Origin of the sequence: Psychrobacter sp. AOP7-C1-14 (genome assembly GCF_052376135.1) — a bacterium.
GTDB lineage: Bacteria > Pseudomonadota > Gammaproteobacteria > Pseudomonadales > Moraxellaceae > Psychrobacter.
Genome location: NZ_JBQSVH010000007.1, coordinates 1 through 115,343 on the forward strand (window position 1 = coordinate 1; position 115,343 = coordinate 115,343).

A 115,343-nucleotide genomic window follows, 5' to 3' on the forward strand; every position below is an offset into this window, starting at 1 on the left:
TGAATGATCAATAAAAAGCTGTTTAACGGCTCATAATAGAACTAAATCATCATAAACCTAGCTATCAACCGCACGAACCATTGCTTAAACAATGCTCCGAACTAATTCTTGTATCCGTTATTATACGCTGACTTATCTTAAATAGTCATACATCTCTCAATCAAAATCAACTTCTCTCTAGCTAGTAGATATAAATTTCGATTGATTATAATCTTTCTTATAACCGTATAATTATCTTGATATGTAAGGTCGCAATGTTAGCTGACCGACATCATCAAACAATCTATAAAATCCGTTAATATATGGAATAGCAGTCCAGTTCCAATGATATTAAAAGGCTTACGAAGAAAGAGTAAAAAAAATATACTAGCATCGCATAATAAGTATGTAACGGATGAAAATTAATGCTACATCTATTTGCCTGAAATATTGGATTTGCTACCAAATGATCTAGATCAACCAACATGGTCGCAAGCAAAATCAGATATGCTTTTTTCCACTCTTTTCTAAAAAACGCAATCGCGATAAAAAGAGGAAAACCAAAGTGCAAGGAGTAATGTATCAATGTCTGCATACTAACCTATTAGTTTTAGTCTTCTCTATATAAGACCATCAAAACCAATATTTATTAATATACTGACAGCACTAAAAGGCAACACCTCAGTGTTACCTTTGAATCATTGTCTATTGCACTACTGTTATATATTTCAATATTCTATAATTTCGATATCGACGCAAAGTTATATAAATAGCAAAGCAAGCATAAAAAGTATAAACAATAAATGGAGCTCATATCGAGAATTGAACTCGAGACCTCTCCCTTACCAAGGGAGTGCTCTACCGCTGAGCTATATGAGCGTATATTGAAACCTTTGATCTGCACTAAAAAAAATATCACGATACAGCAATAATTACTGACTCTCGTGATGATTTATTGTTATGCTTTGCGATGGTGTATATATGGAGCGGGTGGCGGGAATCGAACCCGCGTCATTAGCTTGGAAGGCTAAGGTGTTACCATTATACCACACCCGCATTTACTCTTATTCAGGACAGCTCTAATCGAGAGTTGTTAAATTCAGAGCATGCTTGGCGCTATGACAAACTTTAGAAAATATGGTGGTGGGAGAAGGATTCGAACCTTCGAAGCTTTCGCGACAGATTTACAGTCTGTTGGGTTTGACCGCTCCCCAATCCCACCTTAGGGTGCTTTGAACAAAAATGACTTTCATTTAAGACAAATTCATAAAAAGCTACTTTGAAAGAGATGGTGCCGACTGCCGGGATCGAACTGGCGACCTACTGATTACAAGTCAGTTGCTCTACCAACTGAGCTAAGTCGGCTTGTTCTCTCTAAAGTGGTGGCTATTCTATCAAATTTTTTGAGATGCGCAAGTACTTTTTCATCTTTTTTTGAATTAATTTAATATAAATATTTAAGTCACTGATTAGGATGGTTTTTTTATCAGTAAAAATATGGCAGTAAGTTGGCTTTTTACTTGCTGCCTTTATCTTTGCCATATTACTGGCTATTTAATTAGCGAATGCGCAAGCCGTTACAGGCCATTTCTACGGCTTTTATTAATGCTAATGCCTTTTTATTGGTTTCATCCCATTCTTTTTCTGGCATAGAATCAGCAACGACTCCTGCTCCAGCTTGAATATGTACCTCACCACGCCGCATCACCGCAGTACGAATAGCAATGGCAGTATCCATATTACCATTCCACCCTAAATAACCAACTGAACCACCAAATACCGTTCGGCGCACTGGTTCTATCTCATCGATAATCTGCATGGCGCGGATTTTAGGAGCACCCGATAGCGTACCAGCTGGGAAAGTGGCGCAGAACACATCTAGCGCATCTTTGTCAGCTCGTATTGTACCTTCCACATTGGATGCGATATGCATCACTTGCGAGTAGCGCTCTATAAACATTTTCTCTGTGACTTTGACACTACCATACTCACAAACGCGGCCAATATCATTGCGACCTAAATCAATGAGCATTAGATGCTCGGCTGTTTCCTTCTTATCATCTAGCAGCTCTTGCTCAAGCGCTAGGTCTTCGGCCTCATCTCGACCACGTTGCCGTGTCCCTGCCAGTGGCCTTACGGTCACCTTGCCATTTTCGATACGAGATAGGATTTCAGGAGAAGCACCGATAATATCAAAGCGTTTGTGATCATCAAGTGTATAGCCATGCACCAAAAACAGATACGGTGATGGGTTCAGGTAGCGTAACGCACGATATACGGCTAGAGAGTCGCCTGTATAGTCGGCTGTCAGCCGTTGCGCTGGTACTACCTGCATGACATCACCTTTAGCGATGTAATCCTTTATCTTATTAACGTCGCTACAATATTTTTCGGCACCTGTTTGCGATATAAATTTAGGCGTAGGCATTATGGGGGCGCACAAGTTGGATGGCTCAGCTAGCTTTTCCTCGATTTGCTCTAACTCTCGTATAGCCGAACTATAGCCATCCTCAGACTGGCAATCAGCATAGACGATGATTGATAGTGTATTCTCTAAATTATCAAATACAATAACGCTCATCGAAAGCATCAGCCACATATCTGGCATCGACATTGGATTGGGCGCATCAGATAAACCCACACTTGGTTCAATAACACGTACCATATCGTATCCAAAGTAACCGACTAGACCGCCGCTAAAGCTCGGCATCGACGGCACATCTTCAGTGGTTGGCATCTGATATTGCGTCATCAGCTCACGCAGGTAGTCGAAAGGATTCTCTACTGCCTCTGTATCAATATGATCGTTCCGTTTGGTTGTCATATTGCCACCAGAGTATTGCAAAATAAGATCGCTACCCAATCCAATCATGGAGTATCGTGCCCAGCGCTCACCGCCTACTACAGATTCAAACAGATAGGCAGAGCCGTTCAGATCACGCACTTTAGAGAATACAGACACAGGCGTTTGTGCATCCATTAGACGTTTTTTTACTAGTGGTGCATGGCTAAAGCCTCTATCTTTAAAAGCTTGGTATTCTTCAAAAGTCATCATAATAGCGCTCTCTTAGCACCTTATAGGCAATAATAAAACCATAAGCTGCTCTATAAAATATAGCGCCAATATTCGCTAAAATATCGACGCTACAATGAGTCATTTGTTTAAAAAATGGCGAGTACAATAAGTCTCTTTATCAAAACTTACGAAAAAGACTTAGTGCATAGTTCAATTATGCACCGCCCATATTAAACAACCATAAGGCCAAACCAATAATTAGAATGATCACAAATACCCATATAAACCAGCCACCGCTTGTCTTCTTTTCTACATGACCTGTATGAGCAGGGTTGCTGATTTCTTGATCCATCGCATTATTGCCTTCGGTACCAAGATCACGCGCCTGCCCTAAATTAGCCGTGCCTGAAAACTGTGCACTAGCTGCTTGTTTGGCTTTTAAAACTTCAGGATCTGCTTCTTCTTGCAGCTCTGTCTTTGTCGTTTTGTCATGTTCATCTTGGACTTTTGGCTCTTCATGCTTTGCTGGCTCTTCATGCACTGCTGGGCGCTCTTCTACCAATGGTGCGCTATCAGTAGATGCTGTCTGTGGTGGCTCTGTGGCCGTCACAGCTTCTGTTTCAGTTGCTGTTGGTACAGTTGTATCAGCTACCACCTCTGTAGCAACTGGCGTTTCTTCTACTGGCGTAGGCGATGCTGCGTCTGCATCAGACAGCACCTCATCAATGCCCGTTTCTTTGACCACTGGACCTGTATCAACGGCTTCTTCAGTAGCTGTTTCTTCACCAACTGGCTCTTCAAAAGCGAGCTCTTCGACAACAGGTTCAACGGTCTCATTCGCAGGATTTACTGAGTCTTCGCTTGTATCTGAGTCAATATCTACAGTGGCAGCATCATTTGTAGCAGGTAACACTTCTTCGATACCAGTTTCTTTTATCACTGGCTCGTTGACTGCTTGCTCTTTGATTGGATCTTCTTCAAGAACGCTTTCTTCAAATACTTGCTCTCCGGTCACAGGCTCATTAGCAGAAGCCTCTGTCACGGCAGCTGTATCAGTACTTTCATATGCATTCGCTACTAGCTCTTCTGTAGTCACTGGTGCAGCAGATGCCTGTACTTGAAAGCTAAAACTTGCAAAACCAAGCGTGTCATTTACTTTTAGATGACTAGATTCATTACCTTCGATACGCTGCTCATTAATAAACGTGCCATTAGAAGAATCTAAATCTTTTACGTATAGTTGACCGTCCAACACACTGAGTACCGCATGATTGCGAGAGACCTGTTTGCTACCTAGGACTACGTCATTATCACTACCACGGCCTATAGATAAGCTATCACTAACTGTCAGTGTCAGGTCACCTAGTGCTTCCGTCAACGCATTCAGCTGCCAAGTTGTACTTGCTGCCGTATTCATACTATCTGTCTCGTTTGTCATGTTATAACTCCTTATTTTTCTATTGGATATCCAATGATGCCAAAAATAATAACTCTAAAATATTACTGCCAATTTATGATAAATATTGTCGCTATTTCTTTAATAATATTTGTCTAGTACAACTTATTAAATATTTTCCCCAAACACTGTACAGTATCTACTTTGGTATAAAATGAGGTTTTATAACTTTATCGAGCTTGCTATACGGGATATTAAGGACAGGCATACCATAGGCATATGGGCCGATAGAGTAATGCTGATAACGAATACTAATACCCGTGTCTGTCAAAGTCACATTATCGCTTAACGTAAACGGCCAGTTTTTCTCATAACTACTTACGTCTTCAGCAACTGTTTTAACCCACGTTTTATAAGCATCATAAGCAAGCGCTTCAAAACGGGGTTTTTTACCTGAAATAAGCATGTCGTCAAGCGTGACTTGCTTTTTAGTACTTGGGTCAAACACTAGATACTCGCTATAAGGCATACCATGTGCACCACCAGTATAGACGTAAGAGCTAATCTCAAACAGTTCAAAGTTATCGATATGACCTAGATAATTGGGCGCTACCATCAGATTATAACCCCAAGACACATCATCAGGCATATCCTGAAATTGCGAACTTACAAAGCTATCAAGAGCAGCCGTAACTTCTTTTTCGCTGCTTTTACCTTTGATAGGTGCTGACTCTATCATCTGACTATTGACGACTATGTTATCGATACGAGCGTTGACAGTCTCATCTATCCAGCTTTGACTGCTTTTGAGATATTTAACTTCAATTTCTGGACAGTTATCACGCTTGCCACACGTCTTTTGTATATCACTGGGCAGTTGATACGGTAGGTACTCAGTACTGCTAATAAAGCTTCCTGCATTTACCGACATACTAACTGCGCCTAACACTAGGCTACCAGCTAACATAGCAATTGAACGTCTCTGGCTTGCCTTTATCGAACGTAGACCAGCCGATATAGATTTATTATCAGTTTGAGTCGTAGTGTGCATGTGTCCTCTTTCACAAATATAAAATGCCATTCAACATTCTACCGTAACAATTGCAATGTATTGTAGGAAGACTGTTTGTGTTTTTGAAGTGGTGTAAGCAAACGGATACCTGACTCCTGTCATTTAAATCACAGATACAGGCAATAAAAAAGACACGGCTAGCGTGTCTTAATCAGTAAACGATACAGGAGTATAAATAAATTTAATGTTCGCGAGTGCTACTAAAAGTCACTTCTGGATAGCGATCTTGCATTAGCTGTAGGTTGACGCGTGATGGTGCAAGATACGTTAGATAACCACCACCATCTATCGACAATTGGTCATGGGCTTTTTTCTTAAATTTCGCCAATGCTACTTCGTCATCGCAATGAATCCAGCGTACCGTAGCTATAGATACGGGCTCAAACGTACATTGAACCTTATACTCTTCTTTTAGACGATGCGCGACCACCTCAAACTGTAGTACGCCGACTGCACCTAACACCAAATCATTGTTAATCTGCGGCATAAATACCTGCGTTGCGCCCTCTTCGCTCAATTGCTGTAAACCTTTTTGCAGTGCTTTTGATTTGAGCGGATCTTTTAGCACCACACGGCGGAACAGTTCAGGTGCAAAATGTGGAATACCCGTAAAGCTCAACTCCTCGCCTGCTGTGAAGCTATCACCGATAGAGATGGTGCCATGGTTGTGCAAACCAATGATATCACCTGGATAGGCTTCTTCTAGTGCCTCGCGGTCGCCTGCCAAAAAGGTCAGCGCATCAGCAATACGCACGTCTTTACCCAGACGTACATGCTTCATTTTCATGCCCTTCTCGTACTTACCAGAACATACTCGCAAGAACGCAATGCGGTCACGGTGACGCGGATCCATATTGGCCTGAATTTTAAATACAAAGCCTGTAAAGTCCGTTTCGGTTGCTGATACTTCACGCTCAGTCGTTGGGTGGGCTTTCGGCGCCGGGGCATACTTAACCAAGGTATCAAGTACCATGTTGACCCCAAAGTTACCCAATGCCGTGCCAAACAATACTGGCGTCATCTCTCCCGCCAAAAATGATTCAACACTGAACTCTTCTAGCGCCATCTGTACCAGCTCAAGTGACTCTTCGAACGCATCAAACATCAGTGTTCCTAGACGTTCACGGATATCTGGATAATCATAGCCCTCGCGAGTCTCAGAAACGGTCATCTTGCCGCCATTACCTTTTTCATATAGGTAGGTTTTGTCTTCTGCAAGGTGATAGACCCCAACAAAATCCTGTCCCATACCAATCGGCCAAGTGACTGGCACACACTTAATCTTTAACACCGATTCGATTTCACTAAGCAACTCAAGCGGCTCACGAATCTGACGATCTAGTTTATTGACGAATGAGATGATAGGCGTATCACGCATACGACACACTTCCATCAGCTTGATGGTACGTTCCTCGACACCTTTTGCACCATCGACCATCATCAGCGCACTATCCACTGCGGTCAACGTACGATACGTATCTTCACTAAAGTCGGCGTGACCTGGGGTGTCTAGTAGGTTGACCATATGGTCTTTGTACGGGAACTGCATAACAGATGTCGTGATTGAGATACCACGCTCTTGCTCCATGCTCATCCAATCTGAGGTTGCATGACGATCGGTTTTACGGCCTTTTACTTCGCCCACTACCTGAATCGCTTGGCCCCACAATAGGAGTTTTTCGGTCATGGTGGTCTTACCAGCATCAGGATGCGAGATAATGGCAAAGGTACGGCGCTTAGCAACTTCTTTGTTTAATTTCTTTGGATCTACGCTCATAATTTTCAGCTTCAACAGTTATGTGATTTAGAAGTGACTCTAAATAAATAAAATAAATAATGGGCGTATTGTAGCGGATTTAGCATCAGGGTGCAGAATTAGCGTATAAAAAAACACGCCCTATTATTTAAATAAAGCGTGTTTTTGAGCTTTCTAATTGCAATCATCATACTGAATTAGCACGACTAATAACCATCAACTCATCTCAATAGTAGCGTTTGATTTGCTCAGCTAAGAAGTCGCCAGCCACCTCATTGACGATCGTACAATCGACTACATCAAAACGACTGTCTGTGTTCGGATCGGTACTGCCTTTGGCGACATAGTTTGCTTCATAAACGTCCTTTTCATACTCAACACCGCTATATTCATAAGCAGGCTGATCATCGTACTCAAAAAACATGACTTGCGCAGCTTGTTGCTGATTGCCTTCGCCTACGCCAAACTGAGAAGTTCTGTGATCTCTATCTGCACTAAAGCGGGTTTTAGCCACGTCAATCCATCTCTCTATTGAGGCATATCCAGTTTTATTTTTATCATTGAATGCCAAAAATGAGCGCTCACTGGTTACCACAGGAATGTAACAAACCGACCCTTCTGGGAAAGCAACATTGGTTGGAATTTCAGAGTAGTTATTTAAGTCGGTAATAATGCCGTATCTATTGTTTATGTTTGCACTAGCAACATAGCTGTTCGCACGCAAACCGGATAAGTTGAGCGTCTTGTAAGTGGTTTCGTAGTCTAGCTGGTTGTTAGTGTTTTTTTCATAGATAGGGCGTTTGACCATCCGGTTATTAACCTCAATGTTTTTATTTTCAAGTCGGCCCTCGAAGTCGTCTGCCAGCACCGTTCTATCTAAATCATTCAGGCTTTGATTGCTATAACTGTTGATGATATTGGTTGTTTTGATCTCGCGGGCACCAGTACGATAGGTTTCATCTATTCTCGCGATTGCCGTAGCATTGGCTTTGCTGTCATAGCTATTAGCGAAGCTTGTCAATGTAATCTCGCTACTAGCCGTCCCATAAGCGCCGTCTTCTTCACACCCTATCAAAGCGAGCGTCGTCAAAAAGCAAACACTAGGTATCGCAATCCATCTATTCATCAAACAATGTCCTTATGACTAAGACTTATATTATCTATACTAATACGTACACATGGTTCATTGTCGCTATTGTACCTCTTTGACGACTGTACGATAAGACTGTAAATCTAAAAACGAAGGAAACTGTGCTCAAAACTTTATTTACAAACTAGCAGTATATATTTACTCTCTATGCACTGAGCTGCGTGAGCGATTTGTTATGCTAGGTCTCATATTAAGATTTATCACTCAAATATAAACATAAAAACTCACAACAAAGGATGTGTCATGAAATCTCTATATTCTACTAAATCTACAGTTACCGGCGGTCGCATGGGTACGGCAACCTTAAGCGATAGTGATCTTGAAATCAATATGGTACCACCAGGCGGTAATGAAAAAGGTAACAATCCTGAGCAATTACTCGCTATGGGTTATGGCGCTTGTTTTGATGGTGCTTTAGGCGTAGTTAAAAAAATGGAAAGCGCAACATTTGGCTCAACTGTTGAGACCTCTGTAGACCTATTACAAGATGACAGTCACGAATATAAGCTTGCCGTAAAAATTCATGTCATCGCTGATAATACAGATCTATCTGCTGACGAAATCCAAAAATTGGTCGAAAAGGCGCATGAAGTATGCCCATACTCGAAAGCAACCAACGGTAACATTGATGTTGAAGTCTCTTCAGAAGTAAAATAACGCATTCAGAGACTTGTTATCAACATCCATCAAATGATAAATAGTTGATAGTTATTTAGTACTAAAAGAACTCAGACTATCTGGGTTCTTTTTTTGTCTTTAGCATTTTATTTGCCCTAACAATGGAATATCGAAAACTCAATTTAGATTTCAATAAAAAGAACACGATAGAATACATCGTAACGATTAAGCAGTTCGGCACGCGCTGATTTTATCGTTATAATAAGCATATATATTTTTACCTAATAGCTGATAAGTGACTTTTATGACTGATGACATAGCTGACAATACCACCGATAACGACCACAATTCTCATCAAGCGCTTGACCCCAAATCACTACCGAACTTCGATACCATGCCTAACGTGGCGCTGATGGATACCAGTCACGTAGACAAAGATCAACCACCTTTTATTTTGGTTGATGGCTCCTATTATCTGTTTCGCACTTATCACGCCCTACCAAAAACCATGCAAAACTCGCAGGGCCTCATCACCAATGCGATACGCGGTACACTCAACGCATTACTCAAACTGATGCGTCGCTATCACCCTACCCATATGGCGGTCTGCTTCGATACCAAATCACCGACTTTTCGCCATCATATGTCTGCTGATTACAAAGCCGCTCGTCCGCCCATTGATATCGAGCTAGTAGAGCAAATTCCTTATATTCATCGTTTGGTCTCTGCATTAGGTATACCACTGTTGCGCATCGAAGGTGCAGAGGCCGACGATATCATCGGTACACTTGCCCATCGTGCTGTCGAACAAGGTCATCATGTGGTTATCTCAACGGGTGATAAAGACATGATGCAGTTGGTCAATGATTGCGTCATACTGGAAGATAGCTTTACGGGCAAAATCACGGATACCCCAGCGGTAATCGATAAGTTTGGTATTAATCCAAATCAAATGATCGATTTCTTGACGCTAATGGGTGACGCCTCTGATGGTATTAAAGGCGTACCTGGTATTGGTAAAAAGACCGCTAAAGACTTGCTCGTTGAGTATGGTGATATCGAAAATATGCTTAAGCATATTGGCTTTATCAAAGGTCGCGGAGCTAAAGGTCTGATCGAACACGCCGACGACATTCCTTTTAACAGAAATCTTGCTACCATCGTCACTAACTTAGCAATTGGCCAAGATTGGAATGATCTAAAAATAAATACCGACCCTTGCGCGCATATAGCTGAATTACGCGACTTATATAATGAGCTTGAGTTTAGAAATGAGCTGGCATCATTGGATCACCCGAATCACCCTGCCAATGGTTCTAAAAGTGTTGCTGATAGTCAGGCCGATACTGAGTCACAAGCACAAGTAGCAAAATCACTCCAATCAACCAAAAGCGACAACATTAAAGACAACGCTAGCCATGATAAAGCGTGGCACACTGTACTCGACGAGCCAGCGCTTGATAGCTTAGTCGAGTCGTTAGAAGCTGCTCCGCACTTTGTCATTGATACCGAGACCACTAGCGTTCATTGGCGTGATGCAAAAATTGTCGGTTTATCCTTTGCGTTGCAAGCACATGAAGCGTATTACATTCCGCTTACGCATAGCCTAGAAGATGATGAGCTGACAGCCAAGCAGCTTGATCGTGATATGGTATTGGCTCGCTTAAAACCTATACTAGAAAATCCCAAAATTGGCAAAATCGGTCAGCATTTGAAATATGATGCGCATATCCTCGCTCACTATGATATCGATCTAGTTGGCGCCATACATGAGCAGCCAAACAACTGGGCAATGGATACTATGCTTGCCAGCTACGTCATCAATGCAGCAGCCACTCGCCACGGTATGGATGATTTGGCACGTCATTATTTGCAAACGCAAACCATCAGCTTCGAAGACGTAGCAGGTAAAGGCGCTAAACAAGTCACCTTTGATCAAGTAGCCATCGACATCGCTAGTGACTATGCTTGTGAAGATGCGGATATCACCTATCAGTTATTTGACGTGTTCAGCGTTGAGCTGGCTAACGATGCCAGTAATGCCAAATTGCTACACGAGCTGGAAATTCCAACGGCAGAGATACTGTGCCAAATGGAAGCGAATGGTATTTTGATTAAACGCTCATTTTTAAATGAGCTTTCAAAACGCTTTGATGAAGAAATTATCGCCCTAGAAAAACGTGCCTATGAAGTGGCAGGTGAAGAGTTTAACTTAGGCTCTCCTAAGCAGCTCGGTGAGATGCTGTTTGAAAAACTAGGCGTCGCTGGCGGTAAAAAAACCAAATCAGGTCAATACTCGACTGGTGAGGCTGTACTATCAAAAATTGATCATCCATTGGTCGATATCACCTTGGAATATCGTGGACTGTCTAAGCTCAAGAGCACTTATACCGATGCATTAGATAATGTCGCAGACAGTGAAACTGATCGCGTATACACTAGCTACCACCAAGCACTAACCAGTACTGGACGTTTGTCATCGACAGATCCTAACTTGCAAAATATCCCAATTCGTACTGCGACTGGTCGCTTAATTCGTCAAGCTTTTATCGCACCAGAAGGTCGCGTGATTCTCGCCGCCGATTACTCACAAATTGAATTGCGTCTAATGGCGCACTTCTCAGGTGATAAGAACCTAACTCATGCCTTTAACGAAGGGTTAGATATTCACGCGGCCACCGCTGCCGAAGTACTTGGTAAGGATGTCGCAGACGTCACTTCAACCGAACGACGTAATGCTAAAGCCATTAACTTTGGTCTGTTATACGGGATGAGTGCCTTTGGACTTGCCAAGCAGCTACAGATGAGCCGCGGCGAGGCACAAGACTATATCGATATGTACTTTGAGCGTTATCCAGGCGTCAAAAACTATATGATCAATACGCGTGCCAGCGCTTATGAGCAAGGTTATGTCGAGACGATACTGGGCCGTAAACTCTATACGCCTGATATCAATCATAGTAACCGTATGGTCAAGCAAGGTGCTGAGCGCGCGGCGATTAACGCGCCACTACAAGGATCTGCTGCTGATCTAATCAAGCTTGCTATGATTGCCGTTGATAAAGTGCTGCCGAAAGAGCAAGCTAAAATGCTGCTACAGGTTCACGATGAATTGGTGTTTGAAGTGGATGCCTATAAAGTAGACGAAGTTAGCCAGCTGATTACTGATGCTATGCAAGATGTCTTGATAACCACTGCCGTAGAAAAAGGCTGGAGCGTCGACTTTGCTGTGCCATTATTGGTTGAAACTGATAGTGGTCAAAACTGGGATGAGGCACACTAAGTATTAACTGTCATTTTATTAAGCACCTAAGGTATGGTTATTCACATACCTTGCAGGTAAAACAGCTTTTGATAACTGATACTACACTAAATGATTATATATTATTTATATTAACAATTACTTATGACTAATTAGTTATCTTTCACAACAGCAATATCTAGCTATGGGGTTTATAATAGTGCATCTATTAAATTCTAACTATTTGGTATTTTTTGCTTTGAAGTGAGCCTACGGGCTCACTTTTTTGTTTTTAACACATTTTTTGACACGCAGGAGTCATTTATTTTGAATTCAGATGGCATCATTGAAATCCCCGGTATGATCCTGTTGTTTGCCTGCTTACTACGTTGTACACAATACTTTGTAAAAAGTCATGTCAAACAAGTTAAAGCTTTTTGGCTGGCAGCCGTACTTATATTTGTCGCTGTTATTCGTCGCGAGTTGAACTATTTACCAGACCTACTGGTTCCAAGCGATTTTTTATTGCTTGGTCAGTCTTATGACTGGTGGGAGGATAGCATCCTTACCATTATCTATCTCGTCGCGCTTGGTCTGCTAGCTTATGCAAGACACTACCTATGGGCAGTGCTAAAAACGTGCCAGTTTCACTCTATCTTAGTGTTATTGTACTGGCAGTCATGCAATACATGGGTGAGAACGCCATTGTATTCCCGCATACATTTGGTGAAATTGTCGAAGAGCTGTCTGAAACTGCAGTCTACGGTATTGCCTTGACCTACTTGTGGCGATTCAAACTGGCTGACTATCGACTAAAAATATAAACTTTGATTTAACGACCTTACTACCATACAAAGACTTAGTGAATATTTTATAAATAATTACGGCTACTTATATTGAGTAGCCGTTTTGCATTCTGACCATCGTCTTACATTTTTTGAACATCATGTCACACCTTACTACTAGTGAAAATTTGTATAAGCGTACAAACTGAGAAGTATGTTATCTACATTGCCATAAGCGATGTTTTGATAAGCGAGTACGTTACCTTTATATCTAATAACTACAATAAGGAATTATTTATGGAAAACTTAAAAAACCCATTACCAGAAGAGATGGATCAGATTGACAGCAATCGTCGTAACAACAATGGCAGCCAAAGCGAGCAAGACAACCAACTGGTCGATTTGGACAACCCTATGTTGCATACGATAGATAACGATGATGTGATTGATAATAGTGCGGGATTTAATAACTCAGAAGTCGGTAGTGATGCAACCCAAGGATTAACACCTTCACATCGTCAAAACCTTGATGAGTCACGTGTCGACGAGATTTTGGTTCAGGACAACCTTGATGACAGCGATTATCCAAATGCAATGGATATTGCTGATAGGGAAGCAGCTGGACGTAGCAACGATGATGATTTTTAGAACTTAATATAACTACTAATACAATCCTTTGCTCATAAAAAAGCACGCTTAAGATAATTAAGCGTGCTTTTTTGATTTTATTATTTAACTCGTTAAAACAGCGAGTCTTGACGGATTAAACCCAGCCATCTAACGTGCCAGCCCAACCTTTTACCAAAGGCAAACTCAACGCTTCAAGCAATTCCATATGCGTCTCATCAAGGTTCAGTGCAGGAATATAATGATACTCTTGCCCGCCAGCATTGAGGAAGTTATCACGATTTTCAATCGCCAACTCTTCTAGTGTCTCTAAACAATCTGCTGAAAACGCTGGACTAATCACCTGCACCGAGCGTACGCCTGATTTACCCCAATCCTCCAATACTACATCGGTATATGGCTTAACCCATTCTTGCTTACCAAAACGTGATTGGAAGCTAATAATCCATTCATCTTCTGTCAGACCAAGGGCTTGTGCCACTTGTGCCGCGGTACATTTACAACGTTTAGGATAAGGATCGCCTTTATCAGCATAAGGCTGCGGGATACCATGAAAACTGAACATCAATTTTTCAGGCTTACCGTGTTTTTCTTGAAAACGGCGAATAGAGTTGGCCAATGCTTGAATATAGAGCGGATGGGCAAAGTAGTCTTTGACAATTGTATAATTTGGCAAATTGCGTTGTTTTAGCGTCCACTTCGTCAGCGCATCATATACCGCACCGCCTGAAGAGGCAGAGTACTGCGGAAACAACGGTAGAATAACAAAGTGATCAACCCCTTCACCACGCAGCGTATCCATCACATCAGGCAAACCCGGGTTGCCATAGCTCATCGCAGGATGCACAGAGACGCGAAATGGAGCCACACTATCAGCCAAACGTGGTTCTAACAGCTCAACTTGGCTTTTTAATATTTTACGAATCGGTGAATCACCTTCCCAGATACTGGCGTAAGCCTCTGCTACGCGTTTGGGACGACTTGGTAAGACAAATAAATTCAGAATGATCGCCCACAGAAATTTAGGAATCTCAATCACTCGTGGGTCTGACAAAAATTGTTTGAGGTAACGACGTACGGCAGGTGCTGTTGGCTCATCTGGTGTACCAAGATTCACTAACAAAACGGCAATACGTGGGGGCAGTTTAGGTTTCATAGCAGCACTTTATTAGCAGTAAGTTATTAAGGGTGATGTCAAAATAATAAGAGATGATACTGTTAAGACACAGTTGAATGAACACCTTATTAGTGTAGCATTTTATCCATTAATGACGCAGGCTAAAAGCGTACCTATACAATTTGACACGCAGTTGCTATTTATTAGCTCTTGATTACTTGATGCTGGCGACGTATTCATTATTTGTTTATGGTGCATCTGTCATAAAAACCACGCACGAAAGGCGCGCTCGACGGTTGTACTCCAACGCGCATCACCATACAATAGGCAGGCCCAGTTTATAAAAACCGTGTAGGTAAAATAGCCTGTTAACAACGTGCCGTTTTGCTTTTATTTTATTGATGATTGTAGTCTTGCGAGGTAGCTTTGAACGCACGCTCTGATAATACCAGTGACCAGCATCCTAATTCACAACCTCACACTAACAGCTCGGCCAGTATCGACAGTACTACAGGGTCAGTGGGTGTCGTGACGCCCCAGAACTTTCATTTCGCTGAGCCCTTAACGTTAGAATGCAACCGTACCCTGCCCTCGTTTGACTTAATGGTAGAGACTTACGGTACGCTCAATAGCGACAAATCAAATGCAATTCTAATTTGCCACGCGTTATCGGGTAGTCATCATGCAGCGGGCTTTCATAGTCCTGATGACAAAAAAGCGGGCTGGTGGGACAATATGATTGGTCCCAATAAAGCCATCGATACCAATCAGTTCTATGTGGTGTGTGTCAATAATATCGGTAGCTGTTTTGGTTCAACAGGGCCTACCACTATTAACCCCGATAGCGTTGGTTCGGATAGTGTTAGTTCAGACAGCGTTGATTCAGATAGTAGCGATGAACCGCAAGTGTATGGCCCTGACTTTCCGCTGATCACCATCAAAGACTGGGTGAAAACCCAAGCAATGCTTTCAGATCGTTTAGGTATTGACGTTTGGCATGCCATCGTTGGTGGCTCTATGGGTGGTATGCAAGCGCTACAATGGTCTGTTGATTATCCAGAGCGATTAAAACGCTGTGTGGTTATCGCCAGTACGCCAAAGCTATCTGCTCAAAATATCGCTTTCAACGAAGTGGCGCGCCAATCTATATTATCTGACCCTGATTTTAAGGACGGACGCTATATACAAGAAGGCACCTATCCTCGTCGCGGACTGATATTAGCACGTATGGTTGGACATATTACCTATTTAACTGATGACGCGATGAAAGCCAAATTTGGTCGTGATTTAAAATCTGGCAAATTCATGTATGGCTACGATGTCGAGTTTCAGGTCGAAAGCTATCTGCGCTATCAAGGCGAGCGCTTTAGTGAAAACTTCGATGCCAATACCTATCTACTCATGACCAAAGCCTTAGATTACTTTGATCCGACGCGAGATTATCCATCAACGGTAGCAAAAGATACTATAGAGTCAGCAGTAAATATAGAAGGCTCTATCGCTGCATCAGTCGAATCTAGTAAGGCTAATGCACAGGGTGAATTAGGAGATGCGGTAGCGCCGATTGAAGATAATGAATCTGAACGTCAGCAAGAGCTTTCTGCGCTCAAAGCTGCCTTTGCCCATACACAATGCCAATATTTGATCGTGTCATTTACCACTGACTGGCGCTTTGCACCTGAGCGCTCGCAAGAGATTGTCGATGCGCTGATGGCTACTGGCAAACCAGTCAGCTATATCAATATTGATGCTCCGCATGGACATGACTCATTCTTGTTTGATATTCCTCGCTACATGGGTGCGGTTAAAGGATTTTTGACTGCGCCATTTATTACCCAAAGCCGCCCAGCCGCAGGAGAGCGCTCATGAGAATGGATCACCAACTGGCAGAGCGCTGGATTGCGCCGCAAGCACATGTACTGGATTTAGGTTGCGGTAATGGCGAGCTGCTTGCACACTTACAGCAGAAACTAGGTGTGACAGGGTACGGACTAGAAATTGATGAAGACAAAATCAATGAGGCGATTGGCAATGGTTTATCGATTGTCGAGCAGGACCTCAATGATGGTCTAGCGCGCTTTGCTGATAATAGCTTTGACACGGTCGTCATGGCCCGTGCCCTACAAGCGGTAAAAGCACCTGATGAGTTGTTGCTTGATATGCTGAGAGTTGCCCGTGAAGCAGTCATCACCTTCCCTAACTTTGCGCATTGGCAAAACCGCATTCATTTAGGGCTAAAAGGCATGATGCCTGTTTCTGAAGCGCTACCTTATGAATGGTACAACACGCCAAACATTCATCTATGTACTTTCAAAGACTTTGAATTGCTATGCGCGCAGCATGACATTCATATCATTAATCGTTTCGCGGTTAGTGATTCTGAAAAAGGCCATACACCTTTAATGAAAACGTTAATCAGACAAGCACCTAACCTTTTGGCAGACGTCGCTATCTACCGAGTGACCAAGAAATAGCCGATAAACTATCAGCTACCTCGAGATTTTGAAGACTACTAAATACTACTGCTGGAGTTAGTATTAACCTTAATAGATTGTTAATTTAGTATAATTTTTTAGTAACTGTCTGATTTTGTTAAGGGCAATCAAGTACAAACGTCTATTAGACCGTGTAATTAGTATTTGAGTTTCGTAAGTTTGGGTGCTAAGCTAGCAAAATATTGTCAGCCATCCAACTATTACGACCGTTTGTCTAATTAGTTAGGGTGAACTCTATAATTTAGAGCTGATAACCCCCTTTGCTAATGATTAGGTAAGTTCATATCGCAAGATTTCACCTAATTGTTATCGCCGTCTAACTGTCTTTGGCGAGACCATGTTTAGCGGTACAATTCTTTTGCTTATTAACTGCCTGATTTTGGAGCTGCTATGAAATTATTAAAAGCTGCGTTGTTTACTGCATTATTTTCTTGTGCTGGTCTAGCCAATGCTGAGTTAATATCAAACGTACCACTTGATACCTCACGTTTTGAACTTATGCCTATTAGTGAATTGTCTAGTCGTGCCAGCCAAGGCAACGATCACGCTCAGTTCTATCTGGCCAAACGTTTGCAAAAAGGTGAAGGTATTGCTCAAAATACCCAACAAGCCATCCAATGGTATACCAAAGCGGCCCAGCAAGGCGTTGCTCCTGCTCAGTTGAATCTTGCCATCATGTATTTGCGCGGCGAAGGTGTTCAGCCTAACTTGCAACAAGCACGTCTATGGTTAGAAAAAGCGGCAATGCGCGGCGACAACCGTGCTAGTTACACGCTTGCACTACTAGATGAGAAGCAAGAAAACCTGGTTGATGCTTATAAATGGTACGATTTGGCTGCCCGTGACGGTATGTTAGACGAAAAAGTTCGTACTAAAGCCCGTGGCAAAATTGGTCAATTGGCATTGAACTTATCAAGCTCAGACATTGCTAGCGCTCGCAGTCAAGCCGATAGCTGGTTTCAAAGTAAATAAGATCTAGTTTTCGTATTACGAATTGAATATAAAAAAGGCTCAGTATTTTGCTGGGCTTTTTTGTTTTTTATCTTATTGATAAGTGGTTGAATACTCTCTACAACACCAAGCTAAGCCTGATAAACTATTCAAATCTCTAGCAAAATTTGCTACACTACGCGCGCATTAATTCCACAATCATATTATTGTTATAAACTATTCTGAACCAATACAGTCCATTTCAAGTGGATGGCAAATAGCGTATTTATTTGAACCAGACTGTTAACCCAACGCACTAGGTTTACGACCTAGCCAGCAGGAGAAAAACATGAGCATCAACAAAGAAACCGCGATAACTGATAACAAAGCAGCGCCCGCCTACGACAGTGTCACTAACAATATCGTCGTTGCAGCACTCTATAAGTTCACACGTTTTGCTGATTTTGAGCAGTATCGTGAACCGATCTTAAATACTATGATCGACAACGATGTAAAAGGTACGTTGTTGCTTGCAAGTGAAGGCATCAACGGTACGATTTCTGGTACGCGCCAAGGTATCGATACTGTCCTTGACTATCTGCGTAGTATTGAGGCAGTTGGTACTTTTGCTTTCAAGGAGTCCTATACTGGCGCACAGCCTTTTTATCGCACTAAAGTAAAGCTGAAAAAAGAAATTGTCACTATGGGTGTCGAGAATATTGATCCATTAGAATCTGTTGGTCGCTATGTGAAGCCAAGTGAGTGGAATGCATTAATTTCAGATCCTGAAGTCACCTTAATTGACACACGTAACGATTATGAAGTACAAATTGGTACTTTCCAAAACGCGGTTAACCCAAACACTGAAACTTTCCGCGAGTTCCCAAAATATGTCTCACAAGAGCTTGACCCAACCAAGCACAAAAAAGTGGCGATGTTCTGTACGGGTGGTATCCGCTGCGAGAAATCTACTGCGTATTTACGCGAGCAAGGGTTTGAAGAAGTCTATCATTTAGAAGGTGGTATCCTAAAATACTTGGAAGAAGTCCCTGCTAGTGACTCTATGTGGCAAGGCGATTGCTTTGTTTTTGATAACCGTGTCTCAGTTAACCATAATTTAGAAAAAGGCAACTACGAACAGTGTTTTGCTTGCCGTATGCCGATTACTGTCGACGACATGCAAAGTCCGGCTTATATCAAAGGTGAGTCATGCCCGCATTGTATCGACAAGGCAACCGATGAGCAAAAAGCTCGTTTCCGTGAGCGTGAGCATCAGATGCAGCTAGCGAAAAAGCGCGGCGAAGCCCATATCGGCAGTGATGTGATGGATGTAATCGAAAAACGTAAGGCCGCTAAGACGGAAGCACGTCTGCAAGCAGAAGCTACAAACAACGCTAAAGCGAACTAAACTTAGTGTTAGTAAAATAAAAAGAAGTGAAAAAAGAGAGGCTCTAATCAATAGAGCCTCTCTTTTTTTATGAAAAATTTTCAACGCGTATTAAAACTATTAGCGTTGATATAGTCGATCCAACTTTATAGTGGATTGACTCCATTAAAATAATATACGTACACGGATGGTCTCTTCTACATCTTTTAACTGGTCTAGTGCAGCTGTTGAGTCATTATAATCAACATCCATCACTAGATAACCCACATCACCTTCTGTCATTAGGCTCTGCGCTAGGATGTTAATCCCTGCTTCAGCAAACAGACGGTTAATCTGAGACAGTACGCCTGGTACGTTTTTGTGGATATGTAGTAGACGATGAGAGTTTTCTTTGAACGGAATAGAAACTTCTGGGAAGTTTACTGCTGTCGCCGTATCACCTTGGTCAGAGTATCTAACAAACTTATCAGCTACTTCCAGTCCGATATTGGCCTGTGCTTCTTGTGTTGAGCCACCGATATGCGGCGTCAAAATCACATTGTCGAACTTGCGTAATGGTGACTCAAACTCTTCGTCAGCTGATTTTGGCTCTTTCGGGAACACATCAATAGCTGCACCCAATAACTTGCCTGATTCCAACACATCAGCAAGATCATCAATCTCGACACAAGTACCGCGAGCCGCATTGATAAAGTAACTGCCTTCTTTCATCTGAGTGAACTGTTCAGCTTTCATCATATAACGGGTGCTTGGCACATCAGGCACATGCAATGTTACGATATCAGCCGTTGATAATAGCTCTTCTAGGCTACCAACTTGTACCGCGTTGCCTAGTGGCAATTTGGTCACGGCATCATGATAAATAACTTTCATACCGAAGCTTTCTGCCAAGACAGACAGCTGCGAGCCGATAGAACCATAACCGACGATACCGATGGTCTTGCCACGCACTTCGTGTGAATTGGTCGCAGACTTACCCCAGCCGCCGCGATGTACAGTAGCATTTTTTTCAGGAATACCGCGGTACAGCATGATGGCTTCAGCCAATACTAGCTCAGCTACCGAACGAGTGTTCGAGAATGGTGCGTTAAAGACAGGGATACCAAGATCGCGAGCTGCCTCTAGGTCCACTTGGTTAGTACCAATACAAAAGCAACCAATACCGATAAGTTTATGCGCATGCTCAAGTACTTCACGCGTCAGCTGAGTACGCGAACGAATACCGATAAAATGTGCATCTTTGATCTTTTCGATCAGCTCATCTTTGTCTAAAGCGTGACTGATATTTTCAATATTATGATAACCAGCGCCTTCTAATACTTTTAAAGCATTGTCGTGTAGACCTTCAAGTAATAAAAACCGGATTTTGTCTTTTTGTAGTGATAATGCCATATGAGAACTGTCCTATAATTGTTTTATAAAATTATCTTAGGGATAAATCTATAGTCGAAGCAGTTTAAAGTGAGCACAAAGCAATAAAGTGTAAATAGTACGTTGAGTACGTTAAGTGAGGTTCGTGCCATCACTATTTACTAATACTTTGACTACATGGTGGATGAAACGAAAGCAGTCCCAATATCTTACACAAAATTTTGAGTCGATGTTAGCAGATTAGATGAATTATTGATTATCAAGCCTGAAAAATTTTTATGCTATAGTGAATTATTCTGCTTGAAACCAATCGAATCAATTACTTATTACTTTCTTTCTTTTATATGTAAAAACTATCATCCACTTATTACCTCTACGAGCTGACTCATCAATGAATTTATAGTTATTTCGCTATATAATGAGCAATCCCAGCATCGTGCTTACGCCAATATTGAGATTTGACCATGACTCTAACTACCGATCAGACCACATCAGAAACCAATGCCGTGCAAGCCATCTTACGCACGCTCACTGAAACTCATGAATTCGACTCGACCCAAATCAAGACAGATGCTGAAAGCTTAGAGCACTGGGGTAAAGACTGGACCAAACACTTTTCCCCTGCCGCCGCTGCCATCGTCTTTCCAAAGACTACTGAACAAGTACAAACTATCGTACTGCTTGCCAATGAGCACAACCTCGTCCTTACCCCAAGTGGTGGTCGTACCGGTCTATCTGCTGGAGCAGTCGCTGCCAATGGTGAAATCGTCGTCAGCATGGATAAAATGAACCATATCGGTCAGTTCTATCCTGCAGACCGTATGGTCGAGATTGAAGCTGGCGTGGTTACTCAGCAATTGCAAGAATTCGCTGAGTCGAAAGACCTATACTACCCTGTCGATTTTGCCTCAGCAGGCTCAAGTCAAATCGGTGGCAATATCGGTACCAATGCGGGCGGTATCAAAGTCATTCGCTATGGCATGACCCGTCAATGGATCATGGGATTGACTGTGGTTACTGGCAAAGGTGACATCTTGCAATTGAATCGCGGTATGGTAAAGAACGCCACCGGTTATGACTTGCGCCAATTGTTCATCGGTAGTGAAGGGACACTTGGTCTTGTCACTCATGCACAAATCAAGCTTGAGCGTCAGCCACAAGACTTAAACGTCATGGTACTTGGCATGGACAGCTTTAATGACGTGATGAACGTGCTCTCTGCCTTTCAAGCGCAAATTGATTTGACGGCTTTTGAGTTCTTTGACGATGTGGCGATTGATAAGCTGATGGCACACGGTCAAGTACAAGAACCTTTTGAGTCACGCACCAAGTTTTATACGCTATTAGAATTTGAGGCACCATATGAGCCTATCATGGATAAAGCCATGGCCATATTTGAGCATTGTATGGAACAAGGCTGGGTTGTCGATGGTGTGATGAGCCAAAACCTCACGCAGGCTGAAGAGCTGTGGAAGCTACGCGAGTATATCTCAGAGACCATCTCAGTATTCACCCCTTATAAGAACGATGTATCAGTCCTTATCAGTCACGTACCGACCTTTATCGAAGAGATTGATGACATTGTTAGCAGCAACTATCCTGATTTTGAAGTCTGCTGGTTCGGTCATATCGGCGATGGCAACTTGCACCTTAATATCTTAAAGCCTGAAAGTATGAGCAAAGATGATTTCTTTGCTGAGTGTCAGGTTGTGAATAAATACGTATTTGAGACCGTACAAAAATATGGCGGTTCAGTATCTGCCGAGCATGGGGTTGGTATGACGAAAAAGCCTTATCTGAATTACAGCCGTAGTGAGACTGAGATTGAATATCTCAAAGAGGTTAAGAAAGTGTTTGATCCAAACAACATTATGAACCGGGGTAAGATTTTTGATATGCAATGAGCGCTTTACACGCTTATCTCAAATAAAAAGACGCTAAACCGAAAGGCTAGCGTCTTTTTTTGGCTTTATAACTTGTAAAAACATAGCTCGTAAAAACTGCGATTTATAAATACAACAACATCAGCGCGACAACCAGTAATATGCTCAGGAATCCTTGAATAATCAGAAACGCCTGATGGGGTGCGGCGATATGGCGCACCATGTTACCCAATGCATTGTAGGTAATACCCGCCGCCTTAATGTGGGGCGGACTATCAAAGGTTTTAATAATTTGCAAAAACTGCTCGGTCCGATCTGACGACCAACCGTGCGGTGCAAAGGGTAAAAACGGAGACAACTGTGCGGCCTGCTTCTTGGTCGCTGGCGACCATAACCAACGTTCTAAAAACAGCAAGCGCATACGCCAGTCATCAAAACTGCGTTGATCGATTAGTTGTAATAGCAATACTTCTACATTCTTATGACGGCTATCAGCAAAGATACGCTTTTGTAAGGCAAATACGTCTGACTTTTTTCCTTCGATACATTGCAAAAAGTGACCGTTGCCATAGCATAACGTACCTGTAATGCTATGCTGTTGATTGTAGTTACGTGCATGGCCTTCTACTTCATCAAAGATAGAGCTACTCAAACGCGAGCCAACAGTCAACGTGCTGACATAAACCAACTGAACCAAAGATGAGTCATCTATGTCATCCCACTTGATGACTCTATTGGTATGATTAAAAGGCATAATAAAATAATCCTAAAAGCCGAAGAAAAACGGCTAAACGAAACAAGCAACACAATACTATGCCTGAGTTGAACCAAAAAATTGACTCACAAAAACGTAGCAAATATTTACTACGTGGGACTGTTATGACCGTTACAGCTTGCTATCATAGCAAGCGAAACAAAAGATACTGATAGATATTATTTAGATTCTGTATTGAGATAATAAATAACAAAATAGTAGCAGATATAGTGCAACGGCTTTGTTCTTTAACTCTCTACATTAGTCAAAACCAGTACTAAATATAGAGAGCAAAATAGATGAAAATATCATCATAACTTATTGTAAATAGAGCAATAAATTATTGTAACGACAATATCTCCCTATTGAAATGTTTTTATTACTTTTTTTGCATAAAAACGGCATATTGACGTGCTACGACACCATTATTTGATAACGCTAAACTCAATTATTATTTAAGACAGGAAAATTATGAGCAAGATGGAAAAATTAGATGACTTTCATCTCACGATTGCTGAGATTAAGAAAAAAGACTATCCACAGTTAAAAGCTTTGATGGATCGTGTCTATGTAAACTTGGGTGGCGCTTGGTCAAAAACAACCATTCATACTTTAATCGACGCTTTTCCTGAAGGTCAGATTGCCTTATTTGATCATGATCAGCTGATTGGTATCGTGTTATCTATGCGCGTTGACTATGCCAAATTTTCAAACCCGCATACCTATGACGATTTGATTGGGCAAAAAGAAATTATCAGAGACAATCCAGAAGGCGACGCCATTTATGGTTTAGATGCACTCATCGACCCTGATTATCGTGGCTACCGCCTCGGTCGTCGTCTTTATGACGCGCGCAAAGAGCTATGTCGACAGTTAAATTTCCGCGCTATTTTGGCTGGTGGGCGCATACCTAACTATCATAACCACAAAGATCTCTCGCCAGGCGATTATATTGATGCCGTTGAAAGCCGCGAAATTCACGATTCAGCTTTGTCTTTCCAGCTATCTAATGGTTTTATCGTTAAACGTATTTTGACCGCTTACCTGCCAGATGATAAGCAATCAAAGGGCTTTGCTACCTTGCTTGAGTGGGCAAATATTTATTATGAGCCTAAAGACTATAAGCCTAATACTCGCAAGTCTGAAGTACGTATTGGTGGTATTCAATGGCAAATGCGTGAAGTCGAATCACCTGAAGAGCTACTGCAACAGGTTGAGTTTTTTGTCGATATCATGGCTGACTACAACTCAGACTTTGCTTGCTTACCTGAATTTTTTAATGCGCCACTGATGGGTCTATGCGAAGAAACCGATCAAAATATTGCTATTCGATTTTTGGCGGGTTATACCGAGTGGTTCAAAAATGAAATTTCGCATTTAGCCGTCAGTTATAACGTCAATGTCATTACAGGTTCTATGCCGTTACTGGACGAAGACGATACCTTATACAACGTCAGCTATCTATGCCGCCGTGATGGTACCGTTGAAGAACAACGCAAAATTCATATTACCCCGCATGAGCGTAGCGCTTGGGTAATCGAAGGCGGCGATGAAGTTAAAGTGTTTGATACAGATGCGGGTCGTGTCGGCATCTTGGTCTGCTATGATGTTGAGTTCCCTGAGCTTGCACGTCTGATGGCACTTGATGACATGGATATATTGTTCGTGCCTTTTTGGACTGATACCAAAAACGGTTATCTACGTGTACGTCATTGCGCACAGGCCCGTGCTATCGAAAATGAGTGCTATGTGATGATTTGTGGTTCAGTGGGTAATCTACCACAAGTCGAGAGTTTGGATATTCAGTACGCTCAGTCGTCGATTTTTTCACCATCAGACTTTGCGTTCCCACATGATGCAATCATGGCAGAAACCACCGCCAATACTGAAATGGTATTCTTCTCTGATGTGAACTTAGACAAGCTTACCCATGTCCGTCATGAGGGCTCAGTACATAACTTAATCGATCGCCGTGATGATTTGTTCAGCTTAAAGTGGAAACGCAAGTCTAAAGTGCCAGCGAGTAAGTTAAGCGATGAAGAACGCCGCGAAAATTCAGGTAGCGTACTGATTGGCGATCCATTACAAAACCGAGCACAAAAGCCATAATAGATTGACATGACACACTTATAGTAGACTTTGTGAATAAACGGCTAATTTTTAGCCGTTTATTTTTATTTATTATTTATGTAATGACTGTATAGACAATCTTTATAAGATAGGCAGTCACGGTAAACCATCATTTGACAAAAATATGCAATCTAAAAAGTGGATGTCATGACGACTGATATTGAGCAAAAAGAAATAAAATCAAAGAAGCAACCGAAGCAAAAGATAATTTCAACCATTAAGACGATAATGTTATATGGTCTCATGTTTGTCGTAATCTATAGTGTAGTCAATTGGTGGCGACAACCTGTCATGCCTGCCAACCCTCAGTTGCAACTGGCCGATTACCAAGGACAAACTGTCGATCTAGCAGCGATGAGTCATGAGCAGCCTACACTGGTATATTTTTGGGGTACGTGGTGTTCAGTCTGTAGTTTCACATCACCTACCATCAATAAACTGGCAGCAGATAATTATCCCGTTGTCACTGTTGCTGTACAGTCAGGCTCAAATCAAGAATTACGTCGCTATCTTGATCAGCATCAGTTTGACTTCACCACTATAAACGATCAACAAGGCGATATCTTCACAGACTGGCAAGGGCAAGTCACGCCATCGTATGTGGTATTAGAAAATGGTGAGATGACACAAGGGTTAACGGGTATTCAGCCATTATGGTCATTGAAACTGCGCTTATGGTTGGCGTCAATTTTTTAGCACTTGAGCCATACTTTATGTTTCAATGAAGCATTATTCAAAGTAATTATAGTTCTGTCTGCGCTAAGGATATAAGACTCGGACAAATGATTGATATTGGGCAAAATTGGGCTGACCTTGCACAGCTCTTTTTACCCTATCCTTTTTGTCATATAATAGCTGCCGATCTAAATATTTTTTTGAATTATTCTTACTAGCATATTTTATGTTGCAATCGTTTCGTTACCATTTATTATTGACGTAACGATTTACCGACTAATGAGCGACGATAGGTATTTATTGACATGATGGTTGATAAATCAACGATGATGAGCAATATACCTACTATTAGTAATTAAGCATTATCAACACAGCATAAACCTCAGTATTATATTGAAATACATTGAAAATCGAGCCTTGTATCCGGTTTTGAACCGACACACAAACCTACCTTTTAAAAAGATACCTTCTATGACTGATAAAAGCACTGACAAACCAAGCCAAGATTATAAAGATACGCTGAACCTTGCAGACACACCATTTGCGATGCGCGCAAACCTTGCCAAACGCGAGCCAGATTGGCTAGCTGCTTGGGAAGCGGATGACGTGTACGGTAAAATTCGTCAGGCGCGTGCTGGTGCAACTAAGTATATTTTGCACGATGGCCCTCCATACGCTAACGGTCAGATTCACTTGGGGCATGCAGTTAATAAAGTACTAAAAGACATTATCGTAAAGTCAAAAACTTTATCAGGATTTGATGCGCCTTATGTCCCTGGTTGGGACTGCCATGGTCTACCAATCGAACAAAAGGTCGAAGCCAAGGTTGGTAAAGTTGGTAAAAAAGTTTCTGCCACTGAGTTCCGTGGCCTATGCCGTGAATATGCGAGTACGCAGATTGAACTGCAAAAGACAGACTTCAAGCGTCTAGGTGTGTTTGGTGATTGGGACAATCCTTATCTAACCATGAATTTCCATCAAGAAGCTAACATTGTGCGCGCCCTTGCCAAAATCTATGACAATGGTCATGTGACTCGCGGTATGAAGCCAGTCAACTGGTGCTTGGACTGTAGCTCTGCCCTCGCAGAAGCAGAAGTAGAGTATCAAGACAAGGTTTCTGATGCGATCTATGTCAGCTTTGATGTGCTTGGTACAGATAAAATAGCCGCATTGGCAGATATCGCAGATAACATCGCTGCGGTTATCTGGACCACCACGCCATGGACGCTACCTGCTAACCAAGCTATCTCAGTACATCCTGAACATAACTATAGCGTGGTCGCGACTGACAAAGGCAACTTCTTATTAGCAGCAGATCTTGTCGAAACTGCATTGAGTGAACTAAAACTGGATAACAATGGCATCCTAGCAACTGTATCAGGCAGCGAGCTTGAAGGCCTGCGTGCCCAGCATCCACTGATTGAAGACCGTCAAGTGCCGCTTATCTTGGGTGATCATGTGACTACCGATAGTGGTACTGGTCTGGTACATACCGCACCTGGTCACGGTTTAGACGATTATATCGTTGGTCTAAAATACAACTTACCAGTGGAAAACCCAGTGAGCGGTACTGGCGTGTACCTAGATAGTGCTGCTGTATTTGCGGGCGAACATATCTATAAAGCCAATCCAAAAATCATCGCTGCCTTACATGACAACGGTCATTTAGTCAGCCATACCAAAATTGAACATAGCTATCCACACTGCTGGCGTCATAAGTCGCCAATTATTTTCCGTGCCACCCCTCAGTGGTTTATCAATATGGAAACCCAAGGCTTACGTGCTCGCGCGCTTGCTGATATTCCATCGGTAAACTGGACGCCAGCTTGGGGACAAAACCGCATCGAATCAATGATGAATGGTCGCCCCGACTGGTGTATTTCACGCCAGCGTACGTGGGGCGTGCCGATTACTTTCTTTACGCACAAAGACACAGGTGAGCTGCATCCAAATACGCTTGAGCTGATGGAAGTCGCGGCACAAAAAATTCATGAAGGCGGCGTTGAAGCTTGGTTTGATGCTAGCTGTGAAGATTTCTTAGGAAAAGAGGCCGCTGACTACGACAAAGCCACTGACACTTTAGACGTTTGGTTTGACTCAGGTACAACGCATTTTGCAGTACTTGACCAACGTGAGGAATTGACCAATCCAGCTGATATGTACCTAGAAGGCTCTGACCAGCATCGCGGCTGGTTCCAGACGTCACTGCTGACTTCGGAAGCCATATATGAGCGTCCACCGTTTAAGCAAGTATTGACCCATGGTTTTGTGGTCGATGAAAACGGTCGCAAGATGAGCAAATCACTGGGCAATATCATCACTCCGCAAGAAGAAATCAACAAAACAGGCGCGGATATGTTGCGTCTGTGGATTGCCTCAAGCGACTATCGTTATGAGATGAGCGCGGGTAAAACGGTGTTTAAGGGTGCGATCGATATGTATCGCCGTATCCGTAACACCTTACGTTTCTTACTTGCCAATACCGATGATTTTGATCCAGCGACTGACAGCATTGATATCAATGAATTGGTTAGCCTTGATAAGTTCATCATTGAGCGCGCACAAACGGTACAAGCGCAAATCATTAGCGCTTACGACGCGATGGATTTCCACCAAGTCACTCAGCACGTCACTGCGTTTTGCTCGCAAGACTTGGGTAGCTTCTACTTAGATATCATCAAGGATCGCCAGTATACCACTCAGGCAGATGGACAACCTCGTCGCTCTGCACAAACAGCTATCTACCATATCACTCATGCGCTGATTCGCTGGATTACCCCAGTCTTATCCTTTACAGCCCAAGAGGCTTGGGAAGTACTGAACCAACGTGAAGCAGACAAAGGTGGCTATGTATTCACTCAAGAGTGGTATGAGTTCCCAGCATTTGAGCTAAGTGCCATCAGCAAGGATGACTGGCAGCGCATCATGCTAGCAAAAGACATGGTAAACAAGCATATCGAAACAGCACGTGGCGAAAAAATCATCAATGCCAACTTGTCTGCCGACGTGAGCCTATACGCTGACGGTGCAATGTATGAAAGCCTAGCCAAGCTTAATGAAGAGCTACGTTTTGTACTAATTACTAGCAACGCTACATTGAAGCCAATGAGTGAAGCACCTGCTGATAGCATCAAACAGACAGACGATGCGAACGCAGAAAGTACAGAAGAGATTGTCGACTTAGTAGTACAAGTCAGCGCGGCTACCGGTACTAAGTGTGTACGCTGCTGGCACATTCGTGATGACATCGGTACAGATAGCGCACACCCTGAACTATGCGCGCGCTGCGTGACCAACGTCAGTGGCGACGGCGAGGTACGTCACTATGCCTAACCCAACAGATTCATCTGAAAGCCAGCATGACCAGCAGCCACAGGTTGAAGTTGACAACTCGCCTAAGCCTGCCCATGCGACCACAGGTAGCTCAACTACGCCTAGAAGCCGCCTGACCAAGTCAACAAATAGGACACCAAAGCTGGTAGCTAATGGTAGTCGTGCTTTTGTATGGTATGTATTGGCATTGATTGTCGTCATCATCGATCAGTGGACCAAATGGCTGGCAGAAAACAAACTGACCTTTCATGATCCAGTACCCGTGATTGAGCCATTCCTCAATTGGACATTAGCCTATAACTACGGTGCGGCATTTAGCTTTTTAGCGGATGCTGGCGGTTGGCAGAAGTGGTTTTTTTCAGGGCTGGCATTACTCATGTCGCTGTTTTTAATCATCTATTTGATTAAAGCACCTCGTAAAGCCACGTTGTTATCTTTTGGTCTAGCCTTAGTATTAGGCGGTGCAGTTGGTAATTTAATCGACCGCTTGTTGCATGGTCATGTGATTGATTTTATTCATGTGCACTATGCTGATGTTTGGCATTATCCAATTTTTAATATCGCTGATATTGGTATCTCTCTCGGCGTCTTATTGATTGTCATCGATATGCTGTTTTTGGAAAAAAAGCGTGAAATGCCACGGTCATAACCATCTATAGCTAGAGATATTAATTCAATTGATAAATAAAAAAGGTGGGTTACGTAGTCGTAACCCGCCTTTTTTTTATCTGCTATTAATCATAAATTTTTATATAAATATCGATATCACCAACCATAGCAGTATATATTATACAGTTATAGCAACTCTGATAATAAATCAGTCAAAGTCTCTAACCCACCACCTGCCAATAAAAACAGCAACCCTGCCATATTCACAACGACGGTTAAATAGTAAGTAACTCGAAACTCAGGCTTTTGTGATTTGTGACGCAGATACGTTTGTGCGAGCAACGCGCCTACCCAACCGCCAAGCGCGCTTAGTATATGCAGTGTAGACTCAGGCGTACGCCAGTCGCCACTTTGCGCAGCAGCTTTGTCTTTGGCATACATGCCATAAGTAACAATCCCTAGCACGACGTACCAGCCGACCACCAGCCAGCTCAGTCTATCTGTTGCAGCTAATAAAACTAAGACACCATAAAAAGCCAGTCCAAGAAATGAGCGCTTCTTTTGACCTGCTTCAAACTCCGCTTGATGGCTACGTTTCTGATTACGCTGACGGATTTGCTGGTTTTTTTGTGCCATTTTTTGCTGTACGAAACCAAGCTCTTGTACTTGCTTGGCTCGCCTACGCCCCTCTGCATCTTGCCCAATACTAAAGACGACTTGCTCACCGATATCAGGACGGCGCTGAGCCTTAAACTCACTCACATGAAAGAAGACCGAATCGCCCGCTTCAGTCTCAATAAAGCCAAATCCTTTATCATCCTGCCATTTTTTGACAGTGCCTTGTTGTTTATTCACCACCGACACCTCATATCTTTTAGAATTGCCAGTTATAGTACACCATCTGCGTTACATTATTGACGCTTACATCTGGCCCTAGATGGCTTATTATTTCTTACACTATAATACTGCAATTACCAATACTGTAATCAAACTCATTATTTTCTATTCTTTTATTCTAGCAACAGATGGTTTTTTATTATGACTCAATCTCAATTTATTAATCCAAACGAAGACACGCGTATCGCTCATGGTAGCCTTGTTAAGCTGCACTTCGAAGTTTCACTAGAAAACGGTACTATCATCGATTCAACCTTTAACCGTGATGCACCTGTGTCTTTGACCGTTGGTGATGAAAGCTTGTTACCCGGTTTTGAGCAAGTACTGATGAATCTACGCGCTGGTGACACTCGTACCGCACACCTTGAGCCAGAGCAGGCATTTGGTGAGTGGAACCCTGAAAACATCCAACATTTTAGTCGTACTCAGTTTGCGCTAGTCGCTGACAATCCAGAGATTGGCATGATGGTTGAGTTCGAAGACAAAGGTAAAAACACGCTACCTGGTACGATCAGTGCCATCGATGAAGACCAAGTTGAAGTGGACTTTAACCACCCACTGGCAGGACAAGACGTACTGTTCAAAGTAAAAATCTTTAAAGTCACACCGCCTGGAGTCACAGGTATCAAATTAATGTAGCCTTTTAAAAACTAACAAAAAGTCGTTAGACATTAACTAAGATAAAAGCTTGCGACGATAAAAATTAATATCAATAAAAACAGCCAAAAGGGAGACTTATATGCAGTATCAAACGTTACCGCAACTCGACGAGAAAGTATCTAAAATCTGTTTGGGTACAATGACATGGGGACAGCAAAATACTGAGTCCGAAGCACATGAGCAAATGGACATGGCACTCAGTGAAGGTGTGAACTTTTGGGATACCGCCGAGATGTACCCGTCACCACCAGATAAAGACAAACAGGGCGATACCGAGCGCTTTATGGGTACTTGGTTTAACAAAACCAAACAGCGTGACAAAGTTATTCTCGCTAGCAAAATATCACCAATGGATTTTTTGCGTGATGGACAAACTCGCCTTAACGCCGAGCATATCAGCAGCGCCATTGATGGCAACCTTGAACGTCTGCAAACCGATTATATTGATATCTATCAGCTACACTGGCCTGAGCGTAAAACAAACTTTTTCGGTCAGCGCGGCTACACAGAAGACATGGCAACACAGTCATTAGATGATTTAACACCATTTTTAGAAACCATTCAGGCGTTGAACAATGAAATCAAAAAGGGTCGTATTCGTGCGTATGGCTTATCAAATGATACCGCCTGGGGACTCATGCGCTATCTATGGGAAGCAGATAAAAACGGCCTAATTCCACCACTTACCGTGCAAAACCCATATAGCCTATTGAACCGTTTATACGAAGTTAATATGGCAGAGATTGCTCATCGTGAAAACGTGGGTCTACTTGCTTATTCGCCGCTTGGTTTTGGTGTATTGTCTGGTAAATACCTCGATGGTAAACGTCCAACTGGCGCACGTTTGACCATGTATGATCGTTTTGGTCGTTATGTGAATGAGCAAGCCAAATCAGCCACTGAACAATATGCCAAGATAGCTGCTGATGCAGGTTTGGACATGGCGCAAATGTCATTAGCTTTTGTAAATTCTCGTCACTTTGTCACCAGTAACATCATTGGAGCAACGACGACCGAGCAACTCAAATCAAACATCGACAGTGTCAATGTGAAGCTGACAGCAGATGTCTTGGAAGCGATTGAGGCGGTACATGCACAGCAACCTAATCCATCGCCATAGTTGGTCTTTCATAGAGTTTAAATTTTGATAGAGCCTGCTGAATAAATGAGATTATGCCTGCTCTATTAAATCGGCCACAAAAAAGGGCGCAAATCGAAACGATTTGCGCCCTTTTATTGACTGCCTGAGGTTAGCTACACTAGCTCAACTTTAAGTAATCAGTCTTCAACTGGTGTGCTAAGGACTCTTGAATGTAGCTCAGCCAATCCTTCATTCATGCGTGCTTGCAATAAATTGGTCAGCTCACTTTTGTTACGACCCTCTGGATCTATAGGCGCAAGTGGCAACACATAAGCGGTCACGTTTTTGCTATCGAGCACTTTTTTCATACTTTCTTTCATCGTCAGCTTACCATAATATGGCAATGCGTCACTTAGTGTACCGTCTTTATTGACATAAGCGATGATGATCGGTCTGATAGGCACATCAGCATCTATGGCTGCTTGTAGTAATGTTCCATGAATGCGTTTTACTTTTTTACCACTAGTTGTGGTCGCCTCAGGGAAAAAAATAATCGAAAAACCTTTGGCTAAAAAATCAGCAATCTGTGCCGATACTGAGCTTGCATCACCGGAACCACGTTCAATGAAAAGCGTCCCTGCAGCATGGGCAAGTTTGCCAAATACAGGCCAGTCACCAATCTCAGCCTTGGATAAAAAGAACGCTGGGCTCACAGTACCAACGACCGGAATATCCATCCATGACACGTGATTCGATACCCACAAGCCATGGAACTGCTCTACAGGTTCCACTTCTACCACTTTTACCCCAAAAGAGCCTGCCATTTTTCGGCAAAACGTCTGGATATAACGTGGTAGGGTTTCGCGTGGTGGCTGCTTAAATGCGCCGATACGCTTTGCCGCACGTATGCCGCCGACCATGGTCGTGGTCATACCAGCAACTTGTCTGCCTCGGCTCAACTGTCGTCTGAGTGAAAAGCTTGATTTAGCTTGGCTCATCTTCGCCCTCATGATTAAATAACGGGTGTTTAATAGTCAAAAAACGAGCCCAGTATAACAAAGTTCACACACTCAGTGATAGCTTGTTCACTCAGTGTGCGCTGACTTTTATACAAACGAGTAATAAAGCAAATTTATAAAAAATTATCAGCAGCAAACGCTGTAACATAAAACCATCGCTAATTGTGCTAATACGCTTTAATATCAAGTGATAAGACCATATATAGATAATCATATGAACGCTACGTCAACACTTATTGAGCTGATAATAGCGAGACATTTACTTTATTAAATAGGTGATACTCTTTGGATTATTTTGAAAGACATGAAGGTGGCGAACGCGCCATTTTAGTACATTTAGACATCCGCCAAATTCAAGATCCTGATGATCTTAGTGAATTTGAGCTGTTGGCTGACTCAGCAGGTGCCGATCGTTTGGCACTGGTCACCGGCTCACGCTCACGTCCTGACGCCAAATACTTCGTTGGTAGCGGAAAAGCAGAAGAAATTGCAGAAATGGTACGTGAGCACGATGCCGATATCGTATTGTTTAATCACAGCTTGTCGCCGTCACAAGAGCGTAATATCGAGGCACTAGTGAAGTGCCGCGTGTTAGATCGTACTGGTTTAATTTTGGATATTTTTGCGCAGCGTGCCCGTACCTACGAAGGTAAGCTACAAGTAGAGCTGGCTCAACTTAACCACTTATCAACACGTCTAGTACGTGGTTGGACGCATTTGGAACGTCAAAAAGGTGGTATTGGTTTACGTGGACCTGGTGAAACCCAGCTTGAGACCGATCGTCGTCTACTACAGACTCGTGTCAATCAGCTAAAGAGCAAACTAGAAAAAGTTCGTCAGACCCGTGCGCAAGGCCGTGCCCGTCGTCAAAAATCAGACGTACCGACCATCTCACTGGTCGGCTATACCAACGCGGGTAAGTCTACTTTGTTCAATCGTTTGGTTGACGAAAACATCTACGCTGCTGATAAACTGTTTGCGACGCTAGACCCTACCCTACGTCGTCTAGACTGGCAAGGAGTTGGTCGTGTCGTCTTAGTCGATACGGTTGGTTTTGTCCGTCATCTGCCGCATGAGTTGGTTGAGTCTTTTCATGCAACCCTAGAAGAAACGCTAGAGGCAGACTTGTTATTGCACGTCATTGATTCCTCCAGTGAAGATATGCACGAGCAGATTCAAGCGGTCAAAGAAGTATTGGCAGAGATCGATAACGACGTGCCTGTGCTCAATGTCTATAATAAGATTGATTTGACTGATGAACCTGCACATATCGGCTATGCTAGCGAAGGTCAGCCAAACCGCGTTTATGTCTCTTCTAGACAGAATTTAGGCATGGAAGAGCTAACGCTTGCCGTACAGCAGCTGCTAACAGGTAAACTGACAACGTTTGATTTGACCTTGCCGTATGATGCCGGACAGTTCAAAAACACTTTATATGAATTGGGTGTTATTGAAGAAGAAAGCTACGACGATACAGGCCGCGAATGTCTGACGGTTCGTTTGCCAAGTGATCGCTTAAGGCAGCTACTCGGTCAAGCTAACTTGAAACCCATCGATGTATTGCCGCTTGCACAAGCAACACTACTGATGCCGGTACTCGAAGAGTTTGAAAAAGTTGATGACGTTGAAGAGCCAACCATGACAGAGGCTGAAGAAAAGGCGTTTGACGAATTTGATGCCTTAAACTCAGAAACAGCTGATTCAGCAAAGTAATAGTTATTTCTAGAAAGTAAGAACTATTATGAAAGCTAGTCATTTGCGGCAATAGTTTGATGAGCATTTGATTCATACTATTGGCGTACAAATCCTTATGTAGTAAGTTAAAATAGAATAGACGATATCCATTGATATCGTCTATTTTTTTTGGATATGACGAGTCATAGCGCATAGGCTTTATTAGTTGTCTCACTCTCTATATAATCGCTTGTTGTACATTCAACAAATATTGATAGATAACGTTAATAATTTGAAAGTGAAAGCTAATACCATGAGTATTTATAGCATCATTTCATCTGTTGAATTATTGATGCGATCACGTACTTTGTTTTGTACACCACCCATTCATATCTGACTTGGCCAGAATTGCTTATGAAGTCTGCTCACTCCTCCCATCTTCCACTATGGCTTGCGTTAATTCTAACATTGACCATGGTTATCGTTGTCCGAGAAACGGCCGTTATTCTCTGTCAAATGGCAGGCATCGAAAAAGCAGCCAACATCGTTGGTTTAGTTGCGATGTTTATTATCTTGATGACGTGGCGACTACTTAAGGGGCTGCCAAGCTGGCTTACGCAAGCCAGTAATACTTTACTAGTCGATAGTGGTTTTGCCTTTTTACCAGTTTCTGCTGGTGCAGGCTTGTTGCTATTCGCTCTAGGAGATGAGTTATGGGGTGTGATGATAACGATGATCGTGAGTACGCTCATACCACTGTGGGGACTAGCATTATTGGCCAATCGCTGGCTCAATCATGCTGCAAACACCGACACGACGACTACCAATGAGCAAAAGGGACAGCCGTGAGCTGCGGAGAGATATTATGACTTTTGACAGCGTATTTATGGCAACCCTAGCCGCAATACTATTGACCTTAGCAGCACACGTAATTGCACGTGTATTGGCACGTAAATTATCATGGTTACCGATGGTCATTACCGCACTGGTCCTAGTGCTTGTTTTCTTATTTATACTGCAATGGGATTACAACAACTATTATAGTGCGGCAAAACCTGTGTTTGACCATCTGTTAGGGTACGTGACGGTACTCTTGGCCGTGCCATTGGCGGCGATGAACTTCAAAGGTTTACCCGTTAAGAAACTCACTTTAATCGTCGCTATTGCAAGTGTCGTTGGCGCGTTATTACCTATGTCCTTGGCTTATTTATTTTCGCTCAGTCATGAGACCCTATTGGCTTTCGCTACTCGTTCTGTGACTACGCCGATTGGTCTGAGTGTCGCAGATTTGATCAAAGCACCATTGGCAATGGCTAATCTAATTATCATCGTCTCAGGTTTGATAGGCGGTACGGTCGCTCGCTTTTTATTCCGTGGTATCGATGATGACCGCGCCAAAGGTCTAGCATTGGGTTTAGCGGCGCATGCGTTTGGTACTGTAGAGGCATGGCAAATCAGTCATACAGCAGGACGTTATGCTGCATTTGGACTCGCCGTAAATGGATTGGTTACCGCTGTTTGGGTACCTATCTTTATCAGCGCTATCGGTATCTAGTCATAACTGAAACCATATCTAGATTACCTCCTATTATTAAGAATTTAACGATTAATAGGCTTACCTATTGTTAATTTCAGATTAAAAAAACATTCACTTATTCAAATGTTATTATGGCTTCTTAAAGAGTTGAGACACTTTATTCATCTAAGTTCGCAAGCACGAAGAACCTACTAAAACATTAGGTTGCGTGATTCAGAAAACATTGCATACTGACTCACTTAATGATAAAAGTTTGATTTTACAACTTATTTTACCAATATGATGCGTTAAAAATTCATTATATGCTATAGTAAGCGACTATTATTTTTTGCGTCTTTTGCAAATGATTTTTTATTAAACGTGATAATTGCTAAGCTGCTGCCCTCACAGTGGACTAAATAATTCTGCAAACTCAGTAACCGCTTATGCGCCTAAATCAACGTATATATAGGCAAAACAATTTGCTATTATTCGATGAAAAGTGATACCTCTATGATAAATATTACTACTATGATGACACGCTGTTTATCTCCCCTCTTACTAAGTGCAGTTGCTCTTTCGACCTTTTCTGTCACAGCTCACGCAGATAGTATGTACATCAAAAAAAGCAACGATGGTCAGATACTACTTACTAATCGCAGTGTGTCTAGTGGTAATTTCAATAAGTTTACTAAAACAGTCAAAGTCACCCATTACAAAAGCTCTAAGATGTATGACGCAAGCAACGATAGCTATGGTAGCAGTGCCGCTAGCAACAGCGGCAATCGTAACTCTTATGACAGTTATATTCGTGCGTCTGCTGAGCGTAACGGCGTTGACCCTGCCTTGATGAAAGCGATGATGCATACTGAATCAGCTTTTAATCCAAATGCACGCTCACCAGTAGGCGCACAAGGTCTTATGCAGTTGATGCCCGCCACTGCTCGCCGATTCAAAGTAAGTAACCCTTGGAACCCTGCCGATAATATCGAGGGATCAGCCAAATATATTGCGTGGCTGATGCGCCGCTTTGATAACAATGTTGAATATGCTGTCGCAGGCTACAATGCGGGGGAAGGCAATGTCGATAAGTATGGTGGCATCCCTCCATTTAAAGAAACACGTAACTATGTCCAAAGAGTTATGAGCCGTTACCATAGCTTGTATAAGAACGATACAGGGCTTTTCGGTTCAAGCATTAATGCCAACAATAAAACTGGCAGCACCAATGTGGGTAGCGGTTTACAAAATATCAGTTACGGTACTAGCAGCAATGGTAATAGTGCTAGCTATGCTAACTCAGCCTATGCTGCTCTACGCTAAGCCAGTTAGCTAACAGCCAGACATAAAAAAGCCCACTAATAAATTAGTGGGCTTTTTTATGTCTGGACGCTTCATACCATAATATATCACGAGTGATAAAGCCAAACTATGAGACACAATTAAGTACTCACAGCTTAATCCAATACTATTTGATACTTACTTGTTAGCAGCCTGAGTTGCAGCAACTTCAGCAGCGAAGTCTTCTTGCTTCTTCTCAATGCCTTCACCAACTTCTAGACGTTTGAAACCAAGTACTTTTACGCCTTCAGCTTTCAGTACGTCACCAACTTTTTTGTCGTTGTCCATAACGTAAGGCTGACGTAGTAAAGTAACTTCGTCTAGGTACTTACGTAGGCCACCTTCAATCATTTTTTCAACGATGTTGTCAGGCTTACCAGACTCTTTTGCTTTTGCTTCAATGATGTCTTTTTCGCGTGCTAGTACGTCAGCAGCTACGTCTTCGTCATCTACAGCAACAGGGTTGAACGCTGCAATGTGCATAGCAAGGTTTTTACCAGTGTCAGCGTCGCCACCTTCATAAGATACAACTACACCAATACGCAGACCATGACGGTATGCAGCGATGTTAGCACCTTCAAGTGTTTCAACACGGCGAACCTGGATGTTTTCACCAATTTTTTGTACTAGTGATACACGTGCCTCTTCTACAGTTTGACCATCGCCATAAGGCAATGCAGAGATAGCAGCAATGTCAGTTACGTTGTTTTCTAGTGCAAGGTTAGCAACTTTTTCTGCAAATGCAGTGAAGCTGTCATCTTTTGCAACGAAGTCAGTTTGGCAGTTAACTTCCAACAAGAATGCCTTGCCTTCGCCTTGTGCGATGATGATAGCGCCGTCAGCTGCGATGTTACCCGCTTTTTTAGCTGCTTTAGCTTGACCAGATTTACGTAGGTTATCAATGGCAACTTCAACATCACCATTTGATTCTTCTAACGCTTTTTTACATTCCATCATGCCAAGACCAGTACGGTCACGCAATTCTTTTACCATTTTGGCAGATACTTTTACTTCTGTCATAAGAGTCACCTTAGTATAGTTATGTATAGGAGCACTGTATTTCTAAGTGCTGTATTTCTATTCGATATCTTGGTATTACTTAAAATCTAGCAGACAGCTCGTTTTGAATGATTACTAATATAACCATAAATAATGTCAAATAAATAACATCTCTACAGTACAGCGATGTGACTATTGGAAACAATAATGCTCGCCCAATAGCTGCTTGCTTATACATGTAGCCTTATTAATAAGGCTTTATTCAATAACAAGGCATGACGAGTAAAACTACATCATGCCTATTACGAGCTTATACGCTGTTCGAAACATTATATGGATGCTGATAGATACACTATCAAGATATCCTTACAAAGTTAAAACTTTTAAGTCAGCTACTTATTCTGCTGGAGTTGCAGCAGCTTCTTCTGCAGCTGGCGCTTCTTCAGTTGCAGCAGGTGCTTGCTCAGCTTTACCACCAGCTTGAGTTTGTGCGTATTCTTTACCAGCGATGATAGCATCAGCCATAGAAGTTACGTACAAAGTCACAGCACGGATAGCATCATCGTTAGCTGGGATGATGTAGTCAACGTTGTCTGGGCTAGAGTTAGTATCAACAATACCGATAACTGGGATACCTAGGTTTTTAGCTTCTTTAATAGCGATCGCTTCGTGATCTACATCTACAACGAAGATTGCGTCAGGTAGGCCGCCCATATCTTTGATACCGCCTAGTGAACGCTCAAGTTTTTCCATATCGCGAGTACGCTCTAACGCTTCACGCTTAGTTAGCTTAGCGAAAGTACCGTCTTCTGCTTGCTTTTCTAGCTCTTTTAGACGGTTGATTGACTGACGTAGAGTTTTCCAGTTAGTCAACATACCACCTAACCAGCGATGGTCAACGTATGGCATACCAGCGCGAGCTGCTTGCTCACGTACGATACCGCTTGCAGCACGTTTAGTACCAACAAATAATACCTTGTTTTTCTTAGCAGCTAGGCCGTTTACGTAAGTCAACGCGTCGTTGAACGCATTTACAGTGTGCTCTAAGTTGATGATATGGATTTTGTTACGTGCGCCAAAGATGTATGGACCCATTTTTGGGTTCCAAAAACGTGTTTGGTGACCAAAGTGAGCGCCAGCTTGTAGTAAGTCGCGCATTTCGATTTTGGTTGGATTCTTTGTAGCCATGAGAATATATCCTATTGGTTGGGTTATGCCTCCACATCACAAAAACAGCCTATTTAGCGACACGCATCTGCTACCGGTTAGTTTTCATTAGTAAAGTACTAACGGATCACAAATTAATCAAGTCGCCAAACACCCAGCAATTTTTTGCCATGATGTGTGTGTCATTGGTTAGTTTAAAAAATAAGCTATCGCTAGATTAAGGCAAATGCCCAAATCTAAACTATAAAGTGAATTATAAAAATAACTGCGCTGTATTTTATCACATAACGCCTTTGAAACTCCACCAGTTTGTTAGCAGCTTATTCATAATATGAAAACAAAATAGAGCGCTAACAAAATAAAAAAAGCGACACATTTGCATCGCTTTTTAATTATTCATTTAACTATATAGGCACCGCTTTATGCATATATTATGCAATACAAATACCAATGACTGCTTTATAACCACGCCACGTAAATGGTGTGATATAGCTTTGACGATCTTTAGGCAAATAAGAAACGCTTGGCGCACTCTCTACAATATGCGGCGGAGAGATAATAAACTCTGAACCAAACTCTGTACGAGCGTTACCTGAGATTGTGTTGGCCATTTCACCCAACAAATCTTTCATCATTGTGATTGAGGAGTCAGGTTCACCCATCACTTTGATAATCTCTCGTAACATCACGCTTGATGCACTGACATAGACGCAGCCTTCTAAAGGGCCTGATATCTTAATGACACCGCTATAATCAAAGCCAATCGCGCTTTTATTATTGTTCAAATAAGGGGTATCAATTGACACTTCCGAGCCATCGATTTGCGCAAAAAACGCATTGATCGAGCTTAGAAACACACCCAACTTTTCTACTTTAACCATAATATATTAATATCCATCTGTATTACGTGGCAGCATTAGTCTTGCAAACAAACCACAATCTCGCCTACTTGAGAATGCCAAGTGATAGGAATGATGAAAGAACGCTCATCGTTCGGCAATACAATACTTTGCGGCGCACCTTTGAACACAAATGGCACAGAGATATGAAACTCTGAGCCAAACTCTTTGCGTGCATTGCCTGCGATTGTATTGGCCACTTCCCCAGCCAGATCTACATAGTTCTCTTCACTTTTATCGGTTTCGCCCATGCTGTCTAAGATTGAAGACAGCAAGTCACGCGTCGCCGAAAAATATACCACGCCTTTTTGGCCACCAGATATACCAATCACGCCCGTATAATCATGGACTTTTGGCTGTTTGTTTTCTAGTAAGTAAGGGGTATCGGCAATAAGCTCCTCTCCGCCAAACTGGTCAAAATAGTTACTAATAATACTTAAAAAAATCTGTAGCTTTTGCTCTTTCATAATGACGTCTGCTTTAGTCGATGAATGGTATTAGTCTTGCATCAGCTCATACAAAGACTCTACAAGCTCCTCCTCAGAAAAAGGCTTACACAAAAATCCGCTGGCACCTAGCGACAATGCTTCGATGCCTGTCGCTTTGTCCGATAACGCTGATACCACCAAAATGCGCACTTCAGGATCAATATCGATGATTTTTTCGATGCATTCTAGTCCATCCATTTGTGGCATAGTTAAGTCCATGGTGATCACATCAGGACGATGGACATTAAACTTTTCAATGGCTTGAACACCGCTGGTCGCTGTCGCAACCAACATGAATTTTCCTGAATCGTATGCGCGCTGAATACGGTTTCTAATAATATTTGAATCATCAACAATCATTAACTTATGCATAACTTATCTACTACCTTTAATGAAGTGCTTGTCGTCCCTGACAATATAATTACTATTTTGATTAAGCTTTAGGCAAAGTAATGACAAACCGTGTCATCTGACCCAGCTCACTATTTACGTTAAGCTTGCCATCATGCTCTTTTACTTTGACTTTGATAATATCAAGTCCAACACCGCGACCGCCGTCTTCATCTGCGTGCTCTTTAGTAGAGAATCCGGAAGAGAACAGCTGTTTGAGCAAGTCACCTTTGCTAAGTTGGTTGGCTTCTTCCGTACCGAAACGACCTTCTTGAATCAGTTTATTACGGATGCTGTCATAGTTGATACCTTGTCCATCGTCTTTTACAACCAACATAAAGTTTGAACCGTTGTCTTGCACTTCCAAATCAATGATTCCAACATCAGTTTTGCCAGCAGCATGACGAACACTTGGTGACTCGATACCATGTACTACCGCATTACGCAGTAATTGAATACTGATTTCTTTGATTGGCTTTGCAAGATGTACAGGAATGCTCGTTTGGGTCAGCGTCGTACTTTTTAGCTGTACTTGCTTACCTTGCCTAGCAGCAATCTCTTTTGCAAAGTCATTGTAGAAAGACAATAAATCATCATCTGTCTCACTATCTAAATCGATATCCAACCCACCATCAAAGTTAACATTACTAGCTGCATGGTCTGCTACTGGATTTTGCGTAGCGACTGACGCCTGTACGGTTGACATTTTAGCTGCTGATGGTGCTGAGCGGTTGATACGCTCACCCAATGTCGCAATCGTATTCGATAAGCTGAGTAAGTCATCCAAATGCACCGCTAATGGTAAGAAGTCATTACCAGACAACTGACCTTGGTTTTGCAACGCATGTAATTTGTCTTCCGCATCAGAAGCAATCTTCGTAAAGCTATGTAGTTTCAATGCCGATGCTTCGCCTTTTAAGCTGTGCATTTCACGATAAATCGCTTTTAATTTACCTTCAAGCTCGTATTGCGAGCTACCAGGGTTTTTCAAGATATTGTTCATTCTTTCAATATGCGCTTGGGTATTATTAATAAACTCATTAATAATTTTTGGATTTACATTCAAGATAGTCGTCAACATCTCAATCTGCATATCGTTTTGCGAACGCTCTTTTTCTAGGCGCTGTTCTAAATAGACTGCATCTGACACATCGTTAACGTTGACCAAAATACGAGCAATGTCTTTGTTGTCGTAAACACGTGAGAATTTAAAATCTAAGAAGCGGTTATCAAGACTCTTGTCTTCAGACACATTATGTAGCATCACCTTGTGTAACGGGTTGAGTGAATCCACCAGTTTTTCTTTAACACGAGGGTTATAAAGCTGCTCGATGAACTGCTGTGTGGTCTTAAGGTCTTTATCAGAGATACGACCACGCAAGACATTGGTAAAGTTCTCCCCTGCCAAGCTATCAGAGCCGATGATATTGTTAAGCGCTCGAGAATGCTGTTGACCAATATTTAAGTCTTTATCAAGTAGGAAAAGACCCGTATTTACCGTTTGCATAATCTCTTGCGTTTCCTGACGAGCAGCAAATGCTTCAGCATCCGTCTCACGTAAACGACGTACAAAGAAAAATACGAAGATCAAGAAGTAGGTAAAGATAGCGGCAACACCAAGTACCTGAATAAGACGAATGGTGGTCGCTTGTCGTTTTGTTTCTTCATAAACTTCATTAGTCAGCTCATCAAGCGCATCATTCATACTCAAGCTAGACGTTTTTGCCTGTTCATATGCTAATGCTAGCTCGTCTGAAGAATCAATCCGAATATTACCAGCACCTTCAAGGTAGTTGGTAATTAGCGGTTTTAGCTCACTCCAATCTTGCTGCGCTCTTTCTAAGGCTGCCAATTCGGTTGATGTTTTGATACTTGGAATTTTATGAACATTTCCAGAATCGTCAATGTACTCTGAACCCTCACGCATACTAGAAAGTAATTGGTCAATACCTTGAGTATTATTGTCTAGTCTTTCTCTTACGCGCTTCTGGTGAGGAGAATTGATGTGTTCACCAATACTACCTTGTAAATCGAACAAATCTTTGATGATAGCTTGAGCATTGTTAGCTGTTTTATTAGATATATTTACCAGTGTGGTGTTGCGTTCCAAGACACTTGAAGTATAAAACGTAAATGCAAGCAGTATCCCAATCAATGCCAAGAAGGCAGCAATCGACAAGATCAAGCCACGATAACGCGAGTTACCGTTTTGAGTTGATATAGTCATAGCATAGTCCTTTCAATGTATAGATAAATTTATGTTTATGGTTTTTTAAAAATAATACGTTCCATAACTACTACGCTTAGGGTTACTGCAAGGTTTTCTGTTGCTGTAAAGATACTTCTGTCAAATCTGTACCAAACCATTTAGTCGTTAACTTTGCGTAAGTACCGTCTTCTTTTAACCCTTTTAACCCTGCATTCACTTTTTTAAGTAAATCAGGCTGAGCTTTATCAACTAGAAATACTTTACGAGCACCGTCTGCTCTAATGCTTTCATAGTCAAAATATTTTGGCTGCAGACTAGGTAGATCATTTAATGTATAGCGGAGTACACCAGAATCATCTACAACAGCATCGACTTTATCTTGTGCCATCGCCTCTACCGCTGCAAACGTAGTCGGATACTGCTCTAAAGAACCTAGTTGATATTTACCTTGTGCGAAATATTCATAAGGTTCTGAACTAGTCAATACACCTACTCTTAAAGTGCCCAAATCATTTAATGACTTAATATTTAATGAGTCGTCTAAATATACGAGGCTAGTAGGAAGAGGAGCATAAGCATCTGAAAGCAAGTATTTTCTGGCACGCTCGCTGCTGTAAGTAAGACCCGCTGCTACCATATCTCGACTCTTATTATCCAAGTTATCAAACAATCCTTCCCAAGGATCGTTGTAAACTTCAACTTTGAAACCTTGATTCTCGCCAATGTGTTGCATCAGTTCTATATCAAAGCCTGTTACATTTCCATATTCATCTTTAAATTCATAAGGAGCATAATTGGCTTCAGTACCGACCTTTATAGTTGGCGCTGTATCAGGTAGCTTACTTACAAAATGATCTGTGTTTTCTGTTACTGAGCTACCAGTCGAACTAACGCTTTCTTGGGTAGAAGAATTACCACAACCAAATAGGCCAACGCTCAACAAAAACGGTAACGCTCGATATAACTGCATCATAATCTATCCTTGAAACTTAACGTTGTTTTACATTTTAATAAATAACAATCTAGCAAGGTTAAGAAATATCTATACATACAACGCTTACAGAAAGTTAAGCCGGATAGTACTTGCCTAATTTTACGATTGCAATGGTTATGTTTGGCTATTATCTCCAATTAGTTGTATTTTTTAGCGATACATAAGTGTTCATCACGTAAGGTATTTATAAAACTCGGCTTTTTTCTGAATGAGGATATTGAGCCCATAAAAAAACACTCGTACGTTAAATACATACGAGTGTTTTTTTAGAATGAATTTTATTTAAAAAAGTATTTTCTACTCTGCATCGTCTAAATTTAGATTACGATCTATCTGCCAAATTAAGAAAGAACCTATGCTCATTAGTGAAAACATGGCGATACCGACCTTGAGAACTGGGTTAACTGGAAACAGGTTCAATAATAAGCCGCCAAAGATACCAACTGAGAACATCAGCGAGCCTTGCAATGCGCTTGCCATACCAGCACGGCGTTTTTGAAAAGCGAGCGCAATTGCAGAAGCATTAGGCTGGGTCAAACCCAGTCCTGCGATACAAAAGAAAATACAAGCCAATACCAGTGGTAGCCAAGCATCAGTACCTAGAGTTAGGCCAATCACAAATAGTACACCTGCAGAAATGACCTGCATCATAGCCCCAAATCGTAGAATACTTAATATGCGAAAGCGATTCGTAAGCCATTGGTTCAGCTGAGTCAAGCCTACAAAGCCTGCTGCATTCATTCCAAATAGCCAACCAAAATGTGTCGCTGAAACGCCGTAAGTATCCATAATCAGTTCAGAAGCAGAGCTAATATAGACAAACATCGCGCCCATCAATAAGCCACCGCCAATTGCTGGATAGTTAAAGGTTGGGTCTTTTAGTAAATCCCAATATTGACTGAGCACTTCCCTTGCAGGACGTACATTACGGTTTTCTTCAGTCAAAGTCTCAAAGAAGAAAAACTTAGTAAGCAGTAAGTTTAGAACGCCAAATGCGGCTAAGAACCAGAAAATAGAATGCCAATCAAAAAACTGTAAGAATAGCGCGCCAAGCGACGGTGCCAGTATGGGCGCTAAACCCATCACTAAAATCATGATGGAAAAAGCTTTTGCCGTTTGTCTGGCAGTAAGGCGATCTCGAATTGCGGCACGAGTGACTACTGCGCCAACGCATGCGCCCAACGCTTGTAAGGTACGGCCTGCAAACAGTACGTACTCATTATCTGTGGTTGCACAAAGGATGGAAGCGATAACATATAGCGTCATACCTATATATAACGGTTTAACACGGCCGACACGATCACTAAAGGGTCCGTAAAATAACTGCCCAAATACCAAGCCTAAAAAATATGCGGGGACAGAGTTGGCCATAAAGGCTGTTGAAACACCAAAATCATCTGCCATTGATGGCAGTGCTGGCAGATACATATCAATCGATAATGGTCCTACCGCAACCATCAGCCCAAGCATCATAATCCATGCGACAGGCAAATCGGCAGAGCGCACTCGCTCAGAAGTGATAGGTTTGTTTGGAAGGGAAGGTTTTGAAGCAGACATATTTAAACCGTTTTATATAGTGGCTATTATTTTTAATATTTTATTTTTCGACGTTTAATTGCTTTTAGATGTTGTTAGGCAAGCTTTAGTCATTTTACTGGCTTATCCAGTAATCAATATAGCAACCTTTAACAACAATAGTGCATCTTTACCCACATCGGTGCAAGCAGACAATGCTATATCGTGCTATCTGCTTGCATTTCAATGGCTATAGGATATTGGCGAAACAACCGCTCACAATTAAAACTCAATAGTAAAAATTATCAAAACATGTCTGGTGTTTTTAGGTAGTAATTTCCCTTTATTCAAATCAGGACAACACTAACAAAGTTACTAGTAAAAAAATTTAGCGGAATTGACGTTTACCAAATAAGGTACTGGCTTGCTTTGCTTTTCTAAGAGCAAGTTTACGATTGCGACCAAGCATCATTTTAAGCTGCCATGCTTTTTCCTTATATAAAGTCTTAGCAGGCTGATCATACATCGCATTTATCACACGTTTGCTTGCCAGCACCGCATCAGGAGAGCGCTCTGCAAATTCAGCAGCCAGCTTCTGGGCTTTTTTAAGAGGTGATTCACTGCAGTGGCTAATCAAACCCAATTCTTTGCCTTTATTAGCATCAATGATACGAGCGCTCATAGCGAGCTCTTTAAGAGTGTCTTCTCGTAGTACCCCAAACGCCGATTGTGTCAGCCCCATATCTGGTACTAAACCCCACTTAGCCTCCATAATAGATAGCTGACAGTCAGGGTGACTGATACGTACATCACAAGCCAGTGCTAGCTGTAGTCCAGCGCCAATACAATATCCTTCCAACACCGCGATGACGGGTACTGGTAGATCACGCCATACCAGGCAGACTCTTTGGAACGCACTTTGCCATGGCTTAATCAACTCCCAAAGCGCAAATGCCGTATTTTTTGGATGATTTAAATCTCCTAAATCAATACCTGCACAAAACGTCTCTTCTGCTCCATTTAGAATGACTGCGCGTATGGTTCTGTCTTTGCTAATACGATCTGCTAGCTTAATCAGCTCATTGATTACCTGAAAACTCATGGCATTTTTTTTATGGGGACGATTTAAGGTAACCGTCAGTATGTTGTCTGTGATACTAACTTGTAAGGTCTCATACTGATAACTTGCAACCGCGTTCATAACAATCCTTATTAATGAATAAAATAAATATGATATTGATATTGATATTCACAATATTAGCAGGCTTGTCTTTGTTGTACCGTAGTAATAACTGACTGCCACGATACTATAATCAGTTTTATATACATCAGGTACAGGTGGTCTAGCTAGTAGCAATAAGTGAATTTAACGAAATCAATTATCAGCTTTTGTACTTCTATAATTCTGACTATGTTGCTTTAGCCTCACGTTATATCATCTTCCACGTCATATCATTCTCGCTCAAGCGATGATAATTAAGCTGCGGATAAGAAGATAAATCTACCTTTTGTAGATTATCTAGTGCCGTTAATAATGCCTCATAATACGGCTCAATCATTGCAAACTGCACAGGCGTTGTATGCTGTACATTCAGCAGGCACTTATCTTCTAAATCTTGGCTAGCTTGACGCAGTTGCGGTACACCTGTATATCGACTACCACCCAATATGCGATGGGCAATTTGTGCCAGCATGTTGCGGTCATGAGCTTCCCATGCCTGAATGAGGGCTTGCTTTTCATCATTGATAGTATCGATCATCATGATAATAAGCTTGGCCGCCAACTCAGGTTTGTTCGCTGAACGAGTGAGCGCGTCTTGCCAATCTAAAATGTTTGAGGTATCACTTTTGCTTATACTGTTGTGGTTAAGATCATTATTAATTTGCCCCTGTAGAGTCGAATTAGCGTTAACGGTCCTATCTTGAGGGCTTCTGTCTTGAATGCTTGGGTCTTGAAAGTTATCGATAGACTCTGTCGGTGCTTGTAATAATGGCGATTGACCTTGTTTCTGTAGGCGTAAGCTCTCGTAGCGCGGCGGAATATCACGTGCGGCATCTCGTCTATAACCTTCACGAGGCTGACTATCGCGCAAATAGTCGTCACGGATTTTTTTCAAGGATAGTGGTCGGGTAATTTTTGGCTCACCACCCAAAGAAGCCTTATTGTAGTCGCCCTCTTCTTCTCTGATCATTGGATAGGTAGCTGTTGAAGTACCTGCAAATACATCTGAACTATTTTGAGTCTTTTGACTGTCTACACTGTTAGAGAGCAAATCGTTCGATAAGTCATTGTCATTGATTGAGTAACCGCGTAGCGAATCAATAGTAGGTAGTTCAGCTTCTGATGAGTCAGTGTTCTGTACATGAGCATCTTCTAAATTAGTGCCCTGTGGATCAGAATGCTGTAAGCCAAAATTCTGGAAATCTGTATCAGACAAACCTGTCAGTTGTGGTGTGGCACTTTTACGACCTAGCCATTTCTGTAGCACTTGCAATAATTGAGGTTGGCTAATAGGTTTGCCAACATAGTCGTTGATACCACTGGCTATGAGTTTGTCTCGTTCATCTGCCAACCCATGAGCTGTCAGAGCAATAATAGGAATACGGCTATCCACATTTTCAATACTTCGAATTTGCTTAGCCGCCTCATGACCTGACATACGCGGCATTTGAATGTCCATAAATATCAAGTCAATATTATCTTTGTCTTGAGTAGCTGACTTATCGTCAGTGCTCGTGTCCTCATGATAGAACGCGCTATTTGTTTTCTTATTTATCTCATCACGTGTTTCCGCTTTAGAGAGTTGCGTTTTACTCGATAGGCTCTGCTTATCACTCTTCGTAGTTTTGACGTTCTTGGTTTGTTGTTTACTGACAATCTCGATAGCATCAAACCCACTGCTCGCGGTAACTACCTGAATCCCTAGCTCGCTCAATAGAGCATCTAACACTAGTAAATTGGGCAGATGGTCATCAACTGCCAGTACAGTAACTCCCTTCCAACGTGGCTCCTGCATGGTCTGCGGCATACTGCGGCTTTGGGTATCGAGCATCGCATACAGTTGTCTTTTGTCTAATGGCTCATACAGTATGTTGGCATGATAGCGGTTAAGGAGCGCTTGATCGGCCGCCACTTGATAGCCAAATACAGCAAGCTTACCTTGATAATGCAAACGAATTTGCTTGAGAAGCGCCATCATATCGTCTTGCGTGTCATCATCAACGATAACCCAATCCCAATAGTTCCCATGCTCTTTCAATGATTCCAGTACACCTGGTAATGAATTGGCTTGAGTCAGCTTAATCGGTAAATACTGTAAACTGGCCTTGAGTACCTGTATCGAAGCGGTATGATTGATCCAAACCAACACATTAAATTCATCAGTCTCGCTTGCCAGTGGCGCTAATACTGGCAACTCAATTGTCTGTCCTGTCGCTGCCTCTAACACATCGACATGGGCTGGCATACGAAACCAAAACGTTGCGCCTTGATTGGCAATATTTTCTTGCGCATTATCATGAAACCCAATGTCACCGCCCATCAAACGCGTTAGCTGCTTAGAGATGACCAGACCTAATCCTGTGCCCCCATACTGACGCGTGATAGATGGATCACCTTGGCTAAAACTTTGGAACAGCATTTTCTGATCTGCAATAGAAATACCCTTTCCGCTATCTTGCACACTGATCATCAGATAATTATCACGGTGGTCGTCTAAGCTTACTCGCACCACCACATCACCACTATCTGTGAACTTAATGGCATTACCAACAATATTGGTCAATACTTGCTTAAGACGTAGTGCGTCACCGTTGATACGCATCGGTACATCATTGTAAAACAGTACCGCCATGCGTAAACCTTTCTCTGCAGAAACAGGAGATAGCATATCGACCACATCATAAATAGTGTCATAAAGGTCAAACTCATGGCGATCTAGTACCAGCTTACCTGCCTCGATCTTAGAAAAGTCTAGGACATCATTTACCAAAGCAAGCAAATGTGCTGAAGATTTACGTATGGTCTGTACATATAAGTCTTGCTCAGGATTGAGCTCACCGTGACGTGCCAGCAAATTAATAAAGCCATCGATACTATTCAATGGTGTGCGCAGTTCATGACTGATATTAGCTAAAAATGCAGACTTTGCTTGGCTGGTTGAAATAGCAGCATCACGTGCATTACGAATAGAGATGTTTTGCATTTCCATCTCATCAAATGCCAGACGTAAATCATCCTCGGTTTGCTCTGCATGATCCTTAAGCTCTTGAAAGCTTCTATGCAAGCGTCGCAAAGTTCTGACTAAATCTTGCTGCAATAAATTCAACTCACCATCTGACTCTACTGGTACAGGTTGGTATAAATTATCAACATGGGTACGCTGTAGTTGCAAACGAAGCTCATAAATTGGGGCAATCCAACGTTTCGAATAGATATTTAAGCTCAGCAGTAGAATTAAAATAGTAAATAAACCAGTAATTACCAAGGCCATCGCAATACGGTAGCGTGCAATATAAAGCGGCTCATTATCCATATCGACGAGTAACCACAACGTCTGCCCTTCAAACTCTCCCAATACACTGCCATATGCAGTACCAATAGAGGTTTGCTTTTGTGATAAGAAGCTTTCTTTGGTATCGATGGACGGCCACGACTCCTCTAGTCCGTAGCCAACTGCGGTCAGCACCTGATTATTTTCGTCAATAATAGCAATGCGCTGTACATGCTGCTCGGACTGCATGCGACCCAGTTTATCCTGAATATCCTCAAGCTTAGTGACAACAGTCTGAGGCGCATTGCCTATATAAATTTCACTAGTGACCTGTTTACGCTCTTGCTCTAACAATTCAGGAATCAGGTCAGCTATGACAGGCGTATAGCGAATTAGTACAGCCTCAGCCAAAACCTCTTGCTCTGAATTGCTGGCACGCATGGTTTCATAAAAAACCAAAATACCGCCGACCGCAGCCAGCACACAGATGGGCAGAAACACTAGTATGACCAGTTGACCATAAGCACTACTGGTATCGAAACGTTTTTTATATGCCATGCTAGGTCTACTCTCTACTAAAGTTTTTGCCGTGAATTTTCATGATAATGTTAGTTTTCATAGTACGTACAGCGTGTCGTATTAAAGTATCTGGGCAAGGCGCTACTGTTAATAAAAACACTTAGTTTCAATAAGGCTATCAGTTTTGACGAGACAACTAGTATACAGCTCAAGATTATCTTAACAGGATTCTATCCGTTCTGGTCAAGCATTCCGTATGATGAACAACGTGAAAAACAGAGTGCCAACTACTCTGTGTCAAATAGAAGATGGCTTTGAGCGAAAATCCTTACTATTGCAACTCTCAACGTAACATTGATATTGACCTGATACAGTGACTATTAATCCTTGATGCGATAAGCGCAGCTGAAAACAAAATGATATAATAAAGCCACTTTTTATTTACCACAATATATCGCTCATAGTCATAACATATGAGAGTGCACTCTACTGCCTTTCGTTTTTAGCTCGCTTATCATCTGATATCCTATATACAAAGCGACTGTCTAAAACTATGATCAAACAATAAGAACAGCGCTTTAGTCAAAACAATCAATTGAAAGCATATTCAAAAAACAGGAAAGGATACTTTATGTCCACTACGGCCATGTCAAATGCTAATTTCATTACTCAAATCTCTACCCTCGCTGATTGTGTCGGTCAAACACCGTTGGTGGAACTTCAACGTCTGCCTGAGCAAGAACACATCGCCAATGGCGCCACAGTATTAGCTAAACTTGAGGGCAATAACCCAGCGGGTTCTGTAAAAGATCGTCCTGCTTTTAATATGATTTATCAAGCAGAACAGCGCGGTGATATCAAGCCTGGCGATATGTTGATTGAAGCCACTAGTGGCAATACTGGTATTGCATTGGCCATGGTCGCTGCGATGCGTGGCTATCCAATAACGTTGCTGATGCCAACCAACTCTACCCAAGAGCGTAAAGACGCCATGATTGCTTATGGTGCAACGCTGATTGAAGTAGACGAAGGTATAGAAGCCGCGCGTGATTTGGCCATGCAGATGCAAACAGATGGTAAAGGGGTGGTATTGGACCAATTCAATAATCCTGACAACAGCCAAGCACATTACCTGACTACAGGCCCTGAGCTATGGGCGCAAACTGAAGGTAAAATTACGCATTTTATTAGCTCGATGGGTACAACAGGTACGATTACAGGCGTGTCACGCTATCTAAAAGAGCAAAACCCAGATGTCAAAATTATTGGTCTACAGCCTGACGAAGAAGCCTCTATTGCTGGTATTCGCCGTTGGCCTGCTGCTTATATGCCAGGCATTTTTGACGCAGATTTGATTGATGGAATGATGGATATCGATCAGCGTATTGCTGAGGTTTATATGCGTAAACTAGCAAAAACTGAAGGTATTTTTGCTGGGGTCTCTTCAGGTGCAGCTGCATGGGCAGCGACCCAAGTCGCGAAAGAAAATCCCAATGCTGTTATAGCCTTTATTGTTTGTGATCGCGGAGATCGTTATTTATCAACGGGCTTATATAATGTTGACGACAGCAATACGGATAACGGCGCAGAAATTAATTAGTGTATAAAAACGCCGCTTAGCATTGTTAATTCAAAAAATGCTAAGCATCACTGTTCAAATCTAAACGTAATACTTCAAGCAAGGTTAATGTTGTTATTCTTTTATAATGGATTAACCATAAGCTCGTAAATAGTCAGGATTATCTATGTCACAAGCGCTACCATCCGATCCTATATTGGTTTTTGATATCGAGACTGTCGCCGATGTCGATGCAGCACGTCGTATCTATCCGCAATTGGCTGATCTCAATGATGCGGATGCGTTAAGCGCGCTGACAGCCATACGTACGCAAGAGGCTGGGCATGATTTTATGCGCCTTCCATTACAGCGTATCGTCTGCATCTCAGCGTTATACATAAAGGATGGTAAGTTATCGCTGTTCTCTTTGACTGCTGATAAATTTAGTGAAAAAGAAATCCTAGCCAAATTCTTTAGAGCGTTTAACGACCTTGAGACACTGCCACAACTTATTAGTTGGAATGGCTCAGGCTTTGACATACCCGTACTGATATATCGTGCCATGCAGTATGATTTGTCAGCATCATGGCTGTTCGAAGAAGGCGAGCGTATCAAAAACATGCGCTTCGATAATTATGTAAATCGCTTCCATACACGTCATCTGGATCTGATGGATCGGTTTAGTCAGTACGGTGCTAGTCGCCGCGAAGCCATGGATATTGTCGCAAGTTTATATGGATTGCCTGGTAAAACTGATGTAGATGGTAGCATGGTCGGTTCGCTTGTAAATGCAGGTGATTGGCAGACCCTATCTATATACTGTGAGTCTGATGTTATGAACACTTGGCTTATTTATTTGCGCTGGTTACGTTTAACAGGGCAATTATCTTCACAGGATTTTGATGGTTGGCAGCAGCAGAGCTATGACTATCTGGCAAAATATACCCAGACTGACGGTAGCCCAAGGCATCAAGAATTTATCGCTGACTGGTCATCGGCACCAGAATTATAGAGATCGCATTATTAGTCGTTTTTATTTCCCTCTTCTAGTTATTTATTATTAAGGCAGGTTTATGCAACCCACCGATTCAAAAACATCTACAGCATCTGACATGGCAGCGCAAAACAGTAATACTCAAACGAATGAAGCTCAAACAAAAGATACCCAAACGATTGTCATTCCGCCTAGTAAGAAAAAATCTAAGCCATCTTCAAAGACACGTCGTCGTCTAAAAGATGCAGAGCCACTTCCATTTAATGTTGATGGCTTATCACATGATGGTCGCGGTGTTGCTGTGTATGGTAATGGTTTTGATGTTGCTGAAGGTCATGCCGAAGACAAGCACGGCAAAAAAATCTTTGTCAGCTTTGCTCTACCAGGTGAAAGCGCTCTAGTAAAAATAACTAACAGTCGTGCTAGCTTCGAAGAAGGCGATGCCATTAGTATCACCGCCAATCCAAACCCTGAACGCGCTGTACCACCCTGCCCGCACTTCGGTACTTGCGGCGGTTGTAACTTGCAGCACTGGCAGCCAGATGGACAGATAAACTTTAAACAGTCTGTACTGGCTGAAATGCTAATGCATCAAGCCAACGCGAAGCCTGACCATTGGCTCTCTCCTGTGGTTGGTGATCGCCTTGGTTATCGTACCAAAGCGCGTTTGGGCGTGCGCTATGTTGTCAAAAAAGAAACAGCGCTTGTCGGCTTCCGTGAGCGTTCAAGCAATTTCTTAGCAGAGCTAAATGAATGTCATATCCTAGATCCACGTATTGGCTTCGAGATTGAAAATCTAAAAACGCTTATTAGCACTTTAGAAAGCCGTGACAAAATTGCTCAGCTTGAGCTTGCAATGGGTGAGCAACTACCAGAGCTACCCGACGGCAATCAGCCAGTTGCGCTCATCGTACGTAATTTAGAACCATTATCAGACGCTGATATAGACAAACTAAAAGTGTTTTTTGCGGCGCGTAATTGGCAGCTTTACCTACAGTCTAAAGGCGTTGATAGTATCCAACGTATCGCTTTGACAGATGCTGATGATTTAAGCGAGCAGTTTGGGCGCTTGTATTATCAATTGCCAGAGTATGATTTGACTTTTGAGTTTATCCCTACTGACTTTACTCAAGTCAATCTGTCGGTTAATCGCCAGATGACCAAGCTTGCTTGTGATTTATTAGACTTAAAAGCAGGCGAACGCGTATTGGATCTATTCAGTGGTTTAGGGAACTTTAGTTTGCCACTAGCGCGTCTCGTTGGCGAGACAGGCTCAGTAGTCGGTGTCGAAGGCAGTGAAGCCATGACCGAACGCGCGGCTGATAATGCTCGTCGCAATGGTATTAGCAATACTGAATTTTATAGCCAAGATTTGACGCAGGACTGTACTGACAAGCCATGGGCCAACCAAGGCTTTGATGCGTTATTGATTGATCCACCACGTTCTGGTGCTTGGGAGATTATGCAGTATTTGCCAAAATTTAATGCTGAGCGCATTGTCTATGTCTCTTGCAATCCAGCGACCCTTGCTCGTGATACGAAAGCACTACTAGAACAAGGTTATCGTTTGACCCATGCTGGCGTCATGGACATGTTCTGCCATACAGGTCATGTTGAGTCTATCGCGCGTTTCGAAAAAGTAGCGGTTTAACCTTTCGATATTCAAAAATGATTAATAGTTGAATATTATTAAAGAGATAATTAAGCGTTATTACAATTACTTAAGACGACTCAAAGCTCTGATAATTTTGTGCTGATAAATAGCCGTTATTTAGTGTAATTGACTACAACCGTACAGAGGCTAGCTTGATTTGTCACTTTAAAATGAGATAATAGCAAACAATCTTTCTATGTTTATGATGATGTTTCCAATCGCTACATAGCAAGCATTTGCACTCATAGCTTTGTATATTTTACGCGTGTTTTATGACTGCTGAAAATAATGTTTTTAGCAGTTGTATCGGTTTATACCTGACACTTTATCGATCGTTAATTAAAAGTGTATGCATAGTAAATGAGGTTGTAATCAATTCAAACTAGCTAAGAGGAGTCGGTTGTGGTAAAAATTCGTGAAGGATTACCGCTGGTGGATGGACAGACCACACAGGCCGATAGTGCAACACTTGCGGCGCAACTGGTGGCGAGCCAACGCTCTCACCAGTCAGCTAACAGCTATGCCCAAATTCCTCTCGATATCAAATACCAGCTGGCAACCCATAAGCTACATACTACTTTTGATCGCTCAGCCGCACATACTTATCACTTGCATGACCCTCAAACTGAAGACGAGTATTTGGACGATACCAATGCGTCATCAAACGAAGAGCCTGAGGCAGTCGACCTAGACCAAGCCAATATCGACGTACCTACTTGGTTAGATAATGTGGCCCAGCGTATTGGACAAGAATCAGTACCCAACCTAAGTGCAGCTTGCGAGTTCATCCGCAGTCATATGAATACCAGTGAATCTGAACGTTCAGGCGCTTATGTCACAGGTATTGGTATGACCGATATTTTGACCTATCTTTACCAAGATGAAGATGCGCTAGTCGCTGCGATGCTATACCGTAGTGCACGCAAATCAATCATTAGTCTCGCTGATGTTGAAAAAAACTTTGGGCCAGATATTTTAACACTTATTAAAGATACTCTTGCGATGGGTAAGCTTTCGGAGATTATCGAGAGTAATAAACGCTTAGAAGATCACTTCGTCAATAATCAACGTGATCAGCTATCAAATATTTATAGCATGCTCATCTCTGTGACTAATGATGTGCGCGTAGTACTTATAAAACTGGCTGAACGTACTTTTGCCATGCGTGAATTGACTTTTTCTAGTCAAGAGCGTCAAACGCGTGTCGCACGTGAAGTCATGACTATTTATGCGCCTTTAGCGCATCGACTGGGCATAGCACAGCTGAAATGGGAGCTTGAAGACCTAGCTTTTCGCTATCTTGCCCCTGACCGCTACAAAGAAATTGCAAAGCTGCTGTCAGAGAAACGTAGCGAACGTGAGTCCTATATTCAGCGTGTACAAGACAAATTAAATGAGTCATTAACAGATGCCAGTATTGAAGGCGAAGTATCTGGACGCGTCAAACATATATACTCTATTTATCGAAAAATGAAGCTTAAAGGTTTATCTTTCGATCAACTTTATGACATTCGTGCTTTACGCATCTTGGTTAATAGCCCTTCTGACTGCTATCACGTCTTAGGCCTGGTACATGGTTTATGGCGTTATATTCCTGAACAGTTTGATGATTACATTACTAACCCTAAATCCAATGGCTATCGCTCTCTACATACTGCTGTAATCGCTGAAAATAAATCACTTGAAGTTCAGATTCGTACTCATGAGATGCACTTTGAGGCCGAGCTTGGTATGTGTGCACACGTTAATTACAAAGAAGGCTTAAAGAACAAAAAAGACAATTACCTGAATCAAAGAATCAGCTCATTACGCCAATTGTTGTCTATTAATAATGAAACACGTAATCAGCTACGCTCACCTTCCTTAACAGATGACGAACTCGATGATACGGAGCTCGATGAAGAGGAACAACTCGTTGACTTTGATGAACTGGAACGCATTTATATCTTTAGTCGTGATGGTGATATTATCGAACTACCGAAAGGCGCAACTGTTCTCGATTTTGCCTACTATGTCCATACTCAAGTTGGTAACCGTGCACAAGCAGCTCGCGTCAATCAGCGCTATGTCCCACTGACCTATCAGCTAAAAACAGGTGAGCAAGTTGAGATTATTACCAAAGCATCGCGCGAGCCTAATCGTGATTGGTTGGTGGCTTCGTTAGGTTATATTCATACCAATCGTGCTCGTTCAAAACTGCGTCAGTGGTTCAATAAGCAAGACCGTGATAAAAATATTGAAATAGGTCGCCAAATGCTTAGCAAAGAGCTTGAGCGCCTATCTGTCCATCCTAACAGTATTGATCTGAACGACTACATTCAGCATTTTCATGTCAATACGACCGATGATATTATCGTGGGTTTAGTGACAGGTGATATTGGTCTCAACCAGCTGACCAGTCATATTTCCCGTCAGCTACATCTTGAACCTGAAATACCACCAGAAAATTTTGCACCTCATGTAGACAATAAAGATACAGGGAAGCTCGATGCGTACAAAATACATATCGATGGTTTAGATAATATCGAAATTAACCTAGCAGGTTGTTGTCATCCTGTACACGGTGAACCAATTGCTGGATACATCACTTTATCGCGTGGCGTTAGTGTTCATAATCGCGGCTGCCCAGAGTATCTACGTCTGGTCGAGCGTGATCCTGAGCGTAAGATAGAAGCCGCTTGGCAAGTCCAAACTGGTCGTTATCAGCCTGTGGATATTCACGTCGAAGCATATGATAGACGCGGCTTATTGCGTGATTTGACACAGATAATTGATAAAGAAAACGTTAACATTCGCCAAGTTCAAACGTTAAGTAATGACGACAATATTGCTTTTCTAAAGTTCCATATTGAAGTCTCAGGCTTGGCACATCTATCTAAGTTGCTCGCAAAGTTAGAACAACAGCACGGCATTTTACACGCACGCCGTGCAGTCGTGTAAATGAAACCTTAAGCCAGTAGTTATTTACTCCATAATAAAGTTGTCAAAAAATACTATGCCTGAATTACCTGAAGTAGAAACCACTAAAGCCAGTCTTGACCCATTATTGGGGCAACAGGTAGTTGATGTTAAGGTATTTCAACCGAAGCTGCGATGGATGATGCCTGATAACTTAGACTATTTGATTAACCACACATTGGATAGTGTCGAACGCCGAGCAAAATATTTGATTCTTAATTTTTTGCCAGCAGTTACTCAGGATAATTCTACAGTTTCAGCTAATTTGGTTGAACCACGTCAGCTTCTTGTTCATTTAGGGATGTCAGGTAGCTTACAGCAGCATAGCGACGATACTGATAAGCGTAAACATGATCATTTAGTTATTGTTTTTAATGATGCTGATGGTACAAAATCTCAACTACACTACTACGATCCAAGACGTTTTGGCTCAGTATTATGGTATGAAGATTACGGTCATAAACTACTAGACCATCTAGGTCCTGAACCACTTTCAAAAGATTTTACCGCAGACTATTTGTACAATTTAATCCAGCGTATAGATTTGCCCAGTCAAGATAGCAATGGGATATTGTCAGACAACACTAAAAAAAATAAGCGGCAGAAGCCTATCATCCGAGCTATCAAGTCTGTCATTATGGAACAAGAAGTCGTAGTTGGTGTCGGCAATATCTATGCGACTGAAAGCTTGTACTTATCCGGCATCCACCCTGCTACACCAGCAAATAAACTCTCATACGATCAGATTGTTATCTTGGTTGATTATATTAAAAACATCTTAAAGAAAGCGATAAAACTGGGTGGGTCAACACTACGAGATTTTACAGTAGCAAGTGGACAGACTGGTTATTTCCAGCAAACTTTAAATGTGTATGGTAGACAAGGAGAAAGCTGTCTACAATGTAGCATGACGCTAGAAAACATCAAGCTTACTGGTAGAGCCAGTGTTTATTGTCCAAGCTGTCAGCCAGTAAAATAGATTAGTAATTGTAATTAGTCCAATTATAATCTATCTCATTTAAATGAAGTTAATCTCTATCTCGAACATTTGTCAGTAAATATTTGATATGTATTCAAAACTATAATCATATTACTCGCGTTTTTGTTGCTTATTCGCCTACATCTTGCTTTAATAGTGCTAGCACTTACAAAAATAGTGCGCATCTTTTATTTTTCTGTAATATTTAGCATGCCTATTGTTGCCGCAAGAGTCCTGTGTGAAGATCGCAGCAGCCATTAATTATATTATTATGAGTTTCAGGATATCGTTATGACCGTCAAAGCAAAAACTCAACGCACAGTTAAGCAAAGGTTTTTTACTGCAATAGCAACTTTAGGGTTAGTAGCTGCTACTATCCAGCCTACTTTTGCAGCTATAGAAATTGATGAGACTGATTTCGGACCTTCATACGAAACGATGGTAGTCGATACAGTTGTCGGTAAACCACTCCAGCTTGCAAATGCTGTGGTTGGAACAGCAACGTATATTGTAAGTCTACCTTTTTCACTGATTGGTCGCAATGCAGACCAAGCGCAACAAAAGCTGTTTGTTGAACCATGGGATGCTATGGGACGCTGTTTAGGTTGTACAGTTGCAGAAGATAACTATTACAAGTCACAAGTTGTTGATAAGAATGTGGTACGTATCGTTGTTGATCAACCATCGGAAATTTTGATTAACACTAATGATTACGTAGTCGTCACGCCATAGACTATTGTTTTTGACCATTTTCTTAACAAGCTAATAAATATCAGTTTATGAGCAGGCATAAAAAAGGCTAACTTTACGTTAGCCTTTTTTGTTGCTTCATTTTAGTATCACTAAAACATTAAGCACCTTTTTTACCGCGACCGTGACGCTTACGCTCACTTTCAGTTAAGTAGCGTTTACGAATACGTACTGCTTTTGGTGTTACTTCGACTAGCTCATCGTCTTGAATGAACTCAAGCGCTTGCTCAAGAGTGAATTTCACTGCTGGCGTCAATGTCAAAGCTTCATCAGTACCACTAGCACGTACGTTAGTTAGCTGCTTAGCAGTTGTTGGGTTGACAGTCATATCATCGTTACGAGAGTTAAGACCAACAATCATACCTTCATAAACTTCAAGCTGTGGCTCAGCAAATAACTTACCACGTTTCTGTAGGTTAAACAGAGCAAAGCCTAGGCAAGTACCGTTCGCCATAGAAATCAATACGCCGTTAGAACGCCCACCAACATCACCGATCTTTTGCGGACCATAATGTGAGAAGCTTGATGTCATGATACCGCTACCTGAAGTCAAGGTTAAGAACTCAGAACGGAAACCGATCAAGCCACGCGCTGGTATCGTCGCTTCAATACGCATACGACCTTTACCATCAAGTTCCATGTTAGTCATTTCGCCTTTGCGTAGACCAACTTGCTCCATGATAGAACCTTGATGCTCTTCTTCAATATCGAAGACAACATTTTCATACGGCTCTTGTAGTTTACCATCAACTTCTTTTACGATAACTTCTGGGCCTGATACGCCCATCTCGAAACCTTCGCGGCGCATGTTTTCGATAAGTACTGATAGATGAAGCTCACCACGACCTGATACTTTGAATTTATCAGGAGACTCTGTGTCTTCTACACGCAATGCCACATTATGAATCAGCTCACGCTCAAGACGCTCACGAATATTACGCGAGGTTACAAACTTACCATCACGACCAGCGAACGGTGAATTGTTTACTTGAAAGTTCATAGAGACGGTTGGCTGATCAACCGTTAGTGGTGGTAACGCTTCAACATTGTTAGGATCACAAATAGTATCCGAGATGTTTAACGCATCGATACCTGTGATACAAACAATATCACCTGCTTGTGCATCTTCAACATCAATACGATCAAGACCATGGTAGCCCATGATTTTCAGGATACGACCGTTACGTGTCTTACCATGCTTATCGATGATGGTTACAGGTGTATTAAGTTTGACTTTACCACGTTGAATACGGCCAACACCAATAACACCAACGAAGCTATTATAGTCAAGGCTTGAAATCTGCATACGGAACGGAGCATCAGCATCCACCTGTGGAGGCTGCACAACATCAACAATAGTTTTGAACAATGGCGTCATATCATCAGCCAAATCATCTGCTTCTAAACCTGCAATACCATTCAATGCTGACGCATAAACAACTGGAAAATCAAGCTGTTCATCGTTTGCACCAAGATTATCAAACAAATCAAAGATTTGATCCATTACCCAGTCAGGACGTGAGCCAGGACGGTCAATTTTGTTGATAACAACGATCGGCTTTAGACCTTGTTCAAATGCTTTTTGTGTCACAAAACGAGTCTGAGGCATTGGACCATCAACAGCGTCAACAACCAAAAGTACGCAGTCAACCATAGACATTACACGCTCAACTTCACCACCGAAATCGGCGTGACCTGGAGTGTCAACAATGTTGATACGGTATTCAGTATCTGAAGACTGATCCGTCCAGCGGATAGCAGTGTTTTTAGCCAAAATGGTAATACCACGTTCTTGCTCAATATCACCTGAGTCCATTGCACGCTCAGCAATGTTTGCACGGTCGCCAAAAGTACCAGACTGATGTAATAACTTATCAACCAAAGTTGTTTTACCGTGGTCAACGTGGGCAATAATCGCAATGTTACGCAGGTGTTTGATATCGTTCGCCATATAAAATGCTCGTTTCGTCTTAAAAAAATGCAGTAGCAGTAAGCGCTGCTGAATAAATTTTTATCATCAATCAGATAAATATTGAATCTAAGATGACGCAAAAAATAATGCTATCAAATAAAAATTTCAATACAATCAAATATCTATACTGACGAATTCATCATACAGATAGCTATGCTAATGTACAAACTGTTAACTTACAGGATGTTTGGGTGGCTAGTATAACATTATTGATTCATAAATTTATGTAATAACTCACTTTTCTCATTACATAAATAAAAAAAAGCCACCCATAGGGTGGCTTTTTTTGTAACTATATATTTAGCTATACAGTTATTTTGCTAATACTTACTGAACAACCATATCTTTAGTTTGTTCAACAGTCATTGTTTTGTCACCAGTGATGATGGCGTAAACACGACGGTTCATAGCACGGCCTTCTTCGGTGTTGTTATCAGCGATTGGTTGGTCATAACCGTAACCAACAGTTGATAGACGGTTTGGAGCGATACCGAATTCGTTAGTTAGCATAGATTTGACAGCAACGGCACGAGCTTCAGATAGACGTTGGTTATAACGTGCTGAAGGACCAGTCTTAGAAGCATGACCTTCTACGCGAGCTGTAGAGTTAGGATACTCACGCATCTTCTCTGCTACTTTAGCGATTTCTGGCTTATACTGGTTTTTGATAGCTGATTTATCGTTATCAAAGAATACACGTAGTTCCATTTTCAGTTCATCAGTAATATCTACTGGTACTGGGCAACCGCGCTCATCAACTACAACGTTCATTGGAGTGCCTGGGCATGCATCGATGCTGTCAGGTACGCCGTCGCCGTCAGAATCAAGATCAGCTTCAACAACAACTACTGGAGTATTGTCAACTACTGGCTCTTGCATAGGTGGTACTGCTACTGTAGGTGCTAGATGGCCACCTAGTACTACTTCTAGGCCGGCCAATGCCATGCCTTCCCACCAGTTGTTATCAAAGTTATGAATCGCACGAGCTTCACCACGTAGGCTTAGCGAGTCATTGATGCGATACATAGCACCTAGACCTAGGTTACCGATAGTGTCTTTAGAGTTTGATACTTCAGTACCAGCAGCAACAGTATCGCCATCAGTATTAACGTAAGTTTCTTGGTTTTCTACTTTGATTTTAGATTGACCAGCACCTACTAGTACGTATGGCTTAAGTGCGCTGTCAGTGTAACCAGTAAATTCTTCAGTACCGATCAAGAAGTTACCAGAAATCATTTCTTGTTCGATATCAAAGCGGTTAGCACCAGATTTAGCTGAATCTTCAGAAGCTTCACCGTTTGCATCAGATACACCGTACTCTACTTGGAATTGAGTAGAAGGAGTAAGTTCGATACCTAAAGCTGCACCAGTGTATAGGCTGCTTTCTTTGGCTACGCCACCGTTGTCGTTACCAACACGGTCTGTGTTGTTTTGCAAATTCTTACCAGTAGTAAGAACTTCACGCTGCTTGTCAGAGGTATCACTGAATTCTTCAGTCATGTGATAACCAAGTAACAATGGGCTGATAGTAACACCAGCATTAGCTGCCATCGGTGCAGCCGCTACAGCAACAAGGGCCAGAGCTATTTTATTCAATTTCATGGACTTCCTCCAAAGGATAATTTTAGTGATGCATCAAGCAAAACCGATTTCAAGACGTACTAAGATAAACATCTCTTACGCATTTTAAGTTACAAAGCAAAACCAATTAAGGAGTAGCTTAGCGATTATTAATTCAGTTTACAACTTTTTTCGTTAACCAGCTACACATTATTACACGATAATGTTGTAACTAAAACACAATAAACATTATAAGTTACCCAGAACTAACACACCTTACGCTTTTTATCTTTTGTATGTCAGTTTGTGATAGATGAACAGTCTATTGATAGCTATTTTCTTGAAGCATTTTATTACAATTAGAACTTTTTCTCTATTACTAATGTTGTTCTTTCACTAATTGAAACATTTTTTGACAGTCGCTATATATTCCATATATATTGTAAGAAACCAATATTGTTCTGAAAATCAATCAATTAGCAATTACATTTGTTTTATATACAGTTAAATGAGAGAAAACAGAAAAAGTTTAGCCAATTGGTGCGTCCTAAAGATAGTTAACACAAGGATGTGTGAGATGTTGTTTTATTTGAACGACAGACAGCTATAGGATGTAGCGCTTTATGAACTTATTTAATCAGATACTGACCAGTTGCAAAAGAATAGTCACATTTATTCTTTACATGTCTATTCTTAGAAAAGGTAGGTATAGAGTTGAGAAGTTTTTGGCCACTGCATATAGGTTACTTAATGAACTATTCAAGTTAGTCGATTATAGGAGATCATCCCTTCAGAATAATAATATTTTAAGTGCTAAACAATCAAATGGCTTCACTCTCGTTGAGCTGGTTGTGACGACCGTGGTATTAGGAGTTACCGCAGCTATTGCGGTGCCAAGTATCTTAACGCACTTAGCGCGTATGGAAGCGCAACGTGTCAAGCATCAGTTAGAGAACACCTTATCACTGGCGAAAGCCGAAAGTTATATAAGTCGACAAGATGTCTTAGTTTGCTTATCGAATGACGCAAAGCAATGTCATAGGAATAGTGATAAAACGCTTTTGTTATTTGTAGATAAAAATAACAATAAGCATTTTGATTCTCAAGTGGACATTTTATTAACTCAGCAATCCTTAAACCTAAGATATAGTACAGTGAAGTTAAGAGTTGGCGGTAGGCGTCACTATACTAAATTTTGGGGTGATAGTGGTAGACCGCGAGGGCACTTCGGCCATATAAAATACTGCCCTACCTCTTCTTATAATAAGTCGATGTACCAAATCTCTTTTAACCAATCTGGCATCGTCAAACATAAACTTAACGTAGACCATCCTACGAAATGTAATGGGTAATAGATGCCGTATATGTAAACCTACTTATACATGGCCTCTTTCATCATTATCACTGCGCTCTCTAGTCCTACAAATACAGCGTCTGCAATAAGTGCATGACCGATATTTAATTCATATATACCATCAATTTTTGCAATGGCATTAACATTGTCACACGTTAAACCATGACCTGCGTTAATAAGCAATTTATCATCTAGGCTCTGTGCTGTAGCTACTGCTTGTTCAATTCTTTTAAGTTCAGCCAACTGTACATCATTATCATTTGCTAATCCTGCTTCGGCATAAGCACCGGTATGCAACTCTATCGCGTCCGCATTACACTCAACGGCAGCTGCAATCTGCTTGTCATCAGGATCAATAAACAAAGAAACCTTAATATTAGAGTCTTGCAGTTTATGAACATATTCTTTTAGAAACGTGACTTGCCCTGCAACATCAAGACCACCTTCTGTCGTTAACTCTGCACGCTTTTCAGGTACTAAACATACCCAAAAAGGTTTAACTTCGCAGGCAATTGTGAGCATCTCATCCGTCGCCGCCATCTCTAGATTCATTCTCGTCGACAACTGCCCTGCCATTTCATAAACATCTGCATCTTGTATATGACGACGGTCTTCACGTAAATGTATAGTAATACCATCTGCCCCTGCCTTTTCGCACAATAATGCAGCAGCCAATGGACTTGGATAATTCACACCGCGCGCTTGACGCAATGTTGCTACGTGATCAATATTCACGCCTAACAAAGGTTTTTTTGAATTGTTTTCAGATGAGGTAGATACAGAGATACTCATAAAAAATCCTTTGGGCAATTAAGCCTAGCTTATATAGTTGATATTAAGATAATAGTTGAGACTGAAACTATTGATAACGCTGCTGCTGCTGCCATAATAGACGGCTTTGTAGGGGCTGATAATCAAGTAAATGGTCAATAAGATGTCGATGCAGTTTTGACCAATGATTCAGCGTCTGCTCAGTAATACCTAAGCGTGCCATTTCTATAATATCTGCACCCTTAAAAACAGTCTGTCCAGAATCACTGGCTAAATGCTCAGACTCTTCATTATGTACTAGTACAGGGAGCAGGCCTACATCCGGTAAAAAACGGTAAATACAATCAGATTCGATGAGGTCTTCAACGCTGTCATGCATTAACGTTAAGGTAAATCCTAACTCGGTAAATAAATGCTGCTCAAACTGACGTAGACAAAGACGAAGCTCATTATTGCTCAGAGGTTGCTTGAGTTGTTGTAGACTGATTTGATAATGCTGCCACAATACTGGCATTGGATCTTCAGTAGGTAACAGCCGCCACAATATCTCATTTATATATAGTGCGGCATACTGATGTTGACCGCTAATATTAGCGTAAGGCGCTGCTTCCAATATAGTAGGTATACTGTCTTTTTGAACGCTGTCTTTTTGAACACGGTCAGTTTGAGCCGTATCTTGCGAAGCAATATTAATTTGACTAAATGTTTTTAGATCGCGTTTGCCAGTAGCAAAAAGCTGTAACGGCATAAACAGTGGAGCGCCTTTTTTCCCAACACCATGTATCACGCCATGTTGTTGAGAAAAAAGATAATACAAAGCGCGTTTTTCCTGATAAGGACGCTGATGCAATAAATACCCGACGAGCGCTTCATTACGCATTTTTTATTACCTAAATATAGTAAAGGCAGACAGTGCTTTTGAAGCGTTCGTTCTTAACCGCTATCAATAGCCCAAACTGGTCAATGCACGCTCGTCATCAGACCAACCACGTTTCACTTTGACCCATAGTGTTAACATAATTTTTTTACCAAACAACTGCTCCATATCTTTACGAGCATCCATACCAACTTGTTTGATACGCTGGCCCTTGTCACCGATAACGATGGCTTTTTGACCACCACGTTCAACATAGATAGTCGCATCGATGAAAGTACAAGCTTTGCGTGGACGCCCTGTTTTTGGATCAGTATGTGCCGGTTCGTCTTTAAACTCATCAATCTGTACCGTTAAATCATATGGCACTTCATCACCCGCACTACGCATGATTTTTTCGCGAATGATTTCACTGGCTAAAAAACGCTCAGAGCGATCAGTGATTTGTTCTGTGTCATAAATAGGCGCAGCAACTGGTAAATGTGAGGCAATCACTTCTTGCAGACGATCTAAGTTTTGGTTTTTGAGTGCAGATACGGGAACGATATCAGCAAAATCGAAACTATCGTTGAAAGTTTCAATAAGCGGTAACACGCTGCCTTTATCTTTTAAGGTATCTGATTTATTGATAACCAATACAACCGTTAAATCGGTCTCGCCAAGCTTTTGCAAGGTTAATAGGTCATCATCACGCCATTGATCTGAGTCAACGACAAACAACACTAAGTCAACATCTACTAATGCTGATACCGCCGCCTTATTCATACGTTCGTTAATAGCACGCACTTCGTTATGATGAATACCTGGTGTATCGACAAACACAGCTTGCATTTCATGGTTTGACAAAATGCCATGAATACGATGACGGGTAGTTTGTGGTTTACGTGAAGTGATAGAGAGTTTTTGACCTAATAAGTGATTCATCAAAGTTGACTTGCCCACATTTGGACGTCCAACAATAGCGACGTAACCTGCTCTAAAATCATCAGCCATACGAGTATTGCCACTTGGGGCAAAAAACTCTTCAATTGCCATATCATTATCTACTGCGACATCTGCTGCATCAGTGGCTTTGATAGTATTTTGGCTTGAGTCCATATCTGTATTTTCACCCAAGTTTTGAGTGCTATCTTCATTGTTTGATGGCAAATCAGTATGATTGCTCATAAGTTAATCCTATAGGGTTTGTGACTAGCCGAACAGTCTTGGATGCTAAATTTATTTAGCCATCATTAAAAAAGAGCTAGAAACATTTAAAGTTTTGAAATAATATGTGAGGTAGTTTTGATACGTGTTTGCCAAATGTAAGCTCATTTAAACCGTTACTCTGAAACCAAAATGCATTAATAGACATCAGCTATACACGTTTTTTGGCTGATCCTGGCAGTTTGTGTAGTTGGTTGATCATAAGCTCTGCTGCTTTTTGTTCAGCGATACGGCGGCTTTCACCGGATTCAGTAATATCAGGGCAGTTATTAATATTAACATGGCAGCGCACGACGAAAATTTGATGCGGTGCGTTACCACGCGTTTCCATAAGCTCGTAGTTGGGTAAGTCAAACTGCTTAGATTGTAGCCACTCTTGCAGCCGACTTTTCGCATCTTTCAGCGCTTTTTGGTCATTGACATTATCAATCAGATCACCATACCAAGAAAGAACACAATTACGAGTAATGTCCATATCTTGACTATCTAAATAGATAGCACCAATCAGAGACTCTACAGCATCCGCCAGTATAGAGGCGCGATTACGACCACCACCTTTTCGCTCACCTACCCCTAATATCAGATGATTAGACAGCTCTAAGTTTTGGGCAATAATAACCAATGACTCTTGGCGTACCAATGTCGCACGCATACGCGTTAATCGACCTTCGTTTTGGCTAGGATAGCGATGATATAACGCTTCACCCACAATCATCCCTAAAAGGGCGTCACCTAGAAACTCTAGACGCTCATAGTTCTTTTTACTATCGAACGAGCGATGCGTTAGTGCAAGTTTAGGAAGACCTAAGTTATCGAACTCATAGCCTAACTTACGCGTTAATACGGCTAACCGCTGAATAAATTCTGAGCTAACAACAGGCGTATCAATAGACGTACTATTTTTTCGGGAAGTAGGAACCGCTTGGGAATGGTGCGAAGTTGGTTTCATGCGTGGTTTATGGTTATCCCTTCTGCTTGACAGATTTGATTTAATAATATTGTTTAATATATTTTATGAAATAATGAAAGCGATACGTCGTACTATTATAGCTTACTCTGCTGTTGCCATTTCGATGTTACCTTCGAAACGGTTAACAATATCGACATTGCTAAAAAAGTTGTTAGTTACTGCATATTCTTTATAAATAGCCAATCGGCCTGTTTTTTTATCCGTAAAAGTAAACACATCTTCTGCTTTGGTATCATAGTCAGCATTAATAGATAACTGTTTATTGACACGTTCAACAAATTGCTTAGCTGTCTCGTTGTTATTATTAGCTTCTTTTAGCTGTGCACTTAATACCTTGGTCAGTTGATAGTCACCAATTTGAGCCGGTACGATAGCTACTATCAATTTAGTCGCAATACCCAAAAGCATAATAATGAGAACAATATTTGTCACACTGGCGCCACGCTGCATAGCCAAACCAGATAATTGCTGCATTACGATATCCTTCTAAAGATAAATGACTATGTTGAATAAGCCTCTAAATAACAAATAGCTATTTATTAGGTAGCAACGATATTAGCATAAAACCATTATTGATGAATCAACTGATGAATAATCTTAATTGATAGCACCATTACGTTCAAAGGTAGGTAGATTTAAGCCAGGTGGTTTATGCATCCAGATATAGACTGCTTTACCCGCTAGGTTTTCATCAGGAACAAAACCCCAAAACCTACCATCAGCGCTACGATCACGGTTGTCACCCATCACAAAATACTGACCTTCTGGCACGTTAATACGCCATTCCGTACCCTCTGATTCGACCACCTCTGGTGACTGTTGCTGCAAAAATGGGGCGTATTGCGAGCTGTTCATACCGTCTAGGTAACGTACGAGATGCTTGTTGTCACCTTGTATTTCTTCAAAATATTGTGCCGTGTCTTCTTCCTGCTGACCCATTGCAGAAGCACTCTCTTCTGTCAGTACTTGACCTGGGGCAACCTGTCCTGGTAAATATAGCTGCGAAGTCAATTCAGCATTTGCCGCAAAGTCTACAGACTTAGTCTCAACAGGTACATCATTGATAGATAACGTGCCTTGACTATAACTTACTGAATCGCCAGGCAATCCAATAACACGTTTAATATAATAAATGCTCGGGTTTTCAGGATAGCGAAACACTGCCACATCACCATGCTCAGGCTCACCAGTATCTAGCACCTTATTATAAGTTAGCGGCAGACGCACGCCGTAAGCATACTTATTGACGGCAATAAAGTCGCCCGTATATAACGTCGGCACCATAGAGGATGATGGGATATTAAATGGCTCAATCAAAAATGAGCGTACTATTAATACCACTGCTAGCACAGGGAAAAAGTCATAAGCCCAGCGAACTAGTAAGCCTTCTTGACCTCGACCACGAGTCTTGCGCTGTTTAAGCGCTAGCTTGTCTAACAGCCAAACAATTCCTAGGACTATAGTTAACGGCACTAAAATTAAATTGAAATCAAAATCCATACCAAATTGCCTATTAACGAGCGGCTTATCTAACATCTTTATGATAAGACTCACTACATTTGACTGTTATCTACAATGACTATCTTAGAGTCCAATAATTAGCTATCAACTTGCAACACGGCTAAGAAGGCTTCCTGTGGGATTTCCACATTACCTACTTGCTTCATGCGCTTTTTACCTGCTTTTTGCTTAGACAGTAGTTTTTTCTTACGTGATACATCGCCACCATAGCATTTCGCTAGTACATCTTTACGCATGGCTTTTACCGTACTACGACCAATAATTTGACTACCGATAGCCGCTTGGATGGCAACATCAAACATCTGACGTGGAATCAATTCTTTCATCTTCGTGACCAGTGCATTACCACGATAACGTGCTTGGGTTTCGTGCACAATCATCGCTAAGGCATCAACTTTGTCACCATTGATTAGTACATCGACTCTTACTAATTTATCAGCTTGATAACGCTCGAAGTTATAGTCAAGCGATGCAAAACCTCGTGAAACTGACTTCAGGCGATCAAAGAAATCCATGACCACCTCGCCCATTGGGATATCAAATATCAGCTGTACTTGTCGACCCATAAAGCGCATATCAACTTGAACGCCGCGACGCTCAATACACATTGTCATTACATTACCTAGGTACTCTTGCGGTACTAGGATTTGACAACGGGCAATTGGCTCACGGAACTCTTCAATATTGTTTGGCTCAGGTAGATGTGATGGGTTATCTACATAGATCACATCGCCATTCTTTTTCTCAATTTCATAGATAACTGAGGGTGCCGTAGTAATCAAATCCAGATCATATTCGCGCTCTAAACGCTCTTGAATAATCTCCATATGCAGCATACCTAAGAAGCCACAACGAAAACCGAAACCAAGCGCATCTGACGTATCTGGCTCAAAAAACAGCGAAGCATCATTGATTTGCAGCTTTTGCAAAGCTTCACGGAATTTTTCAAAATCATTGGCATCAACAGGGAACATACCTGAATAAACTTGAGGAGTGATCTGTTTAAAACCTGGAATACGATCAACATCAGGCGTTTTAGAATGAGTAATGGTATCGCCCACTGGTGCGCCAGCAATGTCTTTAATACCAGCAATAATAAAGCCCACTTCACCAGCTTCTAAAATACCTGTATCGACAGGCTTGGGTGTAAATACACCGATAGAGCTTACTGGGTGTGCTTCTTTGGTCGATTTAATATAAATTTTATCGCCCTTTCTTACCGTCCCTTGACGTACACGCACCAATGAAACCACGCCCAGATAGCTATCAAACCATGAGTCAATAATTAAAGCTTGCAACGGTGCGTCACGTTCACCAGTTGGTGCTGGAATAAACTCGACCAAAGCCTCTAGCAGCTTATCGACACCTAGGCCAGACTTAGCTGATACACGCGGTGCGTCAACGGCATCAATACCAATGATATCTTCAATTTCTTGAATAACACGCTCTGGTTCTACTTGTGGTAAGTCAATTTTATTAAGTACGGCCATTACTTCTAGGCCTTCATCTACTGCCGTATAACAGTTTGCTACTGACTGTGCTTCCACACCTTGAGCAGCGTCAACAACCAATAGCGCGCCTTCGCATGCTGCTAAAGAACGTGATACTTCGTAAGAAAAATCAACGTGGCCAGGCGTATCAATGAAATTAAGCTGATAACGCTCACCGTTTGGGTGGTCATAGAACAGTGTTACTGACTGTGCTTTGATAGTGATACCACGCTCACGCTCAATATCCATTGAGTCGAGCACCTGCGCCTGCATCTCGCGATCTTGCAAGGCACCGCACATTTGAATAAAACGATCGGCAAGCGTCGACTTACCATGATCAATGTGGGCAATGATTGAAAAGTTACGAATATTGGCTAATGCAGTCACAAAGCGCCTACTAAATTAAAGGTGATAGAATAATAAAACTTAAAAATAAATACTGTCAGATGCAATAGATAATGTACTTGTACTTTGTTGAAAGTTAACAGCTATAACCAGCCAATTCGGCTATTACTGCTGTCTGAAATCCATAGCCAAGCACATTAGCTCTTATGCAAAGACATAAAAGAGTATTCTAGCAGTTTTCCACTGCAAAGTAAGGCGATTTTGTTAGAAGAGATGTGACTTGCAGATGAAATAGTAAGCTAAAAAAGTAAAAGCAAGAAGTAGCACGCTCGTTGTACCTAACTTGTTTCTGTAGAGACCATTTTAATTACCATAAAGTAGCTACTATGAACCTCTATAGAGAAAAGAAAACAAGCAGCTATGTTTAATGGGTTCAAGAGATATTTACATCTGTTGTTTCGCTACCAGTTTGGTAAAGATATTTATACATCCACGGCGATTTACCATAAAAAGCGCCATTTATCTGAGTCTGCTCTATTAGATATTCACGGAACCTTAAATAAAACTCGTTGTCCGGGCCCTTAGGCTGCTGCCAAAATTCATCAAGCGGCTTTTGATCTGTTAGCTTAGGAATATCATAAATTGCGCGACCCATCACCTTAGTCGGTTTCTTATGATAGACCGACTGCAAGCCTGTCGTACTATTAATCGTCACCATACCAATACTGTACTTCATCAATGTTGGCAGGTGCATATCACAACCATAGAAAACACGATGAGACACTTGATAACGTTCAGCTAGGCTAGCTACCAGCTCCCGATAGTCTCTATGACCCCGATCTAGTGGATGATGCTTAAACACGAGTAACTGTTTTTGTTTAGCGAACTTTGCAAAGCTTGCGATAGACTCATCAATGAACTGTACCACATCACGATAATCACTATGATGAGTAATCTGTGAGTCGTTATGCACTTGCAAGCTGATCAAGAAGTAGTTATTACTTTCTTGCTTGGTCAGCCTCTTCTGCAAGTGTTTATCTGGTAGATATCCTCGAATTTTCCGCCACGGTGCCTTCAACCAGGCAATCGCTTCTTGCCAAGCAGTCATACCTCGATAGTGCGAATAATGGGGATAGCGATTTTTATAAACCCAAGTAATAATGTAATAGGCGATGGCGGCGATACTTAAGCGATAAAATCGATTGTGCGTGTACAAAGGCTGATCATTGGCTTTCTTAAGTGCTTTAATCTCGGCAGTGTTTAGACGTGAATAACCGTTAATCCCATGTTCTTGTAAGGTAATATAATCAGGACGCAAATACCCTTCTTCAAAGACAAAGAATGAAACACCCAACCTTTCACTAATACATGCCGCTTGGGTATGATGTGGTCGACAATCACCAAAGCATACAATCGCATCAATATCATGCTCTTGGATAAATACCTGCAACCAAGAAGAAAATTGCGCTAATGTATTGGTATATTCGTAAGTATTATCGTGATGATAAAAAAAGGCATCGCCCGCATTGAAATTGATTTTGCTCACTTTAATGTCTTGTGTTTGCAAGAATGACGAAAAGCGATTAAAAAACCCACCCATTTTCCCTTGTAGTAGCAAGACATGACGATGAGTAAGCAAGTGAGACATCGAAGCTGCCATAGTACTGGACTACCATTAAATGAAAAAGTAAGAGATAAAAATGAGAAAGGTCGTGCAGTCATGCGAAGATACGTAACGTAAAAATGATTATACCGAAAATGCACCTATTTGTCGCAATGCAATTATATGGCGCTCTTCTGATAAATTAGCGAGATATTTTGCGTAGTTGCTGTTGCCATCGATGACGCTGTTGCATAAAGCGTATGGTCGCATGACGTCTCAACTTTGTAGATAAAGACAAAGTCTTAGCTGAATTGTTTGAAGTATGAGTTATTTTGGGCTCTGACTTCTCATTTCTCTCAAGCAAATGTAAATCTTTTGGAGGGTATAAATAATCGATCACTTGCTCTACTTGTGCTAATCCATAGCCATCAGGTAAGCGATACAACGGGTAGCATATAAGCGCGCCATATATTAGCTGTTCAAGAGACAAAGGTATATCTCGTTCACGCCTTTTTAGATAGTTGGCTTTAGGTAATAACTTCTCATCAATATCTGTGGTCAACCCCCAACCTGCATAAAATGGCAGACCATAACAGGTAACGTCCAGTCCACGTAGCAATGCTTCAAAACCAGTCAGTGAGCTGATCGTATGAACCTCATCCACCCATTCTAAGCAATCAGGCATCGCCGTATCATAGGCTACTGCTTGAACTAGTTGTAGATGGGATTCTGATACCTTACCTGCTCGCAATCCTGCCTCAACATCAGGATGCGGTTTATAAATCAAATAGGCATCTGGGTTATCTTCTCGTACACGTTCAATCAAACCACTATTTGTCTTTATTGTGGAGCCGCAGTATTGTACTGATAAATCATCCTCTACCTGACCGATAATAAGAACGCGGCGTCTCCCAGATATTTTGGCATCCTGCATCCACGAATTATTTTGGATGCTAGCAATATCTATACCCATCCCAACATTGTATTTACTTACCCGCTGAGTAAGTAGTTTACCTTGCAATTTTTTTACGCGAAGACGCTGTTCAGAACTCAGTGGTGGACAATTTTGCAGCAATGTTTCTAAATCTGAAGGCTGGGTCGCATCGTAATAAATACCTTGTTTGTCTATCACAACAGACAGTGGCGCCAATAAAGTAGCACCTAAACCATTTGATCGGATAAAGCCATCTTCCATACAATAAATAGCTGGTGTATCCAAGCTTTGCTCAGCAAGTTTACTCTGTAGCTTTGTCTGTACTTGCTGACGTTTGGCCAAACCCCATACTAATAAAGGCTGTTGAAAATTGACACGGAAATGGTCTGGGTGTAACAGGTTTTTTAGACGCGGTTTTGGTTTAATAAATAATGTCGTACGTGGTAAGTCGGTGAAAGCTCTTACAAACGGTAGCTTCCAACGGCTAAATTCATATACCGTCAAATCGCCTTCAAGGTGCCCTTGCCAACGCCGATTGGTCACCAACCACTCAATGGCTACATCTATGTCACAAGCTTGTTTCGTTGCCGGATCTACATAACGACTATAATCAATATAAGCACTATAAAATAATGCTTCCAGTGTCGTTTGAAGTGTCTTATGCGACGTTATAGGAAACAGTGCTGAGTTCGATAAGTTCCTATTGCTTATGAATATCTCAGCTGATGCTAAACGACGTTTTTGAACTGTTTTAAGTAGGTTTTTAGGTGCATTAGTGTCATCAGTTAATCCCCATCCACTATACCAACTGACCCCAAAGCAATGTACTCTTTTGCCTAACATCAATGCTTCAAAGCCCATATGTGAGCTGACGGTATAGACATCGCCTACTTGTTTAAGCAGCTCAATAGGATTTAGGGATTGAGTCAACAACCTAACGTTTTTAGGTAGTTTTAAGTTGGATAAATATCCTAATTTTGACGCGGGATGAGCCTTTATCCAGATGTGGCCGTTAGGATGATTGCGACATGCAGATTTTAACATCTTTTTAAACTGACGTTTATTTGCACCAGCACCTTTAACAGAGGCATCGCCAGCTACTTGATCAATCAATAAGACATGTGGTTTTGAAGCGTTTTCTTTTTCGTTAATCTTTTCTTCATCAATCAATTTACTCAACGACGGGCAATCGATTATGGAATTATATTTGCTAAGTTTTTTCTCGCATATACGCGCCATCAAATGACGAGCACGTGTCTCGTATGTTGCACGATCGCTACTAGTACTACTCTTGGTACGCTCAACAATCAGCTGCTCAAGGCGCGAGTGGTGCGTCATATCAAAGTAAATGCCAATGTCATCGACAATCACGCTTAAGCCATGGCGACTACTAATACCTGAATCTAATGAACGCAAAAATCCATCTTCAATACTTAAGGTACTCACGTCCTGACGGGTTGCAGCTTTATCAGCTCGTTGGAAGCTTTTCTTGTGTCCCCATCCAATAAACGCATCAGGTTGTAGTTTTTTATTGCCATTTATCAGGCCTTTTTGCAAACCTGACCAAGGATACCAGCGCTGAATATCGGCTTGTAATACTTGCGAGAGTAGCAAGTTATTGCGACACATACCTTTACCAATCACTGCCAATTGCTTTGGTGATTGATACTTTGACGATGGCAAAAGTAGCGCATGATCAGAGGTAGACATAGTAGATACCTTGACTTCGTTCGCTACTTCTTTTGCCATATTTTTAATACCTTTGCTTGTTAACTTTAGTGAAATCTATTCAATAATCATCGTTACGTCATGATTAGTTAGCCGTTATAGATCTAAGACAACCTTGGCAGCAATGGCTAACTGATAAACGATCTGCGATAGACCACGAGCAATCTCTACACGCTTAGTTTTAACCTTCGGTAATACCATAATCTCATCACCTTGCTGGATACGATACGCCGTATTGACCACTTGACTAGCACCGTTCTGATGGACCACTAAAATATCTTTCGTATCAGCATTGTCAGAGAAGCCACCAGAGTTGGCTACGTAGTCCCCAACGGTATAGTCAGGATTGAAGGTAAGTGCACCTTGTGCTCGTACTTGACCATTGACTGTAATGACTGACGTTTGAGCCGGTATCTCAATGATATCGCCTTGTTGCAGAATAATATCTTGCCAAGAGTTTGGCACAACGACAATTTGACCATCGGTTTCTACATTACGAGCTTTGGCGACGAACTGTTTAACCAATGCTGCATCATCTTGACGTAATGCTGCTTCCTCACGAGTCGTCGACTGTGTTGCTAAAGTCAGTTCTTCTAAACGATCGAGCGACTCATTGATCATACGTTTTTGTTGCTCAGCAACAGATTCACGGTAGATTGTTAAATGCGTCAGTTTTGCTAGTGGACTTGGCTGCAATTGTGGCACGATATCTTTTAGACGCGCACCGTATGGTACGACCATTGCACCATTACCAGTATGCGAACCTTTTACCTGCACAGCGATCGTACCTGCGTAACGATCCGACGTTACGACCATTTGATCGCCATTATAAACAGGAACGTTTTGAGCTTCACTTAATGAGTAGTATTCTGCCGTTTGTGCACGCCCGGCACTGCGAGTAATACTGACGTTAGTGGCATTGGCTGCTGGATTAGACACTTGCAACACGTCACCAATAGTCAGATCATTCACATCAAACTCGAAGGTATACTCATTTTGAACTTCTCCACTGACAACAAACGATTTTTTCTGCGGTGCCACGGTGATGACATCACCATCACGAAAAGAGAAAGATTGCAGTTTACCTGCTAGTAGAAAATCATATAAGTTGACTTGTTGCAGCATTTGGCCATTGCGTTTAATTTGAATATCAATATAACTGCCACGAGAGGGATCAACACCGCCTGCTCTATCTAAATAAGACAATACCGAGTCTGCTGCGAGACCACCATAATAACCTGGCTGTTTAACAAAACCCGTGACAAATACTTTGACTGGCTGTGCCTGCTCTAATGAAGCGTAAACGCCAACATTTGAACGATAAATACGATTGACCGCGCTTTTGACCACGTTTTGTAAGTTACCGTTTTGCACACCAGAAATACGCACTGGACCCACGTTTGGTAAGAAAATATTGCCCTGTGGGTCAACGGTCATCGTCGCGGCATATTGATAAGCGCCCCACATTCTTACCTGAACGTTGTCACCTGGATTAATGACATAGCTATCATTAAAAGTAGATCCTGACGTCGTCGAAAATGCACCGCGAAATAACTGTTCGCCAAACATCATGTCTTGTGTATCAACGTCTTGATAAGGACGAGTAGTATTGATTACTGATTGACTTGGCAAACTGGCAGCATTGACGGCTTCTTGAGTAGTTGCCTGAGCAGGTACGTTGCCAGAGAACGCTTGTGTTGAAGCACTGCTAGTGTTGTTACTAGTACCAAAGTTAGATCCAGCTATCTGATTAGCAGCACTGTCTGCGGCCATAGCTGGTAGACTTGTTGCAATCATCGCCAAACTAATCATCATCACGATAGAACGTGGTTTCGTATTCATGAGTTATATTCCTTTACTGATCTATCGATCATTACTGATATCTGGTTTTCAAGACTAGCTACGGTGATCACGAACCACTGCCATCACGAGACGTACAAATCCATATAGCATCAAGAGTAGCGCAAGCGACGTCCAAATGAGATAAGCTTGACGAGGATAGGTTGCATCTTCGGCTTCATAAGGCGTTGAGATTACAATCAAGTTTTTCATCTTTTTGAAAGCTTCTAGACGCGACTTTTCAAGCGACGACAATGACAATTTGTATAACTCGGTAGCAAAATCCACATCGGCTTTGATGGTTTCAAACTGTACCGCTTGGCGGTTTAGCTTAGTTGTGTTCGGTGAGGTCAACTTGGTCTGTTCTTGAGTGATTTGCTCTCCAACCGCCTTTATCTGACTTCTTAATGAAACGACTTGCGGCGCATCTGGATTTAGATAGCTGAGTAACTGACGCTCTTCGGTACGCAACGAACTCAATTGTGCTTGCAAGCTACCAATTAACTGATTAACGATTTGCGCATTGGCTTGTGGATCATAGATTTCATTTTCATTCTGATAGTTTAATAGCTGCTCTTTGGCATCATTTAAGCGCTCTTCTGATTCGTCTAGCTGGGTCTCTGCAAACGCTAATTGATCGCGAGCTACTTCTTGTGAAATACGGTTCACAAACTGTTCGGACTCACCTAAAATCGCTTTATTTAGCTCAAAAGCATATTTTGAGTCAAAGCCTTCCGTTGATACGGAAAGCACATAGCTCTGCTCGTCAAGATCAATGTGAACCCTTTTTTTGAAGTACTCAAGCAAATCCTCTTGCGAAGCATTTGGATCAATCTCATAGATAGGATCTGACCCATCCACATAATATGATTCACGAAATTTAAATTTATTGTCTAGGCGCTTAACCATGTCATTCGACAAGATGTATTCTGTCAAATAGGTCGCGTCTTCTTTGCTTGTGCTATTTACGCCCAGCAGGGCTGATAAGCCACCGCCAGATGGGACGCTTGAGTCACTAACCTGCTTGACCACTACGTCTGCAGTCGAAACGAAGCGTGGATGAGCAAGGGTCATCACATAAAAGATAACGAGTATCCAAGGAAGGATCACCAAGCCGATAAACAGCGAGAAGTTAATTATCTTACTTTTTTGCTTTGTGGATATGCTTTTCATAAACCTCAATCGCTTCCGTTGTATCGTCAAACACGTGTGCGGTTTGATCCATTAATACAATACCAATATCACAGTTTCGTTTGATATCACCAATATTGTGCGACACTATTAAAAATCCAGCTTGTGCTCGTCGAGCCGCCAGTATCTCTTCACTACGCTTCCGAAACGCTGCATCACCCACAGCCCCAGCTTCATCTAGCATGTAGTAGTCAAAGTCAAAGGCCAAGCTAAGTCCAAATGTTAATCGAGCCTTCATTCCTGATGAATAGCTTTTAACGGGCATATCAAAGTAATTACCAATATCAGCAAACTCTTCGACAAAACGTATTTTTTCATCGATATAAGGGCCACTTGAATATAATCGACAGACAAAACGAACATTTTGACGCCCTGTTAAGCTACCCTGAAACCCACCTGCCACACCAACTGGCCATGAGATAGTAGAGTCGGTAATAATCTCCCCATGGTCGGGCTGATCAAGTCCACAAATAATACGTAGCAGTGTCGATTTACCAGCACCATTACGGCCTAATAAACCTACACTTTTTTTATCACCAATGGTTAAATTCAAGTCTTTAAACAAATAATGGCGACCATTTTTCGTCATAAATGACTTTGAAACGTTTTTAATTTCGATCATTGGCTCACCTTTTCTATCCTTGGATCCATAAATTGCCATATGATATTAACGAGATCGAATCATGTCACGCTCAGCATACTTATAAAGTAGCAGTCCCAAAAAATTGACCACAAACATCCACTCTAAAAAGTACCAAATATTAATATGATAGGCTGGATAATTTGGCGCAAAAGCATGCCTCATTAGCTCAATATTGTGAATGAAAGGGTTGTATAGCAAATAACTAAAATACGGCTCTGGGATAATATGAATGGGATAGATAATACCAGAAGTAAAATACAATATAGTAAACAGTATGGTGATGACCTTACTGATTTCCCCTCCATAATATCCAACGACCATCATGATTAACGCGACACCAAAGCTAAATATAAAGAGCGTTATCCAACAAAACAGCACAATGTGCAGATTCTCTAAATTGGCGTAAATATCAAAAAACGCTAAGCCTAGTAGCAACAATATAGACGTAAAGAAGTAAATAACCAGCTCTAAAAATGAACGTGCAATAATCACATCGATATGTTTTATCGAGCGATACATCAGTAGGCCCTTGTTTGCATCGACAGCACCTAGCGCTCTGGTTGCTATCTTTTGAAACATTCGAAAAGGAACCATTCCGGCGACTAGAAATAAGGAGAAATCCATACCTGGTACTAGACGTTCTCTAATAGCGCCAAATATCACTAGAAAAATTAGAACCTGAAAAAGCACTTCAAGGGGCGCCCAAAGGTAACCCAAACGATAACCACCAAAGCGCGTCTGTAGCTCACGCATTAGCAAGGCGTGAAATGCTGCACCCATGACTTTTAGGCCACTGCGATGCTTGATGGGACGATAAGGGGGTAGTTGGACAGACATGGCGTTACAGGACTTTACCGAAAACAGCCCCTATGATAAGTAAGCGCGACATAAGTTACAAGAAATAATCTGTATATAAACGGATAAACCCATGATTTAGTAAGAAATCTGTAAGTAATTGGTTCTTAAAACGTTATACAACAGTTACAGCTAGTTTATACAATACTTTATTTTGGGCAAAAAAAAACCAATCTCGATAGATTGGTTTTTTTAGTACTGCTATATATGGTGGCGATGAAGAGACTTGAACTCTTGACCTCACGATTATGAGTCATGCGCTCTAACCAGCTGAGCTACATCGCCATTTGAGGCTGCATATTATGCCCAAGCTGCTGACTGCCGTCAACCCCTAATAGGCATTTTTTGCAAAAAAAATGAATTTAATTCAGATTAATTGCAACAATTACTACAATAAACGATAAGAAAAGTTTGGTAAACCGATAAGCCGGGTTCTGTCGTGGACGATCATTCCTCTAGGCGTATCATCGCTAATACGCTCAAGCAACCTACCCGCATCGAACGCGGGCCGCGCCATGCCGATGCCTATTTGGTCTTGCTACGCGTGGAGTTTACCATGCCGTGAGATGTTGCCATTCACGCGGTGCGCTCTTACCGCACCCTTTCACCCTTACCGATAATACCCTAAGATATTAAAGGCGGTCTACTCTCTGCTGCACTGGTCGTCAAGTTACCCTGCCCAGCCGTTAGCTGGCACGCTGCCCTATGTAGCCCGGACTTTCCTCCCCTGCTCATCTGTTGCCAGTGTGCAGCGGCGATCGCCTAGTCTACCAAGCGCGCTAGTATAGCAAAATTATGACAGTATGCGGGTGTCTTTTGAATTTATTTTTAAGGACAATAACAAATGGGTTAAACGAAATTTTCTGACAGTATTTCAATATTGCCAACCAGATTACCTTTTAGACACGGAATTTGTAACCAATGCGCTTCGGGATAATGACTGTCTAAGTACTTTCGTAGAAATTTAATAGTGCTATCTGCAATCTCAGTATCCGTTTGCTCAGCATCATCGTGAATATGATTGTAAATTACGCTATGTACCATTAATCCGCGCGACTTTATGGCTTCTAAACTCAGCAAAGTGTGATTAATACTGCCCAATCGACCAGAGGTGACCAAGACGATAGGATAGCTTTGCTCAGCAATATAATCTAACGTGAGTAAGTTCTCTGTAATTGGTACAAGCAAGCCACCAGCACCTTCTAGTAGTATCGCATCATACTGTACCTGCAATCGCTTGGTGGCACTAGTAACAATGTCAGGATCAAGTGTTTCTCCTGATAACTTAGTAGCCAGATGAGGAGACGCTGGCTTCTTATAACGATGAGCACAAGTCGTAAAATCAAGGTCACATGGCTGTAGTGGAATATCCATCAATTGACGATGAGTAATGATATCATCAGCGATATTCATCTCACCATTATTTGGATTGATCGATACGCCCGTTTGTACTAGCTTTTGAGTAATGACTTTTACACCTTGCTGCATAAGTGCTTTAGCAAGCAACCCAGTAGCATAGGTTTTACCAATATCGGTATCGATACCAGAAACAAATAAAACACTCATGATTGACCTCGGCTGTCTAAATATATTCGCACAACTTTTAGCAGCGATTGGCATAAGGTTATTAGCTCATCATCCATAATCACATAAGGCGGCATAATATACACCAGCTTTCCAAACGGTCTGACCCAGATACCATTATCAATCAATAAAGACTGAAATGTGGGCATATCGACCGCTTCATGCAACTCAATGACGGCGACTGCACCCAAACAACGTACCTCGGCAACACCTTCTAATAAAGCAGCAGGCGCTAGTTGTTGCTCCATAATGCGTTGAATATTGGCGGTGCACGTTTCGATATCATAAGACAGTATCAAATTAATCGACGCACAGGCGGCCGCACAAGCCAATGGATTGCCCATAAAGGTTGGGCCATGCATAAGGGCTGGATAGTCACTATTATGAATGGTATCAGCAATTTTTCGGGTACATAACGTTGCGGCAAAAGTCATATAGCCACCCGTCAATGCCTTGCCAATGGTCATGATATCAGGGCTGATGGCTGCATGTTCACACGCAAACAATTTACCACTACGCCCAAATCCAGTGGCGATTTCATCCGCAATCAATAGCACATCATGCTCATCACACAGTTGACGAAGCAATTGTAGATATTCAGGACTATAAAAACGCATTCCGCCTGCGCCCTGAATAATTGGCTCAATGATGAAACCCGCCAGCTGCGCGCGGTATTCTACAAAAAACTGAGCTAATGATTCACGCTCATCCACTGTCAATGCGCGATCAAAACCAATTGGCGGCGCAGGGACGAAATGCTGCATCGGTAACTGTTTGCCATATAGACTATGCATACCATTGACCGGATCACAGACACTCATAGCATGCCACGTGTCTCCGTAATACCCTGAGTGGGTTGATGCAAACTGTTGCTTGGTTGGATGATGAGCAGCCACTTGATATTGCAGCGCCATTTTTAGTGCCACTTCTACCGCGATACTGCCACTATCTGCATAAAAAATCGCATCAAGTCCAGCAGGTACAATATCGAGTAATTTTTTGCCCAAGTCTATGGCAGGCTGATGGGTCAATCCACCGAACATGACATGCGCCATTTTACCCAATTGCTTGGTAAGTGCTTCATTCAATGTCGGGTGATTGTAGCCATGAACACTCGCCCACCACGATGACATACCATCAATCAGGCGCGTGCCATCTTCAGTAATGATATAAATGCCTTCAGCACGATCAATAACAATATTGGGATAAGTGGGAGGCAGGCTAGCGTAAGGGTGCCAAAGATGTTGCTGATCGAACTCGCTTGCTACTTGAATGGGTTTGGTGCTCATGGTTTCCGTGGTCATCGTATCATCCCTAAAACGCTGTAAATCCCAGCGTCATTAATCACTCATAAATTTTTTATTGACCCGTAATACGTTTGTATTTAGATAACAGGTCATTTTCAGTCTCGACATGATTGGGATCGTGAGGGATACAATCAACTGGACAAATCACAACGCATTGTGGCTCGTCAAAATGTCCGACGCATTCTGTACATAAGTCAGGGTCGATGACATAGATATCATCCCCTTCTGAGATGGCTTCATTGGGGCAAGCGGGCTCGCACACATCACAGTTGATGCACTCATCAGTGATTAATAGTGCCATGAACTGTTCCTTATATTTTTGCTCGTATTATATATATTTGGCTGCTTTTAACTGTTTTAGCAAGGGCTAGCAAGACATTTTTTATTCAGTATCTTTGATACAGCACCTTTTATTTGATATTTAACTTTTCATCAAAAGCTTGTAAGACACAGGGTGGAACGAATTTATTAACGTCACCGCCAAGCTTGGCAATTTCGCGAATCATGGTAGATGAGATAAATGAGTAATTTTGAGATGGGGTCAAAAATACCGCTTCAAAGTTTTCATCAAGCTCACGATTCATATTGGCCAGCTGAAATTCGTACTCAAAATCTGACATCGCACGCAATCCACGCAGAACTGCCGTGGCGTTTTTTTCACGCATAAAATCTACAAGCAGCCCTTCAAAACCAATCACAGATACCTGCGGTAAATCTGCAAACACGGTTTCGACCAAAGCCACTCGCTCTTCAAAACTGAACAAGGGCTTTTTATGGTGTCCTGAGGCAACCGCGATAACGACCTCATCAAATAGTTTGGTGGCACGTGTAACCAAATCCACATGACCATTGGTAATAGGATCAAAGGTACCAGGATATAGGATTTTGGTATGTAGTTTTGAGGAATTGGGAGAAATAGAGTGACTCATAGCATGACTAATATAATCGGTAATAGTAGGCTGTATGCTAGCAAATTTTGCTCAAACTTAATACTTATCTGCTACATTTGTCCTAACAGCTGATTTACCTTTTCACCAGAGGCTTTGATACAATAGGCAGTTCGACTCATCCTCTTATAGTAGAAATAAAAAACCATACTATTTATTGGATTAGGATGAGGAATTAGTGGGACTGATTAAATAAGGAGCCTGCGTTTTAGGTCATCTTTATGGAGAAATTATGTCAAAAAAATCAAAAAAGCCAGATAATCAGATTTGTGCCAATAAAAAGGCGCGTCATGAGTATTTTATAGAAGAAACCTTTGAGGCAGGACTGGCACTACAAGGTTGGGAAGTAAAAGCCATTCGCGCAGGAAAAATGACCATTACCGAAGCGTACGTCATATTCCGCAATAACGAAGCCTTCTTGTTTGGTGCTCATATTCAACCATTGATATCGAGCTCAACGCACGTTAGTCCAGACAGTATTCGCACTCGTAAATTGCTACTTAATCGTCGTGAAATCGAGAAGTTATCTGGAGCAATCAATCAGAAAGGTTATGCTTGTGTGCCGCTATCTTGCTACTGGAAAAACTCACTGGTGAAATGCCAAATTGGCCTAGCATTAGGTAAAAAGCAGCATGACAAACGCAAAACGCTAAAGGATCGTGACTGGGAACGTGATAAGCAGCGCGGCTTCAAACAGCATTTAGATTAATTAGTGTTCATTTAATCTAAATAGAAAAGGACGGCTCAGTATATATTGAGCCGTCCTTTTTTGACTATAACATTCTATAAATAATCATTTTGAACGCTAGTTGATAAAAACAGACTTTATAAGACAGTAAGGCTTTATTAAATTCAACCACCTATTCTACTGCTTGCTCTTCTAAAGACAGTCTTGTCTTTCTACTAGCTTGACGCAATTGCCTAACACCATGAGCAATCAAACACGCAATCCCCAACCAAATCAAACCGTAGCTATAAATCATCGCTGACTCAAACGGATTACCTAATACGGTCACTGCCAAAATAAATAACAACGCTGGCTCCAAATAGCTCATCATGCCATAGACATTGACTGGTAGCATTTGACTGGCATCGATGTTGGTCTTCATCGCTAGCACACTGAGCACACCCAAACCTATTAGCATCATAATAAAGAAACCAGAGCCGCTAACCAATGCCAAACTACTAGGCGCAAAAAAGAATAAGTAAGCCAAAGCAAAAGGCACAAATATCGTCAAATCAACCAATAATCCAGTCACGGCACCGATACCCTGCAAGCGGCGTAAAATGTAATAAACAGGATAAGTGCCACACACCCATAGCGTTGCCCAAGAGACGCTTTGCGTACGGACGATTTCGCTACCCACTCCCAACGCGGCAAAGGCTACTGCCAACCATTGCAAACGGCTTAGTTTTTCGCCAAAAAATACACAGCCAAATACCACCATCATTAACGGGAATAAGAAGTATCCCATTGCGGTTTGCACACCTTGCCCATTGACTGGCGCCCACATAAATAACCAAAACTGGCTAAGAAATATTGGTGTAGGTAATAGCAGCCACGCCCATTGCTTAGCGCCTTTTAGCACTCTTAATTTATCAATATGCAATCCTAGACGTCCACTTACCATTAAATACCCTACCAACGCTGCCCACATCGCAAGCATACGCCAGATAAATACTTGCGTCCCTGACAACGGTGCTAAAAAACTGCTATACGCATAAAGTACGCCAAACAGCACATTGGATAATATGGCAAAAGACACCCCTAATATCAGTGTACGCTGTTGTGCGTTACCTGCCGTCCAAACCGCAGGTAATGGCAAACGTGAAGCAGTCGTTGCTAACGTATTAGCGAATGCATTGGATAGCATTGAGATAGACATGATAAGCACCGTAAATATTAATAGATGGTAGAAAACCAATTGTTAGCTCTTACTTTGTAAGTGGCTCTTGTTGGTGTGGTCTATTTTACTAGAGTGCTTTGGTATATTATCTCTATATAATCATATTTATGAATAAAAATATCAAATAGATACTATATAAGTTATTATTTTCTTATATTGAAATTATTTTTGATAATATTTATGAAATATAATAGAAAATTCAATACTATTGAGGACGTCCTGACATGAGCCATACGTTAGATAATACTGATAAAGCTATTCTGAACTTGCTACAGGATGATGCGACGTTACCGCTTAAAACTGTTGCAGAGCGAGTACATGTATCCATTGCGACGGCGCAGCGGCGAATACAAGCGCTGATAGATAGTGATGTGATTACCAAACAAGTAGCTATCGTCAATCCTGACAAAGTAGGCTATGGTCTGACAGCAGTCGTGATGATAGAGATGGAGCGCTCTAATACCTCAATGCAGCATCGATTTGAGCGCTTGATGGATGCGCAATCACGAATCATGAGTTGCTATGAAGTATCAGGCGATTTTGATTTTATGCTGATGGTCAATGCAAAAAATATGAGCGACTATCATCAGTTCACTCGCAACCTGCTGACTTACGAAAATAATGTACGCAACTTCAAAAGTCAGTTTGTGATGAATTTCACTAAGAGTGGGACCAAAATCACCCTAGATTAATTATAATTTATCAGTCTCAGCTAAATTTACCTATCATATGGCAATTGATAATGAGTAGCTAAGTTGCCTCTAAACCCTGTACGATATCCCTCAGTTTTCGTTGAAAATTAAAATCTAATTACTCTTTTGTAAGTCCATTTTTTAGACAAGGAAGCCCGACCATGACTGACCATACAAACGCTGCTAACAAAAATACTCGAGTACCACTCAAACAATCAAACCCCAAAAGGGTAATAGCAGGCGCTTTGTTTGCTACAGTACTAGCCAGCTCAGGCTGTGCTACTAGCTCACTATTAGATGATAACGGGCACGTCACTACAAACACGACAAAGCAGATACTGTCTGAAGATCAAATTGTTGCCTTTGGTCGTCCGGCACAGGTGTTACCAAAAATGCCAAACGCGTCGATGGTTATCGTGGGTGAAAAGAATAGTTATGTCCTCACTCAAGGTGGGACAGAGATGGTGAACTTACTAAGTAATCTGTCTCAAAAAAATATACAAGTGGATAATGACATGAGCTTTCATGTACCCAATAATAACGGGTATTTTCAAGGTAAGATGAAATTGTCTTATGCCAAATTAAAAGACGAGTTTAAGCGCTCAGATTATCAGTTCTTTTTACAAAATAACGGTAAAGAATGCACCTCAGAAAGCGACCAACGTATCAATGCTCAGCGCTTTTGTTTTAGCGTTCCTGTCAAAGGCGCTATCTATCCCCAAGTTAGTAACTTAGGTTTAATACAATCAAGCTATCGCGCTTTGACCAAACCATACACGGTGAGCTTCTACACAGAGACTCAGCAAGATGTCGTCACTCGCAGTGGTCCAAATGGTGCGCAAAAGCTAGTACTACTACCCTTTGCACTTGCTTTTGACGTGGTTACTTTCCCGCTTCAGCTATTAGACTAGATAGTATGTTTTGAGGCACTTTATAAAGGACACGTTACTGAAAAGTCTTCCGTACTCAACCGTAACGTGCCCATTTAATACCTTAAAATAACTTTTCGACCAGTGTTTTCGGGTAGCTTTGTTTCGCTATTTCTGCCGCTTGAAACATCATCTCATCTGCTTCGACAGGACCGGCAACATCGCACAAACACACATAGGCTAGTTGCATCAAGTTATTTAATAGATGCTCGTTGTCTGGTACAAATGGGCGATTGCCTTCCAAAAACTGACCGATATTAAGGTGATGCCCTTTGAAGGTGCGTTCCTGCGAAACAGTTTGGTGCATCGTCAGAAATAGGTTGCGACTTTCTATTTCTGATAATTGACTGCGCAGAGCTTCTATGACGGTATAAAATGCCAAAACCAGCTCAGAGACAGGTACTGGTGCTTTGATTGCTTCGTTATGACTATTGTGACCATTATGACTATCAGCCTCGACGGTCTGCTGACTGCCCGATTGCAACGTATCCCAAAAACCTTTGCGAATATCAGACTTATGAGCTTGTAGCTCAGGATAGCGCCTTGTCGCATCCAAGACGCACTGTTGCATCATTTTTACAGAGACAGTCGAGTATCGTTGCCACTGCGATTTAAGCAGTCTCACCTCTTCAGGATGTAGATATTTGGCAAGCACCTCTGCCATCGCAGTCACAGCTTGGTCTACGGATTGAGTATCAATATTCATCTGCTCTCTCCTATAAATGCCGCTCAGTTAAACTCTTGGAATCAAACATCTGCTTTTGAAACTCAGGGTAACCAAGCTCTGCATGCTCAGTATAATCAAGGCCGCGCTGCTCATGTAAGCGGCTGGCTTTTAATCCGAAGCTTAGATCAATCAACTTATACATAATCAGACCTAATCCCAGCCCCCAACCTAATGCTACGCCGACGCCCAAAGCTTGAACACCGAGACGTGATAAGTTAAATAAATCCCCTGTATAAAATAATCCTGCGGCGAGCGTACCCCATGCCCCGCCAAAACCATGTACTGCGACTGCCGAGACCACATCGTCTACCTTGAACTTTAATAGCAATTGCGATGATAAGATATAAACGACAGAAGCAACCCCGCCGATAATAATGGCAAAGACAGGCGTTGTAGTCGCGCAGCCTGCGGTAATCGATACCAAACCAATCAAGCTAGCATTGACACTGTCGCTCAACAAAATGGCTTTATTGAGTGTCCGAGAGATAAGTATGTAACACACCACAGCGCTCACTGCAGCGACAAATGTATTGACTGCGATTAAGCCAATGTTGCCAATGATAGACAACGTCGAACCAGCATTGAACCCGAACCAACCAAACCATAAGATAAATCCGCCAAGCGCCAGCAACGTCATGTTATGCCCTGCGATTAGTCTTGGCGTGCCATCAGGGGCAAAGCGGCCTAGCCTCGGGCCAATGACCAAGATGCCTGCCAATGCCAACCAGCCACCGATAGAGTGCACGACAGTAGACCCAGCAAAATCGATAAAGCCAAGCTCAGCTAGCCAACCAGTACCGCCGAAATAACCGCCCCATACCCAGCTAGCAAACACAGGATAGATAAACAAACAAATCAAACATGCCGCGACTGCATAGCCGATAAAAGAGACACGCTCTGCCATCGCACCACTAGCAATCGTCACCGCTGTCGCTGCAAACATCATCTGAAAAAACATCAACGCCCAATCCATATTGGACAAATCGACTGGCATAAAATGGTCTGTACCGACAAACCCTGAATTATTGGTACCCATCATGAGCCCGAAACCAACTAAGTAGAATGCCAAACCACCGATACACATGTCGGTATAGTTTTTCATCATCACGTTTACGGCATTCTTTGCTCGTACGGACCCGCTCTCAAGTAGAGCAAAACCTGCCTGCATAAAGAAGACCAGTACCCCGCCCCAGATAATCCACGCGATATTCTGATATTCTAGCAACTGTGCCACTGTCAATGTGTCGGTATCAGCAGCTTGGGCGTTACCCATTGCTGCAAACAATAATGTACTCAGTAGCAGCCTATTACTCAGCGAGGATTTTAATAGTTTTAATAATATTCTTATCGTGTCTAGTCCAACAGACGATGCTCTCATTTTATCTCCAAACACTTATCTAGCTACTTAAATGTTATCAATGCACTATTTTTACTCATTCATGCACACAAATAAGCCCTAACAGGGTTGGAGCAAAACCTGTGCCAAAATCTACTATTAGAAATTCAGGAGAGTTATAAATATAAGAGAACAAATGACCAGTATCAGGCTTGTTAGTATTTTGATAATTATGCTTGCGAAGAGGTAGCTATAAATCAAACTAGAAGAGAAATAACGTTTAAAAAATATTTTAAAGAGCTAGAGTGTGTCATCAGTTAGGTCAAAAGGCTCAAAATGAGAAAAATTGTAGATAAACGGAAAAGAAATTGCCGTTTATCTGATGGTTATACTCAAGCTGTTTTTGTCATCATCTAGCTCGGCTAATGACTTACTTTGCATGAGCAGTTTATCTTATGCTATCAATAACTTATCATTCATCGCCCATCATAGAATAGGTCGCATAGTGAAGACAATTCATGTTAAAATGAGTGCTTTTAAATTCGCCTTTATTATCACTAGGTAATAAGGGGCGTATTTTTAGTGCCATTTTTCTAATTAACAGGTCCGCCCATGTCTGCCGATACCATCGCCCGCACTGCCTTTAAACAAGGCACCAAGCCACTTTATGATTATGACAAACACTGGGCGAGCTGCTACGAGCCAGCGCCTTATCTACCGATGAGCCGCAAAGAGATGGACGATCTAGGCTGGGATGCTTGTGATGTCATCATTATCTCAGGTGATGCTTATGTTGATCACCCAAGTTTTGGTATGGCGATTATCGGTCGCTTGCTTGAGTCGCAAGGATTTCGTGTTGGTATCATCGCTCAGCCAGATTGGAAGAGCAAAGACGCCTTTATGGAACTGGGCAAGCCTGTGTATGCGTACGGTGTGACCGCGGGCAATATGGACAGCATGATCAACCGTTATACCGCAGATCGTAAAATCCGTAGTGATGATGCTTACTCTCCTGGCAACGTGGCAAACAAACGCCCTGACCGCGCGGCGATCGTTTATAGCCAGCGCTGCCGTGAAGCCTACCCTGATGTGCCTATTATTTTAGGTGGTATTGAAGGCAGCTTACGCCGTATTGCTCATTATGATTACTGGTCGGACAAGGTGCGCCGTAGTATCTTGCTAGATGCGCGTGCGGATGTCTTACTCTATGGTAATGCTGAACGTGCCATCGTCGATGTGGTCCATGGCCTATCGAAAGGCTATAGCTTTGAGCAAATGAGCAAGCTGCGTGGTACTTCTTATCTGTTGACACCGACTCGTCGTCATTGGCAAGCGGATATGACAGAAGTCGCCAGTAACGATGTCGATACCGTTGGTCGTGTCGATCCAATTATCAATCCTTATGTGATGACCGAAGATGTCGATCAATGCTCAATCGAGCAGGATAAACCATCAGACTCGCCTGTTGGGCAAGCCATGCCGTCATCAATGTCATCACAGTATCAGGGTTTTGTCGCTGAACCAGTCACTGATAAAGTTATCAATGCTGAACAAGTAGATACCGACGCCCAAGTGGTACAGATGCGCGGATTTGACAATGTGTTTGATAAGCCAAAAACCGCCCGTAAGCATAAGATCAAAATGCCACCACGTGAAGAGACGGTGATTCGTCTGCCTGATTATGAGCATGTCAAATCTGACCCTGTACTCTATGCCCATGCCAACCGCATCTTGCATCTAGAGACTAACCCGGGTAACGCGCGTGCGCTCGTACAGCGTCATAGTAGCGGTGCGGGTAACTCGCATACCTCTATCGATGTTTGGCTCAATCCACCACCGATTCCACTCTCAACTGAAGAGATGGATTATGTGTTTGACTTGCCGTATGCCCGTCTACCGCATCCAAGCTATGGTGACGCGCGTATCCCTGCTTATGACATGATTAAGTTTTCGGTCAATATCATGCGCGGCTGTTTCGGCGGTTGTACTTTCTGCTCAATTACCGAGCACGAAGGTCGTATTATTCAAAACCGCTCTGAAGACTCAATTTTGCGTGAAGTGGAAGCCATTCGTGATACCGCACCTAACTTTACAGGGGTTATCTCTGATCTTGGCGGACCAACAGCCAATATGTATCGCCTGAACTGTAAAGATGACACCATTGAGAAGAATTGTCGTAAGCCATCTTGTGTGTATCCTGATGTCTGCGAAAACTTGATCACCGATCACAGCAACTTGACCAAGCTGTATCGTAAAGCCCGTGATATCAAAGGCGTGAAAAAAATCCTGATTGCTTCAGGCTTACGTTATGACTTGGCAGTAAAAGATCCTGAATACGTCAAAGAGTTGGTCAGTCATCATGTCGGTGGTTACCTCAAGATTGCACCTGAGCACTCAGAAGACAATGTGCTGTCGAAAATGATGAAACCTGGCATGGGTAGCTATGATCAATTCAAAGCCATGTTTGAGCAGTTCAGCCAAGAAGCAGGTAAAGAGCAATATCTGATTCCATACTTCATTGCCGCTCATCCAGGTACCAAAGATGAAGATATGATGAACCTTGCGCTTTGGCTAAAAAGTCACGGCTACCGCGCCGACCAAGTACAGGCATTTTATCCAAGTCCAATGGCGACCGCGACCACCATGTACCACACGCACAAAGACCCATTGCATAAGGTCAGCCGCAGTGAAGGTGATATGGATATCGTCAAGTCTGGTAAGCAGCGAAAACTGCATAAAGCATTCCTTCGCTATCACGACCCAAAAAACTGGGTACTACTACGTAAAGCGCTACAAGACATGGGCCGTAGTGACTTGATTGGTAAAAACCGTGGCTGCTTGATACCGCCATTTAACGCTCATCTAGAAGGTCGTGATGCCGCGCAAGACAGTTATCAGTCAGCACGCAAAAAGAACAGCCGTCTTGGTAATGACTCAGTGAAGCGCAGTAACGGCTCGTCAAACCGCAATGCATCAGCGAAAGGTACAGCGGGTAAGAATACTGTCGGTAAAAACAGTAAGAAGAAAGTCAGCAAAGGCAACTTCCAGACTCAGCATACTGGTCTGCCACCGCGTAAAACCAAGTAGTGTTCATAGTATAAAAATGCATGCTCAGCTTAGAGTATGTGGAGCAGAGTGTGTTAAGTAAAACAGAAAAGCGCCTATCAGCCACTCGTTGATAGGCGCTTTTTTATGCGTCAAGTTTTTATGCGTTAAGCTTTGTGGTCGCGGATTTCGAAATTAACATTGCTTACTTTTCATCATATTGCAAACTATAAGTTACATTAGACAGCGGTTGGGTAACGAAGCTAACAGCTAACAAACAATTTCTAACATTAGAACCGTTCCTTTTCGCTACTATAACCCTTATACGCTAAATGCATAATTAAGAACAAATAAACGACACCAGTGAAAAAATTTGGAGAGTACGATGAGAATGACAACTAAGATTGCGACTACACTACCAGTCCTGGCTCTATTGAGCGCTTGTGCAACTACCGCCCCGATGAGCCAAGATACGACTGATACGCCAGCTCCAGAAAGAGCAACCGCCGCCTATGATCGTATGGCTCCAGCTCCATACACCTGTACTGACGACAGCAAAATCACGGCAAAGCAATCTATCAATAAAGAACAAGTCATGCTCAATGCTACTCTACCAAAAGTGCAATGGGCCGAGCAGCTAATCATCCTAAACGGTGAAGTAAAAGGCGAGGTCGCAAGCTATGTAAATGATTCAAACCCAGAAGTTGTTTACGCATGGCACATGAAAGGTGACAAAGGTATCTTTGCGATGAAATGGGCTGATGGTACAGAGTACCAAGTAAACTGCCAAATCTAATCAGCTAGAGATGAGCTCATAGTCTCAACAAACAAAAAGCAGTCATTAAATAGTGGCTGCTTTTTTATGCGTTTTCGTTCCATATGTATATAAAGATAGCTATAAAAAACAGTTCCAAGTAGATGATTATATAGTCAGTTCAATATAATTTCGATACAAGGAAACCAAGTGCAAGTTATACATCAGTATGCTTAGCAAGGATGACGATGTAGCGGATTCATATAGAATTGACTATATAATTGATTCAATTTAAAAGTAGTATAAGACAGCCAAGTGCAGATGTAACTGTGGTATTTCAAACGGAGTTAATGCCGTAATTTTTGTATGAAGTATCGACGATATCAAAACTTGCTATCTGATGTATTTCGCTAGAGAAGCACAAAGAAAGCTGTCAAAATAGTAGATAGAGCAAATCAATCATGATCGATAATCAAAAGGGTAACTCGATGACAAAGCGTCTGATAAGTATGATGGTAATTGCAACGGCAAGCATGTGGGCGCTGACAGGCTGCGATAACGCTACCGACTCTGTCGATGCCACTGAGCAAGCTGCGGAGACAGCAACAGACGTATCAACGCCAACAGCCGATACCATTGACTGGTCACTAGTAGATAGTGGTGAAAAGCCAGCTGACCCTACTAACTATAAGTATCCGTTTGCCATCGATAGCCAAAACGTCCAAGATTATGCAGATTACTTCAAAGTGGACACTGCGACCGCTCAGCATAATCTGACGGTGAGCATGGCAAGTAACGAAGCGCTATCGAAAGCCTTAGATCAACTCAGTGAAACCTATGTCTCACACGAATTAACTGATGGCAATGATATGACGCTTATCATTCATACCACACCTGATGTCGCTGCTAGTAGCTACGACTATGTGCTGTCTGATGACTTTGCCAAAGGGCTGGTACTACCTATCGTGATTCAGCCAGATGGTAAGAAAGGTGATGTTGAAGGACATGGTGAGACGGCGGAATAGAGACTAATACTAGTCATTCATATAAGAGGTATCAGATACTTGTCCCTTATCTTTATAACTAATAAAACAAGTCGACTTTCCCATCGTTTTAGTATCGTATATTAAGACTTTGGATTGAACGTTTTCTGAATATTCAAAGTTATTGTCATCAGCTTGTTTTTTGACGTGTTCTACTTCTTGTGGGAGTCTTATTGCATACTGTCACAAACTTTATAGCATGATTTATATGACTTGCACGACTTATATGTTTTAAGCAGAATCTCAGACCTGAATAAAGATAGATTAGGGCGCAAAATCACTGACTACACTGCGTCTCTCATGCTCAATATTTTTGTTTATCATGAGGTTGCTACTCATACTATTTATGAATAGTGATGTACGCTGGCGGCACTGTCAAAGTAAGCCAAACATTATTTTCTGCTTGATAAAATTTATACCCCTCTTCTTGCATTTTATGGCTATCAATATTCAATACAACAGGCTTGCCATAACGCATGCCTGTTTTTATTGCGGTATCATAATCTTCCGTCAAATGGACATATTGCCTTTCTTGAGGTAGAAGCCCTTCATTATGGATACTTTCTATAAAACGTTGAGCCGTACCATGAAGCAAGTTTGCAGGAGGCGTTGTTTCTTTTAGATTCAAGTCTACCGTCTTTAAAGAGTGACCCTGCACAGCTCTTATATACTGACCATCTTCAGAAATTGAAAAACGTCCTTTCTTGTCATTTTTTACGATAGAATGAATTTGCTCTAACGAAATAACAGTGCCTGATGTATTGGCTAATTGCATCAGTTCATTGATATCAGCCCATCCGTCACTGCTAAGCACCAGACCTATGGAGTCAGGCTCATGTCGCAAAATATAGCTTAAAAACTTACTGGTTTCGGTATTATTTTTCATGAGTATTGTTCTATCGTAATGTTTACGCTTATATTAACACTTATTCTCAACTATTCTAGTTTGGCAGTATGCTCTCACAAGCGATAAAAAATATTATAAGGGAATAATACGACATTTCTTAAGTACAACATAGAGAGACTCAAATCAACATCGATAAGCCACAAACATTTACTCTAGCTGGTAGAGCAAGCATTCATACCACACCTGATGTCGCCGCCAGTAGTTATGATTATGTGCTGTCTGATGACTTTGCTAAAGGACTGGTATTGCCTATCGTGATACAGCCAGATGGTAAGAAAGGTGGTGTGAAGGCGCATGGTGAGATGGTGTAGTAGAAGTTAATAGCGTGTGTTTTGGTTTAAATGGCACACGCTACTCAAAAATATTAGGTTTGGCGATATGGATTGTTTGAGGGTTCGATTTTAATCTTTTCGCCCATATTATTTTTACCACATAATAGCTTCGCTAAGTAAGGCTGATATTGCGTTGCGGCTGGTGCGATGTAAATTTTGTCTAAATTCGTTTTTACCTCTGGTTCGTACTCTACGTATAGAAACTTGCCAAAATCCATTTTAACTTTAGGGTCATCAAGTGAGGTGATATATACCATACGGCATTCTTGCTCTTCTTGAAAAGCTGAGTGTTTGACTAAATATTTTAGAGGTAAGATGATCATATCCAGTAAGCCATCTATTTTATCTAAATCTTCTTTACTTAGTTTTTTTAAAGATTTCTTCTTATCTATAGCATCGTTATAAATACTTTTTAACTCTACAAACGCCTCTCTAAAATCTTCGGTTTTCTTGTCTATATAATTCTCATATTCAGTGCTCTCAATTTCAGCTTTGGGGATACTACCTCCTTCCAAATTTTCACGACCAAACTCACGGAAAAATGTTAACCGGTTGCGTTGAGCTAGATGGATATAGTCGGAGGTAGGATCAATATAAACGCATCTCATGACTGATTGCTTTTCTATTCTCTTAGCTGAACTATCATCTTCATCTGAATCATTTTTTATCGTTCTATTAATAAATATATTGTTCATACCGGACTGGGAGTCATTCTCTTTAAAGAAATCTTTCTTAAAAACCAAGCTAACACCAGAAGCTTCTTTGTTATCTTCTTTTCCATATAATCGAAACTGATTTAGACTGTCATGGTTGAAAGTGAAACAGCTGATAAACGCATGTAACCTTTCATCAAAATCAGGCTTATAAAAAGAGTTCTCTTCCACAGACTCAAGGTAGTTTGTAAGCAATTTACCTTCGCTAGGATCATTAACATTATTGATGGTATTTAAACGAAAAGCGCTTGGCTTGTCTTTATTTTCTTCTTTAGAAAGCAGCTTATTGGTTGTATATGTCCCTGTATAGTGTGCAAGTTTTCTTTCAGGAGCTTGCTCGTCTTCTGATAAAGAAAGAAAATCTAGTTTTAAGATATCTATAATTTCTTGAACCTTCCCTCTCAAATCGTCGCTCACTTGTCCTATTCTTTTAGTCTTACTATTCATTTTTAGTTTGCATATATTTTCATAGCAGCTGGACTGATATGAGTAAGAACCTCCGATTAAGTTGAATAAATTTAGAGATTTTATATAATCACATTGGTAAAGATATTTTTTTGCAATCTCAAGAGCATAGCCTCTTATTTCATCAAAAACATCCTCTTGCAAATCATTATAATTATGTTTAGTACCTTCTAAGAACTCAACCATAGAATCATAAGAAGCACCTAAATCTTTCATATTAAAGTATTGATTAACAAATATAAGTATTAATACTTTATAGTAAATAGCACCATCATCTTCTCTTATATTCTTTAAATACTTCACACCTAATTCATATCTTTTATTCTTATCCATGTAGTCTTCTAGCTCAAGCTGAGCATTTATATATTCTTCATCTCCATCCTTCTCACGCGTCACTTTTAGTAACTTCTCAACTTCTTTTCGAGTCACTTCATCGAGACCATTTAATTCATCAATACTCATCACTTACTCCCCAACCAGCGCCAAAAACTCCTCCTCACCCACTACTTTAACGCCTAACTTCTCAGCTTTCGCCATTTTTGAGCCAGCCTTATCCCCTGCCAATAGTGCCGTAGTTTTTGCAGAGATGCTGCCTGAGACTTTTGCGCCCAGTGCTTGTAGCTTGGCTTTGGCCTCATCACGCGCCATGCTATCGAGCGCTCCCGTGATGACCCACGTTTGCCCATCGAGTGGCAGTCCTTCTGATGCGACTTGCTCAACCTTGTCCCAATACACACCCGCTTCTAATAGTGAATTAATTACCTCGATATTATGCGGCGCACGGAAAAACTCATAAGCAAGCTCGGCAGTAATGGTGCCTACATCAGGGGTTTTAATCAGGGTTTCAACACTGGCAGCCATCAGACTATCTAAGTCACCAAACTGCTGAGCAAAGTTTTGTGCCGTGCCCTCGCCCACGCCGCGGATGCCAAGTGCATAAATAAAACGAGGCAACGTTGTATGCTTACTGGCTTCAATAGCGTTGATGATATTTTGTACCGATTTTTCACCCAGTTTTTCAAAGGTGACCATTTCATCTGCATGATTGTGCAACTGATAGATATCAGCGACGGTTTTGACCAGGCCATGCTCAAAGAAGCTAATCAGCCAACTTGCGCCAAGCCCATCGATATCCATGGCACGACGTGAGACAAAATGAATAAGCGCCTCCGTCTGCTGCGCGGGGCAAAATAGGCCGCCTGTGCAGCGTGCCAATGCTTCATCTTCTGGCAAGACGACAGGAGAGTCGCAGACAGGGCAAGTAGAGGGTAGCGTGACAGGCGTGCTATCAGCTGGGCGCTGATCGTGCCAGACACGAGTCACTTTTGGGATGACATCACCTGCCCGATGGACGCTGACCGTGTCACCTGCGCGCACATCTAAACGCTGAATCTCGCCAAAGTTATGCAAGGTGACATTACTGACCGTGACGCCGCCAACTTTAACAGGCTCAAGCTTACCGACTGGTGTAATTTGACCCGTACGGCCGACTTGCCATTCGATATCGTTTAGAAGTGTCATCACCGTTTCGGCAGGGAATTTATAAGCAGTTGCCCAGCGCGGCTCACGTGATAGGTAGCCAAGCTGCTGCTGTAACGCAAGGCTGTTGACCTTGATGACCATACCATCTATTTCAAATGGTAAATCGCTACGCCCTTCTATTACTGACTCATAATAGGTCTGCGCGGCGCGTGGATTTGCTACCACTTCTACGGCGCTGACCGTAAATCCAAGCTCGGTAAGCCATGCTAATGCCCCTGACTGTGTGTCGATATTCTCAGGCAAACCCTGATTGACCGAATAGCCATAGAATGCCAATGGACGACTGGCTGCTATCGCTGGATCTAGCTGACGTAAGCTCCCAGCGGCGGCATTGCGCGGATTAGCAAAGGTTTTACCTTCATTCTCTTCTGCCAATCGATTAAGACGCTCAAACCCTGCTTTTGGCATCAACACTTCACCGCGCACTTCTAACAGTTCGATGTCAGCCGCATCTGCTATCCACAATGGCAAATTACGAATGGTTTTGGCATTTTGGGTGATGTCCTCTCCCGTTTGTCCATCACCGCGCGTGACTGCTTGGACAAACTTACCGTGCTCATATTTCAGTGAAACTGCCAGTCCATCAAGCTTTAGCTCCATCTCGTACTCGGGGTTTTGCTGTGAGTCACTGAGACGATCGTTGACGCGGCGCATAAAGGTATGTAGCTCGTCATAGTCAAAGACATTACCTAGCGACAACATCGGAATGTCATGCGTGACTTGGGTAAAGGCCGATAGCGGCATATCACCGACTTGATTGATTGGACTATCCGGCTGCACCAAATCTGGATATTCTTCTTCGATTTCAAGCAATGAGCGACGTAATTGATCGTACTCGCTGTCTTCTAAAATTGGATTGTCGAGCACATAATAGGCATAGTTGTGCGTCTTTAACGCTTCAATAAGTGCACGCATTTTTGAGACAATCTTTGTGCTATTGTCTGTATTGCCATCGGTTGAACTAGATATGTTAGATGTCGTAGATGCTTGGTTTTCTACTTGGGCAGATAGATTTTTAGAATTATTTGATAAGGTAGCGTCAGTCATAGTCGGTGTCTTTTTTACAATGCAAGATGCCAATATGATAACAAGTTTGTGCGATACTCGGATAATATTTTGCAGAAACTAAAGCGCAATAAAAAAGGGCAAATAACGTTCATCGCTATTTGCCCTTTATATAACTTCTGATATTAATCAGCTTTTAACTTTCGTAGCTTTTAGCCTTTAAACTTCTCACCTTAAAGCACCTAGCCCTCATAATCACGGACTTGGTTACGTAGTTGCTGCTTGTATTCAGGCGTGATTGGTTCATTCTCTTCATCAAGTATAATCGCGTCCAGATCGCTCGCCATCATATAAGCAATGCTCATCATACTATCAAAGCTGCGCACGGCTTGTGGATGTGGCAATGATAAGAATACGACGACACCGTTATAAGTGTTGGTCGCGACACTATGCGGATCAAATGGCGCGATACCGCTATCAGTGATACCCATCATGCTAAACCACAGCATACCTGTGCCGTCTTTTTGCTCATAGCGATGGAACATATTCATCGCGCCATAGCGCAGACCATATTTATCAATCAAAGCTAGCAGGTCACGACCACGGATAATCGCCGCTGGACGGTCACGATATTGGTGCGGCAAGATAGTAATATTGATATTGTCTTTAGCATTAATCAGTGGGCCGTTTTGCGCGTCATCACCTGACTCTGATAGATGCTGATCCAATATCGGACTGTTGTCATCGAAGCTTGGCTCTTCTGCCGTATCGATGGTTGGCATCAGGCTATCAGTCGCTGACATTAGGCTAGAGAACGCATCAGGCTCTTGTTCGATATGCATTTGATCTGCAACTTCTACAAACTCAGTATTATCGGCGCGGCGTTGCTCTTCTTGCCAACGCGCGTAGTCAGCTTCATCGATGCCGTCATGATCGTCAGCTGCTACATGGTCACGCTCAGCCGTTAGTTGAGCATCAACGTTGGTATACGCTTGCGTCAATGGCTCCTCTTCAACGACGGCATCCAAATAACTACGATCAGGACCGATGCTCGTCTCGCCTGCGACCGTGTCATCAAGATCTGGTTGATCAACGATGTTGCGCTCGTGACGCGGTATGATCGGAATACCATTTTTATCATAGTTGACCGCAGCAGCTTCGGTAGCACCGCGGCGCTTAAAGCTACGCATGACCATAAATAGCCCTGCAAGCACGATAAACGCGGCAATGGCAATCAATATAAACTGAATAACGGTCATGATAAATACATCCTAGTATATATAACAAAAGGGAATACACAAACGAGCATAAATGGCAATATTCTAGCATGGCTGACCTATATCGTCACCACATTGTGTACTTTATAACCAGTATGCTGGACTGAGGTCAAGCTTAATTGCATTTATGCCAATTGATTGATTATATTTGCATCGTGCTGATTCTCATAGTACTTTTGGTAACGGCTATTTTACTCTTAGCTCTCTACATAACGCGCAGCTTCATCAAGCGACACACTGACTAGAGTAGAAACGCCTGCACTTGGCATAGTTATGCCTTTTAGCTCATCAGCAATTTGCATCGTTAATTTATTATGACTGATAAAAATAAACTGCAAATCATCTGCTAGCTCATGAATAAGACTGGTAAAACGGGCGACGTTAGCGTCATCTAGCGGTGCATCAACCTCATCCAATACACAGAACGGTGCAGGGTGCTGCTTAAATATCGCAAAAATCAAACTCAGCGCAGTAAGGGTTTTTTCACCCCCCGATAGTACCGCTAAGCGACTGTTGCGTTTGCCCTTCGGCTGTGCCATCAACGTCAGCCCTGCGCGCCATTGTTCCGACTTTGGCGTATTGGCTGGCATCTCGTCAGTGTTCAATGTCAGGCTGGCTTGTCCACCGCCAAAGACTTTGGCAAATAAATTGGCCAGCTCATTATTGACCGCATCAAGCGTCTGCATAAACAGCGTCTTGGTCGTCTCATCAATAGAGGCAATCGCTTCCGTCAACGTCTGCATACTAGCGGCGATATCTGCCGTTTGCTGTGCGAGTGGTTCTAAACGTTCGTTTACCTCATCCAACTCTGCGACTGCTGCCAAATTCACTGGCCCAATCTTGCTCAACTGCTGAGTTAACTTAGCTCGCTCGGATTCCAGTTCAGCGATTTTGTCTGGACGGACACGGCGATCATGAGCGATGAAATCTGCCAGCAGGTTTGAGACGCTCATGCTTTGTTGTGGTTGCTCTGCTTGCGCCTTATATTTATGACTTATTTGATAGTAGGCATCTAAAGCGCTCTGCGTATGCGCACTAGCGTCCTCTAAACGCGCTACGCTAAGTGCTAATTCAGTAGCATGACGGGCAAGCTCGCCTTGCTGCGTTTGTAACTTATTTTGCAATGTATCGAAGGCTGTCTGCTGCTCAGCGTACGTTTGTTTCAGTGCTGTGAGCGCAGTATCGCGCTCGGTCAATAGCATTTGCTGCTCATCGCGTATTGTCTGTACAGACTGCAATGCTGTTTGTAGCTCTGGCAGTTTAGTCTGCTGCTGCTCATGACGCGTCTGTAGGCTTTGCTCATTTTCTAACGACTTGTCATGTTGCTCAGTCGCACGAGTCAGGCTACTAACGCTATGCTCCAAGCGCATCTCATACTGCTGGATACGCAACTGCAATGCTTGCCACGCGTCGTCATCAGCTTGACGGACGCGGTTTAGCTCACTGCGTTCAGATTGCAATTGCTGAGTTGTCGCTCGTGCCTCTGTTATTTGCGGAGTGAGTGTGGCGATTTCACTTTCGATATGCTGCTGCTCTTGTTCAAGCGTTTGTTGCTCTTGCGTAAGTTCTTGCTTTTCTTGCTCAAGCGCTACTTTATCAGCGTGCAGACGTTGGCTATCCGCTTGCAAGCGCTCAGCGTTGGCTCGCTCGGTCGTCAGTTGCTGCTGGTATTTATACTTATCACGAGTTAGCTGCTCAGCTTGCGCGCGCGTTTCTTCCAAGCTAACCATTAACGCATCATAATCGCGCTGATCTTTTGCAATAGATTTTTGCTGGTCTTGTATTTTGGTTTCCAGCTCATCAAGCAAGTCTTCTAACGCTTGCAAGCGCGTACGCTGTTGCAAACGCTGCGTAAGGAATTGGCTATTGCCATCGTTCTGCTCGTCCTGTGCACTAGCAAATTTGCCTAAATTGATCGTTCCATGACGACTAATCAGCCAGCCATCTGCGGTAAGCAATATAGCGGACGGTGGCAATGACTTTAATACATCAATAAGTGTGTCAATCTCAGGCTGCTGACCGGTCTCAAACTGCGCCGTATATAGATAGCACTGCTGCCAAAGCGTAAGCGTAGGTTGAGTAATTAACTGCGCTAATGGAAATACTTTGTCAGCTATGCCATTTGGCAATTCGCTGATGAACGCACTTTCACTAGTATCACTTTGCGTAGCAGGTAACCATAAACTATGACCTGTCTCTACTAGAGCTTTATCTTTTGCACTAGTAGGTGTATTTTGTGCCGTTTGATAAGCCAGTAAGTCTGCAACGTCATGCTCAAGCGCTTGCCACAAGCTAACAGCTTTTTGAGAAGTGCCGTTAGCGTCGTTAAAGTCTGATTGCTTGGTTTGATTAGCTTGTTGGTTGGGTTGTTGGTTAGCAACCAGTACATGACTGTCTAACCATAATGACAAGATAGTATCGAGTAGCGGCGCATACTCCTGCCCCTTCGCACTCAGTTCAATCTGTTCACGTAGCGTTGCAATGGCTAACGGCTGATGATGTATGCCATCGCTATCTGCATTATCTATCGCGGTAACTTTCGACTTTTCTGATTGCTGCGGCGGCTGTGTAGGTTTCGGATGCAATATCTGATGCAGAGTATCGTACTCACCTGCTAGTAGCGCATGACGCTTTTCATCATTGCTCAACTCGCTCTGTTGTGAGTTTATTCTTTGCTGCAAACTATGCGCTTGCGGTTGTATCTCGGATAATCGTTCATCGACGGCTTCGCATTGACGCTCAACCTGCTGCAACTGCGTGCTTAGCTCAGTGATTTTCTGTTCTAGCACTTGACTTAGGTTTCGTCCATTTTCCGTCTTACTCACATCAGTACGGTCAGACGGCGCTATAGACTGCTGTAGTTGCTGCCACAGGTTTTGCCAGTTTTGCTCGCGGCGCTGCCATTTATCATAACTTTGCTGATGACGCTTTTGTGCTTGAGTGTTGATGGCCTGCTGCTCAAGCGAACGGGCTTTATCTTGTAAGCGTGACAGATTGTTTTGCGCTTCATGCCACGCGTGCTGCAATGGCTGCTCATTGCGCTTATAGTCATCGCGTTTATCTGTCAGCTCAACAAGCTGCGGGCGTAATGCTTCTAGCGCTTGATTCTGCTCAGCTTGTTCAGACTGTAAACGCCCAATGTCAGCAAGTAATTGCTCACGCTGCTGAGCCAAGCTAGACAGTTGCTGCTCAATAGTAGCCAGCTGTGACTTGGCATCACTTAACTCATGTTCCGCTTGTTGATAGCCCAGCTGCTGCTGATAGTGAGCGCTTTGGGCGTCGTCTTTGAGCCATTGCTCTTGGTTGATACGAGCAGTGATCTTGTCTTGCTGAGCTTTGAGCGTATCGTAGTCAGCTTGAAGTGTCGATACCTCATTAGCACTGCTTTCATGTGCTGCTTTCTGCTGCTGATGCATTTGCTTGGCTTGATAAAGCTGCTGAATAGCAAGCTGCTGCTCGATATCAGCCAGCGTTAGAGCCAACTCTTCATAACGCTGGGCACTAGCAGCCTGTTTAGACAGTGTTTTCTGTTGGCGTAGTAATTCGCTTTGCATATCGTGCAAGCGCGCTAGGTTGTCTTTCGTCTTCTCTAACTTCTTTTGCGTCTCTTCACGGCGCGCTTGATAACGAGACACGCCCGCGGCCTCTTCGATAAACTCACGCAGCTGCACGGGACTAGACTCAACGATGCGCCCAATCATGCCTTGCTCAATCACCGCATAGCTACGTGCACCCAGTCCCGTACCAAGGAATACATCGACCACATCACGGCGGCGACAACGCGTGCCATTGATAAAATAATCTGAGCGACCATCCTTATTTACCTGACGGCGAACAGATAGCTCTTGGTATAAGTTAAATTCATGGCGAATGCCAGTCTGCTCATCTTGCGTATGCTCAAATGTCAGTTCGACACTGGCGACGCTCTTGGCAGTTTTGTCCTGCGTACCAGCGAAGATAACATCACTCATCGCCCCGCCGCGTAACTGCTTGGCGGAGGTCTCGCCCAGCACCCAGCGGATGGCATCAATCACATTGGATTTGCCACAGCCGTTCGGCCCGACGATGGCGGTGATACCATGACGAAAAGTAAAAGTCGTTGGATTGGCAAAGGATTTGAAGCCTGCCAGCTTTAGAGATTTTAAACGCATGAAGAGTCAATAAACTTAGCAAAAACAGGCGGCTATTCTACCTGAAATTGTGCTGGGTTTTTAGGGTTAAACGACTAACTGCATAAACGATTTTGATTCGAGGCTTTGATGGAACCCTCGTAACAGTTTTTGTTCCACTTGGCAGATGTCATTTTCTGCTAAATAGCGATTATTAAAATCGATAAAGGCTGACCAAGAGATACTTGCTACTTCTAAATGATCGACTATTTCTAGCAGCTCTGTTCTTAGTAGGTGCTGATACTTCCTTGGTCGTTTATGACATAGGGCAAGTTCCCGATCTACGAGCGTTTGCTTATTTTGCTTTAGCGCGTTGCCACCGATAAATAACAGTAAAAATTTTGTCCCTTTTTCGACAAAGCCTTTTTCTAATAAGTGCTCATACATCAAGCAGTACTTTAGGATTTGGTCTGGGTTTTTCCGACCAGCGAGCTTTAATTCATTTGCTATCAGTACATTCGATTGGTGGTTGTAGGCTAAGTTGTCCATATACATTGCTTTTAGCTCAGTACTGTTTTCAAATATGCCACTGTTGCCATGTGTCGACCATGATCCACTTGGCTCAAAGTTGATAAATGGCTGATAGAATAAGTTTAGATAAACATCACTGCACAAACTCAAAAAGATATCGAATTCTTTATTGAGATAGTCTTCAGAGAAAAATTTTACGCGGCGAACGGCCTCTCTCACATTACAGATGCCTGACGTTTGCGTTGAATACGTCTCTAACTGTTCAGACTCATTCATTTTTGTATTGAGCTTCTTGATGATTGCCTGCTCAACCTCCTCTATATTTTTGTCCCTTAACTCTGGGTGAGCCGCCCATTCAATGATTTGACGTACGTATTGCTTTTTAGTGATGCCTAAAATACGCTGCGGCTCCCATGCCAAAAACTCCACCATATTAGAGAGCCCAGTCGTCCATGATAACTGGTCTTTTAAATGATTCATTGATCCAAAAACTCTGCGGTATTTTTCTGCAGCTTTCATACTAATAATGTCTCATGGTTTGCTTACTAATTTTATAAAGGTTTATCATTGCTACAATATGTCAAGTTTATATAAGGACTCGAAGCCTATCAGCTTCAGAAAGTTTAGGCGCATGAAAGATCAGTAGACGTAGTAAAAACAGGCGGCTATTCTACCTGAAATTGTGGTGTTTATGGCTGACATAGACGATACCACCACTCTCTAAGACTATAATCTTTCAATAGGCAGTCAATGGAAGCTAGTAAAGGAAATAAGACTACTCCTAAGAAGTGACTATTTGCGTATATTCATTAGCATGTCGTTTAACAACTTTTAATAGGTTATCAGCTTCTCTATCAAATGCTTATTTAGCAACCTCACACTGTCCTAAACTACCAGAAAATAATTCGATATATAATTTAACGAGTTGTTTAGAAAATTTTTCGTAATCATCTTCTAACAATGGGAAATGAAGCATGACTAAGGTATCAAATTCAGCCATTAACATCATGAATGTCTCCATCGTAAAATTTAGGTTTTCATTTCTTGAACGATAATATATGCCTTCGTAAGCCATATAAGCTAGGCGATACAACTTAACAGTTAATTGCTCATACTTTTCACGTGTAAAAACTTTCACTTCCTTATTATGTTCTAACTTTAATTTATCAATATCATGCTTATGTATTTGTTTATTCGTTATATAAGGAAGTAGTCCACCAATGAGAACACCTAAGAGACTAGCTATTACTGCAAACATTTCTAACTCTCTATATAATAATCAAAATTAAAAACAATTGGCTTCTTACAACATTCCAAGCCCACTCAACAGCAACTGCCCTCCAGCAAATATTAACAATATGCCAAACGCGCGCTTGAGCATCAGAGCAGGCAACACATGAGCCAGTTTGGCACCAACTTTTGCCATCGCAAAGCTGGCGACCGAAATAAATAAGAATCCTGTAACATGGACAAACCCTATCGTACCCTCAGGAAGATTGACCACGTCTTGACCGAACCAAGCAAAGCCTGCTGCCCCAGCCAATGCAATCGGTAGACCGCACGCCGCCGATGTGCCGACCGATTGTTTCATTGGTAGTCCTGCCCAATTCAAAAACGGTACGGTTAAACTGCCGCCACCAATACCGAAGATAGAGGACGCCATCCCAATGCCCGTACCTGCGCCAAACTGTACGCTAGCCGACGGTAACGGCTTACCCACCTGTTCTTTATTAGAAAAGAACAGCATTTTTAGAGCGACCAACAACGCACCGAAACCGATGATAGCTTGTAGTGCTTGCCCATCAATCATATCCGCGATACCAGCACCGACCAAACTACCGATGACTAATCCAAGCGCCATCTTGCGCCATACTTCCCAGCGCAGGCCGCCACGCTTGTTATGGGCAGTCAGTGAGCTGATTGAGGTCACAACGATGGTCGCCAGTGACGTCCCAATGGCCAAATGAGTGATTACTTCTGGCGAAAAGTCATAAGCGGTAAAAATCCAAACCAATGCGGGCACGATAATCATACCGCCGCCAACACCAAACAAGCCCGCGCTGACACCCGCAAACGCGCCTGCAATCACAAACCACACATATAACATCATAGAACAAACCTTTTATAATACTCACTGGCGCTATAGTACTCGCTTAGGCCTGCTTGATTGTATTTGCCAAATTTCAGCGTGACCTTTATGCTGTTTACTCGGTACTGTTTGACCAAAGCAATCGCTCAGTATATCAAAGTTTCCTTTAACCACATCGACTAAACTTATGCCGCCACTCACTGGTTTTTCTACCTATTTATCCGAGCTCAATCACCGTCATGTGGCTAGTAGCGCCTCGACCAATAGCGAGCTAATAGAAGCCTTACAAAACGGCTCGTTAGATGTCGCAACCGTACACGTTTTGACAGCGGAAACCCAAAGCGCAGGTCGTGGTCAGCATGGCCGCTCATGGCAATCACCGCGCGGTAACGTCTATCTATCGCTATATCATCCCGTGCATATGCCGATCAGTGGCTTGCTCTCGCTCATCATTGGTCTCGAACTGGCGAAGATGCCTGTGATCCAAACGTTGAACGAGCAGTTACAAGCACAAGGATTGACGCCAATTGGGGTGAAGTGGGCAAACGACTTGGGGTTTTATCAGCAAGCTCAGAGACAACCTGAAGAGCTATCTAAAGAACAATCTATAACGGACAGCTCGGTATTGGATTCAGTATTAAATAGTGATGTAGCAAATCAGCGTACGCTACCCTTTAACAAGCTGGCTGGGATTTTGATAGAGCCAGTGGCTCACTCTGGCAGGCTGGTTGGTGTGGTGATAGGTGTAGGACTTAATGTACTAGCGACACCAAAACTCACAGCACAAACCGCTGAAGGCATGAGTTACCAAGCGATTAGTCTACAAGATATTAATGAGATGCGAGCTTTAGAGACGCAATCTGCGTGCCTACCAGACCTACCAATGCTCTATCAGCAGATGAGCAAAGCATTGATGGCGGCAATGACACGCTTTGAGCATTTAGGTATAGAACAGCCAACAGGTCATACTTATTATTTGTATGGTTTTTTGGAGCAGTTTACGATAATGGATGCATTGGCAGGTCTGCGTTTACGCGTTACTCAAGACTATAATAATCAACAAAAAGTTGTCACAGGAATTGCTTGCGGTATCGATACTCATGGGTGTTTGCAATTGCGTCAAGATAACGGTAAGATTTCTACGCTTTTTACTGGACGCATCGACGTTATTTATTAGGAACTGTCCTATACTTAGGCAACTATATTGATGAGTATCATCATCAACGAGCACTATATAAAGGGACTTTTATGCTCTGGCTTGATCTTGGAAATACCCGCCTAAAATACTGGCTAACCGATGATATCGGACAAATAGTCGCGCATGATGCCAAACAGCATTTGCAAGCGCCTGCTGAACTACTCATGGGTCTGACAGATCGCTTTGAGCGTTATGCGCCTGATTTTATTGGTATCTCATCGGTATTGGGCGACAATCTCAATGCCAAAGTATCAGAGACGCTCAGTCGTTTGAATATTCCGTTTGAGTTTGTCCATGTCGATGCCGCACATGCACTGATGAAAAGTGATTACAATGATGAGCAGCTCGGCTGTGATCGTTGGTTACAGATGCTTGGGGCTGTTGATAAGAAGAAGCGCCAATGCGTGATCGGCTGTGGTACAGCGGTGACTATTGACTTGATTGATCATGCTGAACATTTGGGTGGCTATATCTTCCCCAGCATCTACCTACAGCGTGAATCACTGTTCTCTGGTACCAAGCAAATCACTATCTCAAACGGTACTTTTGATAGCGTCAGCCAGGGCTTGACTACTCAAGACGCAGTGCATCGCGGTATCTTGCTCTCTATCGTCGGCGCGATCAATGAGATTAGCCATCGTCACCCTAATTTTGAATTGATTATGACGGGTGGCGATGCCGCTATTATTTCGCAGCATGTTAATCGCCCCGTACGCTTGCGTGATGATTTATTATTAAACGGTTTAGCAAGATATTTTGATTACCGTAATAAGTCTTAATTGCCTATAGGTAATTCGGTTTGGCGTTGACATGAAAAAAGCAGCACGTTTTGAACGTGCTGCTTTTTTGTTTTACTATCAAAGAATAGCTAACATATGCTAGCTATTTCCCCATACTTTCTTACTTGGTCTCGTTAAACAGCTCACGACCGACGAGCATACGGCGGATTTCACTGGTGCCTGCGCCAATTTCATATAGCTTGGCATCACGCCAGTAGCGGCCAAGTGGATACTCGTTGGTATAGCCATTACCGCCAAATATTTGGATACCTTCGCCTGCCATCCACGTAGCTTTTTCGGCACACCATAGAATCACACTGGCACAGTCTTTACGCACTTCTCGACTATGCCCGGCACCGCGCGCGTCCAACATGTCGAGGTTTTTGCCGACGGTATATAAGAAGCTGCGACCCGCTTGCAGTATCGTATACATGTCCGCAACTTTACCTTGAATCAGCTGAAACTCACCGATGGCTTGACCAAACTGCTTACGATCATGAATATAAGGCACCACATTGTCCATCACAGCCTGCATGATACCAATAGGACCTGCGGCCAATACGGCACGCTCATAATCTAGGCCACTCATCAAGACCTTAACGCCCTCATTGAGCCCGCCCAAGATATTTTCGCTTGGTACCTTTACATTATTAAAAGTCATCTCGCCAGTATGGCTACCACGCATGCCAAGCTTGTCGAGCTTTTGCGCGGTACCAAAGCCTTCCATACCTTTTTCAACGATAAAGGCTGTCATGCCTTTTGCGCCCATTTCAGGATTGGTCTTGGCATAGACAACCATTACATCTGCATCAGGGCCATTAGTAATCCACATCTTGCTGCCGTTCAACACATAGCTGCCATCTTTTTCTTCGGCTTTGAGCTTCATACTAACGACATCTGAGCCAGCGCCTGTCTCACTCATTGCTAATGCACCGATGAACTCGCCACTGATTAATTTCGGTAAATACTTTTGCTTTTGTTCCTCAGAGCCATTGCGTTTGATTTGATTAATACATAGATTAGAGTGTGCGCCATAGCTAAGCGCGACCGATGCCGAAGCGCGGCTAATCTCTTCCATCGCGACCATGTGTGCGACATAACCCATGTTAGAGCCGCCGTACTCTTCAGGAACGGTAATACCATGTAGACCAAGGTCACCCATCTTCTGCCATAGATCCATTGGGAACTCATCGCTACTGTCAATCTCCGCAGCACGTGGGGCAATCTCGTTTGCCGCAAACTGCTGCACGACATCACGTAGGGCGTCAATATCCTCGCCAAGTTGAAAATTTAATCCAGGTAAACTCATAACCATTCCTTGTATTTTGATATTTTTAAATTTCGAATTTTAATCTGTTTTTTAAAGCCACTGTATTTTTGTTACCGCTTTTAATGTCTTAGTTAATTCAATGTGAAAGTATGGCAAGGCAACCGAGTGTCGATGTATATCAAATACTTCAAACGAGGTTAACACTGTCATACTTTTATAGTGGATTGACTCTATTTAAGACTGGCGTTTATTGATGATGGCACGCGCTACGTTTGAGCCATTTGGACGCTTTAAGAACTCGCTAATACGTTCCCCTGCCACGACCAATTTATCCAAATCGATACCAGTGCTGATACCCATACCATGTAGCATATAGACTACATCTTCGGTCGCGACATTGCCCGTTGCGCCTTTGGCATAAGGACAACCACCTAGGCCAGCGACGGAGGTATCAAACTCGCTGACACCCATTTGTAAGGCAGCCAAGGTATTGCTGAGTGCTTGACCATAAGTATCATGGAAGTGCCCAGATAGCATAGAGATGTTAGCATGCTCAAGCGCTGCTTGCAGGGCACGCTGTACTTTAAGCGGTGTACCAACACCAATCGTATCCGCAATACCAATCTGCTCTGAACCGATCTCAACCAATCGTTTGGTGACGTAGGCCACTTGGTTAGGATCAATTTCCCCTTCATAAGGACAACCGACCGTACAAGAGATAACGCCTCGTACCTTGATGCCTTGTTCTTTTGCTGCCGCAGCCACTGGCGCGAACCGCTCGATACTCTCATCGATACTACAATTGATGTTTTTTTGGCTAAAAGTTTCGCTGGCTGAGCCAAAAATGACAATCTCATCAGGACGATGCAAGATAGCATTTTCAAAGCCGCGCATATTAGGCGCCAATACCGAGTAGCAAACGTCCGTCTGCCACGTAGGCGCGAGTGCATCAAGCAACTCACTGTTATCGCCCATTTGTGGCACCCATTTTGGCGAAACAAAACTGGTCGCTTCCAATTTTTTGACACCTGCCGCGATTAAATCATTAATGAGCTTTTGCTTAACCTCAGTCGGCACCGTCATGGATTCGTTTTGTAGTCCATCACGTGGACTGACATCAACGATGGTGACATGGCTTGGATACGAATGGCTCATACTTGTCATCCTTTTTGTTGTTCGCCCTTTGATGAGGCTTTCTTATTAGGCTTCGTCAGCTATGCGCTTTCACTATCGATACGCAATAGCTCATCACCATCAGCGACCAAATCACCTGCTGCAAATAATAGTTCTGCTACCACACCATCTGTCGGTGCGGTAATGGTATGTTCAATTTTCATGGCTTCGATGACGGCAAGTGGCTCGCCTTTTTTCACAGTATCGCCAACAGCTACTTTAAAAGCAACCACTTGTCCTGGCATTGGTGATTTTAAGCTACCAACCGCTGCCGTATCCTCGCCTACATGTGCCATCACATCGACAAGCGTAATTTCATCACGTCCGCTGTCTGTGAATACGTAGACCGTCTCGTTATTCACCCAACTTTGGGCACTGATACGTGCACCATCTAACCATAAGGTATGATTGTGCGCGTCACTGCTATCATAGCTGATCTGACCTTCATAAACCGTTTCGGTCTGAGCAGCCACATTGATATTACGATCATCCTGCATATTCGCGATTTCGTTACCAATGACAAGCGTAAAACTACTAAGATTATCGCCGCCTTTTTTGCTATCAGCACAACTCGCATTGTGCCAATTACTGATGCGAGCACTGTAGGCTTGCTCATCATAAACCAAGCTAAATGAACGAGTATAATCACTATAAGCACGGAAACCCGTTGGCTTGCTAAACGGATCTGAGCCCTGCGTGGTCGCTTCACTCGCAAGCTTCTGCGTAATAGCTGTCACCACAAGCGTCGATAACTCAAGAGGATGCTGGTCAAAAAGCTTATCCTGCTCACGCTCTATCAAGGCCGTATCAAGATTGGCTTTGCTAAATGAATCGGTATTTAAAATATAACGTAAAAATGCCACGTTGTTTGGCAGACCAACGATACGCTTCTGTGCCAATGCACGATCTAGTCTCGCTAGCGCTTGTTCGCGCGTAGGAGCATGGACGATAAGCTTAGCAATCATAGAGTCGTAAAAAGGACTGATCACATCCCCCTCACGTACGCCATCGTCGATACGCACATCGGTAATGTTAAAGGTACTATGCTCAGGCTTTTGATAAGTGAATAAAGTGCCTGTCGCTGGCAAGAAATTGTTGTCAGGGTTTTCAGCACAGATACGTGCCTCAATTGCATGACCGTTGATAGCCAGATCATCTTGCGTTTTTGGTAATGGTTGACCCGCAGCAACCAACAGCTGCCACTCAACCAAATCGACACCAGTAATGGCTTCACTAACGGGATGCTCAACTTGCAAGCGCGTGTTCATTTCCATAAAATAAAAATTCATAGCGTCTTCACGCTGCTCAACGATGAACTCAACCGTACCTGCACCAACATAATCTACTGCACGTGCCGCTTCAATTGCCGCTGTACCCATTGCTTCACGCATGGCAGTATCAACACCCGGCGCTGGCGCTTCTTCTAATACTTTCTGATGGCGACGCTGTACTGAGCAATCACGCTCAAATAGATGTACATAATTACCATGCGTATCACCGAATACTTGGATTTCGATATGACGTGGTTTTAGCGCGTATTTTTCAACCAATACTTGATCATTACCAAAACTGGTAATCGCTTCACGGCGACACGAGTCGAGCAGGTCAATAAAATCGCTGCTTTGCTCCACGATACGCATGCCTTTACCGCCGCCACCTGCACTGGCTTTAATCAAGACAGGATAGCCAATACTATCGGCCTGCTGCTGCAAAAACTGTGCATCTTGGTTATCACCATGATAGCCCGG

The 115,343-nt window shown here is 42.4% G+C and carries 88 protein-coding genes, 5 tRNA genes and 1 other RNA gene (1 of these 94 running past the window's edge); 34 read left to right on the forward strand and 60 right to left on the reverse strand.

Annotation, left to right across the window (positions count from 1 at the left end; genetic code table 11):
- Nucleotides 1-295: 295 nt before the first annotated feature.
- The 10 genes from ACT3QN_RS06665 to ACT3QN_RS06710 all read right to left on the reverse strand — a co-directional run bounded on the left by ACT3QN_RS06665 (nucleotide 296) and on the right by ACT3QN_RS06710 (nucleotide 8,345).
- A complete protein-coding gene (locus tag ACT3QN_RS06665) occupies nucleotides 296-574 on the reverse strand; it encodes a DUF6122 family protein (protein WP_444529093.1) in 279 nt (92 codons plus the stop codon).
- Between the two features lie 209 nt (nucleotides 575-783).
- Nucleotides 784-858, reverse strand: a tRNA-Thr gene (locus ACT3QN_RS06670).
- Nucleotides 859-961: 103 nt separating this feature from the next.
- A tRNA-Gly gene (locus ACT3QN_RS06675) sits at nucleotides 962-1,035 on the reverse strand.
- Between the two features lie 82 nt (nucleotides 1,036-1,117).
- A tRNA-Tyr gene (locus ACT3QN_RS06680) sits at nucleotides 1,118-1,201 on the reverse strand.
- 67 nt (nucleotides 1,202-1,268) lie between these two features.
- A tRNA-Thr gene (locus ACT3QN_RS06685) sits at nucleotides 1,269-1,344 on the reverse strand.
- Nucleotides 1,345-1,537: 193 nt separating this feature from the next.
- Nucleotides 1,538-3,034, reverse strand: a complete 1,497-nt coding sequence (gene trpE, locus ACT3QN_RS06690; RefSeq protein ID WP_444529094.1) for an anthranilate synthase component I — start codon at nucleotides 3,032-3,034, stop codon at nucleotides 1,538-1,540.
- A 175-nt stretch (nucleotides 3,035-3,209) separates the two neighbouring features.
- Nucleotides 3,210-4,433 carry an FHA domain-containing protein gene (locus ACT3QN_RS06695; protein ID WP_444529095.1) on the reverse strand — a complete coding sequence of 408 codons (1,224 nt, stop codon included), beginning with the start codon at nucleotides 4,431-4,433 and terminating at the stop codon, nucleotides 3,210-3,212.
- A 157-nt stretch (nucleotides 4,434-4,590) separates the two neighbouring features.
- The gene (locus ACT3QN_RS06700) at nucleotides 4,591-5,442 is read right to left on the reverse strand and encodes an RsiV family protein (protein WP_444529096.1); all 852 of its coding nucleotides are present in this window, start codon (nucleotides 5,440-5,442) and stop codon (nucleotides 4,591-4,593) included.
- Between the two features lie 202 nt (nucleotides 5,443-5,644).
- Nucleotides 5,645-7,240, reverse strand: coding sequence for a peptide chain release factor 3 (locus ACT3QN_RS06705; RefSeq protein ID WP_444529097.1), 1,596 nt, complete (start codon nucleotides 7,238-7,240; stop codon nucleotides 5,645-5,647).
- 205 nt (nucleotides 7,241-7,445) lie between these two features.
- Nucleotides 7,446-8,345, reverse strand: a complete 900-nt coding sequence (locus ACT3QN_RS06710; protein WP_444529098.1) for a hypothetical protein — start codon at nucleotides 8,343-8,345, stop codon at nucleotides 7,446-7,448.
- Nucleotides 8,346-8,612: 267 nt separating this feature from the next.
- On the opposite strand from ACT3QN_RS06710, the gene ACT3QN_RS06715 reads away from it, so the two are divergent.
- From ACT3QN_RS06715 to ACT3QN_RS06730, 4 genes are all read left to right on the forward strand, one after another.
- The gene (locus ACT3QN_RS06715; protein ID WP_444529099.1) at nucleotides 8,613-9,026 is read left to right on the forward strand and encodes an Ohr family peroxiredoxin; all 414 of its coding nucleotides are present in this window, start codon (nucleotides 8,613-8,615) and stop codon (nucleotides 9,024-9,026) included.
- Between the two features lie 265 nt (nucleotides 9,027-9,291).
- Nucleotides 9,292-12,270, forward strand: coding sequence for a DNA polymerase I (gene polA, locus ACT3QN_RS06720; protein ID WP_444529100.1), 2,979 nt, complete (start codon nucleotides 9,292-9,294; stop codon nucleotides 12,268-12,270).
- Nucleotides 12,271-12,848: 578 nt separating this feature from the next.
- Nucleotides 12,849-13,052 carry a hypothetical protein gene (locus ACT3QN_RS06725; RefSeq protein ID WP_444529101.1) on the forward strand — a complete coding sequence of 68 codons (204 nt, stop codon included), beginning with the start codon at nucleotides 12,849-12,851 and terminating at the stop codon, nucleotides 13,050-13,052.
- A gap of 258 nt (nucleotides 13,053-13,310) precedes the next feature.
- On the forward strand, nucleotides 13,311-13,661 hold the full coding sequence (locus ACT3QN_RS06730) for a hypothetical protein (protein WP_444529102.1): 351 nt from the start codon (nucleotides 13,311-13,313) through the stop codon (nucleotides 13,659-13,661).
- Between the two features lie 115 nt (nucleotides 13,662-13,776).
- Here the strand turns inward: ACT3QN_RS06730 and hemH are convergent, their stop codons facing one another.
- Nucleotides 13,777-14,796 carry a ferrochelatase gene (hemH, locus tag ACT3QN_RS06735; RefSeq protein WP_444529103.1) on the reverse strand — a complete coding sequence of 340 codons (1,020 nt, stop codon included), beginning with the start codon at nucleotides 14,794-14,796 and terminating at the stop codon, nucleotides 13,777-13,779.
- A gap of 459 nt (nucleotides 14,797-15,255) precedes the next feature.
- Between hemH and metX the strand changes: the two genes are divergently transcribed.
- The 4 genes from metX to trhO all read left to right on the forward strand — a co-directional run bounded on the left by metX (nucleotide 15,256) and on the right by trhO (nucleotide 19,590).
- A complete protein-coding gene (metX, locus tag ACT3QN_RS06740; RefSeq protein ID WP_444529160.1) occupies nucleotides 15,256-16,626 on the forward strand; it encodes a homoserine O-acetyltransferase MetX in 1,371 nt (456 codons plus the stop codon).
- The gene (metW, locus tag ACT3QN_RS06745; protein ID WP_444521105.1) at nucleotides 16,623-17,231 is read left to right on the forward strand and encodes a methionine biosynthesis protein MetW; all 609 of its coding nucleotides are present in this window, start codon (nucleotides 16,623-16,625) and stop codon (nucleotides 17,229-17,231) included. The genes metX and metW overlap by 4 nt, the downstream gene beginning before the upstream one ends.
- A 411-nt stretch (nucleotides 17,232-17,642) precedes the next feature.
- Nucleotides 17,643-18,224: a tetratricopeptide repeat protein gene (locus ACT3QN_RS06750; protein WP_444521104.1), complete on the forward strand. Its 582-nt coding sequence runs from the start codon at nucleotides 17,643-17,645 to the stop codon at nucleotides 18,222-18,224.
- A 307-nt stretch (nucleotides 18,225-18,531) separates the two neighbouring features.
- Complete coding sequence (trhO, locus tag ACT3QN_RS06755) at nucleotides 18,532-19,590, forward strand: oxygen-dependent tRNA uridine(34) hydroxylase TrhO (RefSeq protein WP_444529104.1); 1,059 nt, start codon at nucleotides 18,532-18,534, stop codon at nucleotides 19,588-19,590.
- Nucleotides 19,591-19,734: 144 nt separating this feature from the next.
- Here trhO and serA read toward each other — a convergent pair whose 3' ends face one another.
- Complete coding sequence (gene serA, locus ACT3QN_RS06760; protein ID WP_444529105.1) at nucleotides 19,735-20,961, reverse strand: phosphoglycerate dehydrogenase; 1,227 nt, start codon at nucleotides 20,959-20,961, stop codon at nucleotides 19,735-19,737.
- Nucleotides 20,962-21,404: 443 nt separating this feature from the next.
- On the opposite strand from serA, the gene ACT3QN_RS06765 reads away from it, so the two are divergent.
- Nucleotides 21,405-22,844: an FAD-binding oxidoreductase gene (locus tag ACT3QN_RS06765; RefSeq protein WP_444529106.1), complete on the forward strand. Its 1,440-nt coding sequence runs from the start codon at nucleotides 21,405-21,407 to the stop codon at nucleotides 22,842-22,844.
- A gap of 103 nt (nucleotides 22,845-22,947) precedes the next feature.
- On the opposite strand, the gene ACT3QN_RS06770 is transcribed toward ACT3QN_RS06765, so the two are convergent.
- Nucleotides 22,948-23,577, reverse strand: coding sequence for a BLUF domain-containing protein (locus ACT3QN_RS06770; RefSeq protein WP_444523871.1), 630 nt, complete (start codon nucleotides 23,575-23,577; stop codon nucleotides 22,948-22,950).
- 471 nt (nucleotides 23,578-24,048) lie between these two features.
- Here ACT3QN_RS06770 and ACT3QN_RS06775 point away from each other — a divergent pair, with 471 nt between their 5' ends.
- The 4 genes from ACT3QN_RS06775 to lspA all read left to right on the forward strand — a co-directional run bounded on the left by ACT3QN_RS06775 (nucleotide 24,049) and on the right by lspA (nucleotide 30,364).
- Complete coding sequence (locus ACT3QN_RS06775; RefSeq protein ID WP_444523872.1) at nucleotides 24,049-25,686, forward strand: nitrilase-related carbon-nitrogen hydrolase; 1,638 nt, start codon at nucleotides 24,049-24,051, stop codon at nucleotides 25,684-25,686.
- Nucleotides 25,687-25,854: 168 nt separating this feature from the next.
- Nucleotides 25,855-26,403, forward strand: coding sequence for a protein disulfide oxidoreductase (locus ACT3QN_RS06780; protein WP_444529107.1), 549 nt, complete (start codon nucleotides 25,855-25,857; stop codon nucleotides 26,401-26,403).
- A 450-nt stretch (nucleotides 26,404-26,853) separates the two neighbouring features.
- Nucleotides 26,854-29,715, forward strand: coding sequence for an isoleucine--tRNA ligase (gene ileS / locus ACT3QN_RS06785; RefSeq protein ID WP_444529108.1), 2,862 nt, complete (start codon nucleotides 26,854-26,856; stop codon nucleotides 29,713-29,715).
- On the forward strand, nucleotides 29,708-30,364 hold the full coding sequence (gene lspA, locus ACT3QN_RS06790) for a signal peptidase II (RefSeq protein WP_444529109.1): 657 nt from the start codon (nucleotides 29,708-29,710) through the stop codon (nucleotides 30,362-30,364). The genes ileS and lspA overlap by 8 nt, the downstream gene beginning before the upstream one ends.
- 146 nt (nucleotides 30,365-30,510) lie before the next feature.
- Here the strand turns inward: lspA and ACT3QN_RS06795 are convergent, their stop codons facing one another.
- Complete coding sequence (locus tag ACT3QN_RS06795; protein ID WP_444529110.1) at nucleotides 30,511-31,179, reverse strand: DUF1294 domain-containing protein; 669 nt, start codon at nucleotides 31,177-31,179, stop codon at nucleotides 30,511-30,513.
- A gap of 183 nt (nucleotides 31,180-31,362) precedes the next feature.
- On the opposite strand from ACT3QN_RS06795, the gene ACT3QN_RS06800 reads away from it, so the two are divergent.
- Both ACT3QN_RS06800 and ACT3QN_RS06805 read left to right on the forward strand, forming a co-directional pair.
- On the forward strand, nucleotides 31,363-31,860 hold the full coding sequence (locus tag ACT3QN_RS06800) for an FKBP-type peptidyl-prolyl cis-trans isomerase (RefSeq protein ID WP_444521094.1): 498 nt from the start codon (nucleotides 31,363-31,365) through the stop codon (nucleotides 31,858-31,860).
- A gap of 100 nt (nucleotides 31,861-31,960) precedes the next feature.
- Complete coding sequence (locus tag ACT3QN_RS06805; protein ID WP_444521093.1) at nucleotides 31,961-33,001, forward strand: aldo/keto reductase; 1,041 nt, start codon at nucleotides 31,961-31,963, stop codon at nucleotides 32,999-33,001.
- A 158-nt stretch (nucleotides 33,002-33,159) separates the two neighbouring features.
- Here ACT3QN_RS06805 and ACT3QN_RS06810 read toward each other — a convergent pair whose 3' ends face one another.
- Entirely contained in the window at nucleotides 33,160-33,960 is an 801-nt protein-coding gene (locus ACT3QN_RS06810) for a lysophospholipid acyltransferase family protein (RefSeq protein WP_444521092.1), read from the reverse strand.
- Between the two features lie 306 nt (nucleotides 33,961-34,266).
- Here ACT3QN_RS06810 and hflX point away from each other — a divergent pair, with 306 nt between their 5' ends.
- From hflX to ACT3QN_RS06830, 4 genes are all read left to right on the forward strand, one after another.
- The gene (gene hflX, locus ACT3QN_RS06815) at nucleotides 34,267-35,694 is read left to right on the forward strand and encodes a ribosome rescue GTPase HflX (protein ID WP_444521091.1); all 1,428 of its coding nucleotides are present in this window, start codon (nucleotides 34,267-34,269) and stop codon (nucleotides 35,692-35,694) included.
- Between the two features lie 375 nt (nucleotides 35,695-36,069).
- Nucleotides 36,070-36,504 carry a CidA/LrgA family protein gene (locus ACT3QN_RS06820; protein WP_444529111.1) on the forward strand — a complete coding sequence of 145 codons (435 nt, stop codon included), beginning with the start codon at nucleotides 36,070-36,072 and terminating at the stop codon, nucleotides 36,502-36,504.
- Between the two features lie 16 nt (nucleotides 36,505-36,520).
- Entirely contained in the window at nucleotides 36,521-37,210 is a 690-nt protein-coding gene (locus tag ACT3QN_RS06825; RefSeq protein WP_444529112.1) for an LrgB family protein, read from the forward strand.
- 573 nt (nucleotides 37,211-37,783) lie between these two features.
- Nucleotides 37,784-38,494 carry a lytic transglycosylase domain-containing protein gene (locus tag ACT3QN_RS06830; RefSeq protein WP_444529113.1) on the forward strand — a complete coding sequence of 237 codons (711 nt, stop codon included), beginning with the start codon at nucleotides 37,784-37,786 and terminating at the stop codon, nucleotides 38,492-38,494.
- A gap of 156 nt (nucleotides 38,495-38,650) precedes the next feature.
- On the opposite strand, the gene tsf is transcribed toward ACT3QN_RS06830, so the two are convergent.
- The 10 genes from tsf to ACT3QN_RS06880 all read right to left on the reverse strand — a co-directional run bounded on the left by tsf (nucleotide 38,651) and on the right by ACT3QN_RS06880 (nucleotide 52,224).
- Nucleotides 38,651-39,532, reverse strand: a complete 882-nt coding sequence (gene tsf, locus ACT3QN_RS06835) for a translation elongation factor Ts (protein ID WP_444523660.1) — start codon at nucleotides 39,530-39,532, stop codon at nucleotides 38,651-38,653.
- A gap of 375 nt (nucleotides 39,533-39,907) precedes the next feature.
- The gene (rpsB, locus tag ACT3QN_RS06840; protein ID WP_444523659.1) at nucleotides 39,908-40,699 is read right to left on the reverse strand and encodes a 30S ribosomal protein S2; all 792 of its coding nucleotides are present in this window, start codon (nucleotides 40,697-40,699) and stop codon (nucleotides 39,908-39,910) included.
- A gap of 410 nt (nucleotides 40,700-41,109) precedes the next feature.
- On the reverse strand, nucleotides 41,110-41,559 hold the full coding sequence (locus ACT3QN_RS06845) for a chemotaxis protein CheX (protein ID WP_444529114.1): 450 nt from the start codon (nucleotides 41,557-41,559) through the stop codon (nucleotides 41,110-41,112).
- A gap of 35 nt (nucleotides 41,560-41,594) precedes the next feature.
- Complete coding sequence (locus ACT3QN_RS06850) at nucleotides 41,595-42,044, reverse strand: chemotaxis protein CheX (protein WP_057758427.1); 450 nt, start codon at nucleotides 42,042-42,044, stop codon at nucleotides 41,595-41,597.
- Between the two features lie 30 nt (nucleotides 42,045-42,074).
- Nucleotides 42,075-42,437, reverse strand: coding sequence for a response regulator (locus ACT3QN_RS06855; RefSeq protein ID WP_444523658.1), 363 nt, complete (start codon nucleotides 42,435-42,437; stop codon nucleotides 42,075-42,077).
- 61 nt (nucleotides 42,438-42,498) lie between these two features.
- The gene (locus ACT3QN_RS06860) at nucleotides 42,499-44,682 is read right to left on the reverse strand and encodes an ATP-binding protein (protein WP_444529115.1); all 2,184 of its coding nucleotides are present in this window, start codon (nucleotides 44,680-44,682) and stop codon (nucleotides 42,499-42,501) included.
- 82 nt (nucleotides 44,683-44,764) lie between these two features.
- Nucleotides 44,765-45,637: a substrate-binding periplasmic protein gene (locus ACT3QN_RS06865; protein WP_444529116.1), complete on the reverse strand. Its 873-nt coding sequence runs from the start codon at nucleotides 45,635-45,637 to the stop codon at nucleotides 44,765-44,767.
- Nucleotides 45,638-45,955: 318 nt separating this feature from the next.
- Nucleotides 45,956-47,215: a multidrug effflux MFS transporter gene (locus ACT3QN_RS06870; protein WP_444529117.1), complete on the reverse strand. Its 1,260-nt coding sequence runs from the start codon at nucleotides 47,213-47,215 to the stop codon at nucleotides 45,956-45,958.
- A 346-nt stretch (nucleotides 47,216-47,561) separates the two neighbouring features.
- Nucleotides 47,562-48,374, reverse strand: coding sequence for a crotonase/enoyl-CoA hydratase family protein (locus tag ACT3QN_RS06875; protein WP_444529118.1), 813 nt, complete (start codon nucleotides 48,372-48,374; stop codon nucleotides 47,562-47,564).
- Nucleotides 48,375-48,603: 229 nt separating this feature from the next.
- Nucleotides 48,604-52,224, reverse strand: a complete 3,621-nt coding sequence (locus ACT3QN_RS06880; RefSeq protein WP_444529119.1) for an ATP-binding protein — start codon at nucleotides 52,222-52,224, stop codon at nucleotides 48,604-48,606.
- Nucleotides 52,225-52,831: 607 nt separating this feature from the next.
- On the opposite strand from ACT3QN_RS06880, the gene cysM reads away from it, so the two are divergent.
- From cysM to ACT3QN_RS06910, 6 genes are all read left to right on the forward strand, one after another.
- Entirely contained in the window at nucleotides 52,832-53,785 is a 954-nt protein-coding gene (cysM, locus tag ACT3QN_RS06885; RefSeq protein WP_444529161.1) for a cysteine synthase CysM, read from the forward strand.
- Nucleotides 53,786-53,930: 145 nt separating this feature from the next.
- The gene (locus ACT3QN_RS06890) at nucleotides 53,931-54,755 is read left to right on the forward strand and encodes a 3'-5' exonuclease (RefSeq protein ID WP_444529120.1); all 825 of its coding nucleotides are present in this window, start codon (nucleotides 53,931-53,933) and stop codon (nucleotides 54,753-54,755) included.
- Between the two features lie 61 nt (nucleotides 54,756-54,816).
- The gene (gene rlmD / locus ACT3QN_RS06895) at nucleotides 54,817-56,388 is read left to right on the forward strand and encodes a 23S rRNA (uracil(1939)-C(5))-methyltransferase RlmD (protein WP_444529121.1); all 1,572 of its coding nucleotides are present in this window, start codon (nucleotides 54,817-54,819) and stop codon (nucleotides 56,386-56,388) included.
- A gap of 405 nt (nucleotides 56,389-56,793) precedes the next feature.
- Complete coding sequence (locus tag ACT3QN_RS06900) at nucleotides 56,794-59,331, forward strand: RelA/SpoT family protein (RefSeq protein WP_444529122.1); 2,538 nt, start codon at nucleotides 56,794-56,796, stop codon at nucleotides 59,329-59,331.
- Nucleotides 59,332-59,386: 55 nt separating this feature from the next.
- Entirely contained in the window at nucleotides 59,387-60,328 is a 942-nt protein-coding gene (gene mutM / locus ACT3QN_RS06905; RefSeq protein ID WP_444529123.1) for a bifunctional DNA-formamidopyrimidine glycosylase/DNA-(apurinic or apyrimidinic site) lyase, read from the forward strand.
- Nucleotides 60,329-60,619: 291 nt separating this feature from the next.
- On the forward strand, nucleotides 60,620-61,060 hold the full coding sequence (locus ACT3QN_RS06910) for a hypothetical protein (RefSeq protein ID WP_444529124.1): 441 nt from the start codon (nucleotides 60,620-60,622) through the stop codon (nucleotides 61,058-61,060).
- A gap of 118 nt (nucleotides 61,061-61,178) precedes the next feature.
- Here ACT3QN_RS06910 and typA read toward each other — a convergent pair whose 3' ends face one another.
- Nucleotides 61,179-63,029, reverse strand: coding sequence for a translational GTPase TypA (typA, locus tag ACT3QN_RS06915; RefSeq protein ID WP_444521071.1), 1,851 nt, complete (start codon nucleotides 63,027-63,029; stop codon nucleotides 61,179-61,181).
- Nucleotides 63,030-63,377: 348 nt separating this feature from the next.
- Complete coding sequence (locus ACT3QN_RS06920; RefSeq protein ID WP_444529125.1) at nucleotides 63,378-64,652, reverse strand: OmpA family protein; 1,275 nt, start codon at nucleotides 64,650-64,652, stop codon at nucleotides 63,378-63,380.
- 581 nt (nucleotides 64,653-65,233) lie between these two features.
- On the opposite strand from ACT3QN_RS06920, the gene ACT3QN_RS06925 reads away from it, so the two are divergent.
- Nucleotides 65,234-65,962 (forward strand): GspH/FimT family protein, encoded by a 729-nt coding sequence (locus ACT3QN_RS06925; RefSeq protein ID WP_444529126.1) that lies wholly within the window; start codon nucleotides 65,234-65,236, stop codon nucleotides 65,960-65,962.
- A gap of 20 nt (nucleotides 65,963-65,982) precedes the next feature.
- Here ACT3QN_RS06925 and ACT3QN_RS06930 read toward each other — a convergent pair whose 3' ends face one another.
- The 19 genes from ACT3QN_RS06930 to coaD form a co-directional block, all read right to left on the reverse strand.
- The gene (locus tag ACT3QN_RS06930; RefSeq protein ID WP_444521068.1) at nucleotides 65,983-66,756 is read right to left on the reverse strand and encodes a pyridoxine 5'-phosphate synthase; all 774 of its coding nucleotides are present in this window, start codon (nucleotides 66,754-66,756) and stop codon (nucleotides 65,983-65,985) included.
- A gap of 67 nt (nucleotides 66,757-66,823) precedes the next feature.
- A complete protein-coding gene (gene recO, locus ACT3QN_RS06935; RefSeq protein ID WP_444529127.1) occupies nucleotides 66,824-67,615 on the reverse strand; it encodes a DNA repair protein RecO in 792 nt (263 codons plus the stop codon).
- Nucleotides 67,616-67,678: 63 nt separating this feature from the next.
- Nucleotides 67,679-68,644 carry a GTPase Era gene (gene era / locus ACT3QN_RS06940; RefSeq protein ID WP_444521119.1) on the reverse strand — a complete coding sequence of 322 codons (966 nt, stop codon included), beginning with the start codon at nucleotides 68,642-68,644 and terminating at the stop codon, nucleotides 67,679-67,681.
- 322 nt (nucleotides 68,645-68,966) lie between these two features.
- Nucleotides 68,967-69,764, reverse strand: coding sequence for a ribonuclease III (gene rnc, locus ACT3QN_RS06945; protein WP_444521066.1), 798 nt, complete (start codon nucleotides 69,762-69,764; stop codon nucleotides 68,967-68,969).
- 102 nt (nucleotides 69,765-69,866) lie between these two features.
- Entirely contained in the window at nucleotides 69,867-70,259 is a 393-nt protein-coding gene (locus ACT3QN_RS06950) for a DUF4845 domain-containing protein (RefSeq protein WP_444521065.1), read from the reverse strand.
- Nucleotides 70,260-70,382: 123 nt separating this feature from the next.
- Nucleotides 70,383-71,285, reverse strand: coding sequence for a signal peptidase I (gene lepB, locus ACT3QN_RS06955; protein WP_444529128.1), 903 nt, complete (start codon nucleotides 71,283-71,285; stop codon nucleotides 70,383-70,385).
- Between the two features lie 98 nt (nucleotides 71,286-71,383).
- The gene (gene lepA, locus ACT3QN_RS06960; protein WP_444521063.1) at nucleotides 71,384-73,183 is read right to left on the reverse strand and encodes a translation elongation factor 4; all 1,800 of its coding nucleotides are present in this window, start codon (nucleotides 73,181-73,183) and stop codon (nucleotides 71,384-71,386) included.
- 391 nt (nucleotides 73,184-73,574) lie between these two features.
- The gene (locus ACT3QN_RS06965; protein WP_444523643.1) at nucleotides 73,575-74,801 is read right to left on the reverse strand and encodes a capsule biosynthesis protein; all 1,227 of its coding nucleotides are present in this window, start codon (nucleotides 74,799-74,801) and stop codon (nucleotides 73,575-73,577) included.
- Nucleotides 74,802-74,946: 145 nt separating this feature from the next.
- Entirely contained in the window at nucleotides 74,947-77,427 is a 2,481-nt protein-coding gene (locus ACT3QN_RS06970) for a capsular polysaccharide biosynthesis protein (protein ID WP_444529129.1), read from the reverse strand.
- Between the two features lie 75 nt (nucleotides 77,428-77,502).
- Nucleotides 77,503-79,248 carry a polysaccharide biosynthesis/export family protein gene (locus tag ACT3QN_RS06975; protein WP_444529130.1) on the reverse strand — a complete coding sequence of 582 codons (1,746 nt, stop codon included), beginning with the start codon at nucleotides 79,246-79,248 and terminating at the stop codon, nucleotides 77,503-77,505.
- A 54-nt stretch (nucleotides 79,249-79,302) separates the two neighbouring features.
- Complete coding sequence (locus ACT3QN_RS06980; RefSeq protein WP_444523640.1) at nucleotides 79,303-80,418, reverse strand: capsule biosynthesis protein; 1,116 nt, start codon at nucleotides 80,416-80,418, stop codon at nucleotides 79,303-79,305.
- Nucleotides 80,387-81,058 carry an ABC transporter ATP-binding protein gene (locus ACT3QN_RS06985; protein ID WP_444521058.1) on the reverse strand — a complete coding sequence of 224 codons (672 nt, stop codon included), beginning with the start codon at nucleotides 81,056-81,058 and terminating at the stop codon, nucleotides 80,387-80,389. The genes ACT3QN_RS06980 and ACT3QN_RS06985 overlap by 32 nt, the downstream gene beginning before the upstream one ends.
- A gap of 45 nt (nucleotides 81,059-81,103) precedes the next feature.
- The gene (locus ACT3QN_RS06990; protein WP_444521057.1) at nucleotides 81,104-81,916 is read right to left on the reverse strand and encodes an ABC transporter permease; all 813 of its coding nucleotides are present in this window, start codon (nucleotides 81,914-81,916) and stop codon (nucleotides 81,104-81,106) included.
- Nucleotides 81,917-82,142: 226 nt separating this feature from the next.
- Nucleotides 82,143-82,219: transfer RNA gene (locus ACT3QN_RS06995), tRNA-Met, on the reverse strand.
- A gap of 122 nt (nucleotides 82,220-82,341) precedes the next feature.
- Nucleotides 82,342-82,708, reverse strand: an RNA gene (gene rnpB, locus ACT3QN_RS07000) — RNase P RNA component class A.
- A 75-nt stretch (nucleotides 82,709-82,783) separates the two neighbouring features.
- Nucleotides 82,784-83,500, reverse strand: coding sequence for a dethiobiotin synthase (gene bioD, locus ACT3QN_RS07005; RefSeq protein ID WP_444529131.1), 717 nt, complete (start codon nucleotides 83,498-83,500; stop codon nucleotides 82,784-82,786).
- Complete coding sequence (gene bioA / locus ACT3QN_RS07010; RefSeq protein WP_444529132.1) at nucleotides 83,497-84,822, reverse strand: adenosylmethionine--8-amino-7-oxononanoate transaminase; 1,326 nt, start codon at nucleotides 84,820-84,822, stop codon at nucleotides 83,497-83,499. The genes bioD and bioA overlap by 4 nt, the downstream gene beginning before the upstream one ends.
- A gap of 55 nt (nucleotides 84,823-84,877) precedes the next feature.
- Nucleotides 84,878-85,126, reverse strand: coding sequence for a YfhL family 4Fe-4S dicluster ferredoxin (locus tag ACT3QN_RS07015; RefSeq protein ID WP_444521054.1), 249 nt, complete (start codon nucleotides 85,124-85,126; stop codon nucleotides 84,878-84,880).
- Between the two features lie 109 nt (nucleotides 85,127-85,235).
- Nucleotides 85,236-85,754: a pantetheine-phosphate adenylyltransferase gene (coaD, locus tag ACT3QN_RS07020; RefSeq protein ID WP_444521053.1), complete on the reverse strand. Its 519-nt coding sequence runs from the start codon at nucleotides 85,752-85,754 to the stop codon at nucleotides 85,236-85,238.
- Between the two features lie 250 nt (nucleotides 85,755-86,004).
- Here coaD and smpB point away from each other — a divergent pair, with 250 nt between their 5' ends.
- Nucleotides 86,005-86,481, forward strand: coding sequence for an SsrA-binding protein SmpB (gene smpB, locus ACT3QN_RS07025; RefSeq protein WP_444521052.1), 477 nt, complete (start codon nucleotides 86,005-86,007; stop codon nucleotides 86,479-86,481).
- A gap of 151 nt (nucleotides 86,482-86,632) precedes the next feature.
- Here the strand turns inward: smpB and rarD are convergent, their stop codons facing one another.
- Nucleotides 86,633-87,658 carry an EamA family transporter RarD gene (gene rarD / locus ACT3QN_RS07030; protein WP_444529133.1) on the reverse strand — a complete coding sequence of 342 codons (1,026 nt, stop codon included), beginning with the start codon at nucleotides 87,656-87,658 and terminating at the stop codon, nucleotides 86,633-86,635.
- 245 nt (nucleotides 87,659-87,903) lie between these two features.
- Here rarD and ACT3QN_RS07035 point away from each other — a divergent pair, with 245 nt between their 5' ends.
- Together ACT3QN_RS07035 and ACT3QN_RS07040 are read left to right on the forward strand one after the other, a co-directional pair.
- Complete coding sequence (locus ACT3QN_RS07035; protein WP_444529134.1) at nucleotides 87,904-88,371, forward strand: Lrp/AsnC family transcriptional regulator; 468 nt, start codon at nucleotides 87,904-87,906, stop codon at nucleotides 88,369-88,371.
- Between the two features lie 161 nt (nucleotides 88,372-88,532).
- The gene (locus ACT3QN_RS07040) at nucleotides 88,533-89,282 is read left to right on the forward strand and encodes a hypothetical protein (protein WP_444529135.1); all 750 of its coding nucleotides are present in this window, start codon (nucleotides 88,533-88,535) and stop codon (nucleotides 89,280-89,282) included.
- Between the two features lie 82 nt (nucleotides 89,283-89,364).
- Here the strand turns inward: ACT3QN_RS07040 and ACT3QN_RS07045 are convergent, their stop codons facing one another.
- Together ACT3QN_RS07045 and ACT3QN_RS07050 are read right to left on the reverse strand one after the other, a co-directional pair.
- Nucleotides 89,365-90,006 carry a hypothetical protein gene (locus ACT3QN_RS07045; RefSeq protein ID WP_444529136.1) on the reverse strand — a complete coding sequence of 214 codons (642 nt, stop codon included), beginning with the start codon at nucleotides 90,004-90,006 and terminating at the stop codon, nucleotides 89,365-89,367.
- A 10-nt stretch (nucleotides 90,007-90,016) separates the two neighbouring features.
- Nucleotides 90,017-91,300, reverse strand: coding sequence for an ammonium transporter (locus ACT3QN_RS07050; protein WP_444529162.1), 1,284 nt, complete (start codon nucleotides 91,298-91,300; stop codon nucleotides 90,017-90,019).
- A gap of 675 nt (nucleotides 91,301-91,975) precedes the next feature.
- Here ACT3QN_RS07050 and ACT3QN_RS07055 point away from each other — a divergent pair.
- The 3 genes from ACT3QN_RS07055 (at nucleotide 91,976) to ACT3QN_RS07065 (ending at nucleotide 96,187) form a co-directional block, all read left to right on the forward strand.
- Complete coding sequence (locus ACT3QN_RS07055; protein ID WP_444529137.1) at nucleotides 91,976-94,450, forward strand: YgiQ family radical SAM protein; 2,475 nt, start codon at nucleotides 91,976-91,978, stop codon at nucleotides 94,448-94,450.
- Between the two features lie 343 nt (nucleotides 94,451-94,793).
- The gene (locus tag ACT3QN_RS07060; protein ID WP_444529138.1) at nucleotides 94,794-95,204 is read left to right on the forward strand and encodes a hypothetical protein; all 411 of its coding nucleotides are present in this window, start codon (nucleotides 94,794-94,796) and stop codon (nucleotides 95,202-95,204) included.
- Between the two features lie 467 nt (nucleotides 95,205-95,671).
- Nucleotides 95,672-96,187, forward strand: a complete 516-nt coding sequence (locus tag ACT3QN_RS07065) for a hypothetical protein (protein ID WP_444529139.1) — start codon at nucleotides 95,672-95,674, stop codon at nucleotides 96,185-96,187.
- A 358-nt stretch (nucleotides 96,188-96,545) separates the two neighbouring features.
- Here ACT3QN_RS07065 and ACT3QN_RS07070 read toward each other — a convergent pair whose 3' ends face one another.
- From ACT3QN_RS07070 to ACT3QN_RS07105, 8 genes are all read right to left on the reverse strand, one after another.
- Entirely contained in the window at nucleotides 96,546-97,091 is a 546-nt protein-coding gene (locus ACT3QN_RS07070; protein ID WP_444529140.1) for an RNA 2'-phosphotransferase, read from the reverse strand.
- Nucleotides 97,092-97,476: 385 nt separating this feature from the next.
- A complete protein-coding gene (locus ACT3QN_RS07075) occupies nucleotides 97,477-99,084 on the reverse strand; it encodes a hypothetical protein (RefSeq protein ID WP_444529141.1) in 1,608 nt (535 codons plus the stop codon).
- 3 nt (nucleotides 99,085-99,087) lie between these two features.
- Complete coding sequence (gene ligA / locus ACT3QN_RS07080; RefSeq protein WP_444529163.1) at nucleotides 99,088-101,079, reverse strand: NAD-dependent DNA ligase LigA; 1,992 nt, start codon at nucleotides 101,077-101,079, stop codon at nucleotides 99,088-99,090.
- Nucleotides 101,080-101,411: 332 nt separating this feature from the next.
- Nucleotides 101,412-102,428 carry a cell division protein ZipA C-terminal FtsZ-binding domain-containing protein gene (locus ACT3QN_RS07085; protein WP_444529142.1) on the reverse strand — a complete coding sequence of 339 codons (1,017 nt, stop codon included), beginning with the start codon at nucleotides 102,426-102,428 and terminating at the stop codon, nucleotides 101,412-101,414.
- 215 nt (nucleotides 102,429-102,643) lie between these two features.
- Complete coding sequence (locus tag ACT3QN_RS07090; RefSeq protein WP_444529143.1) at nucleotides 102,644-106,597, reverse strand: AAA family ATPase; 3,954 nt, start codon at nucleotides 106,595-106,597, stop codon at nucleotides 102,644-102,646.
- Between the two features lie 66 nt (nucleotides 106,598-106,663).
- Nucleotides 106,664-107,566: a hypothetical protein gene (locus ACT3QN_RS07095; protein ID WP_444529144.1), complete on the reverse strand. Its 903-nt coding sequence runs from the start codon at nucleotides 107,564-107,566 to the stop codon at nucleotides 106,664-106,666.
- A gap of 382 nt (nucleotides 107,567-107,948) precedes the next feature.
- Nucleotides 107,949-108,344, reverse strand: a complete 396-nt coding sequence (locus ACT3QN_RS07100) for a hypothetical protein (protein ID WP_444529145.1) — start codon at nucleotides 108,342-108,344, stop codon at nucleotides 107,949-107,951.
- Nucleotides 108,345-108,389: 45 nt separating this feature from the next.
- Nucleotides 108,390-109,193, reverse strand: a complete 804-nt coding sequence (locus tag ACT3QN_RS07105) for a sulfite exporter TauE/SafE family protein (RefSeq protein ID WP_444529164.1) — start codon at nucleotides 109,191-109,193, stop codon at nucleotides 108,390-108,392.
- Nucleotides 109,194-109,362: 169 nt separating this feature from the next.
- Here ACT3QN_RS07105 and ACT3QN_RS07110 point away from each other — a divergent pair, with 169 nt between their 5' ends.
- The gene (locus tag ACT3QN_RS07110) at nucleotides 109,363-110,352 is read left to right on the forward strand and encodes a biotin--[acetyl-CoA-carboxylase] ligase (protein WP_444529146.1); all 990 of its coding nucleotides are present in this window, start codon (nucleotides 109,363-109,365) and stop codon (nucleotides 110,350-110,352) included.
- Nucleotides 110,353-110,423: 71 nt separating this feature from the next.
- Nucleotides 110,424-111,152 (forward strand): pantothenate kinase, encoded by a 729-nt coding sequence (locus tag ACT3QN_RS07115; protein WP_444522150.1) that lies wholly within the window; start codon nucleotides 110,424-110,426, stop codon nucleotides 111,150-111,152.
- A gap of 121 nt (nucleotides 111,153-111,273) precedes the next feature.
- Here the strand turns inward: ACT3QN_RS07115 and ACT3QN_RS07120 are convergent, their stop codons facing one another.
- From ACT3QN_RS07120 to ACT3QN_RS07130, 3 genes are all read right to left on the reverse strand, one after another.
- Nucleotides 111,274-112,461 (reverse strand): isovaleryl-CoA dehydrogenase, encoded by a 1,188-nt coding sequence (locus ACT3QN_RS07120; RefSeq protein WP_102094565.1) that lies wholly within the window; start codon nucleotides 112,459-112,461, stop codon nucleotides 111,274-111,276.
- Between the two features lie 195 nt (nucleotides 112,462-112,656).
- On the reverse strand, nucleotides 112,657-113,577 hold the full coding sequence (locus ACT3QN_RS07125; RefSeq protein ID WP_444529147.1) for a hydroxymethylglutaryl-CoA lyase: 921 nt from the start codon (nucleotides 113,575-113,577) through the stop codon (nucleotides 112,657-112,659).
- Nucleotides 113,578-113,636: 59 nt separating this feature from the next.
- Nucleotides 113,637-115,343, reverse strand: partial view of an acetyl/propionyl/methylcrotonyl-CoA carboxylase subunit alpha gene (locus tag ACT3QN_RS07130; protein ID WP_444529148.1) — the 3' portion only. It continues 393 nt past the right edge of the window; only the last 1,707 of its 2,100 coding nucleotides appear in the window; its start codon lies off the right edge, out of view; the stop codon is at nucleotides 113,637-113,639.

Bases quoted from the DNA above. Each gene is read 5' to 3' on its own strand.
- serA (WP_444529105.1), bottom strand. From the start codon at position 20,961: ATGGCATTATCACTACAAAAAGACAAAATCCGGTTTTTATTACTTGAA.
- smpB (WP_444521052.1), top strand. From the start codon at position 86,005: ATGTCAAAAAAATCAAAAAAGCCAGATAATCAGATTTGTGCCAATAAA.
- ACT3QN_RS06825 (WP_444529112.1), top strand. From the start codon at position 36,521: ATGACTTTTGACAGCGTATTTATGGCAACCCTAGCCGCAATACTATTG.
- ACT3QN_RS06730 (WP_444529102.1), top strand. From the start codon at position 13,311: ATGGAAAACTTAAAAAACCCATTACCAGAAGAGATGGATCAGATTGAC.
- ACT3QN_RS06920 (WP_444529125.1), bottom strand. From the start codon at position 64,652: ATGAAATTGAATAAAATAGCTCTGGCCCTTGTTGCTGTAGCGGCTGCA.
- bioA (WP_444529132.1), bottom strand. From the start codon at position 84,822: ATGACCACGGAAACCATGAGCACCAAACCCATTCAAGTAGCAAGCGAG.
- ACT3QN_RS06930 (WP_444521068.1), bottom strand. From the start codon at position 66,756: ATGAGTATCTCTGTATCTACCTCATCTGAAAACAATTCAAAAAAACCT.
- ACT3QN_RS07060 (WP_444529138.1), top strand. From the start codon at position 94,794: ATGAGAATGACAACTAAGATTGCGACTACACTACCAGTCCTGGCTCTA.
- ACT3QN_RS06705 (WP_444529097.1), bottom strand. From the start codon at position 7,240: ATGAGCGTAGATCCAAAGAAATTAAACAAAGAAGTTGCTAAGCGCCGT.
- ACT3QN_RS07055 (WP_444529137.1), top strand. From the start codon at position 91,976: ATGTCTGCCGATACCATCGCCCGCACTGCCTTTAAACAAGGCACCAAG.
- ACT3QN_RS06950 (WP_444521065.1), bottom strand. From the start codon at position 70,259: ATGCAGCAATTATCTGGTTTGGCTATGCAGCGTGGCGCCAGTGTGACA.
- ACT3QN_RS06855 (WP_444523658.1), bottom strand. From the start codon at position 42,437: ATGCATAAGTTAATGATTGTTGATGATTCAAATATTATTAGAAACCGT.
- ACT3QN_RS06750 (WP_444521104.1), top strand. From the start codon at position 17,643: ATGAAATTATTAAAAGCTGCGTTGTTTACTGCATTATTTTCTTGTGCT.
- ACT3QN_RS06775 (WP_444523872.1), top strand. From the start codon at position 24,049: ATGAGCAAGATGGAAAAATTAGATGACTTTCATCTCACGATTGCTGAG.
- ACT3QN_RS06965 (WP_444523643.1), bottom strand. From the start codon at position 74,801: ATGGCAGCTTCGATGTCTCACTTGCTTACTCATCGTCATGTCTTGCTA.
- mutM (WP_444529123.1), top strand. From the start codon at position 59,387: ATGCCTGAATTACCTGAAGTAGAAACCACTAAAGCCAGTCTTGACCCA.
- ACT3QN_RS06805 (WP_444521093.1), top strand. From the start codon at position 31,961: ATGCAGTATCAAACGTTACCGCAACTCGACGAGAAAGTATCTAAAATC.
- ACT3QN_RS06925 (WP_444529126.1), top strand. From the start codon at position 65,234: ATGAACTTATTTAATCAGATACTGACCAGTTGCAAAAGAATAGTCACA.
- ACT3QN_RS06990 (WP_444521057.1), bottom strand. From the start codon at position 81,916: ATGTCTGTCCAACTACCCCCTTATCGTCCCATCAAGCATCGCAGTGGC.
- ACT3QN_RS06860 (WP_444529115.1), bottom strand. From the start codon at position 44,682: ATGACTATATCAACTCAAAACGGTAACTCGCGTTATCGTGGCTTGATC.
- ACT3QN_RS07075 (WP_444529141.1), bottom strand. From the start codon at position 99,084: ATGAGTATTGATGAATTAAATGGTCTCGATGAAGTGACTCGAAAAGAA.
- rlmD (WP_444529121.1), top strand. From the start codon at position 54,817: ATGCAACCCACCGATTCAAAAACATCTACAGCATCTGACATGGCAGCG.
- ACT3QN_RS06870 (WP_444529117.1), bottom strand. From the start codon at position 47,215: ATGTCTGCTTCAAAACCTTCCCTTCCAAACAAACCTATCACTTCTGAG.
- ACT3QN_RS06985 (WP_444521058.1), bottom strand. From the start codon at position 81,058: ATGATCGAAATTAAAAACGTTTCAAAGTCATTTATGACGAAAAATGGT.
- ACT3QN_RS06725 (WP_444529101.1), top strand. From the start codon at position 12,849: ATGGGCAGTGCTAAAAACGTGCCAGTTTCACTCTATCTTAGTGTTATT.
- ACT3QN_RS06910 (WP_444529124.1), top strand. From the start codon at position 60,620: ATGACCGTCAAAGCAAAAACTCAACGCACAGTTAAGCAAAGGTTTTTT.
- metW (WP_444521105.1), top strand. From the start codon at position 16,623: ATGAGAATGGATCACCAACTGGCAGAGCGCTGGATTGCGCCGCAAGCA.
- ACT3QN_RS07035 (WP_444529134.1), top strand. From the start codon at position 87,904: ATGAGCCATACGTTAGATAATACTGATAAAGCTATTCTGAACTTGCTA.
- ACT3QN_RS07070 (WP_444529140.1), bottom strand. From the start codon at position 97,091: ATGAAAAATAATACCGAAACCAGTAAGTTTTTAAGCTATATTTTGCGA.
- rnc (WP_444521066.1), bottom strand. From the start codon at position 69,764: ATGAAACCAACTTCGCACCATTCCCAAGCGGTTCCTACTTCCCGAAAA.
- ACT3QN_RS06770 (WP_444523871.1), bottom strand. From the start codon at position 23,577: ATGCCTTTTAATCATACCAATAGAGTCATCAAGTGGGATGACATAGAT.
- typA (WP_444521071.1), bottom strand. From the start codon at position 63,029: ATGGCGAACGATATCAAACACCTGCGTAACATTGCGATTATTGCCCAC.
- ACT3QN_RS06665 (WP_444529093.1), bottom strand. From the start codon at position 574: ATGCAGACATTGATACATTACTCCTTGCACTTTGGTTTTCCTCTTTTT.
- lepB (WP_444529128.1), bottom strand. From the start codon at position 71,285: ATGGATTTTGATTTCAATTTAATTTTAGTGCCGTTAACTATAGTCCTA.
- ACT3QN_RS07105 (WP_444529164.1), bottom strand. From the start codon at position 109,193: ATGTTATATGTGTGGTTTGTGATTGCAGGCGCGTTTGCGGGTGTCAGC.
- ACT3QN_RS07095 (WP_444529144.1), bottom strand. From the start codon at position 107,566: ATGAATCATTTAAAAGACCAGTTATCATGGACGACTGGGCTCTCTAAT.
- ACT3QN_RS06820 (WP_444529111.1), top strand. From the start codon at position 36,070: ATGAAGTCTGCTCACTCCTCCCATCTTCCACTATGGCTTGCGTTAATT.
- ACT3QN_RS06845 (WP_444529114.1), bottom strand. From the start codon at position 41,559: ATGGTTAAAGTAGAAAAGTTGGGTGTGTTTCTAAGCTCGATCAATGCG.
- ligA (WP_444529163.1), bottom strand. From the start codon at position 101,079: ATGCGTGCACTTATTGAAGCGTTAAAGACGCACAACTATGCCTATTAT.
- ACT3QN_RS06765 (WP_444529106.1), top strand. From the start codon at position 21,405: ATGACTCTAACTACCGATCAGACCACATCAGAAACCAATGCCGTGCAA.
- ACT3QN_RS06800 (WP_444521094.1), top strand. From the start codon at position 31,363: ATGACTCAATCTCAATTTATTAATCCAAACGAAGACACGCGTATCGCT.
- coaD (WP_444521053.1), bottom strand. From the start codon at position 85,754: ATGAGTCACTCTATTTCTCCCAATTCCTCAAAACTACATACCAAAATC.
- ACT3QN_RS06865 (WP_444529116.1), bottom strand. From the start codon at position 45,637: ATGATGCAGTTATATCGAGCGTTACCGTTTTTGTTGAGCGTTGGCCTA.
- era (WP_444521119.1), bottom strand. From the start codon at position 68,644: ATGGCAATTGAAGAGTTTTTTGCCCCAAGTGGCAATACTCGTATGGCT.
- ACT3QN_RS07040 (WP_444529135.1), top strand. From the start codon at position 88,533: ATGACTGACCATACAAACGCTGCTAACAAAAATACTCGAGTACCACTC.
- ileS (WP_444529108.1), top strand. From the start codon at position 26,854: ATGACTGATAAAAGCACTGACAAACCAAGCCAAGATTATAAAGATACG.
- trhO (WP_444529104.1), top strand. From the start codon at position 18,532: ATGAGCATCAACAAAGAAACCGCGATAACTGATAACAAAGCAGCGCCC.
- ACT3QN_RS07065 (WP_444529139.1), top strand. From the start codon at position 95,672: ATGATGGTAATTGCAACGGCAAGCATGTGGGCGCTGACAGGCTGCGAT.
- bioD (WP_444529131.1), bottom strand. From the start codon at position 83,500: ATGAGTGTTTTATTTGTTTCTGGTATCGATACCGATATTGGTAAAACC.
- ACT3QN_RS07110 (WP_444529146.1), top strand. From the start codon at position 109,363: ATGCCGCCACTCACTGGTTTTTCTACCTATTTATCCGAGCTCAATCAC.
- ACT3QN_RS06715 (WP_444529099.1), top strand. From the start codon at position 8,613: ATGAAATCTCTATATTCTACTAAATCTACAGTTACCGGCGGTCGCATG.
- cysM (WP_444529161.1), top strand. From the start codon at position 52,832: ATGTCAAATGCTAATTTCATTACTCAAATCTCTACCCTCGCTGATTGT.
- rarD (WP_444529133.1), bottom strand. From the start codon at position 87,658: ATGTCTATCTCAATGCTATCCAATGCATTCGCTAATACGTTAGCAACG.
- ACT3QN_RS07125 (WP_444529147.1), bottom strand. From the start codon at position 113,577: ATGAGCCATTCGTATCCAAGCCATGTCACCATCGTTGATGTCAGTCCA.
- ACT3QN_RS06890 (WP_444529120.1), top strand. From the start codon at position 53,931: ATGTCACAAGCGCTACCATCCGATCCTATATTGGTTTTTGATATCGAG.
- ACT3QN_RS07085 (WP_444529142.1), bottom strand. From the start codon at position 102,428: ATGACCGTTATTCAGTTTATATTGATTGCCATTGCCGCGTTTATCGTG.
- polA (WP_444529100.1), top strand. From the start codon at position 9,292: ATGACTGATGACATAGCTGACAATACCACCGATAACGACCACAATTCT.
- ACT3QN_RS06695 (WP_444529095.1), bottom strand. From the start codon at position 4,433: ATGACAAACGAGACAGATAGTATGAATACGGCAGCAAGTACAACTTGG.
- ACT3QN_RS07120 (WP_102094565.1), bottom strand. From the start codon at position 112,461: ATGAGTTTACCTGGATTAAATTTTCAACTTGGCGAGGATATTGACGCC.
- tsf (WP_444523660.1), bottom strand. From the start codon at position 39,532: ATGACAGAAGTAAAAGTATCTGCCAAAATGGTAAAAGAATTGCGTGAC.
- hemH (WP_444529103.1), bottom strand. From the start codon at position 14,796: ATGAAACCTAAACTGCCCCCACGTATTGCCGTTTTGTTAGTGAATCTT.
- ACT3QN_RS06710 (WP_444529098.1), bottom strand. From the start codon at position 8,345: ATGAATAGATGGATTGCGATACCTAGTGTTTGCTTTTTGACGACGCTC.
- ACT3QN_RS06780 (WP_444529107.1), top strand. From the start codon at position 25,855: ATGACGACTGATATTGAGCAAAAAGAAATAAAATCAAAGAAGCAACCG.
- ACT3QN_RS06975 (WP_444529130.1), bottom strand. From the start codon at position 79,248: ATGAATACGAAACCACGTTCTATCGTGATGATGATTAGTTTGGCGATG.
- ACT3QN_RS06810 (WP_444521092.1), bottom strand. From the start codon at position 33,960: ATGAGCCAAGCTAAATCAAGCTTTTCACTCAGACGACAGTTGAGCCGA.
- ACT3QN_RS07115 (WP_444522150.1), top strand. From the start codon at position 110,424: ATGCTCTGGCTTGATCTTGGAAATACCCGCCTAAAATACTGGCTAACC.
- ACT3QN_RS06875 (WP_444529118.1), bottom strand. From the start codon at position 48,374: ATGAACGCGGTTGCAAGTTATCAGTATGAGACCTTACAAGTTAGTATC.
- ACT3QN_RS07100 (WP_444529145.1), bottom strand. From the start codon at position 108,344: ATGTTTGCAGTAATAGCTAGTCTCTTAGGTGTTCTCATTGGTGGACTA.
- rpsB (WP_444523659.1), bottom strand. From the start codon at position 40,699: ATGGCTACAAAGAATCCAACCAAAATCGAAATGCGCGACTTACTACAA.
- lspA (WP_444529109.1), top strand. From the start codon at position 29,708: ATGCCTAACCCAACAGATTCATCTGAAAGCCAGCATGACCAGCAGCCA.
- ACT3QN_RS07015 (WP_444521054.1), bottom strand. From the start codon at position 85,126: ATGGCACTATTAATCACTGATGAGTGCATCAACTGTGATGTGTGCGAG.
- ACT3QN_RS07045 (WP_444529136.1), bottom strand. From the start codon at position 90,006: ATGAATATTGATACTCAATCCGTAGACCAAGCTGTGACTGCGATGGCA.
- recO (WP_444529127.1), bottom strand. From the start codon at position 67,615: ATGCGTAATGAAGCGCTCGTCGGGTATTTATTGCATCAGCGTCCTTAT.
- ACT3QN_RS06880 (WP_444529119.1), bottom strand. From the start codon at position 52,224: ATGGCATATAAAAAACGTTTCGATACCAGTAGTGCTTATGGTCAACTG.
- trpE (WP_444529094.1), bottom strand. From the start codon at position 3,034: ATGATGACTTTTGAAGAATACCAAGCTTTTAAAGATAGAGGCTTTAGC.
- ACT3QN_RS07090 (WP_444529143.1), bottom strand. From the start codon at position 106,597: ATGCGTTTAAAATCTCTAAAGCTGGCAGGCTTCAAATCCTTTGCCAAT.
- ACT3QN_RS06830 (WP_444529113.1), top strand. From the start codon at position 37,784: ATGTACATCAAAAAAAGCAACGATGGTCAGATACTACTTACTAATCGC.
- ACT3QN_RS06850 (WP_057758427.1), bottom strand. From the start codon at position 42,044: ATGAAAGAGCAAAAGCTACAGATTTTTTTAAGTATTATTAGTAACTAT.
- ACT3QN_RS06700 (WP_444529096.1), bottom strand. From the start codon at position 5,442: ATGCACACTACGACTCAAACTGATAATAAATCTATATCGGCTGGTCTA.
- ACT3QN_RS06980 (WP_444523640.1), bottom strand. From the start codon at position 80,418: ATGAAAAGCATATCCACAAAGCAAAAAAGTAAGATAATTAACTTCTCG.
- ACT3QN_RS06970 (WP_444529129.1), bottom strand. From the start codon at position 77,427: ATGGCAAAAGAAGTAGCGAACGAAGTCAAGGTATCTACTATGTCTACC.
- ACT3QN_RS07050 (WP_444529162.1), bottom strand. From the start codon at position 91,300: ATGGGTAACGCCCAAGCTGCTGATACCGACACATTGACAGTGGCACAG.